Source organism: Allobosea lathyri (assembly GCF_900108245.1).
Taxonomy (GTDB): Bacteria; Pseudomonadota; Alphaproteobacteria; order Rhizobiales; family Beijerinckiaceae; genus Allobosea; species Allobosea lathyri.
Window position 1 is genome coordinate 1 of record NZ_FNUY01000017.1, and the last position, 82,500, is coordinate 82,500.

77 protein-coding genes and 1 pseudogene are annotated in these 82,500 nt (G+C 63.7%); 36 read left to right on the top strand and 42 right to left on the bottom strand.

All coding sequences use genetic code 11. From position 1 onward, the window contains the following. From C4S73_RS25555 to C4S73_RS25585, 6 genes are all read right to left on the bottom strand, one after another. On the bottom strand, positions 1–416 hold a 416-nt coding region (locus tag C4S73_RS25555; RefSeq protein ID WP_103873596.1), incomplete at its 3' end, for a nitrate reductase cytochrome c-type subunit. Next, positions 389–2,884 (bottom strand): periplasmic nitrate reductase subunit alpha, encoded by a 2,496-nt coding sequence (gene napA, locus C4S73_RS25560; RefSeq protein ID WP_103875420.1) that lies wholly within the window; start codon positions 2,882–2,884, stop codon positions 389–391. The genes C4S73_RS25555 and napA, both read right to left, overlap by 28 nt. Beyond that, on the bottom strand, positions 2,881–3,228 hold the full coding sequence (locus tag C4S73_RS25565) for a chaperone NapD (protein WP_103875421.1): 348 nt from the start codon (positions 3,226–3,228) through the stop codon (positions 2,881–2,883). The genes napA and C4S73_RS25565 overlap by 4 nt, the downstream gene beginning before the upstream one ends. A gap of 9 nt (positions 3,229–3,237) precedes the next feature. Further along, positions 3,238–3,429, bottom strand: a complete 192-nt coding sequence (gene napE, locus C4S73_RS25570; protein WP_425290378.1) for a periplasmic nitrate reductase, NapE protein — start codon at positions 3,427–3,429, stop codon at positions 3,238–3,240. Between the two features lie 1,052 nt (positions 3,430–4,481). Then, a complete protein-coding gene (locus tag C4S73_RS25580; RefSeq protein WP_103875487.1) occupies positions 4,482–5,489 on the bottom strand; it encodes a glycosyltransferase family 4 protein in 1,008 nt (335 codons plus the stop codon). Between the two features lie 25 nt (positions 5,490–5,514). Next, complete coding sequence (locus tag C4S73_RS25585) at positions 5,515–7,149, bottom strand: alpha-amylase family glycosyl hydrolase (protein ID WP_103875423.1); 1,635 nt, start codon at positions 7,147–7,149, stop codon at positions 5,515–5,517. Positions 7,150–7,419: 270 nt separating this feature from the next. Here C4S73_RS25585 and C4S73_RS25590 point away from each other — a divergent pair, with 270 nt between their 5' ends. Continuing rightward, positions 7,420–7,671, top strand: coding sequence for a hypothetical protein (locus tag C4S73_RS25590; RefSeq protein ID WP_103875424.1), 252 nt, complete (start codon positions 7,420–7,422; stop codon positions 7,669–7,671). A 126-nt stretch (positions 7,672–7,797) separates the two neighbouring features. Here C4S73_RS25590 and C4S73_RS29020 read toward each other — a convergent pair whose 3' ends face one another. The 7 genes from C4S73_RS29020 to C4S73_RS25625 form a co-directional block, all read right to left on the bottom strand. Further along, the gene (locus C4S73_RS29020; protein ID WP_342210595.1) at positions 7,798–7,932 is read right to left on the bottom strand and encodes a hypothetical protein; all 135 of its coding nucleotides are present in this window, start codon (positions 7,930–7,932) and stop codon (positions 7,798–7,800) included. 235 nt (positions 7,933–8,167) lie between these two features. After that, positions 8,168–8,377, bottom strand: coding sequence for a cold-shock protein (locus C4S73_RS25600; RefSeq protein WP_103875426.1), 210 nt, complete (start codon positions 8,375–8,377; stop codon positions 8,168–8,170). Positions 8,378–8,651: 274 nt separating this feature from the next. Beyond that, positions 8,652–8,870 carry a hypothetical protein gene (locus C4S73_RS25605; RefSeq protein WP_103875427.1) on the bottom strand — a complete coding sequence of 73 codons (219 nt, stop codon included), beginning with the start codon at positions 8,868–8,870 and terminating at the stop codon, positions 8,652–8,654. Next, positions 8,867–10,243, bottom strand: a complete 1,377-nt coding sequence (locus C4S73_RS25610; RefSeq protein ID WP_103875428.1) for a glycoside hydrolase family 130 protein — start codon at positions 10,241–10,243, stop codon at positions 8,867–8,869. Before C4S73_RS25610 ends, C4S73_RS25605 begins: the two co-directional genes overlap by 4 nt. Positions 10,244–10,282: 39 nt before the next feature. After that, the gene (locus C4S73_RS25615) at positions 10,283–12,568 is read right to left on the bottom strand and encodes a glycosyltransferase family 4 protein (protein ID WP_103875429.1); all 2,286 of its coding nucleotides are present in this window, start codon (positions 12,566–12,568) and stop codon (positions 10,283–10,285) included. Continuing rightward, positions 12,565–13,524: a class I mannose-6-phosphate isomerase gene (locus tag C4S73_RS25620; RefSeq protein WP_103875488.1), complete on the bottom strand. Its 960-nt coding sequence runs from the start codon at positions 13,522–13,524 to the stop codon at positions 12,565–12,567. Before C4S73_RS25620 ends, C4S73_RS25615 begins: the two co-directional genes overlap by 4 nt. Positions 13,525–13,765: 241 nt before the next feature. Continuing rightward, on the bottom strand, positions 13,766–14,182 hold the full coding sequence (locus tag C4S73_RS25625; protein WP_103875430.1) for a DUF1236 domain-containing protein: 417 nt from the start codon (positions 14,180–14,182) through the stop codon (positions 13,766–13,768). 211 nt (positions 14,183–14,393) lie between these two features. Here C4S73_RS25625 and C4S73_RS25630 point away from each other — a divergent pair. From C4S73_RS25630 to C4S73_RS25650, 5 genes and pseudogenes are all read left to right on the top strand, one after another. Next, a pseudogene (locus C4S73_RS25630) lies at positions 14,394–14,604 on the top strand (IS630 family transposase); the annotation flags it as partial. Between the two features lie 266 nt (positions 14,605–14,870). Further along, the gene (locus C4S73_RS25635) at positions 14,871–15,245 is read left to right on the top strand and encodes a VOC family protein (protein WP_103875431.1); all 375 of its coding nucleotides are present in this window, start codon (positions 14,871–14,873) and stop codon (positions 15,243–15,245) included. Positions 15,246–15,549: 304 nt separating this feature from the next. Further along, positions 15,550–16,713, top strand: coding sequence for an alpha-hydroxy acid oxidase (locus tag C4S73_RS25640; RefSeq protein WP_103875432.1), 1,164 nt, complete (start codon positions 15,550–15,552; stop codon positions 16,711–16,713). After that, entirely contained in the window at positions 16,710–17,606 is an 897-nt protein-coding gene (locus C4S73_RS25645; RefSeq protein ID WP_103875433.1) for a ketopantoate reductase family protein, read from the top strand. Before C4S73_RS25640 ends, C4S73_RS25645 begins: the two co-directional genes overlap by 4 nt. A 135-nt stretch (positions 17,607–17,741) precedes the next feature. Beyond that, positions 17,742–18,851, top strand: coding sequence for a TRAP transporter substrate-binding protein (locus tag C4S73_RS25650; protein ID WP_103875434.1), 1,110 nt, complete (start codon positions 17,742–17,744; stop codon positions 18,849–18,851). Positions 18,852–19,109: 258 nt separating this feature from the next. Here the strand turns inward: C4S73_RS25650 and C4S73_RS25655 are convergent, their stop codons facing one another. Then, on the bottom strand, positions 19,110–19,328 hold the full coding sequence (locus C4S73_RS25655; protein WP_103875435.1) for a hypothetical protein: 219 nt from the start codon (positions 19,326–19,328) through the stop codon (positions 19,110–19,112). Positions 19,329–19,976: 648 nt separating this feature from the next. Here C4S73_RS25655 and C4S73_RS25660 point away from each other — a divergent pair. After that, positions 19,977–20,270 carry a con-10 family general stress protein gene (locus tag C4S73_RS25660; protein WP_103875436.1) on the top strand — a complete coding sequence of 98 codons (294 nt, stop codon included), beginning with the start codon at positions 19,977–19,979 and terminating at the stop codon, positions 20,268–20,270. A 99-nt stretch (positions 20,271–20,369) separates the two neighbouring features. Here C4S73_RS25660 and C4S73_RS25665 read toward each other — a convergent pair. Continuing rightward, positions 20,370–21,124, bottom strand: a protein-coding gene (locus tag C4S73_RS25665; protein WP_103875437.1) for an IS5 family transposase whose coding sequence is annotated in 2 segments (ribosomal slippage) — positions 20,370–20,791 and positions 20,791–21,124 — 756 coding nt in all. Because the reading frame shifts where the segments join, the coding sequence is not laid out codon by codon here. Between the two features lie 1,077 nt (positions 21,125–22,201). On the opposite strand from C4S73_RS25665, the gene C4S73_RS25675 reads away from it, so the two are divergent. After that, positions 22,202–24,130 (top strand): hybrid sensor histidine kinase/response regulator, encoded by a 1,929-nt coding sequence (locus C4S73_RS25675; protein WP_103875439.1) that lies wholly within the window; start codon positions 22,202–22,204, stop codon positions 24,128–24,130. Between the two features lie 125 nt (positions 24,131–24,255). Here the strand turns inward: C4S73_RS25675 and C4S73_RS25680 are convergent, their stop codons facing one another. From C4S73_RS25680 to C4S73_RS25700, 5 genes are all read right to left on the bottom strand, one after another. Continuing rightward, on the bottom strand, positions 24,256–24,477 hold the full coding sequence (locus tag C4S73_RS25680; RefSeq protein ID WP_103875440.1) for a DUF2934 domain-containing protein: 222 nt from the start codon (positions 24,475–24,477) through the stop codon (positions 24,256–24,258). 290 nt (positions 24,478–24,767) lie between these two features. Then, positions 24,768–25,898, bottom strand: a complete 1,131-nt coding sequence (locus C4S73_RS25685) for a serine hydrolase domain-containing protein (protein ID WP_103875441.1) — start codon at positions 25,896–25,898, stop codon at positions 24,768–24,770. A gap of 39 nt (positions 25,899–25,937) precedes the next feature. After that, positions 25,938–27,452: an aldehyde dehydrogenase gene (locus C4S73_RS25690; RefSeq protein ID WP_103875489.1), complete on the bottom strand. Its 1,515-nt coding sequence runs from the start codon at positions 27,450–27,452 to the stop codon at positions 25,938–25,940. 13 nt (positions 27,453–27,465) lie between these two features. Beyond that, on the bottom strand, positions 27,466–28,821 hold the full coding sequence (locus C4S73_RS25695; protein ID WP_103875442.1) for an NAD(P)/FAD-dependent oxidoreductase: 1,356 nt from the start codon (positions 28,819–28,821) through the stop codon (positions 27,466–27,468). Continuing rightward, positions 28,808–29,212, bottom strand: a complete 405-nt coding sequence (locus C4S73_RS25700; RefSeq protein WP_160115911.1) for a Rid family hydrolase — start codon at positions 29,210–29,212, stop codon at positions 28,808–28,810. Before C4S73_RS25700 ends, C4S73_RS25695 begins: the two co-directional genes overlap by 14 nt. Positions 29,213–29,449: 237 nt before the next feature. Here C4S73_RS25700 and C4S73_RS25705 point away from each other — a divergent pair, with 237 nt between their 5' ends. The 7 genes from C4S73_RS25705 to C4S73_RS25735 all read left to right on the top strand — a co-directional run bounded on the left by C4S73_RS25705 (position 29,450) and on the right by C4S73_RS25735 (position 38,855). Then, entirely contained in the window at positions 29,450–30,586 is a 1,137-nt protein-coding gene (locus C4S73_RS25705) for an NAD(P)/FAD-dependent oxidoreductase (RefSeq protein WP_103875444.1), read from the top strand. Between the two features lie 71 nt (positions 30,587–30,657). Then, positions 30,658–32,334, top strand: coding sequence for a peptide ABC transporter substrate-binding protein (locus tag C4S73_RS25710; RefSeq protein WP_103875445.1), 1,677 nt, complete (start codon positions 30,658–30,660; stop codon positions 32,332–32,334). Between the two features lie 6 nt (positions 32,335–32,340). Beyond that, a complete protein-coding gene (locus tag C4S73_RS25715) occupies positions 32,341–33,294 on the top strand; it encodes an ABC transporter permease (protein WP_103875446.1) in 954 nt (317 codons plus the stop codon). Further along, complete coding sequence (locus C4S73_RS25720; protein WP_103875447.1) at positions 33,294–34,187, top strand: ABC transporter permease; 894 nt, start codon at positions 33,294–33,296, stop codon at positions 34,185–34,187. The genes C4S73_RS25715 and C4S73_RS25720 overlap by 1 nt, the downstream gene beginning before the upstream one ends. An 84-nt stretch (positions 34,188–34,271) precedes the next feature. Beyond that, entirely contained in the window at positions 34,272–35,174 is a 903-nt protein-coding gene (locus C4S73_RS25725) for a LysR substrate-binding domain-containing protein (RefSeq protein ID WP_103875448.1), read from the top strand. 316 nt (positions 35,175–35,490) lie between these two features. Then, the gene (locus tag C4S73_RS25730) at positions 35,491–37,677 is read left to right on the top strand and encodes a TonB-dependent receptor (RefSeq protein WP_103875449.1); all 2,187 of its coding nucleotides are present in this window, start codon (positions 35,491–35,493) and stop codon (positions 37,675–37,677) included. A 23-nt stretch (positions 37,678–37,700) separates the two neighbouring features. Beyond that, complete coding sequence (locus C4S73_RS25735) at positions 37,701–38,855, top strand: ABC transporter substrate-binding protein (protein ID WP_103875450.1); 1,155 nt, start codon at positions 37,701–37,703, stop codon at positions 38,853–38,855. A gap of 310 nt (positions 38,856–39,165) precedes the next feature. Here C4S73_RS25735 and C4S73_RS25740 read toward each other — a convergent pair whose 3' ends face one another. The 6 genes from C4S73_RS25740 to C4S73_RS25765 form a co-directional block, all read right to left on the bottom strand. Then, positions 39,166–39,990, bottom strand: coding sequence for a phosphodiesterase (locus C4S73_RS25740; RefSeq protein ID WP_103875451.1), 825 nt, complete (start codon positions 39,988–39,990; stop codon positions 39,166–39,168). A 10-nt stretch (positions 39,991–40,000) separates the two neighbouring features. Next, on the bottom strand, positions 40,001–41,068 hold the full coding sequence (locus C4S73_RS25745) for an ABC transporter ATP-binding protein (RefSeq protein ID WP_103875452.1): 1,068 nt from the start codon (positions 41,066–41,068) through the stop codon (positions 40,001–40,003). Further along, positions 41,065–41,859 (bottom strand): ABC transporter permease, encoded by a 795-nt coding sequence (locus tag C4S73_RS25750; RefSeq protein ID WP_103875453.1) that lies wholly within the window; start codon positions 41,857–41,859, stop codon positions 41,065–41,067. The genes C4S73_RS25745 and C4S73_RS25750 overlap by 4 nt, the downstream gene beginning before the upstream one ends. Positions 41,860–41,864: 5 nt before the next feature. Further along, positions 41,865–42,677: an ABC transporter permease gene (locus C4S73_RS25755; RefSeq protein WP_103875454.1), complete on the bottom strand. Its 813-nt coding sequence runs from the start codon at positions 42,675–42,677 to the stop codon at positions 41,865–41,867. Between the two features lie 318 nt (positions 42,678–42,995). Further along, positions 42,996–44,015 carry an extracellular solute-binding protein gene (locus tag C4S73_RS25760; RefSeq protein WP_103875455.1) on the bottom strand — a complete coding sequence of 340 codons (1,020 nt, stop codon included), beginning with the start codon at positions 44,013–44,015 and terminating at the stop codon, positions 42,996–42,998. Positions 44,016–44,027: 12 nt separating this feature from the next. After that, a complete protein-coding gene (locus C4S73_RS25765) occupies positions 44,028–45,038 on the bottom strand; it encodes a LacI family DNA-binding transcriptional regulator (RefSeq protein WP_103875490.1) in 1,011 nt (336 codons plus the stop codon). A gap of 240 nt (positions 45,039–45,278) precedes the next feature. On the opposite strand from C4S73_RS25765, the gene C4S73_RS25770 reads away from it, so the two are divergent. The 7 genes from C4S73_RS25770 (at position 45,279) to C4S73_RS25800 (ending at position 55,055) form a co-directional block, all read left to right on the top strand. Then, positions 45,279–45,935: a TetR/AcrR family transcriptional regulator gene (locus tag C4S73_RS25770; RefSeq protein ID WP_160115912.1), complete on the top strand. Its 657-nt coding sequence runs from the start codon at positions 45,279–45,281 to the stop codon at positions 45,933–45,935. 111 nt (positions 45,936–46,046) lie between these two features. Continuing rightward, positions 46,047–46,928 (top strand): TauD/TfdA dioxygenase family protein, encoded by an 882-nt coding sequence (locus tag C4S73_RS25775; protein WP_103875457.1) that lies wholly within the window; start codon positions 46,047–46,049, stop codon positions 46,926–46,928. A gap of 121 nt (positions 46,929–47,049) precedes the next feature. Then, a complete protein-coding gene (locus C4S73_RS25780) occupies positions 47,050–47,901 on the top strand; it encodes a carbohydrate ABC transporter permease (RefSeq protein ID WP_244595798.1) in 852 nt (283 codons plus the stop codon). Then, positions 47,891–48,724 carry a carbohydrate ABC transporter permease gene (locus C4S73_RS25785; protein ID WP_103875459.1) on the top strand — a complete coding sequence of 278 codons (834 nt, stop codon included), beginning with the start codon at positions 47,891–47,893 and terminating at the stop codon, positions 48,722–48,724. The genes C4S73_RS25780 and C4S73_RS25785 overlap by 11 nt, the downstream gene beginning before the upstream one ends. Positions 48,725–48,753: 29 nt before the next feature. Next, positions 48,754–50,043: an ABC transporter substrate-binding protein gene (locus tag C4S73_RS25790; RefSeq protein WP_103875460.1), complete on the top strand. Its 1,290-nt coding sequence runs from the start codon at positions 48,754–48,756 to the stop codon at positions 50,041–50,043. A gap of 66 nt (positions 50,044–50,109) precedes the next feature. Continuing rightward, the gene (locus C4S73_RS25795; RefSeq protein ID WP_244595799.1) at positions 50,110–51,714 is read left to right on the top strand and encodes an FGGY-family carbohydrate kinase; all 1,605 of its coding nucleotides are present in this window, start codon (positions 50,110–50,112) and stop codon (positions 51,712–51,714) included. Between the two features lie 242 nt (positions 51,715–51,956). Further along, on the top strand, positions 51,957–55,055 hold the full coding sequence (locus C4S73_RS25800; RefSeq protein WP_103875462.1) for a cyclic nucleotide-binding domain-containing protein: 3,099 nt from the start codon (positions 51,957–51,959) through the stop codon (positions 55,053–55,055). Between the two features lie 36 nt (positions 55,056–55,091). On the opposite strand, the gene C4S73_RS25805 is transcribed toward C4S73_RS25800, so the two are convergent. From C4S73_RS25805 to C4S73_RS25835, 7 genes are all read right to left on the bottom strand, one after another. Beyond that, positions 55,092–55,871: a G1 family glutamic endopeptidase gene (locus C4S73_RS25805; RefSeq protein ID WP_160115913.1), complete on the bottom strand. Its 780-nt coding sequence runs from the start codon at positions 55,869–55,871 to the stop codon at positions 55,092–55,094. Positions 55,872–56,125: 254 nt separating this feature from the next. Next, positions 56,126–57,151: a phosphatase PAP2 family protein gene (locus C4S73_RS28070; RefSeq protein ID WP_146071509.1), complete on the bottom strand. Its 1,026-nt coding sequence runs from the start codon at positions 57,149–57,151 to the stop codon at positions 56,126–56,128. A gap of 51 nt (positions 57,152–57,202) precedes the next feature. Beyond that, complete coding sequence (locus C4S73_RS25815; RefSeq protein ID WP_103875465.1) at positions 57,203–58,957, bottom strand: adenylate/guanylate cyclase domain-containing protein; 1,755 nt, start codon at positions 58,955–58,957, stop codon at positions 57,203–57,205. Positions 58,958–59,399: 442 nt separating this feature from the next. Then, complete coding sequence (locus tag C4S73_RS25820; protein ID WP_103875466.1) at positions 59,400–60,083, bottom strand: Crp/Fnr family transcriptional regulator; 684 nt, start codon at positions 60,081–60,083, stop codon at positions 59,400–59,402. 500 nt (positions 60,084–60,583) lie between these two features. Beyond that, positions 60,584–61,351 carry a 4-hydroxy-2-oxoheptanedioate aldolase gene (hpaI, locus tag C4S73_RS25825; RefSeq protein WP_103875467.1) on the bottom strand — a complete coding sequence of 256 codons (768 nt, stop codon included), beginning with the start codon at positions 61,349–61,351 and terminating at the stop codon, positions 60,584–60,586. Between the two features lie 7 nt (positions 61,352–61,358). After that, positions 61,359–62,141 (bottom strand): 2-oxo-hept-4-ene-1,7-dioate hydratase, encoded by a 783-nt coding sequence (gene hpaH / locus C4S73_RS25830; protein WP_103875468.1) that lies wholly within the window; start codon positions 62,139–62,141, stop codon positions 61,359–61,361. Positions 62,142–62,177: 36 nt separating this feature from the next. Further along, positions 62,178–63,071 (bottom strand): dioxygenase family protein, encoded by an 894-nt coding sequence (locus C4S73_RS25835; RefSeq protein WP_103875469.1) that lies wholly within the window; start codon positions 63,069–63,071, stop codon positions 62,178–62,180. 278 nt (positions 63,072–63,349) lie between these two features. Between C4S73_RS25835 and C4S73_RS25840 the strand changes: the two genes are divergently transcribed. Together C4S73_RS25840 and C4S73_RS25845 are read left to right on the top strand one after the other, a co-directional pair. After that, positions 63,350–64,126, top strand: a complete 777-nt coding sequence (locus C4S73_RS25840) for a GntR family transcriptional regulator (protein ID WP_103875491.1) — start codon at positions 63,350–63,352, stop codon at positions 64,124–64,126. Between the two features lie 16 nt (positions 64,127–64,142). Beyond that, positions 64,143–64,994, top strand: a complete 852-nt coding sequence (locus C4S73_RS25845; RefSeq protein ID WP_244595800.1) for a sugar phosphate isomerase/epimerase family protein — start codon at positions 64,143–64,145, stop codon at positions 64,992–64,994. Between the two features lie 23 nt (positions 64,995–65,017). Here C4S73_RS25845 and C4S73_RS25850 read toward each other — a convergent pair whose 3' ends face one another. Beyond that, positions 65,018–65,611, bottom strand: a complete 594-nt coding sequence (locus C4S73_RS25850; RefSeq protein ID WP_244595801.1) for a TetR/AcrR family transcriptional regulator — start codon at positions 65,609–65,611, stop codon at positions 65,018–65,020. A gap of 327 nt (positions 65,612–65,938) precedes the next feature. Here C4S73_RS25850 and C4S73_RS25855 point away from each other — a divergent pair, with 327 nt between their 5' ends. Genes C4S73_RS25855 through C4S73_RS25880 form a run of 6 tightly spaced genes read left to right on the top strand, consistent with a single transcriptional unit; the run spans position 65,939 to position 70,287 of the window. After that, on the top strand, positions 65,939–66,607 hold the full coding sequence (locus tag C4S73_RS25855; protein WP_103875471.1) for an amino acid ABC transporter permease: 669 nt from the start codon (positions 65,939–65,941) through the stop codon (positions 66,605–66,607). Between the two features lie 12 nt (positions 66,608–66,619). Beyond that, positions 66,620–67,261, top strand: a complete 642-nt coding sequence (locus C4S73_RS25860) for an amino acid ABC transporter permease (protein WP_103875472.1) — start codon at positions 66,620–66,622, stop codon at positions 67,259–67,261. Between the two features lie 60 nt (positions 67,262–67,321). Further along, positions 67,322–68,155, top strand: a complete 834-nt coding sequence (locus C4S73_RS25865) for a transporter substrate-binding domain-containing protein (protein ID WP_103875473.1) — start codon at positions 67,322–67,324, stop codon at positions 68,153–68,155. Positions 68,156–68,185: 30 nt separating this feature from the next. Continuing rightward, on the top strand, positions 68,186–68,959 hold the full coding sequence (locus tag C4S73_RS25870; protein WP_425290379.1) for an amino acid ABC transporter ATP-binding protein: 774 nt from the start codon (positions 68,186–68,188) through the stop codon (positions 68,957–68,959). A gap of 25 nt (positions 68,960–68,984) precedes the next feature. Further along, entirely contained in the window at positions 68,985–69,440 is a 456-nt protein-coding gene (aroQ, locus tag C4S73_RS25875) for a type II 3-dehydroquinate dehydratase (protein WP_103875475.1), read from the top strand. Between the two features lie 13 nt (positions 69,441–69,453). Beyond that, positions 69,454–70,287 (top strand): shikimate dehydrogenase family protein, encoded by an 834-nt coding sequence (locus C4S73_RS25880; RefSeq protein ID WP_103875476.1) that lies wholly within the window; start codon positions 69,454–69,456, stop codon positions 70,285–70,287. Between the two features lie 35 nt (positions 70,288–70,322). Here the strand turns inward: C4S73_RS25880 and C4S73_RS25885 are convergent, their stop codons facing one another. Continuing rightward, complete coding sequence (locus C4S73_RS25885; protein ID WP_103875493.1) at positions 70,323–71,009, bottom strand: GntR family transcriptional regulator; 687 nt, start codon at positions 71,007–71,009, stop codon at positions 70,323–70,325. Positions 71,010–71,245: 236 nt separating this feature from the next. Here C4S73_RS25885 and C4S73_RS25890 point away from each other — a divergent pair, with 236 nt between their 5' ends. The 6 genes from C4S73_RS25890 to C4S73_RS25915 all read left to right on the top strand — a co-directional run bounded on the left by C4S73_RS25890 (position 71,246) and on the right by C4S73_RS25915 (position 77,092). Beyond that, positions 71,246–72,079 carry a transporter substrate-binding domain-containing protein gene (locus C4S73_RS25890; RefSeq protein ID WP_103875494.1) on the top strand — a complete coding sequence of 278 codons (834 nt, stop codon included), beginning with the start codon at positions 71,246–71,248 and terminating at the stop codon, positions 72,077–72,079. A gap of 96 nt (positions 72,080–72,175) precedes the next feature. Continuing rightward, a complete protein-coding gene (locus C4S73_RS25895) occupies positions 72,176–72,613 on the top strand; it encodes a type II 3-dehydroquinate dehydratase (RefSeq protein WP_103875477.1) in 438 nt (145 codons plus the stop codon). A 99-nt stretch (positions 72,614–72,712) separates the two neighbouring features. Further along, entirely contained in the window at positions 72,713–73,921 is a 1,209-nt protein-coding gene (locus tag C4S73_RS25900) for a diaminopropionate ammonia-lyase (RefSeq protein WP_103875495.1), read from the top strand. Between the two features lie 11 nt (positions 73,922–73,932). After that, positions 73,933–75,096 (top strand): amidohydrolase, encoded by a 1,164-nt coding sequence (locus tag C4S73_RS25905; RefSeq protein WP_103875496.1) that lies wholly within the window; start codon positions 73,933–73,935, stop codon positions 75,094–75,096. Positions 75,097–75,126: 30 nt separating this feature from the next. Next, complete coding sequence (locus tag C4S73_RS25910; RefSeq protein ID WP_103875478.1) at positions 75,127–75,927, top strand: aldolase; 801 nt, start codon at positions 75,127–75,129, stop codon at positions 75,925–75,927. 154 nt (positions 75,928–76,081) lie between these two features. Continuing rightward, on the top strand, positions 76,082–77,092 hold the full coding sequence (locus tag C4S73_RS25915; RefSeq protein ID WP_103875479.1) for an amino acid ABC transporter substrate-binding protein: 1,011 nt from the start codon (positions 76,082–76,084) through the stop codon (positions 77,090–77,092). Between the two features lie 90 nt (positions 77,093–77,182). On the opposite strand, the gene rpiB is transcribed toward C4S73_RS25915, so the two are convergent. The 7 genes from rpiB to C4S73_RS25950 all read right to left on the bottom strand — a co-directional run bounded on the left by rpiB (position 77,183) and on the right by C4S73_RS25950 (position 82,346). Next, positions 77,183–77,629 (bottom strand): ribose 5-phosphate isomerase B, encoded by a 447-nt coding sequence (gene rpiB / locus C4S73_RS25920; protein WP_103875480.1) that lies wholly within the window; start codon positions 77,627–77,629, stop codon positions 77,183–77,185. A 68-nt stretch (positions 77,630–77,697) separates the two neighbouring features. Continuing rightward, positions 77,698–78,492 carry a transporter substrate-binding domain-containing protein gene (locus C4S73_RS25925; protein ID WP_103875481.1) on the bottom strand — a complete coding sequence of 265 codons (795 nt, stop codon included), beginning with the start codon at positions 78,490–78,492 and terminating at the stop codon, positions 77,698–77,700. Positions 78,493–78,525: 33 nt separating this feature from the next. After that, on the bottom strand, positions 78,526–79,263 hold the full coding sequence (locus C4S73_RS25930; protein ID WP_425290380.1) for an amino acid ABC transporter ATP-binding protein: 738 nt from the start codon (positions 79,261–79,263) through the stop codon (positions 78,526–78,528). A gap of 19 nt (positions 79,264–79,282) precedes the next feature. Continuing rightward, entirely contained in the window at positions 79,283–79,951 is a 669-nt protein-coding gene (locus tag C4S73_RS25935; RefSeq protein ID WP_103875483.1) for an amino acid ABC transporter permease, read from the bottom strand. Between the two features lie 10 nt (positions 79,952–79,961). Further along, positions 79,962–80,645 carry an amino acid ABC transporter permease gene (locus C4S73_RS25940; RefSeq protein ID WP_103875484.1) on the bottom strand — a complete coding sequence of 228 codons (684 nt, stop codon included), beginning with the start codon at positions 80,643–80,645 and terminating at the stop codon, positions 79,962–79,964. A gap of 18 nt (positions 80,646–80,663) precedes the next feature. After that, a complete protein-coding gene (locus C4S73_RS25945; RefSeq protein WP_103875485.1) occupies positions 80,664–81,566 on the bottom strand; it encodes an NAD(P)-dependent oxidoreductase in 903 nt (300 codons plus the stop codon). Positions 81,567–81,590: 24 nt separating this feature from the next. Next, positions 81,591–82,346 (bottom strand): FadR/GntR family transcriptional regulator, encoded by a 756-nt coding sequence (locus tag C4S73_RS25950; protein ID WP_200828102.1) that lies wholly within the window; start codon positions 82,344–82,346, stop codon positions 81,591–81,593. Between the last annotated feature and the right edge of the window lie 154 nt (positions 82,347–82,500).

The following is an 82,500-nucleotide window of genomic DNA, read 5'->3' on the forward strand; positions in this document are numbered from 1 at the left end:
GTGCAGAAATAGCGGCGCGGCGTCACGTCCGAGAGCACCTGGCCATCTCGGTCCTGGAAATGGGTGATGCTGATCATCGGTGCGCCCGAGCCCTCGGTAAACTCACGCCTGTGGCAATCCATGCAGCGGTTGGTGTTGAGCGTGAGTTGGTAGCCGTCGATCGAATGCGGGATCACAGGCGGCTGCTCGGGATAGTTGCGCATCCGCCTGACGTCATCGACGATCGGGCGGCCGAGCGCGGGCACCCGTTCGAGCTCCATGGGCTGCGCGTTGCCGGTCACGCGCGGTACGATCCTGATCGGCGCTCCGTCCTGCGAGAGCGCGCCGACGGTGAGGACGACGAAGGCTGCCAGGGCAGTTCCGAGAAGGGTCCAGGAGCGCATCAGGCTCAGACCGCCAGGATCTTGACCGCGCATTTCTTGAAATCCGTCTGCTTGGAGATGGGATCGGTGGCGTCGAGAGTGGTCTTGTTGATGAGCTGGCTGGCGTCGAACCACGGAACGAAGATCACGCCTGACGGCATGCGGTTGCGGCCTCGCGTTTCGACGCGGGTGCGCATCTCGCCGCGCCGCGAGATGATCCGGATTTCCGCGCCTTGGTTGAGCCCGCGGTTGCGCGCGTCCTCGGGGTGCATGAAGCAGCGCGCACCGGGGAAGGCTTTGTAGAGCTCCGGCACGCGCATGGTCATCGAACCGGAGTGCCAGTGTTCCAAGACGCGCCCGGTGACAAGCCACAGATCGTACTCGCCATCGGGCGATTCCGCCGGGGGCTCGTAGGGCACAGCTATGATGCGGGCCTTGCCGTCCTTGTTGCCGTAGAACTCGACGCCTTTGCCAGCCTTGACGTACGGATCCAGGCCCTCGCGGTAGCGCCAGAGCGTCTCCTTTCCGTCGACAACCGGCCAGCGCAGGCCGCGCACCTCGTGGTAGAGGTCGTAAGGTCCGAGATCGTGGCCATGGCCCCTGCCGAAAGTGGCATATTCCTCGAACAGCCCCTTATGGACATAGAAGCCGTATTGCTTTGATTCCTGGTTCTCGTAACCAGCTTCAATCTCGGAAAGCGGAAATTTGTCGACGTTGCCGTTGCGGTAAAGCACGTCAAACAAGGTCTTGCCGCGATAGTTCGGATTGGCCTCGAGAATCTCGGCCGGCCAGACCTCGTCGGTCGTGAAGCGCTTCGAGAATTCCATGAGCTGCCAGAGGTCGGAGCGGGCCTGGCCGGGCGCGTCGACGAGCTGGTGCCAGACATGGGTGCGCCGCTCGGCATTGCCATAGGCGCCCTCCTTCTCGACCCACATTGCGGCGGGCAGGATCAGGTCGGCGGCCATTGCCGTCACGGTCGGGTAGGCATCCGAGACGACGATGAAGTTCTCCGGGTTGCGATAGCCCGGATAGGTCTCGTTGCTGTTGTTGGGCGCGGCCTGGAGGTTGTTGTTGACCTGGATCCAGTAGAAATTCAGCTTGCCGTCCTTGAGCATGCGGTCCTGCTCGACGGCGTGGTAGCCCGGCTTCTCCGGGATGATGCCATGCGGAATTCGCCAGATTTCCTCGGCATGCTTGCGGTGTTCGGGGTTGGTCACCACCATGTCGGCCGGGAGGCGATGGGCGAAGGTGCCGACCTCGCGCGCCGTGCCGCAGGCTGAGGGCTGGCCGGTCAGCGAGAACGGGCTGTTGCCGGGCTCAGAGATCTTACCCGTCAGCAGGTGCAGGTTATAGACCATCTGGTTCGCCCAGACGCCACGCACATGCTGGTTGAAGCCCATCGTCCAGAGCGACATAACCTTGCGCTTGGGATCGGCATAGAGTTCGGCAAGCTGCTGCAGGAAGCCCGGCTCGACCCCGGTCAGGGCGGAGACCTTCTCCAGCGTGTAGTCTTTCACAAAGGCGGCGAAGGCTTCGAAGTCGATCGGAGTCGTGGCGGTGACGTCGGCGGCCTTGCGCGCTTTCATCTCGCGCGGATCGTCCGGACGGAGGCCATAGCCGATATCCGTGGCGCCCTTCAGGAAGGTGGTATGCTTGTCGACGAAATCCTTGTTCACCCGCCCGGTCGAGATGATGTGGTTGGCGATGTAGTTCAGGACCGCCAGGTCCGTGCCCGGCTTGAAGATGATCGGGATATCGGCGAGGTCCGAGCTGCGATGGGTGAAGGTCGAGAGCACCGCGACCTTCACATGCGGATGGCCGAGCCGACGGTCGGTCAACCGGGTCCACAGGATAGGGTGCATCTCCGCCATGTTCGAGCCCCAGAGCACGAAGGCGTCGGCATGCTCGAAATCGTCATAGCAGCCCATCGGCTCGTCCATGCCGAAGGTGCGCATGAAGGCGTACGCCGCCGAGGCCATGCAGTGACGGGCGTTCGGATCGAGGTTGTTGGAACGGAAGCCGGCCCGCATCAGCTTGGTCGCGGCATAGCCTTCGAAGATCGTCCACTGCCCGGAGCCGAACATGCCGAGCGCGGTCGGCCCCTTCGCCTTCAGCGTCTCCTTGGCCTTGGCGGCCATAGTGTCGAAGGCCTCCTCCCAGGAGACCGGGGTGAACTCGCCGTCCTTGGCGTAAACGCCGTTCTTCTTGCGCAGCAGCGGCTGGGTCAGCCGGTCGCCGCCATACATGATCTTGGAGAGGAAATAGCCCTTGACGCAGTTGAGGCCACGGTTGACCTCGGCCTTAATGTCGCCATGGGTGGCGATCACGCGGCCTTCCTTGACGCCGACCATGACGCCGCAGCCCGTCCCGCAAAAGCGACACGGCGCCTTCGACCATTTGATCTGCAGCGCATCGACGCCGCCCGGCACGGGCTGGGCGCTGGCGGGGAAGCTGACGTGGGCGGCCAGGGCGGCGACGCCGGCAGCCTGCGCCTTGATTAGCTCGCGACGAGAGACCGTCATCGGTCGCCTCCGTGGTCGTTCAGGGGTTCGATCTGCTCGAAGACGAGATTGGCCGAGAAGACACGGTCCATCAGCGCCATTTCCGTCAGGCGGCTGCCGATATCGCCATTGTTCTCGCTTTCCATCACGACGATGATCTTCGTGCCCTCGATGCCGTGGATCTCCGTGCCCGGCATCTCCGCAATGCAGCGGGCCACCTCCGGGCAATCCTCGGCACGAGCCGTCACGACGGCGCTGGCGATATAAAGAAAGCGTGCGGAACCAGCTTGCCCGGTTCCCTCATCGGACGCGATGCGTCCTTTGAGAAAGTCGCGCCGGTCGATGCGATGCTCGTGCGCGGACATGGGGCGGCCTTAATGCGGAGGGCCGGGAGGACCGAGAACGACCTGCGACATCCAGACAAGGAAGCCGTAGCCGCCAACGATTCCGACAGCGATGATGGGCCAGATCAGGACAGCCAGAACAAGAAAGGCAGCGATTTCCGATCGCCGCGTCGGCCTGTCGTCAGCTTCAGGGACGCCAGAGCCCGCTGTCTCCGTCATCATCTCTTCCTTTAGGCCGCCCCAACGATCACTTACTGTACTGAGCCATTTAGAGATTGAGGAAAGAGAATAAGGGTTCGGCGGTCCTTGTCCATGCCTCCTATGCCAGTGAGACGTGCAACAGGCATCGTCTTTGACATGGCGCAAATCCGATCGAACGGATGCAATATGTCGATCGGTCATGGCGTCGTACTTGCATGTCCGTGCTGGTCATTTTCCGCCGGCTGAGCGGGGCAATCCTGACGGCAATGACCAGTGATCCCAATTTTCTGCGCGGATTGCCTCCGTTCGCGGCCCTCCGCTCTGAGGCAGAATCTCCAGGGTGTCTGATGAGGGCCAGCATTCGCGCCTTGCTGCCCGGACAATCGGAATTCCCGAAAGCGGACCAAACCCTCCCCGGCGGGCCATCTTTGGGCTTGCTGGCCACGCGCCGCCGATGTCTCAGATGGGTCGGTCGAAAGCGGACATCGGCCGCCGCCGACCGGATCGGGGTCCGCCGGAACAGCCCCCGTCACCGCGCTGTCATATATCCGCACCCTTCGTAATCTTCCGTTCTTTTGGCTAGGTGACGTTCCTCTAAGCCGACCGAAGGGGCTGGGTCGCGCCATAACCAGACATTGGAGCTTCGCCCTGAAGCGGACGTTCGCATGGCGGACGAGAGGTCTGTTGGCGACCCAAGTGAGACCTTCGCGGCAGAGCGCAGTAGGGGGAAAGATGGCCCTCAGCAGAAGTCGAGACGTCTGCTTTCCGGCAGGTTGGGATAACGCTCAGTCCGCGTGCTGAGCAAGGCAGACAGCGGCGCAGTGAGTAGGGCTTGATCCAGCCGGGATTCGACACGGCTGCGCGCGCGGCGGAGGTAAGCCACCGCATTTTATTCAGGCTGTTCGACTCGGGAGAAGCGTCCTCTTGCTTCAGTCGTAGGATTCCCGTCCTCGCCGAGTGGTATTCGATGACGGCGTTTTCGATGCTAGCCATCTTGCTTAGAATCGGGCGCCTGGGACACACCTAAGAATGCAATCGGGGGAGATTCTGCAGCGCACCCAAGCTGCTTGGCATTATGCCAAGAGTGACCGGTAGAGCTGCCAGTATCGATCCGCCATGCGGTCCACCGTAAAGCGCGCGGCGACTGAGGCTCGGCAGGCGGCGCGATCGAGATCTCCGATACGGCCGATCGCGTCCACGGCTTCATCGAGATTGTCGACCAGAAAGCCGGTCACACCATGCTCGATCAGCTCCGGCATCGAGCCGCGTCTGGAGGCGATGACCGGCGTGCCGCAGGCTAGCGCCTCCACCACCGACAGCCCGAACGGCTCGTCGAAATTGACGAGATGAAGCAGTGCCCGTGCCGATCCCAGCGCCTTTGTGCGAGCCTCGCCGCCGACCGGGCCCAGATAGGCCACCGAACGGCCATCGAGCGCAGGGACGACCTGCTCGTTGTGGTAGCCCTGATCCTGAACGATGCCGGCCATGACCAGTCGCCGCCCGGCCCGACGGGCCGCGGCGATCGCGTCCGCGGCGCCCTTGTCGGGATGGATGCGGCCGAAGAAGAGCAGGTCTTCGCTGCCATCGGCATCGAAGGGAAAATCCTCCAGCCTGATCCCGTGATGGATCGTCGCCGCATAGCGCAAATCCGGATGCCGATCGGCATCGCTGATCGCGACATAGTGGACGCGATCCTCATAGGCCTTGAAGGCTGGCAGGATGCGGTCCGAGGAGAAGCCATGGATCGTCGTCACCACCGGCGTCTCGACCAGCCGCGAGAAGGCGAGCGGCACGAAATCCGCCTGATTGTGAATGAGATCGAACTCGCCCGCGCGCTCAAAGACATGGGCGACATGGAGCATCTCCCAGACCTTGGCGTCGATCGTGGGGTCTTCGGAATAGGGCGCCGGGCAGACCCCGGCCAGCGTTCCCGCCGTCCGGCTGTCCTTGGTGGCGAAGAGCGTGACGTCGAGGCCGCGCGCGACCAGCGCCTCGGTCAAGAGGCTCGTCACGAGCTCCCAGGGTCCGTAATGGCGCGGCGGGGTGCGCCAGGAGATTGGCGCCAGCATGGCGATGCGCAAGGGAGCGTCCTTTCCGGGCATGCGATCAGGCGGCGAGGATCACGCCCTCATCCCCCCGCAGCAGCAGCACATTGTTTTCGATCACGAGCGATTCAGCACTCGTCGACAGCAGCAACCGCCAATCACTCGGCGATTCCGGCAATTCCAGGCGCTGCGATTGCCCACTGAGATTGAGCGCCACGACCAGTCGTTGCGCCCCGTGCCGGCGTTCATAGGCGAGCACATCTTCCTCGGAGTCCAGCAGCATGAAATCACCGATCGCCAGGGCCGGATGGGCACGCCTGACAGTCAGCAGGCGGCGATAGAGCGTCAGGAGGGAGGCGGGGTCCTCAGCCATGACCGCCACGTTGCGCACAGGCCAATCGGCATTCAGCGGCAGCCAGGGCGATGCCGTGCTGAAGCCGGCATTTGCGCTTGCCTCCCCATGCACGCTTGCCTCCCCATTCACGCCTGCCTCCCATGGCATCGGCGTCCGGACCGGATCGCGGCCCAGACCGAGCCCGGGCTCGCGGAGTTCCCGAGGGTCCTGAACCTGGGCGGGCGGGATCTGGACATCGCTCAGGCCCAGCTCGTCGCCGTAATAGAGGGTGGGCGTTCCCCTTAGCGTCAGCAACAGCATCGCGGCGATACGAGACTGGGCCTCTCCGCGCTTGCTGGCGATGCGCGGCCGGTCATGATTGCCGAGCACCCAGTTCGGCCATCCATCCGGCGGAAGCGCCGCCTCATAATCGGCGATCAGCCTTGCAAGCGCAGGCGCCTGCCATGGCGCATCGATGAGCTGGAAATTGAAGGGCAGGTGCAGCTCGCGCCGCTCACCGCCGTAATAGGACATCAGGCGATCGACCGGCAGATAGATCTCGCCGATCAGCACGCGCTCGCCTTCGCCTCTTGTCCCATACTCATCGGCGATGGCGCGCATCTCTGCAGCGATTGCATGGATTTCGGGTTGGTCGGTCGAGTGAAGCTGCAACAGGCGATGCATATCGCCCATTTCGGGCCGATAGGCGGGATTGAGTGGGTTGTCTGGAAAATCGGCTGCCTTGACCATGTGCCAGAGCACGTCGATGCGGAAGCCGTCCACGCCGCGGTCGAACCAGAAACGTATGACCTCGTACATGGCCAACTGCACGGCCGGATTGCGCCAGTTGAGGTCCGGCTGCTCTTTCAGGAAGGCGTGGTAATAGTACTGACCGGTGGGCTCGTCCCACTCCCAGGCCGAGCCGCCGAAATCGCTGATCCAGTTGTTGGGCGGCCCGCCATCGGGAGCCGGGTCGCGCCAAATGTACCAGTCCCGTCTCGGATGATCGCGCGAGGACCGGCTCTCGACGAACCAGGGATGATGGTCGGAGCTGTGGTTTGGCACGAAATCGAGCACGAGCTTCAGGCCGCGCGCATGGATCTGCGCCAACAGATCGTCAAAATCGGCAAGCGTGCCGAAGCGCGGATCGACATTGCAATAATCGGCAACGTCATAGCCGAAATCGGCCATGGGCGAGGGATAGATCGGTGAGATCCATATCGTGTCCATGCCGAGATCGGCGAGATAGTCGAGCCGCTGCGCAATGCCCGCGAGGTCGCCTATGCCGTCGCCATTCGTATCCTGAAAGGAGCGCGGGTAAATCTGGTAGATCACGGCCGCCTGCCACCAGCGTGCGATCATGCGGATCGGAGCTCGATCGGGCGGACAACCATGGCTGACGCCTCCTGCTTCCAAAGCCTGCGACGAGAGAATTTTCTAGGAATACCGGTGAAGAACCGTCGAATTTAGCGCCAGATCGTAGATGGTTGATCTTATATTTATCAGGTCGGTCGATATTACTATCGTAATTCGCGCCAACGCAGCGCCTGCATTCGCATCGGAACAAATATACGGCGACCGCGTTATTTATGAATGACTATTGTAGCACGCAAGAAAATCGGCGCCCCTGAAATGTCCGGCTCCGCCCCGGTGACGGTGCGGGAAATCTCGCCTTTGCATCACGACATGGATTTGTCGCTCCCGACCCATGCGCCCGATAATGTCACCCGAAAGAGCCAGCAGCTGAAAGTCCGGGCAGCCGCTGGCCGCCAGATCGATAAGGCACTCGCCAAGATGCCGGCTTCGGACGCGACAAAAGCCTCGCGCAAGGCCAAACTCATCGATCTGCCGGAGGGCACTCCGCCCAAGCGGAGCCTCGCCTAACCAATCCCTGCCAAACGAAATCTCCAAAAGGTCGGTGAGCAGCCAGCGCAATCCATCGCTCTTGAGGTTCAGGTCGGGCTCACCCAGAAAAAACGCACTATGCCGGTTGCGTTTACTCGGGCGCTTTTACTTGGGCGCTTTCGGCTTTGGCAAAGCAGCTTCGCCAGCCGCGCGGTCGAGCGCCTCCTTGTTCAGCCGTAGCTCCTTCAGCCTCGCGGTGTTGGCATCGCGCGCCTGATTGGCGGTATCGGTTTCCGACATCACACGGCCTCGCGGCGGGGATTGGGTTTGCGTCTTGAGGAATGCTGCCTCAGCCTGCACGCGGGATTTCGAGTTCTCGACCAGGTGCTCATCTCCGAGTTGATACCAGCCTCAACGGCCCATGATGCAACAATGGGCCGGATACGAAAAAGGCCAGGTTTAAACCTGGCCTTCCCTGTTCATCCTCGCAGTCGATGCCAGTACATCCGTGGTCATCGGCGAAGTTGAATATCGATCACGCAGCCTGCAGCTGCTCGGCGGCCAATTTGCCGGACTTGTTGTCCTTGACCATTTCATAGCTGAGCTTCTGGCCTTCCACGACCTCGCGCATTCCGGCGCGCTCGACGGCGGAGATATGGACGAAGACGTCCTGACTGCCGTCATCGGGCTGGATGAAGCCGAAGCCCTTGGTGGAATTGAACCATTTCACTGTGCCGGTGGCCATGGTGAACTCTCCTCTTGATAATATTCGTCGGCCGCTGCGCGAATGCACGACGGGATCAGCACGATTTCGAAAGGGAGTTCGTCAAAGGCGCGTTGAAGCGCGAAAAAACAACAGCCAACCAAACAAATATCGGCAAAGTCACGATAAGCTGAGATCTTAAGAAAGTCAACCTTGAGTTAATGTCAATTGCATCTTCTTGAAAAGATTGCCGTTCGCCGTCAATTTCAATACCGGCGAAATCGCGGCTGTCAGGTGCGCGGCATTCCCGCACAACTCAGCCAGGCGGGGAAGACGATTTCGGGCTCGTCCCGATGAGTTGGCCGTGGCCGATCGCCCTTTCGAAGCCATCTGCACCGCGAATCCTGTATTGCCGCTCGCCATCCTCGCGCGTCGGCATGACACGAATGATCTCGTATTCGCCCGACCCTGATTGATCGGCGAAGCCGAACGACAAGCGCACGATGTCGCCGACCTTGATGGGCTGTTCGGTCATCGCGTGTCGCTTTCAAGTGCAGCTTGGTCTGCCGGAAGCCGTTCCGCTTCGTAACAGGCGCCTGGTCGCGCATCGCAGCGCTCCATCGATTGCAGGAGGGCAGCGATGCGGATCGTCGCGAAATTGCAGAAGGTGTCGGAGACCGCATAGGGCAGAATGATCTGGTCCCCGTGGCGCATCGCGCCGCAGGTGTAGACGACATTGGGCACATATCCCTCGCGTTCGGATGGCTCAGGGCGAACAAAGGGTTCGCGGGAGCGCGCGAGCACTTTCGACGGATCCGCCTTGTCGAGAAGTACGGCTCCGATCGAATATTTCCGCACCGGCCCGACGCCATGGGTCAGCAGCAGCCAGCCTTCGTCGAGTTCGATGGGCGAGCCGCATGTGCCGATCTGGATGAATTCCCAAGGGAATTGCGGCTTCAGCAGGGCGACGCCCCCGTCCCAGGTGAAGAGGTCGTCGGAGTAGATCAAATAGAGGTTTTCGCTGTCCTGCCGCGCGATCATGGCATAGCGGCCACCGATCTTGCGCGGAAACAGCGCCATGCCCTTGTTCACGGCGGCCGAGCCCCGCAGCGGCGACATCCGGAACGACAGAAAGTCGCTGGTCTCGATCAGTTCCGAGCGGATGCCCTTGCCGTTATAGGCGGTGTAGGTCGCGCGAAACACGGTCCGTCCGTCCTCGTCAAAAGCGACGAAGCGCGCATCCTCGATCCCATTGGACTGCGATGCGGTGACCGGAAAGATCACGCGCTCGCTGATGTCGCCATCGGGCGAGAAGACCACTTCGACGTCCTCTCCGTCGAGACGCGCCATGCGGTTGCGCAAGGTGGCGATCGAGGCCAGGCGCGAGGTTGGATCGACGCTGACGCTGCCATCGTTTGCGATCGATCCCGAGCGGAACGTCAGGGACGAGATATGCCCCTCTCCAACGGCGCGAACGCTCAGGACGAAGCGAAGCCCGCCTTCAGGAGCGCCGGACTGATCAGGATGCGAGACGATGCTCGGATTGAAGAGCGCCGCCGCCTCGAACGAATACTCGTGCAGGAAATAGGATCCCACCAACCGGCGCTGGACCTGCGTGAATTCGCGATGGGTCTCGAAAGCCTCTTCCATCTCGTTGGCGCGGGCCTCGAACCTCTCCAGAAGGTTGCGATGCCTGCCCTTGAAATTCTCCAGCACCTCGGTGAGCAGGTTTTCCGCTGTCGCAGGGTCGAGCGACAGGACCCGGTCGACGATATGGTTCGCCCGGAGCTTGTCGGTGTGGCTGAGATCGCTGGGCTCGGCCTGGGGGCCGAACCGACGCACGACGACGCGGGCAGGATCGGGGCGCAAATACAAGGCCTGCCGGTTGAGGAAGGTACGTTGGGACAAGGCGACCCCAGTCTCTTTTTTTGCGCGTTCGCCGGAGGCTCAGGCGTGCAAGGCCCGAAGCGGCGCCAGTTTCGGGCGATCCCCGCTGATGCGGGCTAGCTGGCGAATCTCGGCGAGGCTGAGCAGGTAGGATATCACGGATTCGCCGCCGCGGTTCTCATTTGGCCGGTCACGATGCAGGCCGTCCCGACAGGCGCCTGTATCCAGATCGACCAGCGGCGACGAGAGATCGTTATGCCCCAGGAACCAGGCGAAGGCGCGCGCGGCCTCGGCCCGCCATTGCGGGTTGCCATCGGCCCGCAAAGCGGCAAGGCAGGCCGAGACAGTCGCCGTCGCTTCCAGCGGCTGCTGATCGAACGCCTTGGGCGCGCAGCGCTTGTCGCCGAAACTGTCCGAGCCGACCGGCCTGAACAAACCCGCCGGCGTGGTCTGCAGGCCTGTGAGCCAACGCAGCGACCGCAAGCCGGCCTCGACATAGGCGGGGACCTTCATCGAGACGCCGGTTGCGATCAGGGCCTGGGGCAGGCGCGCATTGTCATAGGACAAGCCATCCTCGAACCAGACCCAGTCGGGGGTCTCGACCTTCGACATCAGGCCGAGCAGCCGGTCAGCCAAAAGCGTGCGCAGCCAGATCGCGGTCGGTGGCGCGCCGACAATCGTGCAATAGGCGTCGAGGCCGAGCAGGGCGAAAGCCCAGGCGCGGGGCGAAGTGAAGCCCTCGACGGTCGGCAGGGATTCCGCAAACAGGGCTGCGGCCCATCGCCGGCGCGAGGGGCTGACATCGCTGCGTGCGCATTCTCCGAGCGCCCAGAGCGTGCGTCCGTGACTGTCTTCCGAGCCGGTATCCTCCAGCCAGCGCCGGTCGAAGCTCATGAAATTGCGGAACCGTCGGGTATCGGGATTCCAGGCGTGCTGCACGAAGGAGGCGAAGCGCGCCGTCAGCGCTTCCGTCAGGCGTGACTCGCCAGTGCTGTTCAGCACGCAGGCGAGGAGCAGCGCGCGGGCATTGTCGTCGACGCAGTAGCCATGCGTGCGATCCGGCACGGAATGGACGGCGTGCTGGAACAGCCCGGTATCGTCACACATGCACAGGAGATGGCCGGTCTTCATCTCGGGCGGAGCGGCCATCTGTAGCGAAGGGCTTGTCTGGGCCGGGCTCGCGACGACGCTGAGCACACGGCCGCGGCGCGCCGTCTCGAAGGCTGCGAGATAGCGCTTGGCTGTTCGCTCCCATGTCATAGAACGGCTGCTCGCATAAGCGCGCAGCCGCATTGCCTGCCGCCGTTCGTCATCGGTCAGCAACCCGGCGATTTCGTCGCCGATGGCCACAGCGTCGCCGAACGGCACCAGGATACCGCGGCCATCGGCGAGCAGTTCCTGCGCATGCCAGTAAGGTGTCGAGACGACCGCCTTGCCCAGGCCGAAGCTGTAGGCCAGCGTGCCCGACGTCATCTGCGCCTCCTTGAGATAGGGCGTGACATAGACGTCGCACATCGAGATGAAGCCGAGCAGCGTCGCCTGGTCGACGAACTGGTCGAGGAAGACCACGTGATCCTCGACGCCGAGTTCGCGCACGCGGTTCATCAGGCTGGCGCGATAGGCCTCGCCCTGTTCGCGAACCAGATTGGGATGTGTCGCGCCCAGAACCACATAGACCGCATCGGGACGGCGTCTCAGGATCGAGGGCATCGCGTCGATCATCACCTCGATGCCTTTGTTGGGCGACAAAAGGCCGAAGGTCAGGATGACGGAGCGGCCGCTGAAGCCGAGCCTGGCCTTGGCCTCCTCGGGCTCGAGAAAGGCGAATTCGGGAATGCCGTGGGCGATGACCTCGATCTTGTCGGCGGGGAGCCGATAGACCGTGCGCAGCAGGTGGCGCGCCTTGTCGGCCATGACGACGACCCGTGCCGAAGCGTCGATGATCCGCTCCATCACATCGCGCTGCGCACCTGTCGGCGCGGCCAGCACGGTGTGCAGCGTGGTGACGACCGGCATTGTCAGGCGCGAGAGCAGCGTCATGAGATGGCCGCCGGCCTCACCGCCGAAAATGCCGAACTCGTGCTGGAGCGAGACGACGTCGAACCGCCCGTCATTCAGGAAGTCGGCGGCACGCGCGTAGTCCTCCAGCTTGTCATCGCGAACCTGACAATGGACGGAGGGCGGATAGTCATAGCCACGGCCATGGTCGTTCATCGCCACGATCGATGTGTCGACATCCGCGCCCGAGGCCGCGGCGGCCAGCTGAAGATCGGTCGTGAAGGTCGCGATCCCACAGCGCCGCGGGAGAGAGTTGCCGATGAAGGCAATGCGATGGATCGGGCTCATGATTGTGCCTCCGTGAAAGAATTCGTCGAACCCGCAAGCGCGGGAAGCGGCGCGGGTGACTGAAAAGCGGGATTGCCAGCGGCGAATGCAGCGCTGCCGTCGACAGCGCGGAGGAAATCGCGGATGGGTTCTGCGGCGTCATAGGCCACAAGGCAGGTCACGCCATTGCGGCCCGCCTCGATGCGCATGAGCTGGTCGTCAACGAAGCAGCCCTCGCCAATGCCGGTCTGGGACGGCCCGAACCGGGCATTGCCGTCGATCACGACCAGCCAGGTCTCGCATCTGGCATCCAGTTCCCACGTAGCCCCGGCTGCCAGATCGAGCCGTTCGAGGATGAAATACGGGCTTGCGACGAGCAGGGTCCTGGCGTCGCTCAGGCGCTGCGGCGGCGTCTGCTCGTCAGACGGCCTGGCGTGGGCAGCCGCAACCCCGCTTTCGATGTGAAGTTCGCGGGCGCGGCCATGGTCAAACAGGCGGAATGTCGTATCGCTTCGCTGCTGGATTTCCACCAGCACGAGGCCGGGGCCAATGGCGTGGATCGTTCCGGCCGGCACGAAGATGACATCGCCCTTCACGGCCCTGCGCCATTGCACAAGATCGGCGATCGAGCCATCCGCGATGGCGGCCCGCAGCTGGGAGCCCGTGAGCGCGGACTTCAGCCCAAGGCCGACAGTGGCATCAGGCGTTGCCGAAAGGATGTACCAGGCTTCGGTCTTGCCGTGCGGCAGCCCCATCGCCTGCGCCATTGCGTCGTCGGGGTGCACCTGGATCGAGAGCGCCTCCTGCGTAAACAGCAATTTGAGCAGGAGGGCGGCTTCGGGCGCTTTCGGATCACGACGCTGGAACCAGAGTTCGCCGATCGCGGCGTCGCCATGTTCGGCCTCGCTCCAGGGCAGAAGCTCGGTCGATCCCCAAGGCTTGGGTACAAGCTGAATTCTGGCTTGTTCGAGCGCCATATCGGTCTCCTGGTTCGCATTGCCGTCGATCCCGCGACAGGGTGTCGGGGACACGGCAATGGTCGGCGACGGCTTCAATGGCGCTGGTGTCGAGGGGGCAAGGCCCCGTCGCGAGCGGCGTCATGCGCGGCGTAGCGCGCGGAAAACGGGTCAGGCCCACCCCATTGCTGGAGCGGGCTTGCAACCCGAGAAGGGAATGCCGGCGCGCGGTGCGCCGTCATCAGTTGGTCAGGCGATCAGCTTACTCGATGACCTGAACGACGCGGCCGGTCCTGGGATCGACCAGTACGGTGCGGTTGTTGACCACCGTGTAGCGATAGCTGGTCTCGCCATATTCGCGGGGCACGTCGTAATAGGTGACCCCCTCGTTCGGCAGTGTGGCGCCTACGACCACCGGCTCGGCATAGGTGTAGGACGGACGGCGCTGTTCCACGACATAGGTCTGGAATCGCGGGGTCTGGTCGCCGATGATGGCACCGACGACGGCGCCCCCGACACCACCAACGACGGCACCGATCGGGCCACCGACGATAGCACCGCCGACCGCTCCAGTCGCAGCACCGCCGACAGCGCCGCCCTGAGCCGCCGGAGCGTTCTGGGCGAAAGCCGTCGCAGGCGCGATCGAAATCGCGGCCAAAAGCAAAATTGTCTTCATCATGGAAGTAATCCTTCGCATGAACCGGCGAGAAAGGATATCCGTCAAGCTGGTCAAGTGAACTTAAAACGGCAAATTACATAAAAGGTTCCGATTTTTATTTTTTGATAACGTCGCGTCTCACGAATAAATACCCAGTCATCCAGAAACGGAGGTTGGTTTTTATCGACATTATTTAGTGGAGTTCGACCTGCCGGGTCGGAGCCCGGCTGGTATGTCGAAAGCTCTGTCTGTCGATCTTCGTTCGGGTGCTGGCGGCGGTGGTGCGCGGGTTGACGCATCGGAAAGCCGGCGAGCGGTTTGGCGTGAGTGCGGCCAGCGTCAGCCGCTGGCCCAAGCTGGAGCGTGAGCAGGGTGATGCGCGCCCCGGCCCGCTTGGCGGCGACAGGCGCTCGCATCGGCTTGAGCGGCATGGTGCGGTGATCAGCGCGCGATAGTCAGCGGGTCGTGGTCGATTGCGGAGATTGGTTCCGGTGGCTGTGAGCGGACATTCGCCTTGCAGTAATCGCTGCATCTTCGATGACGGGTAAGGTGCGGGGGCTTGCCGCCAACCCTGCGGACGTGCCTTGTGAAAGACTGATCATTTCTCAAAAGCCGCACAGGGCGCCTGGCGATCATCGGTTTTTATTCTCGGTCAGCCGCTCGTCTCCGCGCTCGATTATCTCGCACAGGCCTTCTTGGAGATAAAACTATGTTCACGCACGTCATGATCGGCAGCAACGACCTGGAGCGGGCTAGAGATTTCTACGACGCCACATTCGCCGCGTTAGGAGGCGAGCCTGGCGAGATAGATGCCAGAGGCAGGCTGATCTATGCCCATAAGGGCGGCCGGCTGATGATTACGAAGCCGATCGACGGCAATCCAGCGACCGCGGCCAACGGTGGGACCATCGGCATCGCCGCTGCGAGCCGTGACCATGTTCTCGCGTGGCATAAGGCCGGCACCACGCGTGGTGGAACGGCGATCGAGAGCCCACCCAGCGAGCGTCCGAACGGAGCCTTCGTCGCCTACCTTCGCGATCCGGACGGAAACAAGCTCACCGCGCGCTCTCAGCCGACGAAGTAGCACAATCGGCAACAGCCCCTCCGGAGATCATCCCGCTCCCGGGAAATCCGCCGGCCAGCGGACGGTCCAATCTCATCCTCTCCTTTCGGGATCGGCTGCCAGGACGCTGACCTCGCCGTAGTTCCAGATCAGCCCGCCTGGGCCGCTGCCGGCACTGCCAAAGTCGCCGGAATGCGCCGACCCGCGACATCGGCCGATGGCATGGGCAGTCCCCACGCTTCTGCAATCAAGCGCCAGCCTGTACGAAGAGGGTAAGCCGTGGCGACAGCGGCTAGGCAGAAACCATTAGGGAGATCTCGCCCCCGTGCCGACCGGACGCATCTTCACGACAGGCCAGATGGCCGCTCTTGCCCGCAAGCGCCTGCCGCGCGCGATCTTCGATTTCGTCGAGGGCGGCGCTGGCTCAGAAACCGCCGTGCTGAGAAACCGGGAGCGCTTCGAGCAGATCGCCCTGATGCCGCAGGCCCTGCGTGACTGCTCGGCGGCCCATTCCGAGATCACGATCTTCAGTCGCCGTTACGCCGCGCCCTTCGGCATCGCCCCGATGGGCTTCGCCAACCTCGTCTGCCCTGGGACGGACCTCGCTCTGGCTCGCGCGGCAAAGGCGTGTAACATCCCCTATGTCCTGTCCACGGCTGCGACGACCTCGATCGAGACGATCGCCGGCGTCGCGCAGGACAATCTCTGGTTCCAGCTCTACCCCGGCGCCGATGAGGACATCGCCGCAGCGCTGATGGAGCGGGCACTAAAGGCCGGCGTCACGACCCTCGTCGTCACCGTGGACATCCCTGTTCCGGCCAAACGCGTCCGCGATCTCACCAATGGGCTGGCCATCCCGCTTCGCCCGTCGCTGCGCACGGTTCTCGATGTCGGGCGGCACCCCGCCTGGCTGCTGCGGGCAGCCCTCGGCGAGCGTCCCGGCATGGCGAATTTCGTGGAGAACAAGGGTTCGATGAGCGGTTTGGCCCACGCCGAATTCGTCTCGCGTCAGCTCTCCTGCCCCGGTCTCGACTGGAAGCGGATCGAGCGCATCCGCAAGGCCTGGCCGCATCACCTCGTCATCAAGGGCATCCTGAACCCGCAGGATGCCCTTGCCGCCGAACGGATCGGCGCCGACGGTCTCGTCGTGTCCAACCATGGCGGGCGCCAGCTCGATTCGGCGCCCTCTTCGATCGAGGTCCTGCCCGCGATCCGCGAAGCCTGCGGCGATCGATTGACGTTGATCCTGGATAGCGGCGTGCGCACCGGCGACGACATCGCGCGCGGTCTTGCTTCGGGGGCGGACTTCGTCCTGTTGGGACGGCCGTTCCTGTTTGCCGTGGCGGCGCTTGGCCTGACGCGCGGCCCGACGGAGATCATCGACGTCCTTCGCGCCGAATTCCTGAACACGCTGATCCACCTCGGCTGCGCCGATCCTTCCGAGCTCGGCAGCGACCATCTCTGGCCAAGGCAGGGAGCCAACCGATGAAGATCGCGATCATGGGAGCTGGCGCCGTCGGCTGCTATTACGGCGCCATGCTGGCGCGGGCCGGCCATGCGCTGACGCTGATCACGCGGCCGCAGCATGTCGAGGCGATCAAAGAACGCGGCCTCGTCTTCGAGACCAAGGCTTTCACCGAGACCGTCCCGGTCACCGCGACGACGCAGCCGTCCGGCGTCGCCGACGCGGAGATCATCCTATTCTGCGTGAAATCGGGCGACACGGCTTCGGCCGGCAATGACATCGCATCCCACCTAGCCACTGACGCCTCGATCCTGAGCCTGCAGAACGGCGTCGACAACGCCGAACGCCTGCAGGAGGTCTTGGGACGGCCGGTGATCCCGACCGCGGTCTATGTGGCCTGCGAGATGTCGGGGCCGGGCCATGTCAGGCATCACGGCCGCGGCGAACTGGTCATCGGGCCCAGCCCTTCTAGTGCAATGATCGTCGAGACTTTCGGACAGGCCGGCATCGGCACGGAGATCTCCGACAACGTCATCAGCGCGCTCTGGACCAAACTGATCGTGAACTGCGCCTACAACGCCCTCTCGGCCATCCCGCAACTGCCCTATGGCCGGATGACCGCGGTCGAGGGCGTCGGCGCCAGCATGACCGACATCGTCGCGGAATGCCTGGCCGTGGCGAAACGCAAGCATATCCTCGTCGACGAGAGCATTCTGGACACCGTGCTGGGTCTCGCCTCGGGGATGCCGGACCAGTTCTCCTCGACCGCGCATGACCTCGCGCGCGGTAAGATGACCGAGATCGACCACCTCAACGGCTATGTCGCCAGGACCGGCGCACAGCTTGGGATCGCGACACCGGCCAACCGCCTGCTTACCGTCGTGGTCAAGCTGATGGAGGAACGTTCCAGGTCCTGAACGCCGCGCCTGCCCGATGCGTCGAGCCGCCGGGCCGGCATGCAGCCGCGTTCATTGTCGCTCGCAGCCGACGCTGCCATTCTGCCCGCACGCCGATAACGGCGAAGCAAAAAAATCAGGCAGGAAACGACATCCATGAAGCGCAGATCCTTTCTGAAGGGCGCCGGCGTCGGCGTCGGCGTCGGCGCCGCCGCCGGCATCGCATCCCCCGCCATTGCCCAGAGCGCACCGACCGTCACCTGGCGCCTGGCCTCGAGCTATCCGAAGTCGCTCGACACGCTCTACGGCTCCTGCACCTACCTGTCGGAGGCGGTGTCGGCGATCACGGACGGCAAGTTCAAGATCCAAGTTTTCGCCACCGGCGAGATCGTGCCGGCTTTGCAGGTTGCCGATGCCGTGACCAACGGCACTGTTGAGATGGGCCATTCCGGGTCGTATTTCTACACCGGCAAGGACACCGCCTTCGCCTTCGGCACGGTGATCCCCTGGGGACCCAACAGCCGCCAGATGCAGGGCTGGCTGTTCCATGCCGGCGGGCTCGAACTGCTCAACGAGTTCTACGCCAAGTTCAATATCTACAACCTGCCGGCCGGTAACACCGGCGCGCAGATGGGCGGCTGGTTCCGCAAGGAGATCAAATCCGCGGCCGACCTTCAAGGCCTGAAGATGCGGATCGGTGGTCTCGGCGGCAACGTGCTGCAGAAGATGGGCGTGGTGCCGCAGCAGCTCGGCGCCGGCGACATCTACCCGGCGCTGGAGCGCGGCGTTCTCGATGCTGTCGAATTCGTCGGACCCGCCGATGACGAGAAGCTCGGCTTCGCCAAGGTCGCGCCGTACTACTACTATCCCGGCTTCTGGGACGGCAGCGCCGAACTGAGCTTCTTCATCAATCTCGAGAAGTGGAACAGCCTGCCGCCGATCTACCAGAAGGTGCTGAGGACCTGCGCCATGGCTGCCGGCCATGACATGCAAGCGAAGTACGACGTCCTGAACCCCGCCGCGCTAAAGCGGCTCGTCGCCGGCGGCGCGCAGCTTCGCCCGTTGCCCAACGACATCCTCAAATCCAGCTACAAGATCACCAAGGATCTTTACGCGGAGATGTCGGCCGCCAATCCCAACTTCAAGAAGATCTACGACCACCTCTGGGCGTTCCAGCAGGACAGCCTGCGTTATTGGCAAATTTCCGATTTCTCGTTCGACTACATGGCGGTGACCGCTCTGCAGCAGCGCTGGGCGGACGGCTGACGCTGTCCTGCGCGGACGATCATCAGGCGCCCGCCTGTTGATCGTGATCATCGATGGCGATCTCAGGTCTGGAGCGGATTTGAGAATAGTGCCCAGCCGTGAAACTCGCCCACGATGCGTTGATCGGCGACAGAGCTCAGCCCGTGTCCGGCCCGGGCTCAATGCTACCTCGCGCCAACAGCAGACACTGAGCAGTGGTCGCATAGCGGCCATTGCGAAGCGTCGGTGCTGAGAGCCAAACCCGGAACGGTGCGCCTATTAGAAGCTGACCCTGAGTTGGGCTGTAGCGCCGACGCGGCGGGTGTTGGCCGATAGTTCCGAATCGACCCGCATGCTGAGGCTGACGCCTTGGCTCACCCTGATGTCGGCGCCTGCCGCCAGCAGGGCTGCATTGCGGCCGGGCTTCGCGCCGCCGGCCGTGAAACTCGCGCCGGGCAGGCCGTTGAGCGAGGCGGTGAGGTCCGCGTCGCAAGGCACGCGTCCACTCGCGCGAAGCTGAATGACCGGTGACGGCCGGAACGACGCCGGAAAGACAGGGAATCCGGGTCGATACAGCCGCGAAATAACGTTGTGCCAAGAGAGGATGGTTGGAGGTGCGCGTTGGCCCCCGGCCGTTAAAGCCCATGCTCAGTTGAATCGCTGGAAAGCGGACAACCCAGGCCGGCGAGCAGAGCGATAGTTGTGTAGTCCTCTCACACTGCTGCCGATCCGAGGAACAAGCGACCCTTGCCTGACATCATGGGCATTTCCTCCTTGGAGGGGCCGTGAATTTTACGGACGATTGCTCGGGTTAGGGGAGGCCCGAAACCTGAAGTTCAACTTCAGCCGCGGCACTATCAAATGTTAAGCTTTGCGAGGCGGCTTTGCTTCCTTCCCAGCGCGGAACGCCACTCACGGCGCTTTGCCTGGTTCAATCGAGACTGTCGCTTTGCGTTCCGTGCAACCCGCTCATGAAGCTTGACAGTTACCTCGACTAAAAAACTTAAATAATTCAGTAAGTTAAATCGATATCCGCAGGCGAAGGAAGCCGCATTTTTTTGCTGGAACCTGGGTGGGGGAAACCAGTTGGACGGACGTGAATGCCTCAGCATTCACGCTTTCGAAAATCCAGATGGAGAATGCATCATGGCTAATCAGTCAGGCCGAGGCTTTGCGTCCATGGACGACGACAAGCAGCGCGATATCGCTTCCAAGGGAGGTCAGAGCGTTCCCGCCGAAAAGCGGAGTTTCTCGCAGGATCATGAACTGGCCTCGGAGGCCGGCCGCGAAGGTGGCGAAAGCAGCGGCGGCGGTGACCGCCAGCAAGAAGCGAGCAGCAGTGATCGCGACCAGAAGGGCGGCCAGCGTGGTGGCTCGGGCAATTTTGCCAACGACCGCGAGCGGGCATCCGAAGCTGGCAAGAAGGGCGGACAAAGCTAGTCCGTCGGCGCAAAAAAGGGCGGGCCCTGTCGGGCCCGCCAATTCCACGCAAGCGATGGGGTTGTCATGTGGGGGCAGCCTAGGCTCAGGACTCATTGATCAGAGCCAGAAGATGACGGCAGCAGCAATGGATATGGCTGAGAAGTATGTGTGGGCGCATCGGTCGTAGCGTGTGGCGATGCGTCGCCAGTCCTTGAGCTTTGCGAAGAGGTTTTCGACCTTGTGGCGCTGGCGATAGAGCGCCTTGTCGTAGGCGTACGGGATTTTCCGACTTCTGCTCGATGGAATGCAGGGTTCGATGCCTTTGGCGGCCAGCGCCTGGCGGAACCCGGTGCTGTCATAGCCGCGGTCGGCGATGAGGGTTTTGGCTGGCGGCAGGGCAGCGAGCACGAGGCTTGCGCCCTTGTGGTCGCTCATCTGGCCCTCCGAGAGCAGCATGATGATCGGGCGGCCAGCATCGTCGCAGACCGTGTGGAGCTTGGAGTTCAGCCCGCCCTTGGTGCGCCCGATACGGCGGGGAAGAGCCCCTTTTTGAGCAGGCTCGCCGCTGTGCGGTGCGCCTTCAGATGCGTCGCGTCGATCATGATGCGCTCAGGCCGGGGTCCTTCGCTGGCAAGCCCGGCGAAGATCCGGTCGAAGACGCCGAGCCGGCTCCAGCGGATGAAACGATTGTAGAGCGTCTTGTGCGGACCGTAGCCCTTGGGCGCGTCCTTCCACTGCAGGCCGTTGCGGATCACATAGACGATGCCGCTCACGACGCGCCGGTCATCGACCCGGGGCACACCATGCGACAGAGGGAAATAACCCTCGATCCGAGCCATCTGCCGCTCGCTCAGCAGAAACAAATCACCCATCACGGTATCCTCCCAGACACCGTGAATCACATCTCAAACCAAATTAATAGGTCCTGAGCCTAGTCGATAGAGACAACTGTCGGTGGATTCAGGCTCCCGCAACCAAAATCAACGAAAACCCCGCTTCACATCGAAGCGGGGTTTTCGCGTTCAGATCCCAAATGGCCATAGGCCTCTGTCTGGACGTTAAAGGGCTGGCTGTGGTTCCCAAGGGCCGCCCCGATGTGTCGCCGCCGCAAGCACTATAGCGCTGGTGCCCTTGTGAATGCCGGGATTCGTGACGATCCGTTCCCTTCGTCCGTCCGGCCAGATTCGGACGACGCTGCCGTCCTCGCTCAAGATGTAGGCCGACAGACCGGCGTTTCTGGCGCGCTCGGCCTCGCGGCGATGGAATTGCTCCAGCTTCTCTTCATATGGACAGATCATCTTGGCTCTCCGAGCTTGATCAGCTCGTGCGGCATATCCGTTCCGCTGCGGAAAAAGTGTGAGGTAGCTCACATCGAGCAAACGCCAATAAGCGTGCCCAAGCGCTGCTGATTTCCGATAGCCTACCCGAGCTGAGCGGAAACGCCTTCGCCGAATCGTCAGACGTTCGCGCCACAAGCTTGAAAAACGCATAACCGCCTTAGCCCAAAGTCTATAGCTGATCGCCGTCGGCGGCCCCACCTAGAGCATGTCATTCGCGACGGGATGTAGCGGCGGATCAGCCGATAGGAGGTGGCACAGTGGCTAAGCGGAACACCGGCTCCGTTCGGAGGCGAAACAAGCTGCAGGCTGTGAGAGCGGAGTGGCGCAAGGCTGTTGCAGCCTGGTCGGTCAATCCAACGTTCTGGCAAAGGGAGTGGGGGCCTCCCCCTGACGATCCGCACTGCCTCTGCCCGCAGGATATCCTGGCTGAACCGCGGCCAAGTCATCCGGCTATTGCGGCTTGAGCGGAGCTTCTGTTGCGCTGCTAGCCCCTATGAAAAATCTCCGCGAGACCGGCTTTTCGGGTCGGGCCGCGCGGCGAGCCTAATGCCTTGGAACGGGATATTCTTTCGCGCGTTATGACATGCGGCATCGGCCGGCGCAGTGGGAATGTCCGTGAATATGGCTTTTGATCTTAACCTGGCAGACGATCGATATCGGCTGCTCGTCGACGCAGTGACCGACTATGCGATCTATATGCTGGACGCGACGGGATTGGTCTCAAGCTGGAATCCTGGCGCTCGTCGTTTCAAGGGCTATCAAGATCACGAAATTATCGGCGAGCATTTCTCGCGCTTCTACACCGCTGAGGATCAGGCAGCCGGACTGCCGTCCCGCGCGCTCGCAATCGCTCTGAAGGATGGCCGTTTCGAGAACGAGGGATGGCGGGTCCGCAAGGATGGTTCGCGATTCTGGGCCCACGTCATCATTGATCCCATCATCCATCCGACGAGCGGCCGCACCTTAGGCTATGCGAAAATCACGCGGGATCTGACGGAACGGCGAGAGCAGGAAATAGCCCTGCGGCGGAGCGAGCAGTCGTTTCGGCTGCTGGTTCAAGGGGTCACGGACTACGCGATCTACATGCTCGACGAGCACGGCACGGTCAGCAACTGGAATGCCGGAGCCGAGCGGATCAAGGGCTATCGGCCAGAGGAAATCGTGGGTCGCCATTTCTCGGTTTTCTATACTCCAGAGGAACGAGCTCGTGGCGAATGCGAACGGGCGCTGGCGATTGCGAGATCCGAAGGTAGTTTCCAGACGGAAGGGTGGCGCGTTCGCAAGAGCGGCGAGCGCTTCTGGGCGAGCGTGGTGATTGATCCGATCCATGATGAGCAGGGCGCCATCATCGGCTTCGCCAAGATCACTCGCGACATGAGCGAGAGGCGCAAGGCGGAGGACGAACTCCTATCTGCGAGGGAGGCTCTCTACCAATCCCAGAAGATGGAATCGCTGGGGCAGCTTACGGGTGGAATAGCCCATGATTTCAATAATCTGCTCAACGCTGTGGTCGGAAGCCTGGAGTTGCTCCGCAAGCAGGAGAAAAACGAACGACAGCTTGGTCTGATCGACAATGCTCTGGCGGGTGCGACACGCGGGATCACGCTGACGCAACGCATGCTCGCCTTCGCCCGTAAGCAGGAGCTGAAGGTTCGTCCCGTCGATATCTACGAGTTGGTGGGCGGGATGACGGACTTGCTGAGCCGTTCGCTCGGCCCGTCGATCGAGCTCGAGACGCTGTTTCCCGTCGGCCTCATGCCGGCATTCGCCGACGCCGGACAGATTGAGCTGGCCATCCTGAATCTTGCCGTCAATGCGCGCGATGCCATGCCCTCCGGGGGGAAAATTACGATCTCCGCAAAGAACGAACTTGTCCCGGACCGAACACAGTCGCGGTTGGTCCCTGGCAGGTATATCCGCATTGCCGTGGCCGACACCGGCGAAGGCATGGATGCCGAAACGCTGGCAAAGGCGTCCGAGCCCTTTTTCACGACAAAAGGAGTCGGGAAAGGAACTGGCCTCGGGCTTTCGATGGTATCGGGCACAGCTCAGCAACTGGGCGGACGTCTCGAACTGCAAAGCGAGCCCGGCAAGGGCACCACTGCCATCCTGTGGCTGCCAGTTTCCGAGCCAGCGGCAACTCCCGTGGAAGTCGAAGAGGCTCGCATTACAACACGCGTGCCGACAACCTCGCTCTCAATTCTGGCGGTTGACGATGACGCACTGATCCTGATGAACACGGTGGCCCTGCTCGAAGACCTCGGACATATCGTCGTCGAGGCCAGCTCGGGCCGCGAAGCCCTTCAGAGACTCGAGGGGCAGGCGTTCGATCTCATAATCACCGATCATGCCATGCCACAGATGACGGGTGGACAGCTGATAGCCGAGGTGTCCAAGCGGTGGCCTGGAATGCCGATCATTCTGGCAACTGGATATGCTGACCTGCCGGGTGGACTTCCGTCCGGAGTGACACGCATCGCCAAGCCGTTCTGGCAATCGGATCTGCAAAAGGGCATCGCAGAGGCGACCGGCGCCTGAACACGGCACGGACCAACCGCTCTTGGCTGGACACCCGGCTCGGCGGGACAATCAGCAACTCGGCAGATGGCTCTGCGCTTGACGCAGATCTCGTTGCTGACCGAGTTTGAAATGCCGCCAGACGTTCAGTGGCTGCTATGTGGCTCGCTGGCGGTCGTCGCGCGGGGCCGGCTGCTCGGTGCGGCCGTCTCGTCCGGGCTTTGGTCCGCGTCGCTGTTGCGAAAGGCCCAGATCACTTTTGCCGCCTCCCAATGCTCCCGGTCGCGGCCATCCGGCTGCCCCTGCTCCATCCACAAGGCGTAGGCTATTTTTCGGATTTCACGCTGAGCGGTGTCCTTGCTGGCCATGTCAGGCTCCCATTTCCAATCACAACCCCATGAAACGCATGTGCCCCGACAGCGTTCCCGGGCTGCGTCAATTGGGCGCCCGGCCGAGACTGGCAGTGATCTGCGCGAACCCGATCAATCGGGAGCCTGGCTCATTCTATCGGGGCGAGTGCCAGTCGCTCAATCCGTCGACGGATCGGCAGCTGCAGCGGAGCTACGCGCTTGGAGTGCCGACCGGCAATTGATCCGAACAGCTCGGTCATCGCCCTGGAGACGCGCCCGGCGAGAGGGGTAACAGCGCGTCCGCGCTGTTACAGCGCCCTCGCGAGGGCAGCGAAGAAGGCGTCGTCGTTGATCTCGAGGCGGCGCGTATGCGATGGTTTCGAGCGTGCGCTGAGGACGACCACGACGAGTCGCTTGTGCGGGTTGATGTGGATGAACTGACCGTAGATGCCCTCGGCCTGGAAGGTGCCCTCCAACGCCGGGTCTGCGAGGACGGGAATCCACCACATGTAACCATAGGGGATACGCTCGCTGCCGATATGGTAGGCCGAGCCCGCTTCCGCGGTCCAGCCATCGGGCAGGAGTTTGTCGCCGCCGATGCGGCCTTCATCCAGGACGAACTGTCCGAAGCGGGCATAGTCGCGCAGGCGGGCGTTGAAGCCGCTCCCCGAAACCGTCATTCCGTCCGGGCATTCCGACCACCAGGAGGCGTCAGCCTCCGTGCCGAGGCGAGACCAGATTCGGGAGAGGTAATCGGCCAGATTGGTGCCGGTTGCGCCCTCCATCACGGCGCTGACCAGATAGGAATCGCCGGTATTGTACTTCCATGATCCGCCAGGCGGCGTTTCGGCAGGCAGCGAGTTCATATGCCTGAGGATTCCGCCTTTTTCCCAACGGCTCTGGATCGCCATGAGCTGGCGGCGGTCGGATGTCGGATCGCCGTAATCCTCGCTCCAGCGCACGCCGGAGGCCATGCGCAGCAGTTGCCGCACGCTGACCTTGGAGTAGATGCCGCCGATATCCGCGTAGCGTGATACGGGGTCGTCGAGGCTCTCGATCAACCCTTCCTTCAGCGCCATGCCGACCAGCGTCGCGGTAATCGATTTGGCGAGCGAACAGGATTTCCAGATCGTCTCCGGCCGAGTGCCCAGGGCGTGGACTTCCTCGACCACCTCGCCATCCCTCAGGATGAGAAGGCCCGCGACGCGGTTCACCGAGAGGTAGTCGTGGAAATCGAAGGTGCGGCCGTGATCGGCGATCTCCAGCCGCGGCAAGACGACGGGAGAGCGCCGCAGCGGTGTCACCTGTGATCCGCCGGGCACGGTACGCGCGGGGAACCAGCCGGTATCACTGGACATCACCGTGACGAGTTCGTCGGGCAGCATCGTGCCGTCATAGTAGCGTTCGACCTGCTTGCGGGCGGCCGGGCTCATGCTCATCGTAGGGGCTCCTTGGGAAGCGCAGGGCGTCGAGGATATTCAGTCCGCGAACGGCCGCCGAATGGCGATCCAGGTGGTCTTGGTCTGAAGATACTGGGCCATCGCCTCGGTGCCTTTGTCGCGCGACAGCGAACCCGACTGCCGATAGCCCCCGAAAGGCGTCTTGATATCCCCTTCCGTGAAGCCGTTGATCGCGACCGTCCCGCAGGCCAGACGCCGCGAGACGGACAGCGCACGATCGATGTCCCGCGTATAAACTGTCGCGTGCAGCCCGTATTCACTGGCATCGGCGAGGGCAAGAGCCTGCTCCATGTCGTCGACAGGCAGCACGCCCAGCACCGGCCCGAAGATCTCTTCGCGCGCGATGCCCATATCAGGCGACAGGTCGGCGAAGACAATCGGGCCGAGGAAGCTGCCGGGGCCTTCGGAGAGAGGTGTGTCGCCAGTGAAGGCGCAGCGCGCGCCTTCACGATAACCGCTTTCGATGTGGCCCTGCACCCGTGCACGATGATCGCGCGTCACCATCGGCCCCAGATCCGTCCGGGGATCAAGCGGATCGCCGATGACGAGCTCGGAGGTGCGCTCCACGATCCTGTGCAGGTATTCCTCCTGCCGGCTGCGCGCCACGATCTGGCGCATATTGGCCGAACAGTTCTGGCCGCCGTTCCAGAAGGCGGACATCACGGCATTGTCGATCAGCTCGGGCGAGAGCTCCGCATCGTCGAGCACGATGAACGGGCTTTTACCGCCCATCTCCAGGCCGATCGTCTTCAGGTTGCTGTCGGCTGCGTAGCGGAGGAACAGCCGTCCCACGTCCGTTGACCCGGTGAAGGCGACCGCATCGATATCCATATGCAGCCCCAGGGCGCGCCCGGTCGTCTCGCCGAGACCCGGCACCACATTGAGAACGCCGGCGGGAAGACCGGCCTCGATCGACAGCTCCGCCAGCCGCAGGAGTGAGAGAGATGTCTGTTCCGCCGGCTTGACCACTACGGAACAGCCGCTGGCGAGCGCCGGCCCGAGCTTCCATGCTGCCATGAGCAGCGGAAAATTCCAGGGCAGCACCGCGCCGACGACGCCGATAGGCTCCCGCGTGATCAGCGCAAGAGCATCCTCCCCGGTGGGCGCGACCTTGCCGAAGCTCTTGTCGATCAGCTCCGCATACCATTGGATGGTGTCGGGCACTTCCGTCCCGATCTCCTTGAGGCAGTCGCGGATCGGCTTGCCGCTGTCGAGGCTCTCCAGAACCGCAAGTTCCTCGCTGTGCACGCGGATCAATCCGGCCAGCCTGAGCAGAACCGCCTTGCGACGCTCGGGCGCGCAGCGGGACCAGGAGCCGTCGCGGAAGGCGCGCCGCGCCGCCGCAACCGCCCGATCGACATCCGCCGTCTGGCAATGAGCGACCGCGGCCAGGATTTCCCCGGTGGCGGGATTGACGGTCTCCATCACTGCCCCGCCGCTTGCCGCCGCGAACGCACCGTCGATGAAGGCGCGGCCGGACAAGGTGATCCGGCCGGCGATGGCGTGATAATGCGCAGCGGTCTGAACTGTCATCGTCGGCTCGCTCTCAAAGGGGCGCGTGGGCGCGCGCGTAGGTGCCGCGAGCGAAACGGTCGAAGCGCAACGGGGCGAGGATTTCGGCCGGAGCGTCGCCTTTGGCGAGGCGCGCGACATGGCGACCCACCGCCGGACCCAGTCCGAAGCCATGTCCGGAGAAGCCGGTCGCGACGATCAGGCCCGCGATCCCGCCGGGTGCATCGAGCACGGGCAATGCGTCGGGGAGCACGTCGATCCGGCCCGCCCATGATTTGACGATCTCGATCGCCTCCGTGCCGGCAAACAGCCGGCTCACGGTTTCGCTTGTCCGTGCGGCGCGATCTCGGTTGGCAGGGATCGACGGTCGCCTGCCGGCAAGTGCGCGCTCGTGCTGTGGAACGGCGAGGCGCTCATGCAGGTCGTCGAGGAAGGGGCGTCCCAGCCGCAGGGCGAAGCCGTTACGGTGCCGCAATAGCTCGGGCAGGAAGAACCGTGCGGCCCTGAAAGAATCGAGCGACAGATCGATGTCGGAACTCGAATCCGCGGCGATGATGCAGGATCCGTCGACCCGTTGGCGAAGGCCGATGCCGAAGCCGCAGAAACAGGCCTCCGCAAGCGGCGGCAAGGGAGCGGTGAGGGAGACCGTGCTGCGCACGCTCTGCTGCGGCAGGTCTAACCCTAGCGGCGCGAGCAGGCGGTGGCTCAAGGCTCCGGCGGCGCAGACCGCGACATCGCAGCGGATCAGCCCGTGCTCGGTCTGAACACCGCTCACTTTCCCTCCCGCCGTCTCGATGGCGATGGCTCCACAATCCTCGAGAATCGTCACGCCGCTACGGGCCGCCGCGCGGGCGAAGGCCGTCGTGGCGAGTGCCGGTTCCGCCTGGCCGTCCGAAGGTGTGTGCAGCCCGCCCGCCGTCATGCGCCGCAGCGCGGGAAGCAGCGCCGAAACCTCGCGGCCCGACAGAATGCGCGCGTCGGGTGAGATGTCCCTCGCGCGATCCTGCCAGCGAGCGAAGGCGCTCTGCTCCTCTTCGGTATCGGCGACGAAGATGCAGCCATTGCGACGCCAGCCGGTCGCCTCGCCGAGTTCCTGCTCCAAACCCGGCCAGATCGACAAGGCCTCCATCGCCAGCGGAAGTTCGAGCGGGTCGCGGTACTGTGTGCGCACGAAGCCCCAGTTGCGGCCGGACTGCTGTGAGGAGACGCGATCGCGCTCGACCAGCACCGTCTCCAACCCCGCTCCGGCGAGATAGTAGGCGGCCGCCGCGCCCATGATGCCGCCACCGATGACCACCGCGTCGGCTCGCTCCGGGAACGCGGCAGGCCGCGCGGAGAGCCGCGCCATCACATCGTCGGGGACGTGCGGAAGCAGGCTAAGCGCGGGCATCGAGGATGGCGTCCATGTCCATCTCGACGAGGATGTCGGGGTCGAACAAGCCGGCCTGAACTGTCGTGCAGGCAGGATCTATGCCCCGGAAGGTTGCGGCGAAGACCCCCATCACGGCCTCGTAGTCGCCGGTCTTGGCGATATACATCCGAACCCGCACCACATCGGCGAGGTCCGCGCCAGCCTTGGCGAAGGCGGCTGCGGCATTGCGAAAGAGCTGCTTCGTCTGTTCTTCGGCGCCAGCAGCCAGAGTGCTGGTCGCATAGTCGTAACCCGTGGTGCCCGAGAGCATGACATGGGGGCCAACGACGACCGCGCGGCTGTAGCTGTAGGTTGTCTCGAATTCGCTGCCCGAGGATATCAGCCGCCTTGCGGCAGCCGGGGATGTCATGTCGCCCATCATTGTTGCCCGCCTGTTGAGTTGAGCAACGCATCGGCGGCCGCAGGCGCGATGTCGATTTCAATAATTGGAGGCAGAGAGCGAGGAATTCGCGGGGCCCCGCATCAGCTTTTGAGCCCTCGACCCCGAATTATTGAAATCGACAAGCAGGGCGGCCGGTGACCTTGTTTCCGGCATGGCGTAACCGGTCGGCGGTTGCGCATGGCGGTTCGAGGATTTTGTCGACTGATGAAGGTAGACGTCGTCATCGTCGGAGGCGGGATTGCGGGAGCTTCCGCTGCGTATTTTCTGTCGCAGCACGGCTCGGTTGCGCTGGTCGAGCGCGAGGAGCATTTCAGCTACCACAGCTCGGGCCGAACCGCTGCCCAGTTCACGGTCGGGATCGGTGCCCCGACGATGCGTCGCATGGCGCAGGCCAGCCGCAGCTTCCTGGAAACGCCGCCGGAGGGCTTCTGCACACATTCGATCCTGACGCCGCGCGGCTGCCTGACAGTGGCGAAGGCCGGGAAGGAAGGAGTGCTTCGTCGGTTGCAGGACAATCTCGCTTCCGCCGGGGCTCGCGCTGAGTATCTCGATAAGGAAGCCGCGCTGGCGCTGTTCCCGGCACTCGTCGCCGAGAATGTCGATGCCGGGGTCCATGAGCCCGATGCCATGGATATCGACGTCGACCTTCTGCTCCAGGGCTATCTGCGCGGCGCCAAGGCCAGGGGCGCGTCGCTGCTCACGCGCACTCCCATCGAAAGCATCCGCCGCGAGAGCGGTGCGTGGATCGTGGGATGGCAGGGCGGCGAAATCGCGGCGCCGATCCTCGTCAATGCGGCTGGAGCCTGGGCCGACGAGGTCAGCCGCATGGCGGGGCTCGCGCCGATCGGCATCGTCCCGCATCGGCGTACCGCCTTCACCTTCGCCTTGCAGAAGGAGTTCGATACGCGCTCCTGGCCCCATGTCGGCAGCGTCGATTACAACTGGTACGTCAAGCCCGAACAAGGCTGTCTTATGGGCAGCCTGTCGGATGCAGTGCCAACGCAGCCGGGAGATGTCTATCCAGAGGATCTCGATGTCGCGCAGGCGATCGAAAACATCGAGGCGGAGACACGGCTGCGCATCGGGCGCCCCTTGAGCCAATGGGCCGGGCTGCGCAGCTTCGTCGCCGACAGGAATCCGGTGGCCGGAAGCAGGCCGGACGCGCCGGGCTTCTTCTGGCTCGCCGGGCAGGGTGGCTGCGGAATCCTGACCTCGCCGGCGATGGGACAGGCGCTCGCCGCGCTCGTCGCCGGCCATGACTTGCCTGCTCACCTGACGGAAATCGGGGTGTCGGCTCGTGATCTTTCGCCGTCGCGCGAGGGCCTCGTCGGAGGCGCCTGAAGAATTCGGCGCCGCTCGGCGTGACAGCGTTTCGAGGCTGAAAACAGCCCGTGCAACAAAGGGGATATCAGATGACGGATCGCGACAGGGACCACGGCCTCGGATTGAGGCGCCGCGACATGCTGGCGCTCGGCCTGCTCGCGGGAGGCGGCGCGCTCATCGGCGGGCAAAAGCGGGCAGCCGCCCAGATGAAACCCGCGACTGCCCCGGCAAAACCGCGCGGGCAGGTGGTCGCCGGCATCTCGCAGGAGCCGACGGTCTTCAACCCGCTGATGCCGGGCAGCGAAGTCGACCAGGGCGTTTGGTGGCAGCTCTTCAGTCCGCTCTGGCATATCGATCCGCAAGGGCGTTTCGTACCCGATCTCGCCCGCGAGGTGCCCAGCGTCGCCAATGGCGGGCTCTCCGCCGACGGTCTCACCTGGAAGATCAGGCTGCGCAGCGATGCGAAATGGCATGACGGCACGCCATTCACCGCGGAGGACGTGAAATACACGCTTGAGCTGATCAACACGCCGGGCTTCCGGGTCCGCAACCGCATTGGCCACAATCTCGTGCGCGACATCGCCATCGTCGCGCCCGACGAGATCCACTGGCGGATGGAAGGCGCCTACTCGCCTTATCTCTCGATCCTGGCACTGACCTTCATGGTTCCCAGGCACATTCTGGCGAAAGCTGATGATCCCAACACCGCCCCCTTCAACAACCGGCCGATCGGGACCGGACCCTTCCGCTGGGGCGAGCGCGTCGCAGGCGACAATCTCCTGCTGCAGGCAAGCGAGAGCTATCACGGCGCTGGGCCGCATCTCGAACGTGTGGTGTTCAAATACATCCCCGACCTGACCGCGCTCTATACCCAGTTCAGGACCGGGCAGGTCGACTATCTCGGCATCGGCGGCATTCCAGCCCATTTCGCCAAAGAAGCCGAAAGCCTGAAGGGGCGACGAATCTCACGCTCGCCGACGCCTTTCGTCGAGCATATCGCGCTCAATCTCGAATTCGGCCCCTTCGCCAACAAGGTGGTGCGCGAGGCGCTCTATCTTGCCATGGACAAGCAGGCGCGGATCGACGCGATCTATTACGGGCTGCCGGTCGCGACCGAATCCTTTCTGCCGCGCGAATCCTGGGCTTTTGAGCCGGACCTTCCCGTGCACAGACACGACCCGGCCCGCGCCAACGCCCTGCTTGATGCCGCAGGTTGGACGCGCGGCGCGAACGGGATCCGTGAAAAGAGCGGCGTGCGGCTCTCCTTTGCGAACTCGACCACAACCGGCAATCCCGGCCGCGAACAGTCGCAGCAACTTCTGCAGCAGGACTGGCGCGCCATCGGCGCTGAGATGAAGATCAGCAACATGCCGGCGGCGGTGATATGGGGCGATTTCTGGCAGAAGTCGAAGTTCGAATCCGTCACCGTCGGCTCGAACTTCATGATCGGCAACGATCCCGACGTCACACCGCGCTTCTCCGGCAAGGCGATCCCCGCCAAACAGGGGGCTGGGCTGAATACCTACCAGTATCAGAACGCCGAAATGGACAAGCTGCTGGCACTTGGAGCCAGCCAGTTCGATCAACGCGAGCGCAAGGCCACATACAGCCAGATCCAGCGCATGATCCGCGAGGATCTCGTCCTCCTGCCGGTCTACCAGTCGGTCATGGCGGAGGGCTTGAAGGAGGGGCTGAACGGCTTTGCTCCGAACATCAACTGCTCTTCCAACTGCTGGAACATGCGCGACTGGTTCTGGGCCTCGTAAGGTCTCATGAGCTCCTTTCTTCTGCGCCGCTTCGGGCAGGCCGTGTTGCTGCTGTTCATCGTTTCGATGATCGGCTTCGCCATCCTGCACCTGGCTCCCGGCGGGCCAATGTCGCAATTCGCTGCCGGCGGCGAGATGTCCCAGGAGGATCTCGACCGCATAGCGCAACAGCTTGGCCTGAACCGGCCACTGCCGGTGCAATATGGCGAATGGCTCTGGAGGATGCTGTCGGGGGATTGGGGCCGATCCTATCGTGACGGACAGACCGTGACGGCGATCATCGGTTCGCATATCGGGGCAACGCTGCAGCTGATGGCGACTTCAACCGTGCTGGCTATGACGTTCGGCGCCTGGATCGGCATATTGGGCGCCATCCGCCGCTATTCGCTGTTCGACTCGCTGGCCACGGTCGGCGCGATGATAGCGCTGTCGATCCCGACCTTCTGGTTCGGCCTGGTCTTGATCTACGTCTTTTCGGTCTGGCTCGGCTGGCTGCCTTCGGGCAATCGCTACACCATTGGCGACGGCTCGCTGATGAACCAGATTCACCACATGATTGGCCCCGTCATGGTGCTGGCGCTGGTCTCGACGGCGGTATGGAGCCGCTACATGCGCTCCTCGATGCTCGAAGTCGTCAACCAGGACTATGTCCGCACGGCCCGCGCCAAGGGGCTCTCCGAGCGCTCGATCCTGATCCGCCACGCGCTGCGCAATGCGCTGCTGCCGATGATCACCATTACCGGCCTTCATGTGCCCACGCTGCTGTCGGGTGCGCTGGTGACGGAAACGGTCTTCACCTGGCCCGGCATGGGCCGGCTCTTCCTCGATTCGATCAGCTACCGCGATTATCCCGTGGTCATGGGCATCCTGATGTTCAGCGCAGTCCTCGTCCTCCTCGGCAGCCTGACCGCCGATCTGCTCTACGGCGTGGCTGATCCGCGCATCGCGAGGAGCGGCTGATGAGCGCGTCGCATGTCTCCGTCGAAACGCTTTCTCTGCCGCCGCCAGGGTTATGGCATCGGCCCGGCTTCAAGCGCTTCCGGCGTCACAAGCTGGCGGTGTTCGGTGCCTGCGGCATCGTCCTGCTGACGCTGGCCTGTGTGTTGGGTCCGATGCTGCTGCCTTATACCGATACCTTCATCGACATCCGCCAGCGCTTCGCGCCGCCCTTCTCGGGGCCACATATCCTTGGCACCGACCCGCTGGGTCGCGACATCCTGGCGCGCCTGCTGATGGCGGGGCGTATCTCGCTTGCGGTCGGTTTCTGCGCGATGATCATCGCCATGGCGATCGGCGTGTGCATCGGGCTCATCGCAGGCTTCTACGAGGGCATTGTCGGGACGGCGCTGATGCGTTTCGTCGACGCCATGCTGTGCTTTCCCTCGATCTTTCTGCTGCTGGCCATCTCGGCGCTGATCCAGCCTTCCGTCCCCTCGATCGTGATGCTGATCGCGATGACCTCCTGGATGGAAGTGGCTCGCGTCGTCGAGGCGCAGATCCGCTCGCTGAAGTCGCGCGACTTCGTACAGGCCGCGGTTTCCTTCGGCGCATCCCACCGACGCATCATGTTCCGCGAACTCCTGCCGAACGCGGTCGCGCCGATCGTGGTCGCGGCCACGCTCAATGTCGCTCACGCCATTCTGGCCGAAAGCTACATCTCCTTCCTCGGCTACGGCATCCAGCCGCCGACACCGAGCTGGGGCAACATGCTGGAAAGCGCACAAAGCTACCTCACCAGCGCGCCCTGGCTGGCCATTCTGCCGGGCGCCGCCATCACGCTCGCCGTCACCAGCTTCAACTTCGTCGGCGATGGGCTCAGGGACGCGCTCGATCCAAGGATGGATCTGGGCTAACTGAAATCCCGTCGGTCCGGCGCGGGTGGAAGACGATCGCGGGCGGGACAAGCGCGGGCAGGACAAGCGCGGAAGGGAGACGCCATGACGAGACGGTTGCCCTCCCTGAATGCGCTGCGTTGTTTCGAGGTCGTCGCCGCACAGCTCAGCATCAAGAAGGCGGCGCTGATCCTGAACGTCAGCGAAAGCGCGGTCAGCCGGCAAGTGAAGATTCTCGAGGATCAGCTCGGCGCCCAGCTCTTCCTGCGCACCCATAACGGACTGGAGATCACGGATGCCGGCCGGCGCCTGGCACTCAGCGTCAAGGAGGCGTTCGACCACATCGCCAATGCCGTCAATCCGTTTCGAAACGACCGCGACGCGGTGACGATCAAGGTTCTGCCGACCTTCGCGCTGCGCTGGTTGCTGCCACGGCTGCGCGGGTTCAAGGAGCGGCATCCGCTGATCAAGGTGAACGTCCATACCCGTCTCAACGACATGACGCTGAACGACACCGACGCCGATCTCGGCATTCGCTACGGCATCGGCAATTGGCCGCTGGACTGCGCCAGCGAGCTCTATCCCGAATGGATCCTGCCGGTCTGCGCGCCGGGTTATCTCGACGGAATGCTCGCAGGCGAGACCGATCTCTCACATGCGACGCTACTCCACCCCTTGCCGGACCGGCAGGACTGGCTCACCTGGGCCGAAAAATCGGGAACGCGGCTCGACACCAGCGGCGGGCTGGATTTCGACGCGCTCGACATGGCCTTGAGTGCGGCGGAAGCCGGACTTGGCGTCGCGGTGACCGATGTCGTGCTGGCCCATGAAGCGATCCAGGCCGGCCGGCTGGCCGTGGCCGTTCCCAAGGCGGTGCCGACCGGCTCGTCCTATTACCTCGTGCGCCCGCCGGAGATGCGCCGGCGTCGCGAGGTCGCGCTTGTCGAGGAGTGGATCCGAAGCGAGATCGAGGACGCGCGCGCGCTTGTGCGCCGGTATGCGACCTGACAGCGGCTGCCTCTGATTTTTAGAGGCAGGGTTTCAAAAATCGTGATCGACCGAGGCGTGCTGACGGGCTCTATCCAGTGCGTTTTGCATGGGCACGTCAATGCTCTGCTCCTTCCAAGAGGGGGTGGATGTATTCTTGCGAGACTCAAAGGCGCACTTTATAGTAATTACAAGATTAGAGTTGTAATTTTGCGACATCAAGTTCTGTGTATGTGCGCGATCTCCATTTTATATTTGCGATCATGATCTGCCCCTGACAGTAAAGCCCCGTTGAGCCGAGCTTGTCTCGGCTGGGTATTTATTGACGGAGACGAGCATGACGACTCAGCGCACCTTTCCCGCCCGGACTGAAGCGCGCGCGGAGCCTGGTCTCGGGCTGCGCAGGTTGGCGCTGACCGGTGCCGCGATCGCCCTGGGCTCGGCAGTTGCTCAGGCGCAGCAGGTACCTCCCGCGGTCCAACTCGACGAACTCGTCGTCGAGGGGCCGGCCGCGACGGCCGTTCCCCCCGCCTTTGCGGGCGGGCAGGTGGCGACAGGCGCGCGCCTTGGCCTGCTGGGGAATGCCGATACGCTGAAGTCGCCCTTCAACGTCACGAGCTACACGGACGAATTCATCCGTAATCAGCAGGCGCCGACGCTGTCCGACGCGCTGATCCTCGATCCCTCCGTGCGCAGCTCTCATCCCTCCGGCGGCATCGTCGAATCGTTCAACATCCGGGGATTTCCAGTCGGAGAGGGCAATAGCGGCGAGATCGCCTTCGACGGCGTTTTCGGCGTGGCGCCGAACTACAAGGTCTTCACCGATTACGCCGAGCGAATCGAGGTGCTCAAGGGCCCGTCAGCGGCACTGACCGGCATCGCGCCCAATGGCGGGATCGGCGGCGTCATCAACATCGTGCCAAAGCGCGCGGAGGCCGATCTGACGCGCGTGGGAACGGAATTTGCCTCGAAAGCCTATGGAGGCGCCACCTTCGACGTCGCTCGCAGATACGGCGCCGGCCGTGAATTCGGTGCGCGCGTCAACGGCAGTCTGCGCGGCGGTGATACCGCCATCGACGGCCAGCACAACGTCACAGGCATCGGCTCGCTGGCGCTGGATTATCAGGGGGAGCGTTTCAGGAGCTGGGTCTATGCCCTGACGCAGCGCGACAGCTGGGATGCGCCTTCTCGCCCCTACAGGATGAGCGCCGGCATTCCGGTTCCGAAGGCACCCAATGGTGCCCGCAACATGATCCAGCCCTGGGAAACCTCGCAGGTCGACGACACGTCGGCGCTGATCAAGAACGAATATGATCTCACCGACAATGTGACGCTGTTTGCCAATGCCGGCGGCTCACGGTCGCGGGTCAACCGCTTCTTCGCCAATTCGCCGCTGCCGACGATTCTCAATCTGCGAGGCGATACCACGCAGGCGCCGCAATATTTCGACCTGACGATTGATCGACGGACCTATGACGCTGGTTTCCGCGCCCGATTCGACACGGGATTCATCAAGCACGCACTGACCTTCCAGACATCCTATTATCATGAGGATACCGACCGGGCCCTGACCGTCGGACGCGCTTTCGCGTCGAACATTTACGCTCCCGCCGTGACTGCCCCGCAATTCGCGACGCGCGCTCCCCGCATCAGGCTCTCGGACAGCGACCTGACCAGCATCGCATTGGCCGACACGCTGTCCGTGCTGGACGAGCGCGTGGCGCTGACGCTCGGCCTGCGCCGGCAATCCGTCGAATCGACCAATTATTCGACGATAAACGGGGCAGTGACCTCGTCCTATGACGAGAGCGCCACGACTCCTCTGGTCGGTCTCGTCCTGCGGCCACATGAGAATGTGTCGCTTTACGCCAATTACGTCGAAGGACTGAGTCGCGGCGACATCGCCCCGAACACGGCCAGCAATGCCGGCGAGACCTTCGCGCCCTACCGGACGAAGCAGTATGAGGCCGGCGTGAAGGTGCAGTATGGCAGCTTCGGAGCGACGCTCGCAGGCTTCCAGATCACCAAGCCGAGCGGGGAACTCAACGGCAATCTGTTCGTCATCGGTGGCGAGCAGCGCGTTCGCGGGCTCGAATTCAACGTCTATGGCGAGGTCGCGTCCGGGCTGCGGCTCCTGGGTGGGCTCGCCTTGCTCGACGGCACGCTGACCAAAACGGCGGTCGCGCTCAATCGCGGCAATGACCCGATCGGCGTGCCGTCCACTCAGTTCAACCTGGGCGCCGAATGGGATGTGCCTTGGCTCAAGGGCCTCACTCTGACAGGGGCCCTGATCTATACCGGCAAGCAATACATCGATGCCGCCAACACCCAATCGCTTCCGGACTGGGCACGGGTCGATGTCGGCGCGCGCTACGCCACAGAGATCGCCGGCCGCAAGACGACCTTCCGGGCCTCCGTTCAGAACGTCACGGCGGAAAAATACTGGTCGAGCGTGGCGTCCTTCGGCACCTTCTATCTCGGCGCGCCGCGGACCTACCGCCTTTCCATGTCGGTCGACCTGTGAAGCCTGGCTTCCGTCCGGCGCGGATGGGCCTGATCGCGGGTTTCGTCGCGGCGCTGCTGGCAATGCTCGGCGGCATCGCGCCCGGCCGGGCCGAGCAGGTGACGCTGACCGACATCACGGGCCGCAAAGTCAGTCTCTCCCTGCCCGTCCAGCGCGTCCTGCTCGCGGAAGGCAGACAGATTCATACGGTGGCGGCGCTCGATCGCGAGGCGCCGTTCGGGCGGGTTGTCGGCTGGGGCGCCGATCTGGAGAAGGCCGATCCGGAGAGCTATGCCGCCTATGTGGCTGCTTATCCGCAGGCGGCGGCGCTGCCGAAATTCGGGAGCGTGGCTGGGGGAGGGTTCGACGTTGAAAGCGCCATCGTCCTGAATCCGGACGTCGTCCTGCTCAACTACGAGGCGCAACGGGCGAGCGACGAAACCCGGCTCATCGAGAAGCTCGCCTCGGTCGGCATAGCGGTTGTCTATATCGATTTCCGCCATGCCCCCTTCGAGAACATCGAGCCCTCCCTGCGCCTGCTCGGCAAGCTGTTTGGACGCGAAGCGGTCGCCGAGCGGCTGATCGCATTCCGCGCAGCACAGTCGGCGCGGATAACCGACAGGCTGGCGCAGGAATCCAAGCTCAAACGCCCGTTGGTGATGGTCGACCGTATTCCCGGCTATTCGGAAGGTTGCTGCCTGAGCTTCGGGCCGGAGAATTTCGGGCGCATGGTCGAGATCGCCGGCGGGCGAAATCTCGGCTCGGCGCTGTTGTCCGGAACCTTCGGCAGCATCAATCCGGAGGCGATCATTGCGCGTGATCCTGACGTGCTGATCGTGACCGGGGGCAGCTTCGGCGCGCTTGCGCCCGGCGGTGGCTGGGTCGGGCTTGGGCCGGGGGCCGATCTGGCGGAGGCACGGCGCAAGCTCGCCATGCTGGCACAACGCCCGGCCTTCCTGCATTCGTCAGCGGTAGCGAACCGCCGGGTTCACGCGATCTGGCATCAGTTCTACAACAGCCCGTATCAGTTCGTGGCGCTTCAGCGCATCGCAACCTGGCTGCACCCGCAGCTCTTTTCCGATCTCGATCCGGAAGCGACGCTGCGGGAGTTGCATGAGCGCTTCCTGCCGATTCCCTACAGGCCGGGCTATTGGACCGACCTCGACGCCGGCAAAAGCGGTGCGATGGGTACGCCCTGATTGGCGAAGCTATCGGCGGCCGGAGAAGAGGCGGCCGATGAGTCCTCAAAGGCGAGCCGAAATTGAATACAACGAGGCTGGATACTTGCTTTCCCGTTGTCACTCTGCCGTCATCCCGGACAAGCCGCGTTAGCGGCGCCGATCCGGGATCCATTCCGGAACGCTTTTCTGAGAGGTTCAGGAATGGATCCCGGGTCTACGCTGCGCTCCGCCCGGGACGACGCCGCCTTTCGCTGATGCCCGACGCAGGTCCTGATCCGCGCCAAAGCTCCGCTTGACGATATAGGGATCGCATTCACCGATCAGGCGATCACTTTCTGCCGGGATAATCATCGGGCAGGATGAACGGGAAGGGACCCGGGGATCGATCGACCTGCGACGTGTGCGTGACCAATCCTTCGCGCTCGATCCACGCATGCAGCAGGAAGGCCGGCGGCTCGAGAACGAAGTTGGACGGCGCCTCGTCGCGCAGATCCAGATCGACCTGATGGGCGACAGATGGCGCGACCTGACACAGCGTTTCTGCGAAGCGATGCTGGATCGCGCGATGATGGTGCCCGCACAGGATGCGCTCCACCTGCGGGTGAGCCGCGATGATGGCGCCGAGTCGGTCGACGCCGCCGAGCAGGCGGACGCGATCCATATGCCCGATGCCGCAGCGAAACGGCGGATGGTGCAGCATCACCAGGGTCGGCACGTCCGGTGCGGATGCCAGCGCCTTCGCCAGAAACCCGAGCGTTGCATCGGACAGGGCGCCGAAGCTCTCGCCGGGCACGAGGCTGTCGAGGCCGATCAGCCTGAGAGGGCGAGTTTCGACCACGAAGTTCAGTTCGCCGGCTTCGGGCATATAGCCCGCCGCGCTGAAAGCCGCCCGCATGGCTTCGCGGCGATCATGGTTGCCGGGAACGCAATAGACCGGCATCGGCAGCCTCGCGAACAGACCGGTGGCGATGGCGTATTCTTCCTCCAATCCGCAATCGGTCACGTCACCCGTCACCAGGACGAGGTCCGGCGCCGGGCGCAGGCGCAGAAGCGCGTTGATCGCGTGCTCGGCGAAGACGTTGGTTTCGGAGACGCCATAGGCGAGCTGGCCATGAGGACGGATGTGCAAATCGGATATCTGAGCAACGAGCATGGAGAGGCGATCAGGTTTCGGGTTGGAATTCGAGCATCGCCTCGGGCGCGATGTCCAGGCGAAGGGGGGCGCCGGCGCTGAACGACAGGTCGGAAGGCACGTCGATCTGCAGCTCCTTGCCGGGCGTTATCGCGACGGTGAGCCGCTGCGTCGCGCCGAAGAAGGTCGAGCTGCGCAGTTGCCCCCGAATGGGCGCTTCGGAATCCGATGAAAGGCGGATGGCTTCGGGCCGGAACCAGAGGGTCGTGTCGCGATCGACGCCCCCGATGGCCAGACGCGTCGCCAGATCGCCGTCACCGACGGCCAGCACACCAGAGGTCACCTTGCCGTCGAGCCGGTTCATCGTGCCGACGAATTCCGCGACGAAGGCATTTGCAGGACGGCGATAGATCATCCGCGGCGTGTCGATCTGGGCGATCGCGCCGCGCTGCATGACCGCGATGCGATCGCCGATCGCCATGGCCTCGGCCTGATCATGGGTGACATAGATGGCGGTGATGCCGAAATCACGCAGCAACTCGCCGATCTCGACCCGGAGCCGTTCGCGCAGCACGGCGTCGAGCGCGGCGAGCGGCTCGTCGAGGAGCAGGACGCGCGGCTTGATCGCCAGCGCTCGTGCCAGCGCCACCCGCTGACGCTGGCCGCCGGACACCTTGTCGATGCGACGGTCGGCGAGATCCTCCAGACCGACCATCGTCAGCAGGCGTTGCGTCTGCGCGTCGCGCTCGGCGCGGGCGACCTTGCGCACCTTCAGGCCATAGGCGACGTTTTCCGCCACGGTCATGTTCGGGAACAGAGCGTAGGACTGGAAGACCATGCCGATATTGCGGCGCTCGATCGCAACACCCGAGACATCCTCGCCATCGAAATGGATCATGCCGGGACCGTCCGGCTGTTCGAGCCCCGCGATCAGGCGCAGCAGCGTGGTCTTGCCGCAGCCGGATGGTCCGAGCAGAACGAGAATCTCACCGGCTGGAATCTGGAGTGTCGTCGATTGCAGGGCGATGTTGCCGTTGAAGGTCTTGGTCAGCGCATGCGTGCTAACGGACGACCCGCGCTTCTCGTCCTTGGGTTTCATGGCTTGGGCCTTTTCTCCGTGAAATCGGCAGCCATTTGCATGCCGATCAAGAGCGGAACGATCATGATGAAGAAGGTCAGCGTATAGGCGGAGGCGATCTCGAGGCGCATCGACGCATAGGCGTCGGCAAGACCGACCGGCAGGGTCTTGGTCAGCGGTGTGTGCATCATCCAGGTGAGGTTGAATTCGCCGATCGAGAGCGTCACCACGGTCAAGGCGCCGGCCATGACGCCAGGGCGCACATTCGGCAGGATCACGTCGAAAAAGCGCCGCCAGGACGAGGCCCCGAGGCTGGCGGCTCCTTCATCGAGCGTCTTCCAATCGATGGTGCCGAGGACAGCCATGACGGCCCGCACCATGAAGGGCAGGGTGAAGAGCACGTGGCCGACAACGATGAACAGGCTTGACCCCCTGAAGGCGCCAAAGCCGCCATAGGTGATGATCAGGGCCAGCGCGAGTGCGAGCCCCGGAATCGCGACCGGCAGCGTGATGAGTTCTTCCACCAGGACGGCAAGACGCCCTCCTTGCCGCACGAGGGCATAGGCGCCGGGGACGCCAATCAACAGTGTCAAGGCGAGCGTTGCCAGAGCGACCAGAATGGACCTCAGGATGGTGTCGGAATAGAGCGCCCAGACCTGGATGACCCAGTTGAGCGTCAATCCGCTCGACAGGCCTTTCGCGTAATTGACGCTCAGGCCCGCCACGATCGACATAATGGCGGGCGTAACGAGGAAAGCGACGATGAGGGCTGTCAGGCAGCCCCCGACAAGGGTGGTCCAGCGGATGGTCATCGTCTTCAGCCTGCCGCCGGGACCTGGCTCGAACCGGACCGCGCGAGCGCAAGCGCCGCCCAGGTGACCAGACCGAGCACGATCGAGAGGGCCGCCGCCATGCTGGCATTGGTTGCCAGCGTGAACTCGGTATAGATCACCATCGGAAACACATCGATGCTGGTTGCCAGCGTGAAGGCCGTGCCAAACGCGCCCATCGCCGTGGCGAAGCTCAGCGCTCCCGCCGAGAACAGGGCCGGGTAGAGAGCCGGCAGCACGACATCGCGCTGGATCATGAACGGTCCCGCTCCCAGCGAGCGGGCGGCCTCGACGAGCGACGGATCGAGTTTCTCGGCGGCAGCCATGAGGGTGAGGATCACGCGCGGGATCGAAAAATAGAGATAGCCGATGAACAGCCCGACGATCGAATAGGCGAACACGACATTGGTGCCGATCGTCGCCTTGGTCAGCGTCCCGACAAGTCCGAGCCGGCCGCCGAGCAGGATGATCATGAAGCCCACCACGACGCCGGGAAAAGCCAGTGGGAAGGTCAGCAGCGCGACGACGAGGCTGCGGCCGGGGAAGCGGCGTCCGGCCAGGGTCTGCGCCGCGATCGTCGAGGTTATCAAAGTGGCCAGCGTCGTCGCGAGCGCCAGCAGCATCGTGACGAAAAGGCTCGTGCGATAGCGTTCCTCGGTCAGAATGCTGACGAACGCCATGAGCCCTTGTTCGCCGGATCCTGCCGTCACGGATAATTGTCCGAGGGGCAGGATGAGAAAGGCGAGCACGAAGACTGCCAGAGGTAGCAGCAGCACGATATTGAAGCGATGATTGGGCATCGAAGGATTCCGGAATTGGCAAGGCAGCGGCCGATGCGGTCGCTGGCTGACCCCTGACGATGTCGGACAGATGTCGTCAGGGGGTGATCATCGCGTCATAAGCCCGAGCCGTCTCGACACCAGGCTGGTCGCCGGAACAGGAGCGAGGCTGGTTCTTCGGGAGCTAGCGCATGCTGCGTTCGGAGAAGCGCGGGGCATCTCGGCCGGAGCGAAGCGTCGAGCCGGGATCCATGCCCGAACATCGATCGCAAGCGCTCCGGAATGGGGCCCGGGTCAAGCCCGGGATAACCCGGTGTTTCCGAGAAGAACCGGCACGCTCTAGCGGACTTCCTTCAGATAACGAGTCTGGAAGTCCTTCTGGGCGGCCTGGGCCGCTCCCCAGTCCACTGTCTTGGCCCGCGCGTAGTGGCTGTCGGGCAGGAAGCGCGACTTGATGTCGGCGGGAAGAGCAACGGAGCGGGCGGGGCGGAGATAGGCATTCGCCCACATGATCTGCGCTTTGTCCGACAGCAGGTAGTCCAGAACCGCGCGGGCCTTTTCCGGATGCGGGGCGTTCTTCACCATCGTCATCACATAGGGAAAGTTCACCGTGCCTTCGCAGGGAATGACGAAGGCGAACGCTCCGTTTTCCTTGTACTTCGCGCGGTAGGCGTTGAAGTCGTAGTCCATGAGGATCGGGATTTCGCCCGACACGGTGCGCGCGTAGGAGGTCTGCTTGGTGACGATGGCCTCGTTGGCGCGCAAGGCCTTGAGATAATCGATGGCGGGAGTGAAGTTCTCGAGCGTGCCGCCAAAGGCGGTGTTGATGGCAACCGCGGAGACATAGCCGACAGCCGCCGAAGTCGGGTCGAGATAGCCGACGAGGCCCTTGTATTCGGGCTTCTTGAGATCGGCCCAGCAGGCCGGCACGGGCTTGCCCTGGAGCGCATCGACATTGACGAAGAGCCCGAGCGTGCCCTGGTGCACCGTCCACCAATTGCCGTTGGGATCCTTCAGACCGTCCGAAATTTCGTCGAACTTAGCCGGCTTGTAAGCGCCGGTCAGCCCCTGCGCCGCGGCGGAAATGCCGGCGTTCACGCCGAGATAGGCGATGTCGGCGACGGGGCTCGCCTTCTCGGCGATGATCTGGGCAATGGCCTGCCCGGAATTCTTGTTGTCCTGGGGAATGTCGATGTTGAGATCGGCCTTGATCGTCTTGAGCATCGTGCCCCAATCGGCCCATTCGGGCGGGCAGTTATAGCAGATGACATCAGCGGCGCGGGCCTGGGGCAGGCCAAGCATGAAGGTGCCGGCGATCGCGGCCAGAAGATAATCGCGGAAGCGAAGTTTTACGCTCATGGGAATCTGCTTTCAAAGGTTGGGAGAAGGACATGTTTTGGTGGAAACGGGTGCGATCGTGCGGCCGCGCCGAAACACATGACTGGCGCGGATCGGCCGGGGGATGGCGCGTCCGGCAACGATGTCGAGAAGCAGGGACGCGGCTGACACGCCCATTGTGTAGGAGGGCTGTTCGATCGTGGTGAGACGGGGCGTCACGAGGCGGCCCAGTTCGATGCCGTCGAAACCGGTGACCGAGATATCGCCGGGTACGTCGAAGCCCATCCGTCGAACCGATGCGATAACGGTCAGGGCCAGGAGGTCGTTGGAGGCCACGATGGCGGTCGGGCTGCAGCGCGAAAAGGCGCTGGTGAGATCGATGTCGCTCGCCCCTTCGATGAAATCCACTTCAACAGGGGGCAGGGTCTTGAGGCCGGCAAGCAGCATGGCATCGCAATAGCCTTCGTAGCGCCAGTAAGACCGGTCCGAAGTCGAGAACCGGCCGGCGACGAAGAGAATGCTGCGGTGACCGAGCGCGACGAGTTCGCCGACCAGGTCGGAAAGGGCTGCGCGGTTGTCGACGGTGACTGCGGCGGGATAAGCAGACGTCGCTTCATTGTAGACAAGTACGGTGGGCACGCCGAGATCGGCGGCGTGGCGAAGCCCGTGGCTGGTGTCGGGGTTGCACACCGTGAGAACGAGCCCGAGCGGCCGCTCCTCGATCAGCGCCTTGACCGCATCTGCCTCGCGCAGCGGGTCATAATCGGATTGGGTTATGATCACGGAAAGCCCCGCCACGCGGGCGCAATGCTGGATTCCCGCAAGTGCCGCTGCGAAGACAGGGTTGGTTACGCTGGGAACGAGGACGCCAAGAGCCTGGCGGGTGCTGCGGCCCGGCATGCTCGGTTTGAAGCCGAGATCCGCCACTGCAGCCTGCACGCGTGCCCGCATGGCGGCGCTCGCGGGCCCGGTGCCGCTCACAACGCGGCTGACGGTTGCGATCGAGCAGCCAGCGCGCGCCGCAACGTCGCGTATGGTGGTGATCGTCGCCTTCATTGCGCGCGAACCTCAAAACGTTGGGCTCGCCGAGCCGGAACCTCATTGTGGGTGCGGCTGTATCGCGGCCGTATTACAGCCCGGCGACGCGGTTTTCAGTCGTTTTCAGTCGCGCGGGGCTGCGGCACAGACGTTGTCGGCTGCTGAGGGGCGCGCATGGTTGAAGTCATCGCGGTTGTTGGCTTACAGCCAAGATGTCGTTCGAGCGACGCGCAAAGGAATTCGGCCTTGACGGAAACGGCCTCCACCGGCTCAGGCGAGAACGCGAGCACGCGCGACCGGATCAAGGCGATCGCTGCGGAGCTCTATGTGCTGCGCGGCCATGACGGTTTCAGCTTCGGCGACATTGCCAGCGTGATCGGCACGACGCGGGCCAATATCCATCACCATTTCGGCAACAAGCGCCAGCTCATGGACGAGCTCGTCGCCGACATCTCGGCGGATGCCCAGTCCCGGATCGAGCGGCACTGGATCTCGGGCCGACATCCCCTGAGGCAGCGCCTGTCGCTCCAGCTCGACGATCTCCGGCGCTTCTACGACAAGTTCAACCCCGCGCCTGAGGACCGCAACGTCTGGAGCCCTTTGTCGCGCCTCCGGCATGATCTCACGGCGCTCGGCGAGATTGCGGTCAGCGCGCTTGAAAAGGTCAACCGCACCTATGATCGCGCGCTCGACCATGCGGTGCGCGCCGCGATCACGGACGGTGAACTCAGCCATGATGCCCCGGTCGAGGCGATCGTGCGGCTCCTGCGCTCGACCCTGCTCTCCTGTCCGCCGATGACCCAGGATGCAGGGAGTTTCGTCGAGGTCGAGCGGCTTTTCGCAGCTCTTGAGGACACCGTCCTGCGGGCCTGGGCCGGCGGATCAACTCGCGACGGCCGCTAGATTCGATTTCGACAATTGAAAAAATCCGTTGACCGGCCGCTTGGGCTATGTGACTTACTTATAAGTAAGTCAGTCCGCGGCGGAGATCGCGACAGCTCAGGAGGACCGCCCATGAAAAGCGTTCAGGATTACAAGCGTTTCGAGGTTCGCCCCTTCACCGGCGCGATGGGCGCCGAAATCATCGGAGTCGATCTGACCAGCTGCTCGGACGAGGTGTTCCGCGATGTGCAACGGGCCTTGCACGAGTTCCACGCACTCGCCGTGCGCGATCAGAAGCTCGACACTCCCACCATGCAGAAGGTCGCCCGCCGCTTCGGCCCCTTCAGCGGCAACCCCGTGCATACCGGCCTCGAAGGCTTCGAAGACATCGTCCGTTTCGTCCGCGAGCCCGACGACACCGGCAAGGTGATCGGCGAGGACTGGCACATGGATCTCGCCTGGCTGGAGAAGCCGCCGGGCATCACCATGCTCTATGCCGAGGAAATCCCTCCTGTGGGCGGCGATACCTGTTTCTGCAGCCTCGAGAAGGCCTATCAATCGCTTTCGCCGAAAATGGTCGCGACGCTGGAGACGCTGACCGGCATCCATAGCGGCCGCGGCGTCTTCGCGATCAACGCCTCGCAGAAGCGGCTGGGGGTCAACAAGGATATCGAGGCGATCGAGAATGCCGCCGTCGAGCATCCGGTGATCTGCCAGCACCCGGTCACCGGCAAGCGCTACGTCTTCGTTTCCAGCGTGATGACCCATTTCAAGGGCATGACCGAGGAGGAGAGCAAGCCGCTGATCGCCTTCCTGATGGCGCGCGCGACGCGGCCCGAATTCCACTGCCGCCTGCGTTGGGAGACCAATACTCTGGGCATGTGGAACAACCCGACCGTGCTTCATACCGCGATCAACGATTATCCGGGCTATCGCCGGGTGATGTACCGCACCACGATCGAGGGGCAGGTTCCGCTTGCCGCCGCCCCGAGCTCGGCGTCTCGCGCGGCCTGATTTTCGGACTACGATAGGGCGGGCCGCCGCAACAGACGGCCTCGCGACCCATAAAATCCACCGTCGCCAAGGCGGGGAGACAGGGAGGCATATGGAGCGCCAGCCGCGAGGACTGGCAGGGGTGACCCTGCCGTTCATTGCGCCCGTGCACGTGATGGTGCTGGGCGTTATCGTGATTCCGTCGCTCTTCGTGATCTGGCTAAGTTTCCAGTCCTCGACCTTCGGCCAGTCGGCACGTTTCGTCGGCTGGGACAATTATGTCCGGGTGCTCAGCGACCCCTATTTCTGGCGGGCCCTGCTCAACACCGTTCTCGTCATCGCCGCTGCCGTGCATATCGAGATGCTCATAGGGCTGGGCATGGCGCTGCTCTTTTCCGCGGGCCTACCCATGCGTCGCCTTTTGCTCGTCGTCGTGCTGGCGCCCTATGCGATCAGCGAGGTGACGGCGGTGGCGATGTGGCGGTTCCTGTTCGATCCCGATGTCGGCCCGGTGACGGCGGCGATCGCCTGGCTGGGACTGCCGGCGCTGGACTGGACCTTCGTGCCGGCACATGGGCTGATCCTGGTCGGCCTGCTCACCATCTGGCTGCACCTGCCCTTCACCTTCATCATCCTCTACGCCGCGCGCCTCGCGGTCCCCAAGGAACTCTACGAAGCCGGCCGGACGGACGGCGCGTCGCTCTGGCAGCTCTTCCGCCATGTGACGCTGCCAATGCTCGCACCCGCGATCCTGATCGCTATGCTGTTTCGCTACATCTTCGCCTTCCGGCTCTTTTCCGAGGTCTGGCTGATGACGCAAGGGGGGCCGGCGCGCACGACCGAAGTCGTCGCGGTCTATCTCTATCTCGAGGCCTTCCGGTACAACTCCTTCGGCAGCGCCGCCGCTACAGCCTGGATCATGGTCGCGATCTCGCTGCTGCTGGCGACCGGGTATATCTGGCGCCTGAAGAAGGAGACCAGCCATGCGGCTTGAGCGTCTCCTGATCGGCCTCGGCAAGATGGTCGCTGTCATCCTGATCGTGCTCTGGTCGGTCTTCCCAATCGCCTTCGTCGTGCTGTCGTCGTTCAAGCCCGGGCGCGACATCTTCGCAGTGCCGCCCAAATTCGTGTTCACCCCGACCTTCGCGCATTATCTCAATCTCTGGGAGCGCTGGGGCGGGTTTTTCGACGGGCTGCGCAACAGTCTGATCGTCACGGTCGGAGCGGCACTCCTCGCCGTCACCGCGAGTTCGCTGGCCGGCTTCATCTATTCGCGCCATCAAAGCCGGTTCCCAGCCGGCTCGATCTTCTTCCTGATCTGCATCCGCCTGATCCCGCCGATCGTGGTGACGCTGCCGTTGTTTCCGATGGTCAACTGGCTTGGGCTCAACGACACCCACCTCGTCCTGATCGTGCTCTACGCGACCTTCTTCGTTTCGCTCGGCACGGTTTTGATGCGCACCTTCATCGACCAGATTCCGCGCGAACTCGACGAGGCCGCCACGATTGATGGCGCCAGCCAGCTTACCCTGCTGGTGCGCGTCATCCTGCCACTCGCGGCGCCCGGCATGATCGCCGTTGCGGTCTTCGTCGTGGTCTACGCCTGGAACGAGTTCCTGTTTGCCTTCATCTTCACCGCGACCAAAGCCAAGACCGCGCCATTCGTCCTGTCCGAGATGATCAGCTCGGTCGATGGGGTCGATTGGGGCGTGCTCTTCGCCGCCGCCACGGTGCAGCTCATCCCGGTTCTGCTCTTCGTGATCGTCATGAACCGGTTTCTCGTCGCAGGCCTCACAGCCGGAGCGACCAAAGGGTGACGAATGTCACCGCATCCAGGGAGAACGCCATGACCTCGACGCTGAATCGACGCCGTTTCCTTGCTGCCGCAAGCGCTGGCGCCAGCGCGCTCGCCTTTGGCGGTCGTGCGCTCGCGCAGGAGAAGACCATCAATGCGCTGTCGCATCTGGTCCATCAGAACGTCCTGACCAAGGGCGCGGCCGGCGACGTGATCGCGCCCTGGCGCGAGGCGCAGAAGGCAAAGATCTCCTGGACCACGCTCGACAGCAATCCGCTGCAGGACAGGCTGTTTCGCGAGGCCAGCCTGAACGCGACCGAGTTCAATGTCGGCTATGTCATCGACAACCGGATGACAGCCGATGTCGCCAAGCTGTTCGAGCCGCTGGACGCGATGCAGAAGGCCGATCCGATCGAGGCTTTCGACGATCTCGCGCCCGGTCTCGTCAAGGCGATGACGGTCAAGGACAAGCTTGTCGGCATTCCCGTCCGCCACGCGACGCAGGCGCTGTTCTACAACGAGGCGTTGCTCAAGGAGGCCGGCATCGCCGCGCCGCCCAAGACATTGGAAGAGCTGGTCGAGCAGGCCAAGAAGCTGACCTTCACCTCGGCTGCGGGGACGCCGGTGACGGGCATGGTGCTCGCCAGCGATCTCGCTGTCTTCCCGGTCATGTTCGCCCGCGCTTTCGGCGGCGATTTCATCACGCTCGACTTCAAGCTGATGCCCGATCGGGAGGCCATGCAGAAAGGCCTTGCGGTCCTTGCCGATCTGCTTGCGTCCAAGGCCTTGCCGCGCAGCTACGCGACGACGCGCAATGACGACATGGTGACCTGGATGCAGCAGGGGCGGGCGGCCTTCTGCGTGCTGCCCTTTGCCCGCTACGCCCAGCTCAACAATGCTGACCAGTCGCAATTCGCCGGCAAGATCAAGGCCGTCGCCTTCCCCGGTTCCGCAACCGTCTCGGGTGGAGCGGGTATGAGCGCGGTCGTCGAATCCTGGGCGATGGCGATCCCCGCCAACGCCAAGGACAAGGAACTGGCCTGGAGCTTCATCAAGGCGGTCAGCAGCAAGGCGGTGACGCTCGGCATGGCCCGCAACGGCAACGGGCCGGTCCGCATCTCGACCTATGCCGATGCGGGCTTTGCCGCCTCGCAACCGCTTGCCGCGATCGAATCCGAGGTCCTTGCCAAGGCGCGGCCCGCATTCCCGGCTTTCCCGGAGGCCGTGCGGGCGCAGTCGGTGTTCCTTGAGGAGGTGCAGCTTGCCGTGCTCGGTCGCAAGACCCCGGCCGAGGCCGTCAAGGCGATCGCCGAGCGCGTCCAGCCGCTGCTGCCTGCGTGAGGGTAATCTGATCGGCCCGGCGTCTCTTGCCGGGCCGTCTCGAACGGATCCATGACGGAGCAGCGCGTGACTTCAGCCACGGTCGAAGCATCCTATGTCGTTGCCGTCGATGTCGGCACAGGCAGCGCGCGGGCCGGCCTGTTCGATCTCGGGGGCAGGCAGCTTGCGCGGGCGGAGCGCGCCATCGCCATGCGACGGCCGCAGCCCGACTGGGCCGAACAGGATTCGACGCAGATCTGGGCCGCGGTCTGCGAGGCCGTGCGCGATGCCGTCACGGCCTCAGGCATTGCGCCGGCGGCGGTCTGCGGCATCGGCTTCGACGCGACCTGTTCCCTTGTCGTCCGCGACCGCGCCGGCGCGCCGCTGCCCGTTTCGGCCGGAGCGGAGCCGCATTGGGATACGATCGTCTGGCTCGATCATCGCGCCACGGATGAGGCGCAACGCTGCAATGCCACGGGCCATCGCGTGCTCGATTTCGTCGGCGGCGCGATCTCGCCGGAGATGGAGACGCCGAAGCTGATGTGGCTCAAGCGTCATGTCCGGGAGAGCTGGGAGCGTGCCGGCCATTTCTTCGATCTTGCGGATTTCCTGACCTGGCGCGCGACCGGCGGGACCGCGCGCTCGCAATGCACGCTCACCTGCAAATGGACCTACCTGCCGCATGAGGGCGGCTGGCAGCGCGATTTCTTCGAGGCGGTCGGCATTCCCGACATGCTCGAGCGTGGCGGCCTGCCCGATGAGGTCAGCGAGATCGGCGCCGATCTCGGGCCGCTGACGCCGGGTGCCGCGGCGGAGTTGGGCCTGACGACGCGATGCCGCGTCGCGACCGGGCTGATCGATGCGCATGCCGGCATGCTCGGGCTGCTCGGCAGCGCGGCCGGCGGCAGCGACATCGACACTAATGTCGGGCTGATCGCGGGCACGTCGACCTGCCTGATGGCCCTGTCGCCAGAGTTGCGGGCCGTTCCAGGCGTGTGGGGGCCGTATCTTGGCGCCGTGCTGCCGGGCCTCTGGCTCAATGAGGGCGGCCAATCGGCCACCGGCGCCCTCCTCGACCATATCATCGCCTGGCACAGCGCCGGCGGTGAGCCCGGCCCGGCCATGCATCGGCGCATCAGCGAGCGGGTCGATGAATTGCGCCGCACCGAAGGGAATGATTTCGCCGGAGGGCTGCACGTGCTGCCGGATTTCCATGGCAACCGCTCGCCCTTGGCCCAACCCAATGCCGTCGGCGTCATCTCGGGGCTGACACTCGATGCGAGTTTCGACAGCCTGTGCCGGCTCTACTGGCGCACTTGCGTCAGCATAGCGCTCGGCGTTCGCCATATCATTGAGGCGTTGAACGCCAAGGGTTACCGCAACGATACGCTTCATGTCGCCGGCGGGCATGTGAACAATCCGCTCCTCATGGAGCTCTACGCCGACGCCACGGGCTGCGATGTCGTCCAGCCCGAGGCGGGCGACGCCGTGCTTCTCGGCACGGCGATGGCGGCTGCCAGCGCTGCGGGCAAGTTCGGTACTCTCCCGGAGGCCTGCCTGATGATGCTGGGCCCGGCCAGGCGCCGCAGCCCCGATGCAGCGCAGCGCGCCCGCTTCGACCGCGACTATCGGATCTTTCTCACGATGCACGAGCAACGGCGGGAACTCGATCGCCTGTCTCGCTCAACCTGAAGCGAGGCAAGCCTTTATGGACCTCCGGCCCGGTGCTAGCCTTGGTGAAATCGTTGCCGAGGAAGCTTCGTAAGCCCGGATATCGCCGGAGCTTCGGGCCTGTGGCGGCGGCAGCGTCTGCGTCGGGGATGGGTTGGCAGCATGCGAACCGAAACGCGGTGCCCAAAATCATCCTGGCGCATTAGCGCTGCCGGAGCCGCGGCCGACGAGCTCTTTCACGCTTCGTCGGACGTTCGGCGCCAATGATCGGTCTGTTCGCCTATATCTGGCGCAACAGCCGGCGCGAGCAGAGCAAGATACTCTGCATCGTCCTCCTGTCTTTCCCGTTCTATTATCTCTCGCTGGATCTGCCGAAATACATCATTTCCGATGCGCTGCAGGGCCGGGCCTTTGCCGGCGGACAGGCCACCGCCAACCTTTTTCACCTTGCACTCGATCTGCCGGGCTGGCTGGGCGGCCCGCGTGTCATTTCATCCGGAATCCAGCTTGAACGGCTGCCGTATCTGTTTGCGCTGTCGGGGCTGTTTCTGCTGCTCGTGCTCATAAATGGCGCCTTCAAATACGTCATCAACATGCGCAAGGGCGCGCTGGGCGAGCGTCTGTTGCAGCGTCTGCGCCTCGACCTCTTCTCGGCGCTGTTGAGCTTCAAGCCCGAAGCGCTGCAGCGGATCAAACCGTCCGAGGCCGCCACCATCATCAAGGACGAGGTCGAGCCGGTCGGGGGTTTCGTCGGCGACGCCTTCGTGCAGCCGGTCTTTCTGGGCGGGCAGGCGCTGACCGCACTGGTTTTCATCCTCGTGCAGAACCTTGCGCTCGGCCTGATCGCGGCGGGCATGGTGCTGATCCAGGGCGCCCTCATTCCCCGGCTGCGGCGCGAGCAGATCCGCCTTGGGAAGCAGCGCCAGATCGCCTCGCGCGCCTTTGCGGGCAAGATCGGTGAAGTCGTCGAAACCATCGGCGAGGTCTCGAACCATGGCACCTGGACCGTCGAGAAGAGCCAGGTGGCGCAGCGGCTGGAGGAGCTCTTCGGCATTCGCTACCGGCTTTACGGCCGGAAATTCGCGGTCAAGAGCCTGAACAACCTGCTCGCCCAGATCACGCCCTTCCTGTTCTACTCCGTCGGAGGCTACTTCGCGCTCACCGGGCGTCTCGACATCGGCCAGCTTGTCGCTGTCATCGTGGCCTATCGCGACCTGCCGCCGCCGATAAAGGACCTGATCGACTGGGATCAGCAGCGGCTGGATGTCGAGGCCAAATTCCAGCAGGTCGTCGAGCAATTCGCGCTCAATGGCGATGCGTCGACAGAACAGCGGCCCGGCGATGATGGCGAGGCGGACTGCATCTTCTCCACAGGGCATATCGTGGCGCAGGGGCTCTCGGTCGTGAACCTCACCGGCGATCGCGTACTGGACCGGGCAACCCTGTCGCTGCCGCTGGGCCGACATGTCGCGCTTTCGGGCGGGGCGAGCGAGGGCGCGGGCGGTTTTGCGCAGGTGCTGGGGGGGCGCCTGAGCATCAGCGAGGGGACGCTGACCATCGCCGGTATCCCGTTTGCCGAGCTTTCCGCTGGGGCGCGCGGGCGCGCTATCGCCTATGCCGGCCCCGACCCGGTCATTCTCGACGGGACCTTGAGAGACAACATTCTCTATGGCTTGCGCCGGGTCGAGGGGAACGGCGAGAGTCCGGGTGACTGGTCGATCGACCATGAGCGGGCGAATGCCGCAAACACAGCCGAGCTCGAGCAAAGGCTCGTCGAGGTCCTGGCGACCCTGGGGCTAGCGGAGACGGTGTTCCGCTTCGGGCTGGCGGCCAAGGCCGATCTCGCCAATCCGTCGAACGTGGTGCGTGGCATCGCGGATATCCGCTCCCGTATCCGCACCGTTCTCGCGCAGCGCGGCAGCGAGGATGCCGTCGAGCCCTATGATCCCCAGCGCTATACGCGCAACGCAACGATCGGCGAGAACGTGCTCTTCGGCGTGCCGACCGAGGCTGCTTTTGTCGGCTCGCGCCTGGCTGGCCACGCGCTGATGCAAGAGGTGCTGGCCGAGCTGGATCTGACCGAGGCGCTGATCGCGATGGGACGGCGCATCGCTGTGACGATGCTGGACATCTTCCGCGATCTTGCCCCTGGCCATGTGCTGTTCGACCAGTTCTCCTTCATCGCGGCCGACGACTTCCCGGATTATCGCGATGCGCTGTCCCGCATGGACGCCGGCCTTGCCGGCGAGGCTGACCGCGTCAGGCTGATCGGACTTGCTTTTCTCTATGTCGAACCGCGCCATCGCCTGGGTCTGCTCGATGCCGGGTTGGAAGCACGCATCCTCGCCGCGCGTGGCGTGTTTCGTGACCGGGCCTCGTCGAGCCAGCTGAATTCGATCGCCTTCTACGATCCGCAAAGCTACTGCGCGGCGGCTCCCTTGCGCGACAACCTCCTCTTCGGGCTGGTTGCGCATGGAGCGGCGGCTGGACGCGAGCGGGCCGATGAAGCCATCCGCGATACGCTCGCGGAACTCGGCCTGGACGGAGAGATCTATCGACGGGGGCTCGAACAACCCGCCGGCTATGCCGGGCGACTGCTTTTTCCGGTCGTGAAGGGGCAGATCGCGCTCGCACGCTGTTTGATCAAGCGGCCCGAGATCCTGATCCTCAACAACGCCTTCGGCGCTTTCGGCAAGAACGAGGCGCGACAAATCCAGGATCGTATCCGGGCTGCAATGGTTGGGCGAACCCTGATCGTCGCAGATCGCGAGGTCGACCCCGACCAAGGCTACGATCTGCACTTTACCTTCGAGGGCGCGAGATTGGCCGCATCTTCGGGGAGCGAGGCCGATGCCTTGCCGCCGGTTTCGATCCCACCGCCGGAGCTGGAGGTGGCGCCCGATAATGAGGAAGTCCGCGTGCTCCGGTCGGTTGCGATCTTCGGCAACCTCGATACGCCCCGCCTGAAGCTGCTTGCCTTCACCAGCGAGCGCACCGTCTTTGCTCCCGGTGCTGTCCTGTTTCGCCAGGGCGATGAATCGGACGCGGCCTATGTTCTGGTCTCGGGCACGGCAGATGTCCTGATCGAGAGGGCCGACGGGCGTATCTTGATGTCGAGCGTCGCCGGCAATGCCATTATCGGCGAAATGGGTATCGTCACGGGCGATCCGCGCTCGGCCACGATCGTCGCCACATCCGAGATCGTAGCCCTGAAACTCCGCAAGGAGGTCTTCCTCGCGCTGCTCGCCGAGTTCCCGCAAATGGCGCTGTCGGTCACGCGACTGATGGTCAAGCGCCTTCAGGACAATATCGCCGCGATCAGCCAGCGCGACCATGACGGAGATGGCCGCGGCTCCGCATAGACCGGTGTTGCACGCCCCCAATGAAGGGCCGAAGCTCTAAGCTGTGATGCGCGTCAATTCGAGCCTCTGGGCCGGTTCGAGCACGCGTTGGGCGGTCGAGATCGTGCGGGTGCCCGGTGGGTTCGCGATGATCTCATACATCCGGATGAGGCGGGCGCTGTCCAAATCGTGGTCCTGCAGGGAAACGCCGCCGGGCGCGATCGATTCCGCCACACATCCTGTAAAGGCGAATGGCGAGTAGTCGGGCAGGGGATAGGCATCCCAGCCGTCCGATCCCATCGGACTGGGCCGTTCCATGATCCATTCGGCCGTCGCACCGCTGATACGGCATGGCGCTGGAGCGGAGGCATTGAAGGCCTGGAGGATAATGCCGAGCGTTTCGTTCTTCAGATTGAAGCGCACCGTCCTGTCGTCGAGCACTGTGATAATGGCGCTGATCTCGTGGCCGGCGTCTACCGGCAGCGGCAGGTCTTCCGGCGGGTTGTCCTGGCCACGTGCCCACCACTGGAACCAGGCGGTGTATTCAGCTCCTGCATAGGGGGCCGTAAGCCATTTCTGCCCCGTCCCGATCTGCGGCAGAGAGGAATCCAGATATAATCGCTGGCCGTCGAGCCCGATCCAGGTCGAGCTGCGGAATTCCTGCGCAGTGCTCCCGAAGGGTCGCGACACGGCGGGGACGGTCCAGCGCCCCATGACGGACGCGAAGCTGCGCCCGCCGCTTGGCACGACATAGCCGCCCGACCAGTTGACGCTCTTCTGAATCGGCCAGGATGCGATCGCGGCAATCGGGCGAATGCCGGGAGGCGGAGCAATCATCGTCGGGTCCTGCGCGAGGAGGAAGCGTAAGGGCCCCCCTCCCCGAGGTGGCAGGAGGAAGCTGCGGCGAAATGCGGTCGCGGCCGGGTTAAACCTTCCGGCCTGCTGGCTGGGAAGCCCGTAGTAGCTTAGCTCCTCATCCTCTGCCTCCGAGGGAACGAAGGAGGCTGGCGGCAAGGGATATGGCTTGATGGCCGTGCCCCGCGGCTTCTCTCGCTGCAACTGCGCGTGATCTTCGGTGTGAGAGTTGGCCATCACGGGAAGCCCCTGCCGGGGTCCCATTCGCGCCTTGCCGCGGTGATCGCCGCCCGGCCAAAGATCTCGATGGTATAGCCATTGGGGTCCAGCGGGTCGCCGCCATGCTCGGCCAGCGCCGCGAAAGCGGCTTCCGCAAGCTTCTGTCCGGCCTGGGAATCGCTCTGGAAGTGAAGGCCGGCGATTTCGCGGTTGCGCGCCACGCGCCGCGCCAACGCCGCCAGCGTTTCCCGCATCGCGGTGATGTCGCCTGCGGGCAGCGCCGGGCTGACGAGGCCCAACACATAGATCATGCACAAGGCCATCAGATGGGCCTGCGTGGCGTGACCGCTCGGATAGGACGAGTGGCCCGGCACAGGCACCGGCGGCATCAGGGCCGGGCATTCCCACGAAGGACGCGGCCTCTCGAACTCATCCTTGAAATCCAGCGCGACGAACGAACCGATCAGGCTCGCTATGTGCAGGATGCGGAAGGTTTTCGGATGCGAGCCGGGCGTGATCGCCAGGGCTTCCATGAAGGTGGTGATGAACTCGACGTCCTGGGCGAGGATCTCACCGAGCGCCGAAGCGCGTTCGTCGCGGGCCATGGCGATGAGGGTTTCGATCTCGATCTGTTGCGGGGTCTTTCCGCCCGTCGAGGGCACGGTCAGGTCGATCAGAATCTGGGCGAGATCGTTATGGAGCGCGTCGCTGTCCCAGTCGCATCTGACGAAGCGCTTCAAAACCCTGAAGGCGAACCACCGCGCGGCCCAATTGTTGTCGTCGAATGCGATTGATTGAGCGCTGGTTGCATCGGCCCTCCGGAACGCGATCGTTTTCCTTTGCGGTGGCGGCGTGGTGACCGGCGTTTCGTCGCGGATATGAACGGTGCGGTGAAGGTCGCGCAGCCTGACGCCGGCCTTGTTGGTTTCCATCACGAAGGGAAAATCGGCCCTGTCTGGGATGACCCAGCCGCCGGCGTCGCCATTTATGCCGGCATTTCCGGTATTGCCGGTGTTGCCGGTATTCCCTGTGTTGCCTGTCATGGTGAGCTCCCGGTGCTCTCAACTGTTGCTGCAACGGCTCCAAATCTCGGCTCAATCCGGCAATCCCGCCGCCCGCAAATGGTCGATCCATCCATCGAGGACGGGTCGCACGAACGGGCAGCGCGGGGCATAGGAACTCAGTCTAAAATCGGGCTGAAGCAGCAGGAGGTGAGCCGCCGCGCTTGCGGCCTCCTGCATCCGGCCAGCAGCGGCTAAGCTGGCGGCAAGTGTTCGCAAAGTAAAGCGGATCGACCGGTTGTGGGCGACAGCGCTGCGTGCCCAGCCGACGGCTTGTTCGAAATCGCCATTGATGTAATGCGCCTGGGCCAGCATGCCCTCATGCCAGAATCGGTAGGGATCGCTCGGAGCGAGGCGCTGCCCGTTCTCGGCATGCAGGACCGCAAGAGGGCCGTTGCCGACGAAACCGCGCGTTGCGCTGCTCATGGTCCAGGCCATCGCGACGCTCGGCCCCGCCTCGATCGCCCGATCGAGGAAGCGTTGGGCGGTGACGGTATCGCGCAGGAGATAGCCCTGGACATGGCCGTAGATGGCGAGGGCCAGCGCATCGTTGCCGTCGCGCTCGATCGCCGCCAGTGCCCGGTCGGCTGCCGCCTTCGCATCCCCCTCCGGGTCGGGCGATCCAAACTCACCGACACGGAACACGTGCCATAACGCAGCGTAAGTGAAGGGCGGGGCGTAGGACGGATCGAGCACCATCGCCTGCTGCAGCAACCCCCGGGCGCGCGCGAAACTGTCGGCATCCATCTTGTAGAGAAGGTCGAGCGCCTGCAGCAGCAGATCGTAGCCCGTCATGCTCTGGGGGTGCTTGCGCAAGGCCCGGCGCAACTCGCGCTCGCGCAGATGCGGGGCGATCATCTTCACGAGCTTCAGGGAGATGCGGTCCTGCAATTCGAACAGCTCGCTCGTCGTGCCGTCGTAATGGTCGGCGCTGACGACGGCGCCGTTCTCGTTGGCGATCAGTTCGGTGCTGATCCGGACGCGCCCTTCGGAGAGCCAGACGGCGCCGTCCATGACGTAGCGCACGCCCAGCTTGCGCCCGATCACGCTCGGATCGGTCCGGCGCCTGCCATAGGCCAGGGTCGACCCACGCGAGATCACGAACAGGTCCTTGAGGCTCGACAGCGAATGGATGATGGAATCGACCACGCCATCGGCGACGTGGTTCCTGTCGGAGCCCGCGCCGTTCATGCGGAACGGCAGCACGGCGATCGACGCCCTGGCCTCGGAGCCGGCAAGATTCTCGCCCAACCTGCGGGACGGCGCCGTCAAGGGCAGGGCTCGAAGGGCATAAACGTGCACGGGTTTGGCGTGGTTGCGAAGGTGCAGCTCGCCCATGTCGAAGCCGAGCGACTTGGTCGCGTCATCGACCTGGCCGAACACGACCTCCGACACGATGACCTCGCCGGGTTCGGCATAGGATTGCAGCCTCGCGGCCACATTGACGCCATCGCCGAAAATGTCGTCATTTTCGACGATGACGTTGGCGAGATTGACGCTCATGCGAAACGCAATGCGCATGCTCGCGGGTTGTTCGGCCGTGCTTGCGGCAAGAGCGCGTTGCAGCGACAGTGCACAGCTGGTCGCGGCCGGCGCGCTATCAAATGTCGCCAGAAACCCGTCGCCCGTGTTCTTGACGACCCGCCCGCTATACTCAAGAACGCATGGATCGATCAGGCTGGCGCGCAGACTTGTCAGACGGTGATGCGTCTCTTCCTCGGCGGCTTCGCTGAGGCGCACGTATCCGACCACGTCGGCTGCGAGAATGGCGGTCAGATGGCGTTGCATCTTCGCTACGAAGCCCTCGCGGCTAAACTCGGTCGATCACCGTCGTTACTGCACGGGACCGTCGGCAAAGGCTTAAGCTTCATCGAATGTTGGCACGAGAGCCACGTTTGGTCTACCCGTCTACAGCTCGATCCAGCTGCCAAAAGATTGGGCGAACGCCAGCAAAATGGCCTGGGATCAAAGCGGGCTCGTCGACCAGAAGGCGACGGACATGGATTTGCGCCTTCCGCGGATTTCGACGGTGCGGACCTCATCCGGCTCTCGGTGCCGCCCTGCGCTTTCGCCGCGCGCGGCCAGGAACTCCGCGGAAACGGCAAGCATGGCCCCATGTGTCTTCGCGAGATCCATCAGGCGGCACTCAAACCGGACACCAGCACAAGTGCGGCGCTTGAGGCGATCCAACGTCCGAAGGTGGGCATGACATGCCTCGCGCGCTTGGTATTCACATTGTCCCGATCTTCGCCAGCCGCCGAAAGTCGTCGAGATCATGGATCAGCAGCCGGCCTCGCCCAAGCGAGAGAAAGCCGACCCGCTTCCAGCATTGAAGCTGGCGGTTCACCGTTTCACGGGTAACGCCGGTCAACGAGGCCAACTCCTCCTGCGAAGTGTGGACCTCGGCGCCGTAGTCGGTAGCAAGCATGAGGATGCGCCGCGCCAGCCGTGTCTCGGCGGGCAGGAAGACCTTTTCCTCCATGCGATCGATCACATCGCGCAGCCGGGCGCAGAGCAGTTCGATCAGTTGAAGCGCGATCGAGGGCTCGCTACCCAGCAGCTTCAGGAAGTCGTGCCGCGGCAGGAAAAACATGTCGGTGTCCTCCATCGCGACGGCGTCGGCCGTTCGCGAGCGGCCATCGAGCAGCGCGATTTCGCCGAAGACATCCCCGCCTCCCAGAAGGTTCATCGTCATCTGCTGACCGCTATCATCGGTTGTTCCGATGCGAATCTGGCCACGCCGAATAGCGTACAGCCCGTTGCTGACGTCCCCCTTCAGGAACAACACCTCACGCGCCGCTAGGTGATGCTCCCGGCAGATGCCGGCGATCTTCGCAAGCGCATCCTGTGCAAGCCCCGCAAAGAACGGGTTTGCCGACAGAAGCTGGACGATACGATGAGGGCCGCTTTGCATTCACTGGCCTCCACATCCGGGTTTAGACGGCGCATGGCGAAGCTTACGTGAGGTAGCGCACAGAACAGGAAGCAGAGACGGCTCAGAAACCCGATCCGATCGGCCGCCGCGTTTGCAGTCCGCATTCGCCGAGTGAGACGATCCAAACAGGGAGTTTCGCCGTGCAAAGTGCTCTAAACGGTCATCCCACGCCACTGAAACTAACAGCTCTCGAACCGCTGCACGAGACCATGACTGCCGAACGCAGGGGCGAATGTCCGTTTCTTGCTCGGTTGGCGCTCGCGACTCGGGCCTTGCGCCCGTGGCTGGCGCAAGCAATCAGGGGGCGGCAGGACCATATTCATTTCGCGCCGCTCGACGAGCATACGCTGAATGATATCGGCTTGACACGCGTCGAGGCCGCCGATTGGGGGCCCGATGAGGCTCGCCCAGGATAGGCCTGGGGGGACTCGATTGTCAGTGGAAGCTTCGCGCTGCCTCTGTCTAACTCTACGGCGATCTCACGCCCGCACGAATTGTCGCGCCAGCGCCTCCGTTGCCTTGACCAGCATCGCGGCATCGACGCCGACGGCCGTGAACAGCGTGCCGAGCTCGATACATCGGGCGGCGAAGGCGTTGTCCGGCGTGAGGATGCCGGCGGGCTTCCCGCAGGCTCCGATCCGGGCAATCGCCTCCTCGATCAGTGCCTTGACCTTGGGGTGACCGGGATCTCCGACATGACCGAGGCTCGCTGCCAGATCGGCCGGCCCAATGAAGACGCCATCGACACCCTCGACCGAGGCAATGGACTCGAGGTTATCCAGCGCTTCCTGCGTCTCGATCTGCACGAGCAGGCAAAGTTCCTCCTCTGCCCGCATGCCGTAGTTCGGGACCCGGCCGAAACGGGTGGCGCGCGTCACGCCCGAGACGCCACGGATGCCGCCAGGCGGATAGCGCATCGCGGAAACAGCGGCCTTCGCCTCCTCGGCATTCTGGACGTACGGGATCAGCAGCGTCTGGGCGCCGAAGTCGAGGAGGCGTTTGATCAGCACGGCATCGTTGCTGGCCGGACGGACCACGGCCGAAACCGGATATGGCGCTACGGCTTGTAACTGTGCGAGCACCGTCAGCGGATCGCCGGGAGAGTGTTCAGTGTCGAACAGCAGCCAGTCGAAGCCCGATCCAGCGACGGCTTCGGCCGCATAGGCGCCCGGCAGGCTGCACCACAGGCCGAGCTGATGGCGGCGCTCGCTCAACGCACGCTTGAAGTTGTTCGGCGGGAGTTCCATGGCGACCTCAGGTGAAAGAGACGCCGATGGCGCCGAGTGGGCCATAGTCGGCCTGGATGACGTCACCGGCAACGATATCGACAGGCCGCGTGAAAGAGCCGGCGAGCACGATCTGGCCCTTCTTCAGGCCCGCACCAACGACATGGAGCTTGTTGACGAGCCAGGCGATGCCGGCGGCAGGATGGCCCATGATCGCGGCCGAGACACCCGATTCCTCGATGATACCGTTCTTCGACAAGGTCGCGCCAACCCAGCGGATATCGACATCCATCGGGCGGATCGGCCGGCCGCCGACGACAATCGCTCCGAAGGCTGCATTATCGGCGATCGTATCGGTGATCGCGCGTGGCACCTCGGTGCGATAGTCGATGATCTCCAGCGCGGGCACGACCATCTCGGTCGCACGCATCACGTCATAGATGCGCTTGCCCGGTCCTTCGAGATCCTCGCCCATGATGAAAGCGAGCTCGACCTCCAGACGCGGCTTGATGAAGAGGTTCGCCTTGATCTGGGCGCCGTCGTTGAACAATGCGTCATCGAGGATGCAGCCATAATCGGGCTCGCTGATCTTCGAGGCCATCTGCATGGCGCGCGAGGTCAGGCCGATCTTGTGCCCGACCATGCGTGCACCGCTTGCGATCCGCGCATCCGCCCACAGGCCCTGGATGCGATAGGCGTCTTCCAGCTCGATCTGGGGATATGTCTTGCTCAATTGCGGGATCGGTTTGAGCGTGCGCTCAGCCTGCAACAAGGCATCGGCAGCCGTCTGGCGCTCAGCATCGGTCAACATAGCGGTACTCCCTGGCAGCGTGAGCGCGCGAGCGCTTCACTTGATCGGCGGGCGCGGCAGGACGGTCTCGCCGGGCTCCATCACATAGGTGTAGTCGAGGGCGTACCAGGGCGTGGCCATGCCCGGATCGGTCGGGTGCGGCTCGTCGTGGCGGACATAGTCGCCGACCAGTGCTTTCGTGACGCCGAATTGCACGTCTGAATCGATATGCGGGTCGCGGGGGTCGTAGACCTGCGAAATCAGCACCTTGAAGCCGGGTTTGACGATCAGCGCGTGCAGATGCGCCGGGCGGTAGGGGTGGCGATCCTGCGCGGCGAGCAGCCGGCCGACGACTCCGTCGGTCGGGATCGGATAACCCACCATCTTCACCGTCGAGAACCAGAAGCGGCCGTTTGAATCGGTCGTGAATTTGCCCCGCAGGTTCATCTCGGCCTGCTCGGGATCCTGGTTCTCATAGAGGCCGACAGGCGATGCGTGCCAGATGTCGATCTCGGCGCCTGAGATCGGCGCGCCCGACTTGTCGACGACTAGAGCCGTGACGAGCAGCGGGTCGCCTGGTGTATCCGAGCGGATGATCGTGCCGCCATTCTCGACGGGCGGGGCGTTCAGCCGCCAGAACGGCCCGAGCAGCGATTGCGAGGTCTCGGTGTTGCCGCCATCGCCATTGTTGAGCAGGCAGACCAACGAGGAGACACCCAGCGAACCGGCCATCAAAACCATCTCGTTGTGGCTGTCGCTGGCGAGTTTGCCGATCTCGTTGAGAATCGCGGTCGCGTCGCGAAACTCGGCTTCGGTCAAACGGATGTCGCGGACGAATGCGTGGAGATGGCTGACCAGCGAGGTCAGGATTTCGCGTTGGCGAGGGTCTTTCGTGCGCTGCATCACGGCAAGCGCATCGCGCGTCACATCCTGATGGCTCTCGATGATCATGGCGTCCTCCCAGCCCTTCCATGTCTAATAATCGATTATATGTCAATCGACAGGCGGGTGGCTATAGGCCGATTGCGGCGTCGGATGAGCCCTGTCCATCGTAAATCTCAGAAACTGCAACGATCTTCCGATCTTCTTACCAGTTCTCCGTCGCCATCCTCACGACAAGTGACTGTCTTCCATCCTGCGTAGAAAGCTGGGTAATGCTTGATTGACATAAAAAATCGATTATCCTATGCACTAAGCCCGTTGCCGACGCGATGCCGGAGGAGGGGACGATGAGCTTTAGCGCAAACGATCCCCCGTCCACCTCGGCGCGCCCTGCGGGTATTACCGGGCCTGAGTCTAACGACCTGCAGGCTACCGGCGGCGCGACGCGCGACGCTGCTGATCTCAAGAACACCAAGGCCTCTCGCCTCGTAGGCCGCCTGCGCGAGGCGATCCTGTCGGGCGAGCTTGCTCCGGGTACCAAGATCAATCTGGATAGTGTGCGGCGCCGGCTCGATGTTTCACTCAGCCCGCTGCGCGAGGCGCTGGCGCGACTGATCGCAGTCGGGCTCGTCGAGCTTCACGACAATCGGGGCTACACGGTTGCGCCGGTGTCGCTGTCCAATCTTGCCGAGATCACCAAGCTCCGCGTCGAGTTCGAGAGCCTCGCGCTCTCATCCGCGATCGCGAAAGGCGATCTGGCCTGGGAGAGCGACGTCATGCGCGCGCTCCACCGCCTCAACCGAACCGAGCGGATCGCAAGCGAGCCTGCGACGCTGGAGGCCTGGGAGCACGCTCATCGTGACTTCCACCTCGCGCTGATCACGGGCTGCGGCATGCCGCTGCTGCTGAATTCCTGCGTCATGCTACACAATCTGAACGACCGCTACCGCCGCATCTTCCTCGTGGCGCAGGGCGGAGATCGCAATGTCGCTGCCGAGCACGGCGAGATCGCCCAGGGTGCGGTCGCGCGAGACGCCGACTATGCCTGCGCTAGGCTGCGCGAACATATCCAGCGCACAGGCAGCAATCTGCACGCCCGCCTCGCCAGCCAGTTGCAGCCCTGAGCCGATGGAGCGCAGCGTGCCCCTGCCATCAGCTCTGCCATCAGCTCTGCCATCGCTCGGAATCGCTCATTTCACCACGATCGAGGTGCACCCGCTCGAATTCCTCGCAATGGCCGCAAGGATCGGCTTTTCCGCTGTGGGCCTGCGGTTGCACCCGGCTTTTCCGGGCGCTCCCTTCTATGAGATCCGCCCCGGTAGCGCAGAGATGCTGTCAATGCGGACGCTGCTGGCCCAGACCGGCCTCCGGGTTCACGACATCGAGTTCGTCGTGATCGACGCGAATTTCGAGCCGGCCGCCCTTGAGCCCATTCTGGAAAGCTCGGCCGAACTCGGAGCCGCGCGGTTGAGCGTGTGCGGCGACGATCCCGAGCATGGCCGGCTCGTCGGTCACTTCGCCGCCCTCTGTGACCTGGCGGCCGGCTTCGGCATGGGCGTCGATATCGAAAACATGCCCTGGCGACAGGTGGCGACCGTGCAGCAGGCGGCCAATGTCGTGAAGGAGGCAGAGAGGGCTAATGGCGGCGTGCTCGTCGACGCGCTGCACCTGTCGCGCGGCGGAGGAAGCGCAGCGGATCTGCAGGCGATGCCTGCTTACTTCATCAAGAGCGCTCAGCTCTGCGACGCTGGATCTCCGCGACCGGTTTCATTCGAGGCGATCATCCAGGAAGCGCGTGGCGGGCGCCGGCTTCCCGGCCACGGCGTCCTGCCCCTGCAACAGCTGCTCGCCGAACTCCCGGTCGATGTGGCGCTCTCCGTCGAGGTGCCCAACCAGGGCGCGCCGGCGGAGGAACACGCGAAGGCCGTGTTCGAAGCCGCGATGACGGTCATTGCGATCCGCGATCTGGCACGATCGGGGTCAAGCCGGTGAGGCGAGCGCTTCAACAGGTGGATTCAGCGGCAGACCATCCGGAGCAAGGTGTCGACCGCGCTTGCGCAACGTCGCGCGCGAGCGTCCGGCGCAGCCATATCATGGCCGAAGACCTGCCGGATGCTGGCCCGGTTCGAGACGTTGTAGAAGCTCAGCGCGCTGATCGTCAGGTGGATGTCGATCGGGTCGAGCCCCTCGCGAAACACGCCTTCCGCCAGACCGCGCTCGTAGATCTCGCCGATCATGGCGATTGCCGAGAGATTCAGCGAACCGATCTGGGACGAAGTCGCGAGATGGCGGGCGTGATGGATATTCTCTATCATCACGAGCCGGACGAAATCGGGGTTGTCGGCGTGATAGTCGAAGGTGAAGGCCGTCAGCCTCGCGATCGCTTCGCGCGGCGCCAGGGTGCCGAGGTCGAGGCTGCGCTCGAAGGTTCGGATGCGGGCATAAGCCTCTTCCAGCACCGCCCGATAGAGCCCCTCCTTGTCGCCGAAATAGTAGTAGATCATCCGCTTGCTGTTGGATGTCTTGGCGGCGATTTCGTCGACCCGCGCGCCGCTCAGGCCCTTCTCGGCGAATTCGGTGCGGGCGACAGCAAGAATATCGCGACGCACGCCCTCGGGATCCTGCGTCCAGCTCGCGATTTTCCGGTCTTTCGGTCCCTTCGGCGGGGGCCTCACTCTCTGATTCATGGCGCGTTCGTTCCGGTTTGCCGGCACACTAGCGTGTCGCGTGTTGCTGTAAATGGACCAGGCAGTTAATTTCGCTTGATCAATTGAACCATTTAGTACAATTACGAACGTGAAGCGAAGGGGAAAGCGGCGCCAGCTCGGTGCCGCCGACCTGAAAAGTCTCCAAGCGCCCGAGCAGAGGCGCACGCGCAAGCACCGCATCGTCCGGACCGACCCATAGAGAAGGTTGGCCGCTCCAGGGAAAACGCCGTGAACTACACGCTTGATTTCACGCCCGTGATCAACGGGCTTCCAAGCCTGCTAGCCGCCTGCCTGGGCACGCTGGGTCTTGCCGTTGGCGGCATGGTCCTGGCGATCATCATCGGCATCGGCGGCGTTATCCTGAGGGACTCGCCGATCCGGCCGGTGCGCTGGCTCGTCAAGGCCTTCGTCGAGCTGATCCGCAACACACCCTTCCTGGTCCAGATCTTCTTCATCTATTTCGCGCTGCCGCTGGCGGGACTTCGGCTCGATCCGACGCCGACCGCCATCATCGCGCTCGGCATCAACGGCGGCGCCTACGCGATCGAGATCATCCGCGGTGGCGTCCAGTCGATCAGCAAGGGCCAGGTCGAGGCCGGTCTGGCGCTCGGGCTGCACAAGAGCCAGGTGTTTCGCCTGATCGTGCTGAAACCGGCTTTGCGCGCGATCTACCCATCGCTGACCAGCCAATTCATCCTGCTCACGCTGACGACGAGCGTCGCCTCGGCGATCGCAGCCTACGAGCTGACTTCCGTCGCCCAGCGCATCGAATCGGACAGCTTCCGCAGCTTCGAGGTCTATGGCGCGGTGACGCTGTTCTACCTCGTCATGTCATGGCTGCTGATGAGCATCTTCGGCCTGATCCAGTCGCGCTACTTCAGCTACCCGGTCAAGTGAGGTCAGCGCGTCATGGGTCTCAACGAATTCATCTTCCTCCTCGTCGGCCTGAAATGGACGGTCTTCCTGTCGGCCATCGGGTTCGCCTGCGGCGGCATCACGGGGCTTGGCGTCGCGCTGGCGCGGACCTCCGGCATTCCGGTGCTGGAGCGGGTCACGGCCGGCTATATCGCGCTTTTCCAGGGCACGCCGCTGCTGATGCAGCTCTTCGTCGTCTATTACGGGCTGGCGCTGATGGGCCTGAGGCTCGATGCCTGGGTGGCGGTCGCGATCGGTTTCACGCTGCATGCCAGCGCCTATCTCGGTGAGATCTGGCGCGGCGCGATCGAGGCCGTGCCGCGCGGCCAGACCGAGGCCGCCAAGGCGCTGAGCCTGAAATACGTCTCGCGGATGAAAGACGTGATCCTGCCGCAGGCGCTGCGCATCTCCTTGCCGGCGACGATCGGGTTCCTCGTGCAGTTGATCAAGGGCACATCGCTGGCGGCCATCGTGGGCTTCACCGAGCTCGCGCGTGCCGGCAGCATCGTCTCGAACCAGATTTTCGAGCCGCTTACCGTCTTCGGCATCGTCGGGGCTCTCTACTTTGCCATGTGCTGGCCGCTGTCGCTGTACGGAGCGCATCTCGAAAGCCGCTTTGCCGCTGCCACACGCTGAGGCGCCGGCAGACACGCTCCACAAAGCCTGACCCAACCAGAAAACCAAGGGAGAAACACCATGACGCATTCGACACTCAGCCGTCGCCATGTCCTGCTCGGAGCCTCCGCAGCGCTGGCGGCTCCCGCCCTCCTGACCCGGCCCGCTCTGGCGATCACGCCGGCCGAGATCAAGAGCAGGGGCAAGCTCGTCATCGGCATCCAGGGCGACAACCCGCCCTTCGGCTTCGTCAACACCAGCGGCAAGCAGGAGGGCCTGGACGCCGATGTCGGCGAGCTCTTCGCCAGGGAACTCGGCGTCACCGTGGAATTCGTGCCGCTGGCGGTGGCTAACCGCATTCCGGCGCTGACGGCGGGCCGCGTCGACATCCTGTTTGCGACCATGGCGATGCTGCCCGAGCGCGCCAAGGCGGTGCAGTTCTCGAAGCCCTACGTGGCCAACTACATCACGCTGGTCGCGCCCAAGGCAACCTTGGTCAAGGCGAATGCCGATATGGGCAAGCTTGCGATCGGCGTGCCGCGCGCCAGCGTCCAGGACACGCAGGTCACCAAGAACGCGCCTGAGGGAACGACCATCCGCCGCTTCGACGATGATGCGGCGACGATCCAGGCGCTGCTCTCGGGCCAGGTCCAGGCCGTCGGCGGCAACATGTTCTACGTCCAGCGGCTCAACGCGGCCAAGCCCGATACCTTCGAGGACAAGCTCGAATTCACGCGGCTCTACAACGGCGCCTGCACGCGGCTCGGCGAGAAGGAGATCAACGCGGCGGCGAATGCCTTCATCGACAAGATCGTGGCGAATGGCGAACTCGCCAAGATCTACGCGAAGTGGATCAAGGTGCCGATGCCGACATTCCCCGCGAGTGTCGAAGGCGTTTCCTTCACCGTCTCCTGACGCCATCCGCCCCAAAAACGGAGCCCGGTCATGACCAGCCTTGAACACGCCAGCCCTGCAACCGAGACACCCATGATCGTCATGGAGCATGTCGATAAATGGTATGGCGAGTTCAAGGCCCTGACCGATATCAACCTTGCGGTTCGTGCCGGCGAGAAGATCGTCCTGTGCGGGCCGTCGGGGTCGGGAAAGTCGACCCTGATCCGCTGCATCAACCATCTCGAAATCTATCAGAAGGGCGCGATCCGCGTCGAAGGCATCACACTGGGCTCCGATCCCGGCACCATCGATGCGGTGCGCCGCGAGGTCGGCATGGTCTTCCAGAACTTCAACCTGTTCCCGCATCTGACTGTCTTGGAGAACTGCACGCTGGCGCCGATGCGTTCGCTGCGAATGAGCAAGGCGAAGGCGGAGGCAACCGCCCGGCGTCTGCTCGACCGGGTGAAGATTCTCGAGCAGGCGGAGAAATACCCGGCCCAGCTTTCAGGCGGCCAGCAACAGCGTGTCGCCATCGCGCGCGCACTCTGCATGGGCCCGAAAGTGATGCTGTTCGACGAGCCGACCTCCGCTCTCGACCCCGAAATGGTCAAGGAGGTGCTCGACACCATGGTCGCGCTCGCGGAGGAGGGCATGACCATGATCTGCGTCACCCATGAAATGGGCTTCGCGCGTCAGGTGGCCGATCGGGTCATCTTCATGGCCAGTGGCGAGATCGTCGAGGAGGCGCCGCCGGAGGTCTTCTTCAGCAATCCCAGCCACGAGCGCACCAAGAAGTTTCTTGGTGAAATCCTGCACCGGCACTGACCTCGCGATCGCATCGGATATTGCAATGAGCCGCCTCGTCTATGTCCTGAACGGGCCCAATCTCAATCTGCTCGGCAAGCGCCAGCCGGAGATCTACGGCCACGTCACCCTCGCCGATGTCGAGGCGGAATGCCGCACGCTGGCGCGCGAGCTTGAGCTCGAGATCAAGTTCCACCAGAGCAATCGCGAATACGAAATCATCGACTGGATTCACGCGGCCCGCGAGGAGGCGGGCGGCATCGTCATCAATCCGGCGGCCTTCACCCACACATCGGTGGCGATCCTCGATGCGCTGAACACGTTCGAAGGCGCGATCATCGAGGTGCACATCTCGAATGTCCACAAGCGCGAGGCCTTCCGGCACCATTCCTATGTCTCGCTGCGCGCCGATGGCGTCATCGCCGGCTGCGGCACGCAGGGCTATGCGCTGGGTCTGCGACGGGTGGCGGCGCTGATCGAGCCCGTGGCTGTAGCGGCGTGAAAGCACATTCGTCATGATCAGCGGCACGACCAAGCTCATCGCCCATCTCGGCTACCCCACCGAATCCTTCCGGGCGCCGATGATCTACAATCCCTATTTCGAGAAGCATGGCATCGATGCCGTCGTCGTACCGCTGGGCTGCAAGGCGCAGGACTATCCCGCATTCCTCAAGCTCGTCTTCCGGCTGTCCAATATCCATGGCGCGCTCGTGACCATGCCGCACAAGGTCACGACGATCGCGTTGCTCGACGAGGTGCTGACGACCGCTGAGATCGCCGGTTCCTGCAACGCCATCCGCCTGGGGCCGGGGGGCACGCTGGTCGGCGACATGTTCGACGGAGAGGGCTTTGTCCGCGGCGTGCTGCGCAAAGGCCGGACGCTGGCCGGCGCCCGCGTCCTGGTCGTTGGTGCGGGTGGCGTCGGAGCGGCGATCGCCGCCTCGCTGGCAAAGGCAGGCGTGTCGGAACTCGCGCTGTTCGACGCTCACGCCCCTCTCGCCGAAGCGCTCGGCGAGCGCTTGCGAACGCATTATCCGGCGCTGACGGTCACCGTGGGATCGAACGACCCCGCCGGCTATGACATCGTCGTCAACGCGACGCCGCTGGGAATGAAGGACGGCGACCCGCTGCCGATGGATGTGGAGCGCATTGCTCCTTCCACCTTCGTCGGCGAGGTCGTGATGAAACAGGAAATCACGCCTTTCCTCGCCGCCGCCCGGGCGCGCGGGTGCGACTTTCAGATTGGCACGGACATGCTTTTCGAGCAGATCCCGGCCTATCTGGAGTTCTTCGGGCTTCCTACTACGACTGCTGATGAGCTGCGCGCGGTTGCGCGCATCGCCTACTGACATCCGACTGCGGCGGGGCGTTTTGGCGCATCAGGTTAGGCTAGGGTTCCTCGCGCCAGCGCGAAGTCGACGCAGCCCATGATGTGCCGGCTCAAAATCTCTTGGGCCTTCGCGGCATCCCGCTTCAGCGCCGCGGCGAGCAGAGCCTTGTGCTCATCGGCCGCGACCTCTCCCCGGAAGATCACGAAGACCATCTGATAGCGAAGGTAGCGGTCGTAGACGCCCGAATGCAGGTCCAGCAGCGCGCGCGACCCACAGGCTGAAACCAGGGCCTGATGGAACTCCCAATCGTAGCGTTTCCAGGGTTCGGTGTTCGATCGGTCGCCGGCCAGCAATTCCGCTTCCATGCGCGCAAGCTTGTGGTGCGCTGCGACGACGCGGCCTTCCCACTCCATGTCGCCGGCCTGAAAAGACTGGGCCATGGCATGGCTTTCGAGCATGAGGCGCAGCGACGCGATATCCTTGAGGTCGAGCGCCGAACAGGGCGCGACCTGGAAGCCGCGCTGCCCTTCCGCGACGACTAGGCACTCCGGCGCCAGGCGGCTGAGAATCTCGCGCAAGGTGCTGATGCCGACGCCGTAATCGGCCCGCAGCTTCTCGAGCTTGAGGCGATGCCCCGGCGGCAAACGCCCGAAGACGATGTCCTTCCGGATGCGGTCATAGGCCTGCTCTCCGGCCGTTCCGGCATCAGGCTCATAGGCGGGGGCGGCAAGCTCGGTCATGCGCATGCTCAGTGTGGAATCGCAGTCCTCGGCCAGGCGCGTATCGCCTTCAGCCGTGGGTCAAAGCGGTTGATCATGTCATTCAGGATATAACTGATGTTTTCTATTTTGTCAGTTGATTTTAGCGTGAGGCGGTGAGAGATTGCCGTCGACGCGACCCGGCCGAGATCGGGAGCAAGGCGGATCCGGGCAGACCATCGATTGTCCAATCCGCGCCATTCAGGGAGGACATGACGATGACTGGACCGAAACTGCTGCGACGCGACGTGCTTCTGGGAGGGGCGGCGCTGTTGGCCGCGCCCGCGATCGTGACGCGGCCTGCGCTCGCGATCACGCCCGACGAGATCAAGAAGAAGGGGAAGATCGTCGTCGGAATTCAGGGCGACAACCCACCCTGGGGTTTCGTCAACAGCGCCGGCAAGCAGGAAGGGCTCGACGCGGATATCGCTGAGCTTTTCGGCAAGGAACTCGGCGTTCCCGTGGAGTTCATGCCGCTCGAGGTCAATAACCGCATTCCCGCGCTGACGACGGGGCGCGTCGACCTGCTCTTCGCGACGATGGCGATGCTGCCCGAGCGCGCGAAGGCGGTCCAGTTCAGCAAGCCCTATGTCGCCAACACCATCGTGCTGATCGGCCCGAAGGCGGAGAGCATCAAGACCAACGAAGATATGGGTCGTTACACCATCGGCGTGGCCAAGGGCGCGGCGCAGGACACGCAGGTCACCAAGAACGCGCCGGCCAATACGACCATCCGTCGTTATGACGGCGATGCGCCGAGCATCCAGGCGCTCGTGTCGGGTCAGGTGCAGGCCCTTGGCGGCAATATCTTCTATCTGCAGCGGATCGAGCAGGCCCGCCCCGGCGTCTTCGAGAACAAGCTCGAATTCCAGAACCTCTACAACGGCGCCTGCACGCGGCTGGGAGAGAAGGAGATCAACGCGGCGCTCAACCTGTTCATCGACAAGATCAGGGCCAATGGCGAGCTGCAGAAGGTCTACGACAAGTGGATGAAGGTGCCGGTGCACAAATTCCCCGACAGCCTCGAAAACATTCCCTTCACCGTTACCTGATGAGTCCGTCCCGTTGCGTCGCCAGCACGGCGGTGCAACGGGACGCAATCATATCCGGCTAACGGCCATCATCGAGCCGTGCCGCGGAGCCTGCCCATGAAGAAGCCGATCTACGTTCTGAACGGCCCCAATCTGAACCGCCTCGGCCGTCGCCAGCCGGAAATCTATGGGCATACGACGCTGGCCGAGGTCGAGGCCCTCTGCCACGCCACGCTGCCCGATCGAGGGGTCGTCTTTCGCCAGTCCAACCGCGAATATGAGCTCATCGAATGGATTCATGAGGCGATCGACGAAGGCGACGGCATCATCATCAATCCCGCCGGCCTCACCTTCACATCCGTCGCGCTCATGGATGCGCTCAAGATGTTCGAGGGGCCGATCATCGAGTTCCATATCTCCAACGTCCACAAGCGCGAGGCGATCTATCACAAGTCGCTTGTCTCGCCTGTCGTGACGGCTGTCATGGCCGGGCTGGGCGCGCGCGGTTACGCGACCGCGCTGATGGCGATGAGCGATCTGCTGACGCGGGACTGAGCCCCGACGAAACAAACTTGCATCCAGGGCCTTAAATTGCAGCGCCTTTTTCGCGGCGCTGGCCATATCGTTGCGGCATCGAATTCTGCCGAGGCCGCGATGTTCCTGCTCAACAAGCACGCCGACTACCGCACTGCGCTGGACCCCGTCGATGCCGACACGCTCGGTTCCGCCGGCGCCGATGCGATTGAGCGGCATCTTGCGCAACGGGTCGACCACGCGGCGACGCCGCTCCATGGCTTGCCGGGGCTGGCGTCGGAATTCGGCATCGGCACGCTCCATGTGAAGGACGAGGGGCATCGTCTCGGCCTCGGCAGCTTCAAGGCGCTGGGCGGAGGCTATGCCGTGACCAGGCTGGTTCTGGAGGCCGCGGAGGCGCAGCTTGGCCGGAGTTTGGGCGACGATGCGTTTCTCCTGCCCGAGGTTCGCGCGCTCGTAGCAAGCATGACATTCGCATGCGCGACGGATGGCAATCACGGCCGCTCGGTTGCCCAGGGCGCGCAGCTTGTTGGCGCGAAAGCTGCGATCATCGTCCATGGCGGCGTCAGTGAGGAACGGATTGCCGCGATTGCACGCTTCGGAGCGCAGATCGTGCGCGTTGCCGGAACCTATGACGATTCCATCGTCGAAGCGGCCCGTATGGCCGGAGAGAACGGCTGGATCGTCGTCTCCGACACGTCATGGCCCGGCTATGAGCGCGTCCCGGGCCTGGTGATGCAGGGTTACACCGCCATCGTGCGCGAGGCATTGAAGCAGCTGCTGTCGGCTCCGACGCATGTCTTCGTTCAAGCGGGTGTCGGCGGAATCGCGGCGGCGGTCGCGGCGCATCTGGCGCTCGTCCTGGGCGAGGATCGGCCGGTCTTCACGGTGGTCGACCCCGCCCGGGCCGCCTGTATCTTCGAGGCCGCCCGCGCCGGCCGGCCGATCAAGGTGGCCCATGGCGAGCCCACGGTGATGGCGATGCTGGAATGCTACGAGCCGTCTCCCATTGCCTGGCGCGTGCTGTCCCGGGTCGCCGATGCGTTCATGACGGTCGAGGATGCGGATGCCGTCGCAATGATGAACCGCCTTGCCCGCCCCACCGGGGGAGACCCGGCGATCGTCGGCGGCGAGAGTGGCGTTGCCGGTCTGGCCGGGCTCATGCGCGCCATGGCCGATCCCGCCATCGCAGGGGCATTGGGGCTCGATGGATCGTCGCGCGTGCTTGTGATCAACACCGAGGGGGCGACAGACCCGGTTCAGTACGAGGCGCTTGTGGGGCTGACACCCGACGCGGTGCGGTCGGTCACGCCTCAGGCGCGGGTATGAGGATGTCGAAGATGGCCGAATTCGATCACGACGCTCTCCAGGCCGAGATGACCGGTTGGCGCCGCCGGCTGCATGCCGCGCCCGAGCATGGGTTTGAGGAGAAACAGACGGCTGCGTTCGTTGCCGCCAAGCTGCGCGAGTTCGGCCTGACCGATATCGCGGAAGGCATCGGGGGCACCGGTGTCGTCGGCACGCTGACATGCGGCACGGGCAACCGGGCGATCGCATTGCGGGCCGATATGGACGCGCTGCGCATCACGGAGCAGGGCGATCATGCGCATCGTTCGCAGACGCCTGGCGTCATGCATGCCTGCGGGCATGACGGGCACACGGTGATGCTGCTCGGAGCTGCGAAAATGCTGGCGAAGGAAGGCGGGTTCGACGGCACCGTGCGCTTCATTTTCCAACCGGCGGAGGAATGGGGCAAGGGCGCGCTCGCCATGCTCGCCGACGGATTGCTCGAACGCTATCCGTTCGAGGAAATCTTCGGGCTGCACAACCAGCCTGGAATGGCCGTCGGGCGGTTCCAGACCAAAGCGGGGCCGATCATGTCGGCCGAGGACAATTTCGAGATCGTGCTCAAGGGCGTCGGCGGCCATGCGGCGCGCCCGCAAATGGGCAATGAGGTGCTGGTTGCGGCCTGCGCGCTCGTCACCAATCTCCAGAGCATCGTCTCGCGCCGGCTGAGCCCGACGGATATCGGCGTCGTCTCGGTGACCGAACTGTTGACCGATGGCACCCGCAACGCCCTGCCGGGTCTTGCTCGCATCCTCGGCGACGCCCGCAGCTTCCGCCCGGAGATCAGCGCGAAGATCGAGGAGCAGATGGGCATCATCGCGGCGGGTACGGCTCTTGCTTACAACGTCACTGCCGAGATGACCTACACGCGCGAGTTCGTGCCGTTGTTGAATGACGAGAGTCTGGTTCAGGACGCTTTTGTCGCCGCGCGCAGCGTCTTCGGTGACGATGCGGTCGCGACGGCCCGCGAGCCGATGACCGGCTCGGAGGATTTTGCCCGCTTCCTGGAGCATGTGCCGGGCTGTTTCTCATTCGTCGGCAATGGCGAGAACTCTTCTCCGCTTCACAATCCGACCTATGACTTCGACGACGATGGCCTGATATTCGGTGCGCGGTTCCATGCCGCGATCGCGCGTCAACGGCTGCCCATCTCGTAAACTCATCGTCCGATCACGGGAAAATTGCCCATGGCCCATTCGCTCAATGCCAGCTCCGCAGCAGCACCCGTCACGGCGGGGGGCAACCAGCCCGCGCTGGATGGCGAAGCCGTATACGAGGCCCGCTGCGATCTCGCGGCCTGCTTCCGGATGGCGGCGCGATATGGGCTGGAGGAGGGCATCTGCAACCATTTCTCGGCGCTCGTTCCCGGCTATGACGATCTCTTCCTGGTCAATCCCTATGGCTATGCCTTTCGCGAATTGACGGCATCGCAGCTGCTGATCTGCGATTTTCACGGCAATGTCGTTTCCGGCGACGGGCAGCCCGAAGCGACGGCCTTCTATATCCACGCTCGCGTCCACAAGAACGTGCCGCGCGCCCGCGTCGCCTTCCATACGCACATGCCCTACGCCACAGCGCTCTCGATGACGGAAGGCGATCCGCTGATCTTCGCCGGCCAGACGGCGCTGAAGTTCTACGGGCGCACGGCCTTCGATCACGACTATAACGGCCTGGCGCTCGACGAACGCGAAGGCGATCGCATCGCAGCCGCCATCGGTGAGGCCGATATCATCTTCATGAAGCATCATGGTGTCATGGTGCTCGGCCCGACGATCGCCGAGGCCTGGGACGATCTCTATTATCTGGAACGCGCCTGCGAGGTGCAGACGATCGCGCTTTCGACCGGCCGCGAGGTTCGCCCCGTCGACCCCGCCATCGCCGAGGCAGCCTACCGCCAGATGCGCGAGGGGGATGCGGAGTCGGGGCGCCTGCATCTGGCTTCAGTCCGGCGCATCCTCGATCTCGAAGAGCCGATCTACAAAGCATGATGCAGGCCTGCTGAGGGCGCTTGCAGCCTTTCAGCGCCGATCAGCGTTTGCAGCGTTCCGAACGCAAAACCCAGCATTGACCGAAGCGTCACAGCGAGAGGCCGCCCTTCAGGCGGACGAAGAAGCGCGCTCAAAGCGCAGGAGGAGGACTCTTATGAAAACGATATTGGGACTGGTGGCGATGGCCTGCCTTGCGGGCTCCCATCTCGCAGGAGCGACGACGCTGGAGAGCGTGGTCAAGCGCGGCACCGTCAAATGCAGCTCGACGGTGGGCACGCCGGGCTTCTCGATTCCCGACAGCAACGGCCGGTATCGCGGACTCGATGTCGATATCTGCCGGGCGGTGGCATCGGCCGTCTTCGGCGATCCTGAGAAGATCTCGATCGTCCCCTTGAGCCCGGTGGCGCGCTTCACGGCGTTGCAGACCGGCGAGGTGGACATCCTCCTGAACACCACGACCTGGACTCTGGGCCGCGAGGCCACCAACGGCATCCTCTTTGCCGGCGTGAACTATTATGACGGGCAGGGCATCATGGTGCGCTCCGGCGACATCCAGACAGCCAAGGAGCTCAACGGCGCGACGATCTGCACCAATCAGGGGTCGACGACGGAACTCAACCTCACCGACTTCTTCCGCATCAACGGGATCAAGAACGAGATCGTCGCCTTCTCGACGCAGGAGGAGGCCGCGCAGGCCTACCAGTCCGGTCGCTGCGATGCGTTCAGCTCCGACCGTTCGGTGCTCTACGCGTTTCGCTCGAAGCTGACGGAGCCGGCCAAACACAGCGTTCTCGCCGAGACGCTGTCGAAGGAGCCGCTCGGCCCGTCGGTGCGGCAGGGCGACGACCAATGGTTCAACGTCGTCAGATGGTCGGTCCATGTGCTGCACGCCGCCGAAGAGCTTGGGCTGACCTCGGCCAATGTCGACCAGATCGCCGGTTCGACCGTCAATCCCAACGTCCTGCGGCTGGTCGGCAAGGAGGGCAAGCTCGGCGCTGCGCTTGGCCTCCCGAACGAATGGGCCTTGAGCATCGTTCAGAAGGTCGGCTCCTATGCGGAGGTATTCGACCGCAATATCGGCAAGGACAGCCCCCTGAAGATCCAGCGCGGGCTCAATGCCTCGTGGAAGGATGGCGGCCTGCACTATGCGCCGCCGATCAGGTGAAATCGGCGGGATCGGGCCCGTCATTCGATTCCAAATGGAAAAGGGAGGCGCAAGCCTCCCTTTTTTTGCGAAGGGCAAAGCCTTTCGGGCTCAGCTATTGGCCTCCATCGCGTGGAGCTTCTCGACGCGGCGACGGCAATCCTCGTCGGTTGAGAACTCCGCCGCGAGATAGGAGGTGATCAGATCCTTCGCCAGCCAGGGGCCGACGATCTGCGCGCCGATGCACATCACGTTGACATCGTCATGCTCGACCGACTGATGCGCGGAATGCACATCATGGCACACGGCTGCGCGGATGCCCTTGACCTTGTTGGCCGCGATCGACGCGCCGACGCCGGTTCCGCAGACCATGATGCCGCGCTGGACCTCGCCCGAGGTGACCTTGCTGGTGACCTCCCTGGCGATATCGGGGAAATCGACCGGCTTGTCGTCATATGAGCCAGCGTCCAGGACCTCGTGGCCCAGACTGCGGGCGTGCTCCATCACGGTGTTCTTCAAACTCCAGCCCGCATGGTCGGATCCAATGACGAGGCGCATGTGACGTCCTTTCGGTTCTTATCGGTGAAGAAGCGGCGCCCGGCAGGGCGCCGCCGAGATTGATGGCTTCAGCTGCGCATGGCGGCCGGCAGCTCGCTGCCGTGGAACTTCTTGTAGATCTCGTTCAGCTTGCCGTTCTTGAGGTTGGTGGCGATCCACTCGTTCAGCTTTTCGATCATCTTGGGCTCGCCTTGGCGGACGCCGACGGCGAGATCGAAATTGGTGATCGTGACCTTCGGCTCGAAGATACGCGCCGGGTTCTTGACGCCGACCTGATTGACGATGGTCGCGGAGGTGGCGACGCAATCGGCCTGTCCGGAGATCGCCGCCGTCACCATCGTAGCGTCGTCATCATAGCGCGAGATCTTCAATTCACGCTCCTTCATATTGGTCAGGGTCGTGTCCTGCGTCGTGCCGCGGGAGACCGCGATCGTCTTGCCCTTGAGATCGGGCCAGTCCTTGACGTCGAGCGACTTCAGGCAGCCGACGACGGACTGCAGCGCGGCATAGGCCTTGCTGAAGTCGATGACCTTGGCGCGCTCGGGCGTGACCGACAGCGTCGAGATGATGATGTCGGCCTTGTTGGTCTGGACGTTGGGAATGCGGGTCGCGCCGGTCGTCTGGATGAATTCGAGTTCGAGACCCCAGTCCTTGGCGAGAAGCTGGGCGGTCTCCACGTCGGAACCTGTCGGCTTGAGATTGCCGTCGACCATGCCCGATGGCGGAATGGCGAGATCGGTCGCGATGCGGATCTTCTTGGCCTTCATGACATCGTCGAGAAGGTCGGCGCGCGAAGCCGTTGCGCTGAAGACGAGGCAGGTGGCGGCGAAGGCGACGAGAAGCGACTGGCGTTTTGCGATCATGGTTTTCTCTCCCTGGTTTCTTTGTTTGGTTGGTCAGAATCCGGCGCCGACGAACTGAGCGAGCTCCGGGGTCGCTGGCGCCGAAAGGATCGATGCGGGGCCGGTCTCGTGGACCTTGCCGCGATGCATGAACACCACCGTGTCGGCGATGCTCCTGGCAAATCCCATCTCGTGCGTGACCATCACCATGGTCATGCCGTCCGCAGCGAGCGCTTCGATGACCTTGAGCACTTCGCCGGTCAGTTCCGGATCCAGCGCCGAGGTCACCTCGTCGAACAGCATCACCTTCGGCTGCATGGCGAGCGAGCGCGCGATCGCGCCCCGCTGCTGCTGGCCGCCGGAGAGCTGTTCGGGATATTGATGCAGCTTGTCCTCGAGCCCGACCTGGGCGAGCGCGAGCCGCGCCTGCTCCCTGGCCTGCTTCTTGGAGACGCCCTTCACCGAACAGGGCGCGAGGATGATGTTCTCCTCCAGCGTCAGATGCGGGAAGAGATTGTAGCTCTGGAAGACGATGCCAATGTCCTGGCGCAGCGCGCGCAGGTTGAGCCTGGGATCGTGGACGCGATGGCCGCAGACCACGATCTCGCCTTGGTCGATCGTCTCGAACCGGTCGATGCAGCGCAAGGCGGTGCTCTTGCCCGATCCGCTTCGGCCGATGATCACCAGCACATTGCCGCGCTGGACTTCGAAATCGACGCCATCGAGCACCTTGAGCGCGCCGAAGCTCTTGTGAACGCCGCGCAACGCAACGATCGGCTCTTGTGTCGGCATGTCGGATGTCTCCTGCATATCAGACCGCCAGGATCTTTGGCCGCGCCGGGCCGCCCCGCTGCTCGAGCTTGCGGCTGAGGCGGGAGATCGGAAAACAGAGCGCGAAATAGATGACCGCGATGATCGCGTAGATCAGCAGCGGCTCGAACAGCGAATTGTTGATGATCTGCCCGGAACGGGCGAGCTCGACGAAGCCGACGACAGAGGCCAGCGAGGTGTTCTTGATGATCTGCACCATGAACCCGACCGTCGGCGGCGTGGCGATCCGGACCGCCTGCGGCAGGATCACTTTGATCATCCGTTGCGTGCGGCTGAGCGCCAGGCCTTCCGCCGCCTCCCATTGCTGGCGCGGCACCGACTGGATGCAGCCGCGCCAGATCTCGCCGAGATAGGCGCCGACATAGACCGTCAGCGATGCGCTGGCTGCCGCGAGCGGCGAGACCGAGAAACCGAGGGTCGGCAGGCCGAAATAGGTCAGGAACATGATGACCAGCAGCGGCGTGCCCTGGATCAGCTGGACATAGGCGCCGCTGAGCAGTCGTACGAAGCGGCTCGGCGAGACCCGGCAGAGCGCGATGACCGCGCCGGCAAGTCCGCCGCCGATCAGCGCGATCAGGGATAGTCCGATCGTCCAGAGCGCACCCTGGCCGAGGAACATCAGATGGTTTGCGTTCAGAGAGCCGCCCATCACAGCACCTTCACAGCGGTGTGCCGAGGCGCCGGCGGCGCGGGAACAGGACGAGACCCAAGGCCCAGAAGCCGGTGCGCATGATCAGCGACAGGGCGATATAGGCGATCGCGACGAGGATGTAGGTCTCGAAGGCGCGATAGGTGTCGGACTGGATGTAGTTGGCGACTGCGGTCAACTCCTCCGCCGAGATCTGCGAGGTCACCGAGGACGCCAGCATCAGCAGCACGAACTGGCTGGTCAGCGCCGGATAGACCCGCTCGACGGCCGGCCAGAGCACGACATGCCAGTAGATCTGCAGGCGCGAGAGCGCGAGCCCTTCGGCCGCCTCGATCTGTCCGCGGGGAATCGAGTCGAAGCCGGCGCGCATGATCTCGGTCGTGTAGGCGCCGACATTGATGGTCAGCGCGACCGCCGCGACCGTGAAGGCCGAGAATTTCAGCCCCATGCTTGCGAGGCCGAAATAGACGAGGAAAATCTGTACGAGCAACGGGGTATTGCGGATGGTCTCGACATAGATGTCGCTGATGCCCGCAGCGAGCCTGTTCCGGCTGCGCCGGCAGACAGCGCCGACAGCGCCGATGGCTGCCCCGAGCAGGGTGGCGATCACCGCGAGCTGCAGCGTCATCACGGCGCCATCGAGGAAAGCCGGCCAGCGCTCCAGAACGACGCCGAAATCGAGGTTGAGCTTCATTCCGCTGCCCCCTCGCCGTCAGGTCGCGGCCTGGTTGGTCATGCGGTCGTAGACCTTGAAGAGCGCCTGATTGCCATTGGTGCCTTCGCCATGCGCGCGCGCCTCGACATACTGGTTCGTCACCAGCGCGGTGGCGGGCAGGGGCACAGACAGGGACAGGGCCTGTTCCTGGACGAGGCGCAGATCCTTCAGCATCAGGTCGATGCGGAAACCGGCGGCCGTGTCGCCCGCGATCATTGCGGGGCCGAGCCGGTCGAGCATCCAGGATGCGGCCGAGCCGCCCAGAAGCACGTTGCGCAATTGCTCGAGATCGATACCCGATGCGCGTCCGAGCGCCAGGGCTTCGCAGATCGCCTGGATGTTGATACCGCAGATCAACTGGTTGCAGAGCTTGACGGTCTGGCCCGCGCCGGCCGCGCCGACATGGGTGATCGTCGTTCCCATGGCGCGGAAGAAGGGCTCTGCCCGGGCGAAAGCGTCGGCCTCGCCGCCAGCCATGATCGACAGGGCCGCATTCTTGGCGCCAACAGGACCGCCCGAGACGGGCGCATCGATGGCGGCGACGCCCACATTTGCCAGATCGGCATGAATGCGCCGGCTCGCAACCGGCGAGATCGTGCTCATATCGACGAAGAGGCGTCCGCGCGGCGGAGATGTCAGCAGCCCGTCCTTGCCGTAGACGACGTCTTCGACCTCAGGTGTATCGGGCAGCATCGCAATCGCGATGTCGGCGTCACGTCCGGCGTCGGCCGGGCTCGATGCCGGTTCCGCGCCGTGCCCGACGAGATCGGCAATAGCCGCCTCGACGACGTCATAAACGCATACACGATAGCCGGCCTTGAGCAGGTTGAGGGCCATTTCGCGGCCCATGGTGCCGAGGCCGATGAAGCCGACGGTACCCAATTGATCGTTTCGTCCCATGGTCTTTTCTCTTTTGATTGGAAGTCAGGGGGAGGCGGTGCGGCGCACTCCTTCCCCGATCGCGGCGCGGCGTCGAAAATCGTCGCCGATCGCAAAATGGTCGCGCAGAACCCTCTCCGCGTGTTCGGGATCGCGCGCCACGATGGCGTCGAAGATCCGGCGATGGTCGTCGATCAGGTAGCTCTTCATCGTGTCGAAGACTTCGAGCAGATCGCGCCGCCCGCGATGCGAGCGCTGCAGAATGCCGGACATCGACTGATAGAGGACGTTCAGCGTCTCGGATTTTCCCGCCGCCACCACGGCGCGATGGAATTCGAAATCGGCAATGCCGCCCGCCTCGGGGTCTTCGATCGTCTCGACGATGCGGGCCAGAGCGCGCTGCAGGATTTCGAGATCGGCCACCGTGGCGCGCTCTGCCGCCAGCCGGATCGCCTGGCACTCGATCGCGATGCGCGCCTGCATGACGTCGTCGATGATGTCCGCCTGCTGGGCGAGCGCGAAGGTGAAGAAGTCGTTGAGGACGGAGACGTCAGGCCGGCGCACGACGGTGCCGATCCGGTCGCGTATTTCGACGACGCCGAGCACGGTCAGGGCGCGCAGCGCCTCGCGCAGGATCGGACGGCTCACGCCGAGCTGCGCTGCGAGATCGCGTTCGGGAATGAGGCGGTCGCCTGGGCGCAGCGAGCCGGCGAGTAGCCGTTCGCGCAAGAAGGCGAACACCTTCTCGAAGCCCTTGCCGCCGCTCTCCCCCAGTCGCGTGATTTCGATCTCGGTCGTCATTGATCCTACCTTGGTCATACCAAGGTACACGCGATGGCCGATCGGTCAAGCGGGGTGGGGCTTCCTGCGTGCAGTTGTGATGGAGAGGCTGGCGCGCCTGCTGGCATCGGGTTCGTCTGGGATTGGCGAGCCAACGGACCAAGCCGGAGCGCAA

Excerpts from the sequence above, each read along its gene's own strand:
- napA (WP_103875420.1), bottom strand. The coding sequence starts at position 2,884 with ATGACGGTCTCTCGTCGCGAGCTAATCAAGGCGCAGGCTGCCGGCGTC.
- C4S73_RS25565 (WP_103875421.1), bottom strand. The coding sequence starts at position 3,228 with ATGTCCGCGCACGAGCATCGCATCGACCGGCGCGACTTTCTCAAAGGA.
- napE (WP_425290378.1), bottom strand. The coding sequence starts at position 3,429 with ATGATGACGGAGACAGCGGGCTCTGGCGTCCCTGAAGCTGACGACAGG.
- C4S73_RS25585 (WP_103875423.1), bottom strand. The coding sequence starts at position 7,149 with ATGATCGCACGCTGGTGGCAGGCGGCCGTGATCTACCAGATTTACCCG.
- C4S73_RS25590 (WP_103875424.1), top strand. The coding sequence starts at position 7,420 with ATGTCCGGCTCCGCCCCGGTGACGGTGCGGGAAATCTCGCCTTTGCAT.
- C4S73_RS29020 (WP_342210595.1), bottom strand. The coding sequence starts at position 7,932 with ATGTCGGAAACCGATACCGCCAATCAGGCGCGCGATGCCAACACCGCG.
- C4S73_RS25600 (WP_103875426.1), bottom strand. The coding sequence starts at position 8,377 with ATGGCCACCGGCACAGTGAAATGGTTCAATTCCACCAAGGGCTTCGGC.
- C4S73_RS25605 (WP_103875427.1), bottom strand. The coding sequence starts at position 8,870 with ATGACCGAACAGCCCATCAAGGTCGGCGACATCGTGCGCTTGTCGTTC.
- C4S73_RS25615 (WP_103875429.1), bottom strand. The coding sequence starts at position 12,568 with ATGAGCCCGATCCATCGCATTGCCTTCATCGGCAACTCTCTCCCGCGG.
- C4S73_RS25620 (WP_103875488.1), bottom strand. The coding sequence starts at position 13,524 with ATGGCGCTCGAACAAGCCAGAATTCAGCTTGTACCCAAGCCTTGGGGA.
- C4S73_RS25625 (WP_103875430.1), bottom strand. The coding sequence starts at position 14,182 with ATGATGAAGACAATTTTGCTTTTGGCCGCGATTTCGATCGCGCCTGCG.
- C4S73_RS25635 (WP_103875431.1), top strand. The coding sequence starts at position 14,871 with ATGTTCACGCACGTCATGATCGGCAGCAACGACCTGGAGCGGGCTAGA.
- C4S73_RS25645 (WP_103875433.1), top strand. The coding sequence starts at position 16,710 with ATGAAGATCGCGATCATGGGAGCTGGCGCCGTCGGCTGCTATTACGGC.
- C4S73_RS25650 (WP_103875434.1), top strand. The coding sequence starts at position 17,742 with ATGAAGCGCAGATCCTTTCTGAAGGGCGCCGGCGTCGGCGTCGGCGTC.
- C4S73_RS25660 (WP_103875436.1), top strand. The coding sequence starts at position 19,977 with ATGGCTAATCAGTCAGGCCGAGGCTTTGCGTCCATGGACGACGACAAG.
- C4S73_RS25675 (WP_103875439.1), top strand. The coding sequence starts at position 22,202 with ATGTCCGTGAATATGGCTTTTGATCTTAACCTGGCAGACGATCGATAT.
- C4S73_RS25680 (WP_103875440.1), bottom strand. The coding sequence starts at position 24,477 with ATGGCCAGCAAGGACACCGCTCAGCGTGAAATCCGAAAAATAGCCTAC.
- C4S73_RS25685 (WP_103875441.1), bottom strand. The coding sequence starts at position 25,898 with ATGAGCATGAGCCCGGCCGCCCGCAAGCAGGTCGAACGCTACTATGAC.
- C4S73_RS25690 (WP_103875489.1), bottom strand. The coding sequence starts at position 27,452 with ATGACAGTTCAGACCGCTGCGCATTATCACGCCATCGCCGGCCGGATC.
- C4S73_RS25695 (WP_103875442.1), bottom strand. The coding sequence starts at position 28,821 with ATGCCCGCGCTTAGCCTGCTTCCGCACGTCCCCGACGATGTGATGGCG.
- C4S73_RS25700 (WP_160115911.1), bottom strand. The coding sequence starts at position 29,212 with ATGACATCCCCGGCTGCCGCAAGGCGGCTGATATCCTCGGGCAGCGAA.
- C4S73_RS25705 (WP_103875444.1), top strand. The coding sequence starts at position 29,450 with ATGAAGGTAGACGTCGTCATCGTCGGAGGCGGGATTGCGGGAGCTTCC.
- C4S73_RS25710 (WP_103875445.1), top strand. The coding sequence starts at position 30,658 with ATGACGGATCGCGACAGGGACCACGGCCTCGGATTGAGGCGCCGCGAC.
- C4S73_RS25715 (WP_103875446.1), top strand. The coding sequence starts at position 32,341 with ATGAGCTCCTTTCTTCTGCGCCGCTTCGGGCAGGCCGTGTTGCTGCTG.
- C4S73_RS25720 (WP_103875447.1), top strand. The coding sequence starts at position 33,294 with ATGAGCGCGTCGCATGTCTCCGTCGAAACGCTTTCTCTGCCGCCGCCA.
- C4S73_RS25725 (WP_103875448.1), top strand. The coding sequence starts at position 34,272 with ATGACGAGACGGTTGCCCTCCCTGAATGCGCTGCGTTGTTTCGAGGTC.
- C4S73_RS25730 (WP_103875449.1), top strand. The coding sequence starts at position 35,491 with ATGACGACTCAGCGCACCTTTCCCGCCCGGACTGAAGCGCGCGCGGAG.
- C4S73_RS25735 (WP_103875450.1), top strand. The coding sequence starts at position 37,701 with ATGGGCCTGATCGCGGGTTTCGTCGCGGCGCTGCTGGCAATGCTCGGC.
- C4S73_RS25740 (WP_103875451.1), bottom strand. The coding sequence starts at position 39,990 with ATGCTCGTTGCTCAGATATCCGATTTGCACATCCGTCCTCATGGCCAG.
- C4S73_RS25745 (WP_103875452.1), bottom strand. The coding sequence starts at position 41,068 with ATGAAACCCAAGGACGAGAAGCGCGGGTCGTCCGTTAGCACGCATGCG.
- C4S73_RS25750 (WP_103875453.1), bottom strand. The coding sequence starts at position 41,859 with ATGACCATCCGCTGGACCACCCTTGTCGGGGGCTGCCTGACAGCCCTC.
- C4S73_RS25755 (WP_103875454.1), bottom strand. The coding sequence starts at position 42,677 with ATGCCCAATCATCGCTTCAATATCGTGCTGCTGCTACCTCTGGCAGTC.
- C4S73_RS25760 (WP_103875455.1), bottom strand. The coding sequence starts at position 44,015 with ATGAGCGTAAAACTTCGCTTCCGCGATTATCTTCTGGCCGCGATCGCC.
- C4S73_RS25775 (WP_103875457.1), top strand. The coding sequence starts at position 46,047 with ATGAAAAGCGTTCAGGATTACAAGCGTTTCGAGGTTCGCCCCTTCACC.
- C4S73_RS25785 (WP_103875459.1), top strand. The coding sequence starts at position 47,891 with ATGCGGCTTGAGCGTCTCCTGATCGGCCTCGGCAAGATGGTCGCTGTC.
- C4S73_RS25790 (WP_103875460.1), top strand. The coding sequence starts at position 48,754 with ATGACCTCGACGCTGAATCGACGCCGTTTCCTTGCTGCCGCAAGCGCT.
- C4S73_RS25800 (WP_103875462.1), top strand. The coding sequence starts at position 51,957 with ATGATCGGTCTGTTCGCCTATATCTGGCGCAACAGCCGGCGCGAGCAG.
- C4S73_RS25805 (WP_160115913.1), bottom strand. The coding sequence starts at position 55,871 with ATGATTGCTCCGCCTCCCGGCATTCGCCCGATTGCCGCGATCGCATCC.
- C4S73_RS28070 (WP_146071509.1), bottom strand. The coding sequence starts at position 57,151 with ATGACAGGCAACACAGGGAATACCGGCAACACCGGCAATACCGGAAAT.
- C4S73_RS25815 (WP_103875465.1), bottom strand. The coding sequence starts at position 58,957 with ATGCAACGCCATCTGACCGCCATTCTCGCAGCCGACGTGGTCGGATAC.
- C4S73_RS25820 (WP_103875466.1), bottom strand. The coding sequence starts at position 60,083 with ATGCAAAGCGGCCCTCATCGTATCGTCCAGCTTCTGTCGGCAAACCCG.
- hpaI (WP_103875467.1), bottom strand. The coding sequence starts at position 61,351 with ATGGAACTCCCGCCGAACAACTTCAAGCGTGCGTTGAGCGAGCGCCGC.
- hpaH (WP_103875468.1), bottom strand. The coding sequence starts at position 62,141 with ATGTTGACCGATGCTGAGCGCCAGACGGCTGCCGATGCCTTGTTGCAG.
- C4S73_RS25835 (WP_103875469.1), bottom strand. The coding sequence starts at position 63,071 with ATGATCATCGAGAGCCATCAGGATGTGACGCGCGATGCGCTTGCCGTG.
- C4S73_RS25840 (WP_103875491.1), top strand. The coding sequence starts at position 63,350 with ATGAGCTTTAGCGCAAACGATCCCCCGTCCACCTCGGCGCGCCCTGCG.
- C4S73_RS25860 (WP_103875472.1), top strand. The coding sequence starts at position 66,620 with ATGGGTCTCAACGAATTCATCTTCCTCCTCGTCGGCCTGAAATGGACG.
- C4S73_RS25865 (WP_103875473.1), top strand. The coding sequence starts at position 67,322 with ATGACGCATTCGACACTCAGCCGTCGCCATGTCCTGCTCGGAGCCTCC.
- C4S73_RS25870 (WP_425290379.1), top strand. The coding sequence starts at position 68,186 with ATGACCAGCCTTGAACACGCCAGCCCTGCAACCGAGACACCCATGATC.
- aroQ (WP_103875475.1), top strand. The coding sequence starts at position 68,985 with ATGAGCCGCCTCGTCTATGTCCTGAACGGGCCCAATCTCAATCTGCTC.
- C4S73_RS25880 (WP_103875476.1), top strand. The coding sequence starts at position 69,454 with ATGATCAGCGGCACGACCAAGCTCATCGCCCATCTCGGCTACCCCACC.
- C4S73_RS25885 (WP_103875493.1), bottom strand. The coding sequence starts at position 71,009 with ATGACCGAGCTTGCCGCCCCCGCCTATGAGCCTGATGCCGGAACGGCC.
- C4S73_RS25890 (WP_103875494.1), top strand. The coding sequence starts at position 71,246 with ATGACTGGACCGAAACTGCTGCGACGCGACGTGCTTCTGGGAGGGGCG.
- C4S73_RS25895 (WP_103875477.1), top strand. The coding sequence starts at position 72,176 with ATGAAGAAGCCGATCTACGTTCTGAACGGCCCCAATCTGAACCGCCTC.
- C4S73_RS25900 (WP_103875495.1), top strand. The coding sequence starts at position 72,713 with ATGTTCCTGCTCAACAAGCACGCCGACTACCGCACTGCGCTGGACCCC.
- C4S73_RS25905 (WP_103875496.1), top strand. The coding sequence starts at position 73,933 with ATGGCCGAATTCGATCACGACGCTCTCCAGGCCGAGATGACCGGTTGG.
- C4S73_RS25910 (WP_103875478.1), top strand. The coding sequence starts at position 75,127 with ATGGCCCATTCGCTCAATGCCAGCTCCGCAGCAGCACCCGTCACGGCG.
- C4S73_RS25915 (WP_103875479.1), top strand. The coding sequence starts at position 76,082 with ATGAAAACGATATTGGGACTGGTGGCGATGGCCTGCCTTGCGGGCTCC.
- rpiB (WP_103875480.1), bottom strand. The coding sequence starts at position 77,629 with ATGCGCCTCGTCATTGGATCCGACCATGCGGGCTGGAGTTTGAAGAAC.
- C4S73_RS25925 (WP_103875481.1), bottom strand. The coding sequence starts at position 78,492 with ATGATCGCAAAACGCCAGTCGCTTCTCGTCGCCTTCGCCGCCACCTGC.
- C4S73_RS25930 (WP_425290380.1), bottom strand. The coding sequence starts at position 79,263 with ATGCCGACACAAGAGCCGATCGTTGCGTTGCGCGGCGTTCACAAGAGC.
- C4S73_RS25935 (WP_103875483.1), bottom strand. The coding sequence starts at position 79,951 with ATGGGCGGCTCTCTGAACGCAAACCATCTGATGTTCCTCGGCCAGGGT.
- C4S73_RS25940 (WP_103875484.1), bottom strand. The coding sequence starts at position 80,645 with ATGAAGCTCAACCTCGATTTCGGCGTCGTTCTGGAGCGCTGGCCGGCT.
- C4S73_RS25945 (WP_103875485.1), bottom strand. The coding sequence starts at position 81,566 with ATGGGACGAAACGATCAATTGGGTACCGTCGGCTTCATCGGCCTCGGC.
- C4S73_RS25950 (WP_200828102.1), bottom strand. The coding sequence starts at position 82,346 with ATGACGACCGAGATCGAAATCACGCGACTGGGGGAGAGCGGCGGCAAG.